This window comes from Paraplanobispora takensis (assembly GCF_016863195.1).
GTDB classification, from domain to species: domain Bacteria; phylum Actinomycetota; class Actinomycetes; order Streptosporangiales; family Streptosporangiaceae; genus Planobispora; species Planobispora takensis.
Map to the genome: position 1 here is coordinate 1 of NZ_BOOK01000004.1, position 114,153 is coordinate 114,153.

General features: G+C 72.4%; 104 protein-coding genes and 1 pseudogene (1 of these 105 only partly in view). 59 read left to right on the forward strand and 46 right to left on the reverse strand.

Going from position 1 to position 114,153, the window contains the following annotated elements:
* Window positions 1–100: 100 nt before the first annotated feature.
* A complete protein-coding gene (locus tag Pta02_RS02630) occupies window positions 101–568 on the reverse strand; it encodes a MarR family winged helix-turn-helix transcriptional regulator (protein ID WP_239129372.1) in 468 nt (155 codons plus the stop codon).
* Window positions 569–646: 78 nt separating this feature from the next.
* Between Pta02_RS02630 and Pta02_RS02635 the strand changes: the two genes are divergently transcribed.
* The 3 genes from Pta02_RS02635 to Pta02_RS02645 all read left to right on the forward strand — a co-directional run bounded on the left by Pta02_RS02635 (window position 647) and on the right by Pta02_RS02645 (window position 4,396).
* Entirely contained in the window at window positions 647–1,735 is a 1,089-nt protein-coding gene (locus Pta02_RS02635; RefSeq protein WP_203873023.1) for a substrate-binding domain-containing protein, read from the forward strand.
* 143 nt (window positions 1,736–1,878) lie between these two features.
* Complete coding sequence (locus tag Pta02_RS02640) at window positions 1,879–3,276, forward strand: APC family permease (protein ID WP_203873024.1); 1,398 nt, start codon at window positions 1,879–1,881, stop codon at window positions 3,274–3,276.
* A gap of 109 nt (window positions 3,277–3,385) precedes the next feature.
* Complete coding sequence (locus Pta02_RS02645; protein WP_203873025.1) at window positions 3,386–4,396, forward strand: acetamidase/formamidase family protein; 1,011 nt, start codon at window positions 3,386–3,388, stop codon at window positions 4,394–4,396.
* Between the two features lie 69 nt (window positions 4,397–4,465).
* Here Pta02_RS02645 and Pta02_RS02650 read toward each other — a convergent pair whose 3' ends face one another.
* Complete coding sequence (locus tag Pta02_RS02650; RefSeq protein ID WP_203873026.1) at window positions 4,466–5,353, reverse strand: Gfo/Idh/MocA family protein; 888 nt, start codon at window positions 5,351–5,353, stop codon at window positions 4,466–4,468.
* 85 nt (window positions 5,354–5,438) lie between these two features.
* The gene (locus tag Pta02_RS02655; protein ID WP_203873027.1) at window positions 5,439–6,383 is read right to left on the reverse strand and encodes an NAD-dependent epimerase/dehydratase family protein; all 945 of its coding nucleotides are present in this window, start codon (window positions 6,381–6,383) and stop codon (window positions 5,439–5,441) included.
* 136 nt (window positions 6,384–6,519) lie between these two features.
* On the opposite strand from Pta02_RS02655, the gene Pta02_RS02660 reads away from it, so the two are divergent.
* The 5 genes from Pta02_RS02660 (at window position 6,520) to Pta02_RS02680 (ending at window position 10,241) form a co-directional block, all read left to right on the forward strand.
* On the forward strand, window positions 6,520–7,221 hold the full coding sequence (locus tag Pta02_RS02660; RefSeq protein ID WP_203873028.1) for a TetR/AcrR family transcriptional regulator: 702 nt from the start codon (window positions 6,520–6,522) through the stop codon (window positions 7,219–7,221).
* A gap of 126 nt (window positions 7,222–7,347) precedes the next feature.
* Window positions 7,348–7,617, forward strand: a complete 270-nt coding sequence (locus Pta02_RS02665; protein ID WP_203873029.1) for a hypothetical protein — start codon at window positions 7,348–7,350, stop codon at window positions 7,615–7,617.
* Entirely contained in the window at window positions 7,610–8,203 is a 594-nt protein-coding gene (locus Pta02_RS02670) for a DUF6879 family protein (RefSeq protein ID WP_203873030.1), read from the forward strand. The genes Pta02_RS02665 and Pta02_RS02670 overlap by 8 nt, the downstream gene beginning before the upstream one ends.
* A gap of 16 nt (window positions 8,204–8,219) precedes the next feature.
* Complete coding sequence (locus tag Pta02_RS41790) at window positions 8,220–9,098, forward strand: DUF6082 family protein (RefSeq protein WP_203873031.1); 879 nt, start codon at window positions 8,220–8,222, stop codon at window positions 9,096–9,098.
* Between the two features lie 57 nt (window positions 9,099–9,155).
* A complete protein-coding gene (locus Pta02_RS02680) occupies window positions 9,156–10,241 on the forward strand; it encodes a hypothetical protein (RefSeq protein WP_203873032.1) in 1,086 nt (361 codons plus the stop codon).
* Between the two features lie 39 nt (window positions 10,242–10,280).
* Here the strand turns inward: Pta02_RS02680 and Pta02_RS41795 are convergent, their stop codons facing one another.
* The 3 genes from Pta02_RS41795 to Pta02_RS02695 all read right to left on the reverse strand — a co-directional run bounded on the left by Pta02_RS41795 (window position 10,281) and on the right by Pta02_RS02695 (window position 13,124).
* Window positions 10,281–10,712 (reverse strand): cellulose binding domain-containing protein, encoded by a 432-nt coding sequence (locus Pta02_RS41795; protein WP_203873316.1) that lies wholly within the window; start codon window positions 10,710–10,712, stop codon window positions 10,281–10,283.
* 112 nt (window positions 10,713–10,824) lie between these two features.
* On the reverse strand, window positions 10,825–12,531 hold the full coding sequence (gene leuA, locus Pta02_RS02690; protein ID WP_203873033.1) for a 2-isopropylmalate synthase: 1,707 nt from the start codon (window positions 12,529–12,531) through the stop codon (window positions 10,825–10,827).
* Between the two features lie 332 nt (window positions 12,532–12,863).
* On the reverse strand, window positions 12,864–13,124 hold the full coding sequence (locus Pta02_RS02695) for a hypothetical protein (protein WP_203873034.1): 261 nt from the start codon (window positions 13,122–13,124) through the stop codon (window positions 12,864–12,866).
* Window positions 13,125–13,299: 175 nt separating this feature from the next.
* On the opposite strand from Pta02_RS02695, the gene Pta02_RS02700 reads away from it, so the two are divergent.
* Window positions 13,300–13,545 carry a DUF2630 family protein gene (locus Pta02_RS02700; protein WP_203873035.1) on the forward strand — a complete coding sequence of 82 codons (246 nt, stop codon included), beginning with the start codon at window positions 13,300–13,302 and terminating at the stop codon, window positions 13,543–13,545.
* A 23-nt stretch (window positions 13,546–13,568) separates the two neighbouring features.
* On the opposite strand, the gene Pta02_RS02705 is transcribed toward Pta02_RS02700, so the two are convergent.
* Both Pta02_RS02705 and Pta02_RS02710 read right to left on the reverse strand, forming a co-directional pair.
* Entirely contained in the window at window positions 13,569–14,759 is a 1,191-nt protein-coding gene (locus Pta02_RS02705) for a hypothetical protein (protein ID WP_203873036.1), read from the reverse strand.
* Window positions 14,756–15,901: a transporter substrate-binding domain-containing protein gene (locus Pta02_RS02710; RefSeq protein WP_203873037.1), complete on the reverse strand. Its 1,146-nt coding sequence runs from the start codon at window positions 15,899–15,901 to the stop codon at window positions 14,756–14,758. Before Pta02_RS02710 ends, Pta02_RS02705 begins: the two co-directional genes overlap by 4 nt.
* Window positions 15,902–16,125: 224 nt before the next feature.
* Between Pta02_RS02710 and Pta02_RS02715 the strand changes: the two genes are divergently transcribed.
* The 7 genes from Pta02_RS02715 to Pta02_RS02745 all read left to right on the forward strand — a co-directional run bounded on the left by Pta02_RS02715 (window position 16,126) and on the right by Pta02_RS02745 (window position 21,871).
* Window positions 16,126–16,428, forward strand: coding sequence for an urease subunit gamma (locus Pta02_RS02715; RefSeq protein ID WP_203873038.1), 303 nt, complete (start codon window positions 16,126–16,128; stop codon window positions 16,426–16,428).
* On the forward strand, window positions 16,425–16,811 hold the full coding sequence (locus tag Pta02_RS02720) for an urease subunit beta (protein WP_307837440.1): 387 nt from the start codon (window positions 16,425–16,427) through the stop codon (window positions 16,809–16,811). Before Pta02_RS02715 ends, Pta02_RS02720 begins: the two co-directional genes overlap by 4 nt.
* A complete protein-coding gene (locus Pta02_RS02725; protein WP_203873039.1) occupies window positions 16,801–18,516 on the forward strand; it encodes an urease subunit alpha in 1,716 nt (571 codons plus the stop codon). The genes Pta02_RS02720 and Pta02_RS02725 overlap by 11 nt, the downstream gene beginning before the upstream one ends.
* Before the next feature lie 9 nt (window positions 18,517–18,525).
* Window positions 18,526–19,539: an urease accessory protein UreF gene (locus Pta02_RS41800; protein WP_275423550.1), complete on the forward strand. Its 1,014-nt coding sequence runs from the start codon at window positions 18,526–18,528 to the stop codon at window positions 19,537–19,539.
* Between the two features lie 26 nt (window positions 19,540–19,565).
* Window positions 19,566–20,255: an urease accessory protein UreG gene (gene ureG / locus Pta02_RS02735; protein ID WP_203873040.1), complete on the forward strand. Its 690-nt coding sequence runs from the start codon at window positions 19,566–19,568 to the stop codon at window positions 20,253–20,255.
* A gap of 5 nt (window positions 20,256–20,260) precedes the next feature.
* Complete coding sequence (locus Pta02_RS02740; RefSeq protein ID WP_239129376.1) at window positions 20,261–21,163, forward strand: urease accessory protein UreD; 903 nt, start codon at window positions 20,261–20,263, stop codon at window positions 21,161–21,163.
* 159 nt (window positions 21,164–21,322) lie between these two features.
* Window positions 21,323–21,871 (forward strand): hypothetical protein, encoded by a 549-nt coding sequence (locus tag Pta02_RS02745; RefSeq protein WP_203873041.1) that lies wholly within the window; start codon window positions 21,323–21,325, stop codon window positions 21,869–21,871.
* On the opposite strand, the gene Pta02_RS02750 is transcribed toward Pta02_RS02745, so the two are convergent.
* The 7 genes from Pta02_RS02750 to Pta02_RS02780 all read right to left on the reverse strand — a co-directional run bounded on the left by Pta02_RS02750 (window position 21,850) and on the right by Pta02_RS02780 (window position 28,019).
* Window positions 21,850–22,917: an acyltransferase family protein gene (locus Pta02_RS02750; RefSeq protein ID WP_203873042.1), complete on the reverse strand. Its 1,068-nt coding sequence runs from the start codon at window positions 22,915–22,917 to the stop codon at window positions 21,850–21,852. The two genes, Pta02_RS02745 and Pta02_RS02750, sit on opposite strands and share 22 nt — an antisense overlap.
* Window positions 22,918–23,053: 136 nt before the next feature.
* Window positions 23,054–23,974 (reverse strand): GTPase Era, encoded by a 921-nt coding sequence (era, locus tag Pta02_RS02755; RefSeq protein ID WP_203873043.1) that lies wholly within the window; start codon window positions 23,972–23,974, stop codon window positions 23,054–23,056.
* Window positions 23,975–23,991: 17 nt separating this feature from the next.
* Window positions 23,992–24,324 (reverse strand): cytidine deaminase-like protein, encoded by a 333-nt coding sequence (locus tag Pta02_RS02760; RefSeq protein ID WP_203873044.1) that lies wholly within the window; start codon window positions 24,322–24,324, stop codon window positions 23,992–23,994.
* Between the two features lie 377 nt (window positions 24,325–24,701).
* Window positions 24,702–26,006: a hemolysin family protein gene (locus Pta02_RS02765; protein WP_203873045.1), complete on the reverse strand. Its 1,305-nt coding sequence runs from the start codon at window positions 26,004–26,006 to the stop codon at window positions 24,702–24,704.
* Window positions 26,003–26,485, reverse strand: a complete 483-nt coding sequence (ybeY, locus tag Pta02_RS02770; RefSeq protein WP_203873046.1) for an rRNA maturation RNase YbeY — start codon at window positions 26,483–26,485, stop codon at window positions 26,003–26,005. The genes Pta02_RS02765 and ybeY overlap by 4 nt, the downstream gene beginning before the upstream one ends.
* Complete coding sequence (locus Pta02_RS02775; protein ID WP_203873047.1) at window positions 26,482–27,546, reverse strand: PhoH family protein; 1,065 nt, start codon at window positions 27,544–27,546, stop codon at window positions 26,482–26,484. The genes ybeY and Pta02_RS02775 overlap by 4 nt, the downstream gene beginning before the upstream one ends.
* Window positions 27,547–27,665: 119 nt before the next feature.
* Window positions 27,666–28,019, reverse strand: coding sequence for a histidine triad nucleotide-binding protein (locus Pta02_RS02780; RefSeq protein WP_203873048.1), 354 nt, complete (start codon window positions 28,017–28,019; stop codon window positions 27,666–27,668).
* Window positions 28,020–28,298: 279 nt separating this feature from the next.
* Between Pta02_RS02780 and Pta02_RS02785 the strand changes: the two genes are divergently transcribed.
* Window positions 28,299–28,778 (forward strand): SigE family RNA polymerase sigma factor, encoded by a 480-nt coding sequence (locus Pta02_RS02785; protein WP_203873318.1) that lies wholly within the window; start codon window positions 28,299–28,301, stop codon window positions 28,776–28,778.
* Window positions 28,775–29,425 (forward strand): hypothetical protein, encoded by a 651-nt coding sequence (locus tag Pta02_RS02790; RefSeq protein ID WP_203873049.1) that lies wholly within the window; start codon window positions 28,775–28,777, stop codon window positions 29,423–29,425. The genes Pta02_RS02785 and Pta02_RS02790 overlap by 4 nt, the downstream gene beginning before the upstream one ends.
* Window positions 29,426–29,485: 60 nt before the next feature.
* Here Pta02_RS02790 and Pta02_RS02795 read toward each other — a convergent pair whose 3' ends face one another.
* The 3 genes from Pta02_RS02795 to hrcA are packed head-to-tail and all read right to left on the reverse strand — an operon-like array spanning window position 29,486 to window position 32,379.
* Window positions 29,486–30,217, reverse strand: a complete 732-nt coding sequence (locus tag Pta02_RS02795) for a 16S rRNA (uracil(1498)-N(3))-methyltransferase (RefSeq protein WP_203873050.1) — start codon at window positions 30,215–30,217, stop codon at window positions 29,486–29,488.
* Entirely contained in the window at window positions 30,214–31,353 is a 1,140-nt protein-coding gene (gene dnaJ, locus Pta02_RS02800; protein ID WP_203873051.1) for a molecular chaperone DnaJ, read from the reverse strand. Before dnaJ ends, Pta02_RS02795 begins: the two co-directional genes overlap by 4 nt.
* A gap of 12 nt (window positions 31,354–31,365) precedes the next feature.
* The gene (gene hrcA, locus Pta02_RS02805) at window positions 31,366–32,379 is read right to left on the reverse strand and encodes a heat-inducible transcriptional repressor HrcA (RefSeq protein ID WP_203873052.1); all 1,014 of its coding nucleotides are present in this window, start codon (window positions 32,377–32,379) and stop codon (window positions 31,366–31,368) included.
* Between the two features lie 187 nt (window positions 32,380–32,566).
* On the opposite strand from hrcA, the gene Pta02_RS02810 reads away from it, so the two are divergent.
* The 3 genes from Pta02_RS02810 to Pta02_RS02820 all read left to right on the forward strand — a co-directional run bounded on the left by Pta02_RS02810 (window position 32,567) and on the right by Pta02_RS02820 (window position 35,035).
* Window positions 32,567–33,337 (forward strand): hypothetical protein, encoded by a 771-nt coding sequence (locus Pta02_RS02810; protein ID WP_203873053.1) that lies wholly within the window; start codon window positions 32,567–32,569, stop codon window positions 33,335–33,337.
* A 57-nt stretch (window positions 33,338–33,394) separates the two neighbouring features.
* Window positions 33,395–34,210, forward strand: a complete 816-nt coding sequence (locus Pta02_RS02815; RefSeq protein ID WP_203873054.1) for a DUF3097 domain-containing protein — start codon at window positions 33,395–33,397, stop codon at window positions 34,208–34,210.
* A gap of 72 nt (window positions 34,211–34,282) precedes the next feature.
* Entirely contained in the window at window positions 34,283–35,035 is a 753-nt protein-coding gene (locus tag Pta02_RS02820) for a DUF4870 domain-containing protein (RefSeq protein WP_203873055.1), read from the forward strand.
* A gap of 24 nt (window positions 35,036–35,059) precedes the next feature.
* Here Pta02_RS02820 and hemW read toward each other — a convergent pair whose 3' ends face one another.
* Window positions 35,060–36,274: a radical SAM family heme chaperone HemW gene (gene hemW / locus Pta02_RS02825; RefSeq protein WP_203873056.1), complete on the reverse strand. Its 1,215-nt coding sequence runs from the start codon at window positions 36,272–36,274 to the stop codon at window positions 35,060–35,062.
* 154 nt (window positions 36,275–36,428) lie between these two features.
* Here hemW and Pta02_RS02830 point away from each other — a divergent pair, with 154 nt between their 5' ends.
* Entirely contained in the window at window positions 36,429–37,706 is a 1,278-nt protein-coding gene (locus Pta02_RS02830; RefSeq protein ID WP_239129380.1) for a glycoside hydrolase family 18 protein, read from the forward strand.
* A 91-nt stretch (window positions 37,707–37,797) separates the two neighbouring features.
* Here the strand turns inward: Pta02_RS02830 and lepA are convergent, their stop codons facing one another.
* A complete protein-coding gene (lepA, locus tag Pta02_RS02835) occupies window positions 37,798–39,636 on the reverse strand; it encodes a translation elongation factor 4 (protein WP_203873057.1) in 1,839 nt (612 codons plus the stop codon).
* Between the two features lie 152 nt (window positions 39,637–39,788).
* On the opposite strand from lepA, the gene Pta02_RS02840 reads away from it, so the two are divergent.
* Together Pta02_RS02840 and rpsT are read left to right on the forward strand one after the other, a co-directional pair.
* Complete coding sequence (locus Pta02_RS02840; RefSeq protein WP_203873058.1) at window positions 39,789–40,829, forward strand: putative glycoside hydrolase; 1,041 nt, start codon at window positions 39,789–39,791, stop codon at window positions 40,827–40,829.
* 185 nt (window positions 40,830–41,014) lie between these two features.
* The gene (gene rpsT, locus Pta02_RS02845) at window positions 41,015–41,287 is read left to right on the forward strand and encodes a 30S ribosomal protein S20 (RefSeq protein ID WP_068896890.1); all 273 of its coding nucleotides are present in this window, start codon (window positions 41,015–41,017) and stop codon (window positions 41,285–41,287) included.
* Window positions 41,288–41,458: 171 nt separating this feature from the next.
* On the opposite strand, the gene Pta02_RS02850 is transcribed toward rpsT, so the two are convergent.
* Entirely contained in the window at window positions 41,459–41,947 is a 489-nt protein-coding gene (locus Pta02_RS02850; RefSeq protein WP_203873059.1) for a MarR family winged helix-turn-helix transcriptional regulator, read from the reverse strand.
* 73 nt (window positions 41,948–42,020) lie between these two features.
* On the opposite strand from Pta02_RS02850, the gene Pta02_RS02855 reads away from it, so the two are divergent.
* The gene (locus Pta02_RS02855) at window positions 42,021–42,995 is read left to right on the forward strand and encodes an EamA family transporter (protein ID WP_275423551.1); all 975 of its coding nucleotides are present in this window, start codon (window positions 42,021–42,023) and stop codon (window positions 42,993–42,995) included.
* A gap of 186 nt (window positions 42,996–43,181) precedes the next feature.
* Window positions 43,182–44,627 carry a pectate lyase family protein gene (locus Pta02_RS02860; RefSeq protein WP_203873060.1) on the forward strand — a complete coding sequence of 482 codons (1,446 nt, stop codon included), beginning with the start codon at window positions 43,182–43,184 and terminating at the stop codon, window positions 44,625–44,627.
* A gap of 105 nt (window positions 44,628–44,732) precedes the next feature.
* On the opposite strand, the gene holA is transcribed toward Pta02_RS02860, so the two are convergent.
* Window positions 44,733–45,704, reverse strand: a complete 972-nt coding sequence (gene holA, locus Pta02_RS02865; RefSeq protein WP_239129393.1) for a DNA polymerase III subunit delta — start codon at window positions 45,702–45,704, stop codon at window positions 44,733–44,735.
* Between the two features lie 108 nt (window positions 45,705–45,812).
* Here holA and Pta02_RS02870 point away from each other — a divergent pair, with 108 nt between their 5' ends.
* Window positions 45,813–45,959, forward strand: coding sequence for a hypothetical protein (locus Pta02_RS02870; protein ID WP_203873062.1), 147 nt, complete (start codon window positions 45,813–45,815; stop codon window positions 45,957–45,959).
* Window positions 45,960–46,008: 49 nt separating this feature from the next.
* Here the strand turns inward: Pta02_RS02870 and Pta02_RS02875 are convergent, their stop codons facing one another.
* Window positions 46,009–46,956, reverse strand: a complete 948-nt coding sequence (locus tag Pta02_RS02875) for a formylglycine-generating enzyme family protein (RefSeq protein WP_203873063.1) — start codon at window positions 46,954–46,956, stop codon at window positions 46,009–46,011.
* A 138-nt stretch (window positions 46,957–47,094) separates the two neighbouring features.
* On the opposite strand from Pta02_RS02875, the gene Pta02_RS02880 reads away from it, so the two are divergent.
* The 3 genes from Pta02_RS02880 to Pta02_RS02890 all read left to right on the forward strand — a co-directional run bounded on the left by Pta02_RS02880 (window position 47,095) and on the right by Pta02_RS02890 (window position 50,987).
* The gene (locus Pta02_RS02880) at window positions 47,095–47,664 is read left to right on the forward strand and encodes a PadR family transcriptional regulator (RefSeq protein ID WP_203873064.1); all 570 of its coding nucleotides are present in this window, start codon (window positions 47,095–47,097) and stop codon (window positions 47,662–47,664) included.
* Window positions 47,661–49,424: a sulfatase gene (locus Pta02_RS02885; protein ID WP_203873065.1), complete on the forward strand. Its 1,764-nt coding sequence runs from the start codon at window positions 47,661–47,663 to the stop codon at window positions 49,422–49,424. Before Pta02_RS02880 ends, Pta02_RS02885 begins: the two co-directional genes overlap by 4 nt.
* A gap of 192 nt (window positions 49,425–49,616) precedes the next feature.
* The gene (locus tag Pta02_RS02890; RefSeq protein ID WP_203873066.1) at window positions 49,617–50,987 is read left to right on the forward strand and encodes an MFS transporter; all 1,371 of its coding nucleotides are present in this window, start codon (window positions 49,617–49,619) and stop codon (window positions 50,985–50,987) included.
* Window positions 50,988–51,380: 393 nt separating this feature from the next.
* On the opposite strand, the pseudogene Pta02_RS42165 reads toward Pta02_RS02890, so the two are convergent.
* The 4 genes and pseudogenes from Pta02_RS42165 to hutI all read right to left on the reverse strand — a co-directional run.
* Window positions 51,381–53,858 (reverse strand): annotated as a pseudogene (locus tag Pta02_RS42165) (ComEC/Rec2 family competence protein); the annotation flags it as partial.
* A complete protein-coding gene (locus Pta02_RS41805) occupies window positions 53,855–54,442 on the reverse strand; it encodes a ComEA family DNA-binding protein (protein ID WP_203873067.1) in 588 nt (195 codons plus the stop codon). The pseudogene Pta02_RS42165 and the gene Pta02_RS41805, both read right to left, overlap by 4 nt.
* Window positions 54,443–56,045: 1,603 nt before the next feature.
* Entirely contained in the window at window positions 56,046–56,897 is an 852-nt protein-coding gene (locus tag Pta02_RS02905) for a DegV family protein (protein WP_203873068.1), read from the reverse strand.
* Window positions 56,898–56,956: 59 nt separating this feature from the next.
* On the reverse strand, window positions 56,957–58,165 hold the full coding sequence (gene hutI / locus Pta02_RS02910) for an imidazolonepropionase (protein ID WP_203873069.1): 1,209 nt from the start codon (window positions 58,163–58,165) through the stop codon (window positions 56,957–56,959).
* Between the two features lie 710 nt (window positions 58,166–58,875).
* On the opposite strand from hutI, the gene Pta02_RS02915 reads away from it, so the two are divergent.
* The 6 genes from Pta02_RS02915 to Pta02_RS02940 are packed head-to-tail and all read left to right on the forward strand — an operon-like array spanning window position 58,876 to window position 64,794.
* Entirely contained in the window at window positions 58,876–59,754 is an 879-nt protein-coding gene (locus Pta02_RS02915; protein ID WP_203873070.1) for an STAS domain-containing protein, read from the forward strand.
* Window positions 59,754–60,134 carry an STAS domain-containing protein gene (locus Pta02_RS02920; protein WP_203873071.1) on the forward strand — a complete coding sequence of 127 codons (381 nt, stop codon included), beginning with the start codon at window positions 59,754–59,756 and terminating at the stop codon, window positions 60,132–60,134. The genes Pta02_RS02915 and Pta02_RS02920 overlap by 1 nt, the downstream gene beginning before the upstream one ends.
* Complete coding sequence (locus Pta02_RS02925; protein WP_203873072.1) at window positions 60,131–60,538, forward strand: anti-sigma regulatory factor; 408 nt, start codon at window positions 60,131–60,133, stop codon at window positions 60,536–60,538. The genes Pta02_RS02920 and Pta02_RS02925 overlap by 4 nt, the downstream gene beginning before the upstream one ends.
* Window positions 60,526–61,539, forward strand: coding sequence for an ATP-binding protein (locus Pta02_RS02930; RefSeq protein WP_203873073.1), 1,014 nt, complete (start codon window positions 60,526–60,528; stop codon window positions 61,537–61,539). Before Pta02_RS02925 ends, Pta02_RS02930 begins: the two co-directional genes overlap by 13 nt.
* Window positions 61,536–63,215 carry an ATP-binding response regulator gene (locus Pta02_RS02935; RefSeq protein WP_203873074.1) on the forward strand — a complete coding sequence of 560 codons (1,680 nt, stop codon included), beginning with the start codon at window positions 61,536–61,538 and terminating at the stop codon, window positions 63,213–63,215. Before Pta02_RS02930 ends, Pta02_RS02935 begins: the two co-directional genes overlap by 4 nt.
* Complete coding sequence (locus tag Pta02_RS02940) at window positions 63,208–64,794, forward strand: fused response regulator/phosphatase (RefSeq protein WP_203873075.1); 1,587 nt, start codon at window positions 63,208–63,210, stop codon at window positions 64,792–64,794. Before Pta02_RS02935 ends, Pta02_RS02940 begins: the two co-directional genes overlap by 8 nt.
* A 165-nt stretch (window positions 64,795–64,959) precedes the next feature.
* Here Pta02_RS02940 and hflX read toward each other — a convergent pair whose 3' ends face one another.
* Together hflX and Pta02_RS02950 are read right to left on the reverse strand one after the other, a co-directional pair.
* Window positions 64,960–66,327, reverse strand: a complete 1,368-nt coding sequence (gene hflX, locus Pta02_RS02945; RefSeq protein ID WP_203873321.1) for a GTPase HflX — start codon at window positions 66,325–66,327, stop codon at window positions 64,960–64,962.
* 198 nt (window positions 66,328–66,525) lie between these two features.
* Window positions 66,526–69,828: an ATP-binding protein gene (locus Pta02_RS02950; protein ID WP_203873076.1), complete on the reverse strand. Its 3,303-nt coding sequence runs from the start codon at window positions 69,826–69,828 to the stop codon at window positions 66,526–66,528.
* Between the two features lie 87 nt (window positions 69,829–69,915).
* Here Pta02_RS02950 and Pta02_RS02955 point away from each other — a divergent pair, with 87 nt between their 5' ends.
* Entirely contained in the window at window positions 69,916–71,277 is a 1,362-nt protein-coding gene (locus tag Pta02_RS02955; protein ID WP_203873077.1) for an FAD-binding oxidoreductase, read from the forward strand.
* A gap of 52 nt (window positions 71,278–71,329) precedes the next feature.
* Here the strand turns inward: Pta02_RS02955 and Pta02_RS02960 are convergent, their stop codons facing one another.
* Entirely contained in the window at window positions 71,330–72,022 is a 693-nt protein-coding gene (locus Pta02_RS02960) for a DUF4097 family beta strand repeat-containing protein (protein WP_203873078.1), read from the reverse strand.
* A 229-nt stretch (window positions 72,023–72,251) separates the two neighbouring features.
* Here Pta02_RS02960 and aceB point away from each other — a divergent pair, with 229 nt between their 5' ends.
* The 5 genes from aceB (at window position 72,252) to Pta02_RS02985 (ending at window position 79,057) form a co-directional block, all read left to right on the forward strand.
* A complete protein-coding gene (aceB, locus tag Pta02_RS02965) occupies window positions 72,252–73,838 on the forward strand; it encodes a malate synthase A (RefSeq protein ID WP_203873079.1) in 1,587 nt (528 codons plus the stop codon).
* A 179-nt stretch (window positions 73,839–74,017) separates the two neighbouring features.
* Window positions 74,018–75,466: an FAD-linked oxidase C-terminal domain-containing protein gene (locus Pta02_RS02970; protein WP_203873080.1), complete on the forward strand. Its 1,449-nt coding sequence runs from the start codon at window positions 74,018–74,020 to the stop codon at window positions 75,464–75,466.
* Window positions 75,466–76,896 (forward strand): FAD-binding oxidoreductase, encoded by a 1,431-nt coding sequence (locus Pta02_RS02975; protein WP_239129396.1) that lies wholly within the window; start codon window positions 75,466–75,468, stop codon window positions 76,894–76,896. Before Pta02_RS02970 ends, Pta02_RS02975 begins: the two co-directional genes overlap by 1 nt.
* A 2-nt stretch (window positions 76,897–76,898) precedes the next feature.
* Window positions 76,899–78,137, forward strand: coding sequence for a (Fe-S)-binding protein (locus Pta02_RS02980; protein ID WP_203873081.1), 1,239 nt, complete (start codon window positions 76,899–76,901; stop codon window positions 78,135–78,137).
* A 158-nt stretch (window positions 78,138–78,295) separates the two neighbouring features.
* Window positions 78,296–79,057 carry an IclR family transcriptional regulator gene (locus tag Pta02_RS02985; protein WP_203873082.1) on the forward strand — a complete coding sequence of 254 codons (762 nt, stop codon included), beginning with the start codon at window positions 78,296–78,298 and terminating at the stop codon, window positions 79,055–79,057.
* A 123-nt stretch (window positions 79,058–79,180) separates the two neighbouring features.
* Here the strand turns inward: Pta02_RS02985 and Pta02_RS02990 are convergent, their stop codons facing one another.
* Entirely contained in the window at window positions 79,181–79,960 is a 780-nt protein-coding gene (locus Pta02_RS02990) for a VOC family protein (RefSeq protein ID WP_203873083.1), read from the reverse strand.
* 129 nt (window positions 79,961–80,089) lie between these two features.
* Window positions 80,090–81,016, reverse strand: coding sequence for an SPFH domain-containing protein (locus Pta02_RS02995; protein WP_239129399.1), 927 nt, complete (start codon window positions 81,014–81,016; stop codon window positions 80,090–80,092).
* A 151-nt stretch (window positions 81,017–81,167) separates the two neighbouring features.
* Here Pta02_RS02995 and Pta02_RS03000 point away from each other — a divergent pair, with 151 nt between their 5' ends.
* On the forward strand, window positions 81,168–81,848 hold the full coding sequence (locus tag Pta02_RS03000; RefSeq protein WP_203873085.1) for a hypothetical protein: 681 nt from the start codon (window positions 81,168–81,170) through the stop codon (window positions 81,846–81,848).
* Between the two features lie 52 nt (window positions 81,849–81,900).
* Here the strand turns inward: Pta02_RS03000 and Pta02_RS03005 are convergent, their stop codons facing one another.
* Window positions 81,901–83,331: a trimethylamine methyltransferase family protein gene (locus Pta02_RS03005; RefSeq protein ID WP_203873086.1), complete on the reverse strand. Its 1,431-nt coding sequence runs from the start codon at window positions 83,329–83,331 to the stop codon at window positions 81,901–81,903.
* A gap of 108 nt (window positions 83,332–83,439) precedes the next feature.
* Here Pta02_RS03005 and Pta02_RS03010 point away from each other — a divergent pair, with 108 nt between their 5' ends.
* From Pta02_RS03010 to Pta02_RS03065, 12 genes are all read left to right on the forward strand, one after another.
* Entirely contained in the window at window positions 83,440–84,204 is a 765-nt protein-coding gene (locus Pta02_RS03010; protein ID WP_203873087.1) for an IclR family transcriptional regulator, read from the forward strand.
* Window positions 84,201–84,872, forward strand: a complete 672-nt coding sequence (locus Pta02_RS03015) for a cobalamin B12-binding domain-containing protein (RefSeq protein ID WP_203873088.1) — start codon at window positions 84,201–84,203, stop codon at window positions 84,870–84,872. The genes Pta02_RS03010 and Pta02_RS03015 overlap by 4 nt, the downstream gene beginning before the upstream one ends.
* Window positions 84,869–85,315, forward strand: coding sequence for a methylenetetrahydrofolate reductase C-terminal domain-containing protein (locus Pta02_RS03020; RefSeq protein ID WP_203873089.1), 447 nt, complete (start codon window positions 84,869–84,871; stop codon window positions 85,313–85,315). Before Pta02_RS03015 ends, Pta02_RS03020 begins: the two co-directional genes overlap by 4 nt.
* On the forward strand, window positions 85,312–86,211 hold the full coding sequence (locus Pta02_RS03025; protein ID WP_239129403.1) for a methylenetetrahydrofolate reductase: 900 nt from the start codon (window positions 85,312–85,314) through the stop codon (window positions 86,209–86,211). Before Pta02_RS03020 ends, Pta02_RS03025 begins: the two co-directional genes overlap by 4 nt.
* A 12-nt stretch (window positions 86,212–86,223) precedes the next feature.
* Complete coding sequence (locus Pta02_RS03030; RefSeq protein WP_203873090.1) at window positions 86,224–87,075, forward strand: dihydropteroate synthase; 852 nt, start codon at window positions 86,224–86,226, stop codon at window positions 87,073–87,075.
* On the forward strand, window positions 87,072–88,949 hold the full coding sequence (locus Pta02_RS03035; RefSeq protein ID WP_203873091.1) for an ASKHA domain-containing protein: 1,878 nt from the start codon (window positions 87,072–87,074) through the stop codon (window positions 88,947–88,949). Before Pta02_RS03030 ends, Pta02_RS03035 begins: the two co-directional genes overlap by 4 nt.
* Window positions 88,950–89,010: 61 nt before the next feature.
* Window positions 89,011–89,556, forward strand: a complete 546-nt coding sequence (locus tag Pta02_RS03040) for a DUF1638 domain-containing protein (RefSeq protein ID WP_203873092.1) — start codon at window positions 89,011–89,013, stop codon at window positions 89,554–89,556.
* Between the two features lie 196 nt (window positions 89,557–89,752).
* Window positions 89,753–91,978, forward strand: a complete 2,226-nt coding sequence (locus Pta02_RS03045; protein ID WP_203873093.1) for a hypothetical protein — start codon at window positions 89,753–89,755, stop codon at window positions 91,976–91,978.
* Window positions 91,979–92,012: 34 nt separating this feature from the next.
* On the forward strand, window positions 92,013–92,495 hold the full coding sequence (locus tag Pta02_RS03050) for a hypothetical protein (protein ID WP_203873094.1): 483 nt from the start codon (window positions 92,013–92,015) through the stop codon (window positions 92,493–92,495).
* Between the two features lie 129 nt (window positions 92,496–92,624).
* Window positions 92,625–93,254, forward strand: a complete 630-nt coding sequence (locus Pta02_RS03055) for an RNA polymerase sigma factor (protein ID WP_239129405.1) — start codon at window positions 92,625–92,627, stop codon at window positions 93,252–93,254.
* Window positions 93,251–94,348 (forward strand): CU044_5270 family protein, encoded by a 1,098-nt coding sequence (locus Pta02_RS03060; RefSeq protein WP_203873095.1) that lies wholly within the window; start codon window positions 93,251–93,253, stop codon window positions 94,346–94,348. The genes Pta02_RS03055 and Pta02_RS03060 overlap by 4 nt, the downstream gene beginning before the upstream one ends.
* Before the next feature lie 154 nt (window positions 94,349–94,502).
* Window positions 94,503–94,838, forward strand: coding sequence for a PepSY domain-containing protein (locus tag Pta02_RS03065; RefSeq protein WP_203873096.1), 336 nt, complete (start codon window positions 94,503–94,505; stop codon window positions 94,836–94,838).
* 14 nt (window positions 94,839–94,852) lie between these two features.
* Here the strand turns inward: Pta02_RS03065 and Pta02_RS03070 are convergent, their stop codons facing one another.
* Window positions 94,853–95,449: a hypothetical protein gene (locus Pta02_RS03070; RefSeq protein WP_203873097.1), complete on the reverse strand. Its 597-nt coding sequence runs from the start codon at window positions 95,447–95,449 to the stop codon at window positions 94,853–94,855.
* 92 nt (window positions 95,450–95,541) lie between these two features.
* Between Pta02_RS03070 and Pta02_RS03075 the strand changes: the two genes are divergently transcribed.
* Genes Pta02_RS03075 through Pta02_RS03085 form a run of 3 tightly spaced genes read left to right on the forward strand, consistent with a single transcriptional unit; the run spans window position 95,542 to window position 97,959 of the window.
* Entirely contained in the window at window positions 95,542–96,222 is a 681-nt protein-coding gene (locus Pta02_RS03075; RefSeq protein ID WP_203873098.1) for a response regulator transcription factor, read from the forward strand.
* Window positions 96,219–97,559: a sensor histidine kinase gene (locus Pta02_RS03080; RefSeq protein WP_203873099.1), complete on the forward strand. Its 1,341-nt coding sequence runs from the start codon at window positions 96,219–96,221 to the stop codon at window positions 97,557–97,559. Before Pta02_RS03075 ends, Pta02_RS03080 begins: the two co-directional genes overlap by 4 nt.
* 58 nt (window positions 97,560–97,617) lie before the next feature.
* On the forward strand, window positions 97,618–97,959 hold the full coding sequence (locus tag Pta02_RS03085) for a PepSY domain-containing protein (RefSeq protein ID WP_203873100.1): 342 nt from the start codon (window positions 97,618–97,620) through the stop codon (window positions 97,957–97,959).
* 17 nt (window positions 97,960–97,976) lie between these two features.
* Here the strand turns inward: Pta02_RS03085 and Pta02_RS03090 are convergent, their stop codons facing one another.
* The 12 genes from Pta02_RS03090 to Pta02_RS03145 all read right to left on the reverse strand — a co-directional run bounded on the left by Pta02_RS03090 (window position 97,977) and on the right by Pta02_RS03145 (window position 113,762).
* On the reverse strand, window positions 97,977–98,669 hold the full coding sequence (locus tag Pta02_RS03090) for an HNH endonuclease family protein (RefSeq protein ID WP_239129407.1): 693 nt from the start codon (window positions 98,667–98,669) through the stop codon (window positions 97,977–97,979).
* Window positions 98,670–98,824: 155 nt separating this feature from the next.
* Window positions 98,825–102,355 carry a 2Fe-2S iron-sulfur cluster-binding protein gene (locus Pta02_RS03095; RefSeq protein ID WP_307837441.1) on the reverse strand — a complete coding sequence of 1,177 codons (3,531 nt, stop codon included), beginning with the start codon at window positions 102,353–102,355 and terminating at the stop codon, window positions 98,825–98,827.
* Window positions 102,352–102,678, reverse strand: a complete 327-nt coding sequence (locus tag Pta02_RS03100) for a sarcosine oxidase subunit delta (RefSeq protein ID WP_203873101.1) — start codon at window positions 102,676–102,678, stop codon at window positions 102,352–102,354. The genes Pta02_RS03095 and Pta02_RS03100 overlap by 4 nt, the downstream gene beginning before the upstream one ends.
* Before the next feature lie 47 nt (window positions 102,679–102,725).
* Window positions 102,726–103,937: a sarcosine oxidase subunit beta family protein gene (locus tag Pta02_RS03105; RefSeq protein ID WP_203873102.1), complete on the reverse strand. Its 1,212-nt coding sequence runs from the start codon at window positions 103,935–103,937 to the stop codon at window positions 102,726–102,728.
* Between the two features lie 55 nt (window positions 103,938–103,992).
* Complete coding sequence (locus Pta02_RS03110; protein ID WP_203873103.1) at window positions 103,993–106,491, reverse strand: GcvT family protein; 2,499 nt, start codon at window positions 106,489–106,491, stop codon at window positions 103,993–103,995.
* An 84-nt stretch (window positions 106,492–106,575) separates the two neighbouring features.
* Complete coding sequence (locus Pta02_RS03115; protein WP_239129409.1) at window positions 106,576–106,962, reverse strand: phosphomannose isomerase type II C-terminal cupin domain; 387 nt, start codon at window positions 106,960–106,962, stop codon at window positions 106,576–106,578.
* A 175-nt stretch (window positions 106,963–107,137) separates the two neighbouring features.
* On the reverse strand, window positions 107,138–107,896 hold the full coding sequence (locus Pta02_RS03120; protein ID WP_203873104.1) for an SDR family NAD(P)-dependent oxidoreductase: 759 nt from the start codon (window positions 107,894–107,896) through the stop codon (window positions 107,138–107,140).
* A gap of 206 nt (window positions 107,897–108,102) precedes the next feature.
* Window positions 108,103–110,379: a tetratricopeptide repeat protein gene (locus Pta02_RS03125; protein WP_203873105.1), complete on the reverse strand. Its 2,277-nt coding sequence runs from the start codon at window positions 110,377–110,379 to the stop codon at window positions 108,103–108,105.
* Between the two features lie 51 nt (window positions 110,380–110,430).
* Complete coding sequence (locus Pta02_RS03130; RefSeq protein WP_239129410.1) at window positions 110,431–111,180, reverse strand: SCO6745 family protein; 750 nt, start codon at window positions 111,178–111,180, stop codon at window positions 110,431–110,433.
* Between the two features lie 75 nt (window positions 111,181–111,255).
* Window positions 111,256–112,062, reverse strand: a complete 807-nt coding sequence (gene dapF, locus Pta02_RS03135) for a diaminopimelate epimerase (RefSeq protein WP_203873106.1) — start codon at window positions 112,060–112,062, stop codon at window positions 111,256–111,258.
* Between the two features lie 221 nt (window positions 112,063–112,283).
* On the reverse strand, window positions 112,284–113,213 hold the full coding sequence (gene miaA, locus Pta02_RS03140; RefSeq protein WP_203873107.1) for a tRNA (adenosine(37)-N6)-dimethylallyltransferase MiaA: 930 nt from the start codon (window positions 113,211–113,213) through the stop codon (window positions 112,284–112,286).
* A gap of 36 nt (window positions 113,214–113,249) precedes the next feature.
* Entirely contained in the window at window positions 113,250–113,762 is a 513-nt protein-coding gene (locus tag Pta02_RS03145; RefSeq protein WP_239129411.1) for a methylated-DNA--[protein]-cysteine S-methyltransferase, read from the reverse strand.
* A gap of 19 nt (window positions 113,763–113,781) precedes the next feature.
* Here Pta02_RS03145 and Pta02_RS03150 point away from each other — a divergent pair, with 19 nt between their 5' ends.
* On the forward strand, window positions 113,782–114,153 hold the 5' end (the start) of the coding sequence (locus Pta02_RS03150) for a ribonuclease Z (protein ID WP_203873109.1). Its footprint extends 558 nt past the window's final position; the window shows 372 of its 930 coding nt (coding positions 1–372); the start codon lies at window positions 113,782–113,784; its stop codon lies beyond the right edge, outside the window.

The window sequence follows — 114,153 nt, forward strand, 5'->3', positions numbered from 1 at the left end:
AGGCGGTCTTTTCCGGGCGGGGAGTCTTTTCCGCGCCGGGCATCGGCGACGGCGGAGCGGGGCCGGTCAGGAGGACACGGCGGCCCCGGGGAGGGGACCGTCAGGAACGGGCGTGGCTGCGGGGGGCCACCGGGGACTCGGGCGCGTCCAGCGCTCTGACCAGCCCCTCCAGGTCCCGCATGAGCTGCTCGGTGCGCTCCAGGCCGTAGGCGGCCTCGATCACCCGGTGGTGCCCCGCCACCGCGCCCTCCACGCGGGCCAGCAGCTCGGCGCCGCGGTCGGCGAGGAAGACCGCGACCCTGCGGCGGTCGGCCGGATCGTGTCCCCGGTAGACGAGAGCGCGGTCGACGAGCCGGTCGATCGCCTTGGTCAGCGTCGGGTGCGGCATCAGCACGGCCTCGGCCAGCTCGCCCATCGAGTGGCCCCGGCCGTCGGCGAGGGCGCGCAGGATGCGCCACTGCTCGACGGTGACGTCCTCGGCCGCCAGCGCGGCGGCCAGGCCCCGGTTGACGCTGCGTTCGGCCCGGCTGAGCAGGTAGGCGAGCGAGGATCCCAGTCCGGTCGTCACCACATGGAGCTCCCGTTCGCATCCCGGTTGGACAACGGACCTGTCGCAGCCCGTCCTTCCGGGAGGATACTCGGCTTCGTGGCAGAAGCCATCACATCGGTCATCACCCCCCTGGAAGCCCAGCTGCTCGGGGCCGCCGCGGTGCGCGTCGGGCTCGTGATCCCGCTGTCCGGGGTCCTCGGGCTGGTCGGGCCGTGCGCGATCAACTGCGCGGTCCTGGCCGCCGACGAGGTCAACCTCACCGGCGGGATCCTCGGCAGGCAGGTCGAGCTGGTGCTGATCGACGGCGGCCGCCCGGCCCGGGAGGTCGCGGCCGAGGTCGACGCGCTGGTGTCGGCGGGGGCCGTCGACGCGCTGGTCGGCACGCACGGCAGCGACGTGCGCGTGTCGGTGGTGCGGGCCCTGGCGGGACGGGTGCCGTTCGTCTACGCCCCGCCGTACGAGGGGGGCGGCCACGCACCCGGCGTCTACTTCCTGGGCGAGACGCCCGGCCGCCAGCTCGGGCCGGGCCTGGACTGGCTGATCGACAGCAGGCGCGCCCGCCGCTGGTTCCTGCTCGGCAACGACTACGTCTGGCCGCGCCTGGTGCACGGGGCGGCCAGACGGCATCTGGCCGGACGGGGCGTCACGATGGTCGGCGAGCGGTTCGTCCCGTACGGCGTGCGGGACTTCGCCCCCCTGCTGGAGGAGCTGGTCGCCAGCCGGGCCGACGCGCTGCTGCTGAGCCTGATCGGCAGCGACCTCGTCGCCTTCAACCGGGCCTTCGCCGCCGAGGGGTTGTCGACTCCGCGCCTGTGCGGCGCGCTGGAGGAGCACGGGCTGCTCGGCATCGGCGGCGACGCGACCGGCGAGCTGTACGGGGCGATGGGCTACTTCGCGAGCATGGTCACCGACGACAGCCTGAGCCTCGGCGAGCGCTACGTCAGCCGCTTCGGCTCCACCGCGCCGCTGCTCAACGGGCACGGGCAGGGCTGCTACGAGGCGGTGCTGATGCTCGCCGCGCTCACCGCGCGGGCCGGGACGCTCACGGTCCCCGCCATGGACGCGGTCGCCGACGGCGCCTCGATCGTCACGGCGCGCGGCCGGTTGACGCTCCGGGGCCACGGGGTACGGCGGCGGGCCCACCTCGGCCGCGCCGACGGGCTCGACTTCGACATCGTGCGCTGAGCGCCTCGCAGGCACCCTGCGCCGGGCGCCCCGGCTCCGCCGGACGGGAAACAAGATCCTCTCAAAAAGTTTTCAGTAGAAAACTTTTCCTTTTCAAGGATTGGCTCTAGGGTACGGCTGCCCCCTCATCAAGGAGCCGTTCCATGGCAACCGACCCTTCCCTGGAGCAATTCGGCTACCAGCAGGAACTCCGCAGGTCGCTCAGCTTCACCGACCTGCTCGTCTACGGGCTGATCTTCATGGTGCCGATCGCCCCGTTCGGCATCTTCGGCAGCGTCTTCCAGGGCTCCGGCGGCATGGTCGCCCTCGCCTACATCATCGGCATGGTCGCGATGGCCTTCACCGCGCTGTCCTACGCCCAGATGGCCCGCGCGTTCCCGATGGCCGGATCGGTCTACACCTACGCCGGCCGGGGCATCTCGCCGCCGGTGGGCTTCATGTCCGGATGGGTGATCCTGCTCGACTACGTGCTGGTGCCCGCCCTGCTCTATCTCATCGCGAGCTACGCGATGACCTCGTTCGTGCCCGCCGTCCCGGTCTGGGGCTGGCTGATCATATTCGTGCTGCTGAACACGGCGGTGAACTACGCCGGCATCCAGATGACCGCCCGGATCTCGAAGATCATGCTGATCGGCGAGCTCATCGTCCTGGCGATCTTCATCGTCGTCGGCCTGGTCGCCCTGGCCCAGGGCAAGGCGCAGACCGGCGCCCTCACCCCGCTGTTCGACTCCTCGACGTTCTCCTGGCCGCTGGTCTTCGGCGCGGTCTCGATCGCCGTCCTGTCCTTCCTGGGCTTCGACGGCATCTCGATGCTGGCCGAGGAGAACCAGGAGGACAGCCGGCAGCTCGGCAGGTCGATGGTCGCCGCGCTCGGCCTGGCCGGCGTGCTGTTCATCGCGCAGACCTGGGTGGGCGCGCTGCTCACCCCGGACCGGACCGAGCTGCTGACCGAGGGCGACCCCGAGGGCACCGCCTTCTACGACATGGCCGAGTTCGCCGGGGGCCACTGGCTCGGCGTGCTCACCGCCGTCGCCACGGCGATCGCCTGGGGCTTCGCCAACTCCCTGGTCGCCCAGGCGGCCACCTCCCGCCTGCTGTTCGCGATGGCCCGCGACCGCCAGCTCCCCCGCTTCCTGGCCAAGGTCCACCCCACCCACAAGGTGCCGGTCAACGCCACCCTCCTGGTGGCCGCGGTCTCGCTGGCCGTCGGCCTCTACCTGACCACCCGCGACGACGGCATCACCCTGATCAGCGGGCTGGTCAACTTCGGCGCGATGACCGCCTTCCTGGCGCTGCACGTCTCGGTCGTCGTGCACTACGTGGTCCGGCAGGGCAGCCGCGACTGGTGGCGGCACCTGATCGCCCCGATGATCGGCTTCGCGATCCTGGTCTACGTCGTGATCAACGCCAGCATCGCCGCCCAGGCCCTCGGCCTCATCTGGCTGGGCGTCGGCGCCGTGCTGCTCGTCCTGTCCTACGTCACGGGCCGCCGCCCCACCCTGGCGGGCCTGAACGACTCCCCGGACGTGCCCGCCAAGTGACGCTCTCCCCCACGACCGCATCCACCCGAACCGCAAGGACGGATCACGTGCCCGACACATTCGAGGTCCCGCCGGCGTCCGAGGACTCCCTCCCCGCGGAGGGCGCCCGATGAACGTCGTCTCCTACCAGCCCACCCCCGCAGAGCTCAGCTACACCTTCGGCGGCCGTCCCGCGGTCGGCCGGGTGCAGCCGGGCACGATCATCGAGATGTCCACCGAGGACTGCTTCGGCGGCCGGGTGCGCTCGGTGGAGGACCTGCCCTCGCGGGTCTGCGAGTTCCCCTACCTGAACCCGGTCACCGGCCCCTTCCACGTCGAGGGGGCCGAGCCGGGCGACACCCTGGCGCTGCACTTCGTCGCCATCGAGCCGGCCAGGGACTGGGCGGTGTCCACCACCTTCCCGCACTTCGGCGCGCTGACCGGCACCCACACCACGGCGATGCTGCAGCCGCCCCTGGACGAGGTCGTGTGGCTCTACGACGTCGACGTGGACAAGGGCGTGGTCCGCTACCACGCCCGGCGCAGCGACTTCACCGTCGAGCTCCCGCTGGACCCCATGCACGGCACCGTCGGCGTCGCCCCCGGCGCCTCCGAGGCCCGCATGACGATCACCCCGGACGCCCACGGCGGCAACATGGACACCCCCGAGCTGCGTGCGGGAGTGACCGTGTACCTCGGGGTGAACGTCGAGGGCGGCCTGTTCGCGATCGGTGACGGGCACGCCAGGCAGGGGCACGGCGAGGTCTGCGGCACCGCGGTCGAGGCCGCGATGAACACCGTGGTGGCCGTCGAGCTGATCAAGGGGGTGAGCACCCCCTGGCCGCGCCTGGAGGACGACGGGCACCTGATGTCCACCGGATCGGCCCGCCCGCTGGAGGACGCCTACCGGATCAGCCAGCACGACCTGGTCACCTGGACCTCCGAGCTCACCGGCCTGGACACCCTGGACGCCTACCAGCTCGTCAGCCAGGCCGGTCAGGCCCCCGTCGGCAACGTCTGCGACACCAACTACACGATGGTCGCCAAGCTCCCCAAGGACTGTCTCGGCGGTCCCGCCGTCTACGAGTCGGCCCACAGCCGGCTGCGCGAGCTCGGCCGCCGGTACCTGTCCGAGCGCTGAGACCCTCCCGGAGCCGCCCCGCCGTACCGGACCCTCTCTCCACTCCGGTACGGCGGGGCCGGCGGGACGCTACACGGCGGACCGGACGATCTCCTCGCAGAGAGCGTGGGTGGCCAGGGCGTCGCCTGCGTCGATCACCTCGCCCGCGCGGACGGCGCCGAGGAACTCCAGGCAGACCTGCTCGATGCCGCGCTGGCGGGAGACCGGGGTCCAGTCGCCGCGGCGGGTCAGGGTCTCGGATCCGGCGTAGTCGGTCACCTCGGCGAGGTTGGCCACCCGGCGCTTGACGCCGGCGCCCATGACCTCCACGGTCTCCTCGGCCGCGCCGCCGACCCTGTTCATGATGCCGAAGGCGGTGAAGCCGTCGCCGGACAGCTCCAGCGTCACGTGCTCCAGCAGGCCGTCCCCGACGCGGGTCCGGATGCCGGTGTGGACGACCTCGCCGGGCACCAGGAACCTGAGGGTGTCCACGACGTGGACGAAGTCGTCGAAGATCGCGGTCCGCGGGTCCTCGGCCAGGTCCCTGCGGTTCTTCTGCATCACGACCAGATGGCGGGGCAGGTCGAGCAGGGCCGCGTACGACGGCGCCCTGCGCCGGTTGAACCCCACCAGCAGGGAGCGCCCCCGCTCGCGCGCCAGCCGTACCAGGCGCTCGGACTCGGCGAGGGTGTAGGCGATCGGCTTGTCCAGATAGACGTGGACGCCCGCCTCCAGCAGCGTCTCGGTGATCTCCGCGTGCGCGCTCGTCGCCGCGTGCACGAAGGCTGCCTCGACCCCCGCCTTCACGACCTCGTCCACCGAGGTGAAGCGGGCCGCGACCCGGTGGGCGTCGCCGAGGCGGTCGAGGGTGGCGCGGTCGCGGGTGCACAGGTGGAGGTCCAGGCCGGGCAGCGTGGCGAGGACCGGCAGGTAGGCCTTCTCCGCGATGTCCCCGAGACCGATCATGGCAATCTTCATGCGGCGACCCTACGGCCTGCGCGCCCGGCCGGCCGGACCGGCGTCGTCCCGGTCCGGCCGGCCGGGGGCGCGGCCCCGGCCGGGCTCACGCCGCCCGGGCCGTGATCCCGCGCCACCACGCGATCGTCTCGGCCAGCGCCTCGTCCGTCGGGGTCGGCTCCATGCCGAAGGCGGCCCGGAAGTCGGTGGAGTCGAGGACGAACGGCCGGACGAACTGGTAGCGCAGCTCCTCCAGCTCGCCGAGCATCGGCGAGAAGGTCCCGGCCGTGCGCAGCAGCCAGTGCGGCATGGACCTGACCCCCGGGCAGGGGACCCCGGCCAGCTCGCACAGCCGCTCCGCCACGGCGCGGTAGCTCATCGCCGGCCCCGTCGGGACGTGCCAGGCGCGGCCCCAGGCCCGGTCGCCGGTCCCGGCGGCCACCAGGGCCCGGGCCACGTCGGGCACGTAGGTCCAGCTGTGCGGCAGGTCCGGGTCGCCGATGTAGCGGATCGTCCTGCCCGCGAGCAGGCGCGGGACGAGCCTGTCCCCCATGTGCGACTGGTCCCGGCAGCCGGGGCCGAAGTAGTCCGACCCGCGCACCTCGGTCACCCGGACCCGTCCCGCCTCGTGCGCGGCCAGGGCCTCGCGCCACATGCGGACCCGGATGGCCCCCTTGGCCGAGGGCGGGGTCAGCGGGTCGTCCTCCCGCATCGGCCGCTCGGGCGCGGCGTAGACGTAGAGGTTGCCGAGGATGACGTAGCCGGCCCCGGCCCCCTCTGCGGCCGCCAGCATCGAGCCGGCCATCGGCGGCCAGTCCCGCGCCCAGCGGTGGTAGGGCGGGTTGACGCAGTTGTAGAGGGTCTCGGCCCCCCGGACCAGGTCGGCCATCCGCTCCCGGTCGGCGACGTCGGCGGCGGCCTTGCGCACCCCCGGCAGGTCGGGGCCCGACCCGGACCGGCTGATCAGGACGACCTCGTGCCCCTGCTCCGCCAGCATCGTGGCGACGTGGGAGCCGACCTGTCCCGCTCCGGCGACGACGTGCTTGCCCATGATCGTTGTTCCTCTCGTCACTGGTTTCCCGAACGAAGATTGCCGTTCCGTTCTGAGAGCGATGCTCTCTCAAAGGAGCAGCAGTCGTCAAGAGCAGTGCTCTCGTTTTTTCTCACCGCTCTGGTACGGTGACCCCATGAGCGCAGGCCGTACAGCACGTGAACGGGTCCGGGCCGAGCTGACCCGCGAGATCACCGACATCGCCCGCAGGCACCTGGCCGTCGAGGGGGCGGCCGGCCTGTCACTGCGCGCGGTCGCCCGGGAGATGGGCATGGTCTCCTCGGCGATCTACCGCTACTTCCCGTCCAGGGACGACCTGCTGACGGCCCTGATCATCGACGGCTACAACGCCGTCGGCGAGGCGGTGGAGAACGCCGACGCCGCCCGCCCGCGCGGGGACCACGCCGGGCGCTGGATGGCGGTCTGCCACGCCGTGCGCGACTGGGCGCTGGCCCACCCCCACGAGTACGCCCTGCTGTACGGCTCGCCCGTGCCCGGCTACAAGGCGCCCGAGGACACCATCGCCCCGGCCGTGCGCGACACCGTCGTCTACGGCCGGATCCTGTCCGACGCCCACGGGGCCGGAGCCCTGACGCCGCCGGACGTCCTGCCGCCCCCGCCGGCGTCCTTCTCCCAGGACGCCCTGCGCGTGCGCGAGGTCATGCCGGGCCTGCCCGACGACCTGGTCGCCCGCGCCCTGGCGGCCTGGACCGGCCTGTTCGGCTGGGTGAGCTTCGAGCTGTTCGGCCAGTTCAACCAGGTGATCCTCGACCCCGCCACGGCCTTCGACCACACCATGCGCGGCCACGGCGTGCTGCTCGGCCTGAGAAGCGGGTGACTCCAAACGATCGCCAGAGATACACGCAAAGTAGGAGACAGTAAGCGGAACGTAACTAGAGAAGTCGTTGTCGCAGGCCAGGACGGGTGCCACACTTCAAGCAGGATCCCTGCTATGGAGGTCGCCGTGTCCCGACCGTGGGAAGCCAACCCATCGGCCGAATTCAGACGCCGTCTCGGAAAGTCAGCGATCGAGCTGGGCACCACCAACAGCAGTCCGTCCTGTCCCGACATATGGGAGCTCGACAACGGCGACTTCGCCGTCGTGGGACGCGACCTCACCTCGGCCTACGACGGCCGCCTGCCCGCCGACGTGTCCGTCTCCTCCGACGAGCGCATCGTCGTCATCCCGCGGACCACGCTCATCGCCGCGAAACGGGACATCCCCCGTGCTTGAGCGAGTGCGCACGGCGCCGGGCCTGTCGCTGGACGCGGCGGCCTACCTCGACGACTTCTGGCCCCGCTTCCAGCGGATCGGCGACGAGCCGTTCTGGAAGCTGGAGCGGGCCCAGCACTTCCGCGAACCCGACGTCCCGAGCTGGACCGCCATGGTCGAGGGCGACTGGGATCGATCGCTCGTGCTGGTCGAGGAGATGCGCGCCGGCATCGCCCCGGGCTCCGGCCCCGAGCTGCGCAGGCTGCGCATCGTGGAGCAGCCGGTCACGCCGTACCTGCAGTGGGAGATGCAGATCCTGCGGATCCGCGCCGAGGAGGGCGAGCGGATCCGGACCCTCCCCGCCAAGGCCGTCGCCCACCTGGAGACCGTGGTGGAGCTGCCGGAGGTGGTCCTGCTCGGCTCCCTCACCATGTACGAGGTCCTCTACGACGCGACGGGCACCCTCAGCGGGGCCCGCCGCATCGACGACCCCGTGCTGCTTTCCGACTGCCGGGCCGAGCTGGCGCAGCTGTACGACCAGGGCGAAGACCTCCTGGGCTACTTCGAGCGCGAGATCGCCCCCCTGTCTCCCCCGAAGTCCACCTGAGCGGAGGGCGCCGCCCGTGCCGTCACGTCGTCTGTCCGAGCGGCTGCTGGCCCGCGGTCTCGCCCGCAGGGCCCTGATCACCATCCTCCTGCTGGTCGTGGTCGGGCTGGTGTCCGGTCTCGTCGCGATCTCACCGCTCGCGCTGAGCCTGCTGGGCGACCAGGCGGGTGACTGGGAACGGCTCAGCCTCATCGGCCAGACGTACGGCGCCGCCTCCACCCTGCTGTCGGTCCTCGCCCTCCTCGGCGTCGCGGCGTCCCTGGTGCTGCAGGCCCGGGAGGCCAAGTCCGACCGGGAGCAGGCGCTGCGCATGCTCCACACCGACCTGATGAAGATGGCCATGGAGGACCCGCTCTACCGCCGGGCCTGGGGGCCGTTCTTCGACTCCGACGATCACGACACCCCGCGCGAGCACATGTACGTGAACCTGATCGTGTCGCAGTGGGCGATGGAGTACGAGCTGGAGACGATCACCGAGCAGCACCTGCGGTCGATCGCCTTCACGCTGTTCTCCGGCCCGGCCGGTCGCCGCTACTGGGGCAACGTGCGCGACCTCCGTCTCGACAGCACCTCGACCCGGCGTGAGCGGCGCTTCCACCAGATCCTGGACGAGGAGTTCGCCAAGGCGCCCGAGCCGCCCGGGCCCCCGCCCTCCTCGGGCTCGGGCGGCTCGGACTCCGGCGACTCCCCGCCCCCGCCCCCGGCCCCGGTCTCCCCGCCGCCCGCCGCCCCGCCGGCGGGCACCGTGCCCTCTCCCCCGATGGCCGCTGCTTCCCCGGCGGCCGTCGGAGGGACCGGGCGCCTGCGGCCCGCCCTGGCGAAGGCGCTGACCGTGCCCGCGACGGCGGGCAGAGCGGTCGTCCGGTGCCTGGCCGTCATGCGGCGGGCGCACTGACCGCACCCGGCCGGCGGACGGGTGGATTCCCCGGGGCGGCGGTGGCAGGATGCCGGGATGGATTCGATCATGCGCGCCGCGGGCGACCTGCTGGGCACCGAGCTGTCCGACCCCGTCGACCTGGGCGGCAGCCGGCGCAGCACCGTGCTGCGCTGCAGGACGGCCGGCGGCGACAGTGTGATCGTCAAGTCGTTCTCCGGTGAGCCCGGGGGACTGCGGGGCTTCGCCTCCGAGGCGGCCGGGCTCTCCCTGGGGCTGGCCGGTCCCGGGCTGCTGGGCGTGGACGCCACCGTGCCGCTGGTGGTGATGGCGGATCTGGGGGATGCTCCGTCCCTGGCGGACGTGCTGCTCGAACGGGATCCGGAGGCCGCCGCCGAGGGTCTTCTCATCTGGGCGCGCGGGCTCGGGCGGCTGGCCGCCGGGTCGGTGCGCAGGCGCGCCGACCTCGCCCGGCTCTGGGCCCGGTACGGCGGGGGCATGCGCGCCCCGGGGGACGAGCCGTGGATGGAGGAGAACGCCACCGCCCTGTTCACCCGGCTCACCGAGACCGGAGTCGCGGTGCCGTCCGGGCTGGCCGGGGAACTGGAGGAGATCAGGACGGTGGTCGAGAAGGAGTACCCGGCGTTCACCCCGGGTGACACCTGCGCCGACAACAACCTGCTCACCCCGGAGGGGCTGCGGCTGATCGACTTCGAGGTCGCCTGCTTCCAGTCGGTCTTCCTGACGGCCGCCTACTGCCGGATGCCGTTCGCCACCTGCTGGTGCGTCTTCCGGATCCCGGCCGGACTGGCGCGAGAGGTCGAGGACGCCTTCCGCGCGGAGGTCGTCGCGGCCTACCCGGACCTGGCCGAGGAGGCGGTGTGGCAGGCCGGGATGCGACGGGCGATCGCGATCTGGACGGTGTTCACGACGGCGCACCTGCTGCCGCGCACCGCGCAGGACGGGCCGACGCACCGGACCCGGCGGCCGGCGCCGACGAGACGGCAGGTGCTGCGCCACCGCTGGGAGACCGCGGGCACGATCGAGGAGTATCCGGCGTTCGCCGAGACGATGCGGCTGCTGCTGCGGGAGGTCGCCGGGAGGTGGCGGGAGACGCCCCCGCTGCCGGTCTACCCCGCCTTCGCGGGCGGGGAGACCGGCTGACCGGCCCGCCGTACCGCCGTCGGGGCGGGTGCGGCGGGGTCAGAGACCGTAGCGGCTCTTCAGGCGGCGCCACCAGTCACGCAGCATCCACCGGTCGAACTCGGTGATCTGCGAGGACGAGCCGGCCTTCATGATGAAGCCGACGGAGATCGAGGCGCCGGCGTCGAGCGCCCGGTTCCAGTCCAGGTTCTGGGCGGTGACGTCCCGGCCGTTCTGCTTCCAGGACGCCGGCCAGCCCTGGGTCAGCTTCTGCGAGGCGCCCGGGAAGGCGAACCCGAGCGTCCACGACCGGGGAAAACGCTTCCCGGGGACTGCTTCCGGGGACCACGCTCGTACCCCGGAGACGACTCGGCCGCGCTCCCGCGTGGGTTCGCGGTGGGCGCGGCCGGGTGGGGGCGCGGGGCCTTGTGGGCGCTCGTCGAGCTCCGGCCCGGCAGGTCGTGCCGGGCCGGCGGGGTCATGCGGCGTCAGCGCGGGGCGCGGCCGACGGGGACGTACGGCCTCGGCGCGAGACGGTCATACGTTCTCGGCGCGAGGACGGGGGCCTGCGTTCTCGACGCGAGGCGGTCGTACGGCCTCGCCTTCAGCGCGAGGCGCGGTTGACGGCCGAGACGATGGCCTTCAGGGAGGCGGTGGTGGTGTTGGCGTCGATGCCGACGCCCCACAGGGTCGTGCCCGCGACGTCGCACTCGACGTAGGAGGCGGCCTTGGCGTCGCTGCCGGAGCTCATCGCGTGCTCGGCGTAGTCGAGCACGCGTACCTCGATGCCGATGCGGGACAGCGCGTCGCAGAAAGCGGAGATGGGACCGTTGCCGACGCCCTCGACCTCGCGGATCTCCCCGTCGACGCGGATGTCGGCGCTGATGACGTCCTTGTCGTCGGCCCCGGAGACGTTGCGGTGGGCCAGCAGGCCCAGGCGGCCCCACGGGCTGGCGGGGTTGGGCAGGTATTCGTCGGTGAAGGCCTCCCACATCGCGGCCGGGGTGATCTCACCGCCCTCGGTGTCGGTGCGGGCCTGCACGACCCGGGAGAACTCGATCTGCAGGCGGCGCGGCAGGTCGAGGTGGTGGTCGGCCTTCATGATGTAGGCGACCCCGCCCTTGCCCGACTGGCTGTTGACCCGGATCACGGCCTCGTAGGTGCGGCCGATGTCCTTGGGGTCGATCGGCAGGTACGGCACCGCCCAGCGGAAGTCGTCGACCGGCGTGCCCTCCGCGGCGGCGTCGCGCTCCAGGTGCTCGAAGCCCTTCTTGATGGCGTCCTGGTGGGAGCCGGAGAAGGCGGTGTAGACCAGCTCGCCGCCCCAGGGGTGGCGCGGGTGCACGGGCAGCTGGTTGCAGTACTCGACGATGCGGCGGATCTCATCGATGTCGGAGATGTCGACCTCGGGGTCGATCCCCTGGGAGAACAGGTTCATGCCCAGGGTGACCAGGCAGACGTTGCCGGTGCGCTCGCCGTTGCCGAACAGGCAGCCCTCGATGCGGTCGGCCCCCGCCATGTAGCCCAGCTCGGCGGCGGCCACGGCGGTGCCCCGGTCGTTGTGCGGGTGCAGGGACAGGATGATCGAGTCGCGGTGGGCGAGGTTGCGGTGCATCCACTCGATCTGGTCGGCGTAGATGTTCGGCGTGGACATCTCCACCGTGGCGGGCAGGTTGATGATGACCTTGCGCTCGGGGGTCGGCTGCCACACCTCGTTGACCGCGTCGCAGACCTCCACGGCGTACTCCAGCTCGGTGCCGGTGAAGGACTCCGGGGAGTACTGGAAGTAGACGTCGACGTCGGAGGCATCACCCAGTTTCTTGCAGAGCTTGGCGCCCTCGACGGCGATGGCGGTGATGCCATCGCGGTCCTGGCCGAAGACGACGCGGCGCTGGAGGGTGGAGGTCGAGTTGTACAGGTGGACGATCGCGCTCTTGGCGCCCCGGATCGCCTCGAAGGTCCGCTCGATCAGCTCTGGACGAGACTGGGTCAGAACCTGGATCACCACGTCCTCGGGGATGCGGCCCTCTTCGATGATCTGGCGGACGAAGTCGAAGTCGGTCTGCGAGGCGGCCGGGAAACCGACCTCGATCTCCTTGTAACCCATCCGTACCAGCAACTCGAACATCTTGAGCTTGCGGGAGGAGTCCATCGGATCGATCAGGGCCTGGTTGCCGTCGCGCAGGTCCACCGCGCACCATCGCGGCGCCTTGTCGATGACCTTGTCGGGCCAGGTCCGGTCGGTCAGCTTGACGGGAGTGAAGGCCTCATAGCGCTGGAACGGCATGGGGCTGGGCTGCTGCGGATACATGGGAAGGGCTCCTCGGCTGGAAAAGGATCACGGCCGACGCACATGGCTCGCTCCGCGACGAGGGAGCCGGCCTTCTACAGGCCCTCGTCGCGGCAGCTAAGAAGAAGCCCGCGCAGCATGCGTTGAACGTTATCAGACGGTTGCACATCGCCGGGCTGTGGTCTCATATGGCGAAACGGCGAAACGCCCCCGGCGCATTCCCGCCCCGTCCTGCGAGCACGTACGACCGGCCCCCGGCGAGCACGCCCGCGCGTCCCCGCCCCGCCCCTGCCCCGTCCCCTGCCCCGTCCCCGAATCGAGCCGCCCGCGCCGGGCGGACCGGGCGGTGCCGTTCAGGCCGACCAGGCGATGCCGTTGTCGTTGAGCCAGTCGTGGTCGTCCTGGTCGAGGTTCAGGGAGACCTCCGCGCCCAGCACGGTGATCGGCCCCTTGGTTCCGAAGTGCTGGACGCTCTCGTCGCCCGCGACCAGCACCAGCCGCTCGAAGCTCGGCGGCCAGCGCAGCAGGATGCGGCGGGCGCAACTGCTGCACGCCCACTCTTCGGCGCCGTTGGCGCGGGTGGCGACGTGCACCAGCTCGTGCGGACTTCCCATGACAACCACTCTTCGTTATCAGACGAACACTTTCCGCTACCTTTCTCTCTGCCCTGAAAAGTGCCAGTTATTCGCAAGAAACACGGCAAGACGGGCAAGAGCCCATAACCACCCCTACAACGTGCTCTTCCCGCCGTCGGATACAGTCCGGAAGAGAGAGCAGAGGGGGCTCGACATGAAAGACGGCGACATCCTCACTCATATCAGCCGGCTCATCACCGAGGAGCACGACCTGCGCACGTCGCTGGCGGCGGGCTCGATCTCCTCCCACGAGGAGAACCACCGGATCAGGAACATCGAGGAGGCCCTCGACCAGGCCTGGGACCTGCTCAGACAGCGCCGGGCGCGCCGGGAGTTCGGCGAGGACCCCGCCGCGGCCTCGCCCCGCCCGATCGACGAGGTCGAGGACTACCACCAATAGCGGCAGCGGCGGGGGAGCCGGGCTCAGGAAGGGCCGGAGGAGGTCACCGCGCCGGCCGGGCGGCCCGGGCAACGGGGATCGCTCGGCTTCTCCAGCGGGTCGGGGGCGAACCAGGACAGCATGCTGTGCTCGACGTACCACCGGCGCAGGGCGATGCGGCTGCTCGGGATCTGGCCGAGGTCGGGGCAGAGGAACTGCGAGGCCACCGCGCCGTTGGCGATGAAGCGCACGGTGCCGTCGCGGTCGAGGAAGGTGGAGACGCGGTCGTCGGTGGCGATGACGTGGCCGAGCAGCACCTTGCCCGCGATCTCCTCGTCGGCGCCCTCCCCGGAGATCTCCAGCCCGACCAGGGGGAGGATCGGCGCCTCGACCACGACCGCCGCGGTGAACACCGGCGCCAGCGCGAGTACGGCGACGGCCACCGAGGTCGTCAGCGCCGCCGCGGCCCGGGCCGGGACCGGACCGGTCAGCAGGACGGCCAGGCCCGGCGGCAGGGCCAGCAGCACCGTGGTGACCACGTCCCCCTCGGCGAAGGCCTGGCCGATGGCCGGGGCGAGCCACGCATAAAGGCCCGCCCCCACGAGCAGGGGCAGCACCAGCGTGCAGGCGACGACCAGGTCGCGCCGTCCGGGCACGCGGTCGTGGACGCTCAGGCCGAGAACCGCCAGCGAGAGCGCGGCGAGCGTGGGCAGGAACCGCAGCTGCCAGCTCAGCAGACCGACGACCACGGAGGGCACCACGACCCAGTCGGGGATGCGGTCGGCCGCCGCCGACAGCCAGGAGGACCTGCCGGTGCTGACCCGGTAGAGGGTGCCGAGCGCGCGGGCGGTCAGCACGAGGGCGGGCAGCACCCACAGGGTGGTCAGCAGCACCGCGGTCAGCAGGCCCAGGGCGCTGACGTGCTGGACCAGCAGGAGCAGCGTCTGGGTGTCCTGCCTGCTGGCGTACCACAGCCGTACCACCAGCAGCACCAGGGGGAACGCCGGCAGTATCGCGAACATCCACTGCTGGTTGCCGCCGCGCTGCGCGGCCCGCCTGCGGAACCCGTCCACCCGGCCGTCCGGCGGAAGCCCACCGGTGGCCGCGCCCCGGTACGGGCCGCGGCCGTCCCCGGGCGGTCCCTCCGGTCCCGCTTCCCCGTGCCCGCTCACCCGGTCCCCCACCGGCATCCGGTCCTCCACCGGCGGTCCCCCGGGCCCCACGTCCCCGCTCATCCGGCGTTCCGCTGAGGAATCCCCCGCTCCCACGGCCAGCGCCGTACCTCGGGCTCCGGGGCGGGAGGCTGCGTCCGGCCCGCGACCTGCTCCTTGGGGCTGTACTTCTGCATGGGCGCGATGAACCGCTCGTAGGCGTCCTCCCAGCGCATGTCCTGCGGGTCGGTGAACGAACGGTGCAGCGAGAGGTTGACGAGGGTGCGCAGCGCCTCGTTGCCGCCGACGTTCACCGCCCACTGCTCGGACGCCTCCAGGCCGATGTCGTGGTGCTCCAGCAGGTCCGGCTCGTCGCGGACGAACCCGGCCAGGAGCGCGGTGTCGGTCGTGACGGCCTCGTACTCCTTGTCCTTGAGGCCCGCCACGCACTCGCTGATCCGGTTCTTCCGCGTGACGTCGGCCCCGACCTTGTCCACCTCGGTCTCGGAGGTGGAGGTGGCCAGGGTGCAGACCTTCTTGCCCCGCAGCTGCGAAAGCGAGGTGATGTCGGGATGGCCGGTGCGCGTGATGACCGACTGCTGGGTCTCCAGGTAGGGCGTGGAGAAGCCGATCGCGGTGTTGCTGCGCCGGGCGGGCGTCACGCTGAAGGTGGCCACCACGAGATCGACCTTGACGTGCTGGCCGGCCGCGTTCCTGGCGGTCATCCGGGCCCGGTCCTCGGTCTCGATGGACAGGAACTCGACCTCGCTCGCGCGGAAGCCGAGGTCCGCGGCGATCATGAGGGCGATCTGGATGTCGAACCCCTCGTAGGTGCCGTCCGGCAGGCGCATCGCGATGCCGGGGGTGTCCTCCTTCACGCCGATCAGGAGCCTCTGCTTGCCGTTCAGCCCGGCCTGCTCCATCAGCTCGGCCTCCGTGGGCGATCCCGTCCGCCCCACGGCCCAGACCGCGACGATCGCCGCCGCCACGACCGCGGCCAGCCACCCGGCGAGCCGCAGCCCGCGACCGCCGGAGCCGCCCGCGGGCCGGACGACGACCGGCGCGACCGGCGGATCGTCCGGCGGCGCGACGACCTGCGGCTCCCGCTCCTCCTCCGGCCTGCCGGTCCTGGAACGCATCGACAGCAGCTTGCGGACCCCCGCTCCGGGGTTCCTGTCGCGTCCCGGCTCCGCGCCGCTCTCCCGTCCCGACTCCACGCTGTCCACGACGCCCCCCGGGTCCGGGTCCCTTCTTTCCACGGATTCTCGGGGCAGGCTACGGCAGCGGCCCGCGATGACGCACTCCCCGGGGGCAACGTCACCAAGAAGTGATCAAACGGCGGACGGCATGCCGATCCCCGGCCGCCCGGCCCGCCCGCGGCGCCGATCCGGAAACCCACCCGACACGGGCATGCAATGCCGCCGAAACGGCCGGTTCCTATGGTCCGGGAATGCGGCTCACACCACACGAGCAGGAACGCCTGCTCATCCACGTCGCCGCCGGTGTCGCCCGCGACCGCAGGTCCCGGGGCCTCCGGCTCAACCACCCCGAGGCCACCGCGATCATCGCCTCCTTCCTGATGGAGGGCGCCAGGGACGGCCGTACCGTCGCCGAGCTGATGGACGCCGGCCGTACGGTGCTCTCCCGGGAGGACGTCATGGACGGCGTGCCCGAGATGCTGGAGTCGGTGCAGGTCGAGGCCACCTTCCCGGACGGGACCAAGCTCGTCACCGTCCACTGGCCGATCCCGTGATCCCCGGTGAGATCCGCCACGGCGGGGGCCCGATCCCGCTCAACCCCGGCCGGGAGCGCGTCACCGTCCGGGTCGTCAACACCGCCGACCGGCCGGTCCAGGTCGGCTCGCACTATCACTTCGCCGCCGCCAACCCCGGCCTGAGCTTCGACCGCGAGGCCGCCTGGGGCATGCGGCTCGACGTTCCGGCCGGTACGGCGGTGCGCTTCGAGCCGGGCGTCGAACGCGACGTGACGCTCGTCCCGATCGCCGGGCGCCGGATCGTCCCGGGGCTGCGTCCCGAGTGGGCGGGCCCCCTCGACGCCGCGCCCGCCGACGCGGCGTCTCCCGGCACCGCGCCCGCCGACACCGCACCTGCCGACGGGAGCCCCGATGTTCGTTGAACGCTCGCGTTACGCCGCCCTGTACGGCCCCACCACCGGCGACCGGGTCAGGCTCGCCGACACCGACCTGTTCGTCACCGTGACCGAGGACCTGTCGATGGGCCCGGCCGGCGCGGGCGACGAGGCGGTGTTCGGCGGCGGCAAGGTCATCCGCGAGTCGATGGGCCAGGCCAGGACCACCCGGGCCGAGGGCGCCCCGGACCTGGTGATCACCGGGGCGGTGATCCTGGACCACTGGGGCGTGGTCAAGGCCGACGTCGGGGTCAGGAGCGGCAGGATCACCGCGATCGGCAAGGCCGGCAACCCCGACACCATGGACGGCGTCCACCCCGACCTGGTGATCGGCCCGTCCACCGAGATCGTCGCGGGCAACGGGAGGATCCTGACCGCGGGCGCGATCGACTCCCACGTCCACCTGATCTGCCCGCAGATCCTCGACGAGGCGCTGGCCGCCGGGGTGACCACGATCGTCGGCGGCGGCACCGGCCCGGCCGAGGGCACCAAGGCCACCACGGTCACCGGCACCTGGTATCTCGCCCGCATGCTGGAGTCCCTCGACGCCTACCCGGTCAACGTCGCGCTGCTCGGCAAGGGCAACACGGTCGGCGCCGAGGGGCTGATGGAGCAACTGCGGGCCGGGGCCTCGGGCTTCAAGCTGCACGAGGACTGGGGGACGACGCCGGCCGCCATCGACGCCTGCCTGTCGGTCGCCGACGCCACCGGCACCCAGGTGACCATCCACACCGACACCCTCAACGAGGCCGGGTTCGTGGAGTCGACGCTGAAGGCGATCGGCGACCGGATGATCCACGCCTACCACACCGAGGGCGCGGGCGGCGGGCACGCGCCGGACATCATCAAGGTGGCCGCCCACGGCAACGTGCTGCCCTCCTCGACCAACCCGACCCGTCCGCACACCGTCAACACCCTCGACGAGCACCTCGACATGCTGATGGTCTGCCACCATCTCAACCCCTCGATCCCCGAGGACCTGGCCTTCGCCGAGTCCCGGATCCGGCCCTCGACCATGGCCGCCGAGGACGTGCTGCACGACATGGGCGCGATCTCCATGATCGGCTCGGACTCGCAGGCGATGGGCCGGATCGGCGAGACGATCATCCGCACCTGGCAGACCGCCCACGTGATGAAGCGCCGCCGGGGCGCGCTGCCCGGCGACGGCGGGACCGACAACCTCCGCGCGCGGCGCTACGTCGCCAAGTACACGATCTGCCCGGCGACGGCCCACGGCCTGGAGGCCGAGGTCGGCTCGGTCGAGCCCGGCAAGCTGGCCGACCTCGTCCTGTGGTCCCCGGCCTTCTTCGGGGTCAAGCCGGACCTGGTGATCAAGGGAGGGGTGATCGCCCACGCCCAGATGGGCGACGCCAACGCCTCCATCCCGACCCCCCAGCCGGTCATGCCCCGCCCGATGTTCGGCGCCGCCCCGGTCACCGCCGCCGCCACCTCGGTGCACTTCGTCGCACCCCTGGCCGTCGAGGACGGCCTGGCCGACCGCCTGGCCGTACGGCGCCGCCTGCTGCCCGTGGCCGACGTCCGCCGCCGCGGCAAGGAGAGCATGCCGCTCAACGACGCGCTGCCCCGGATCGACGTGGATCCCGACACCTTCGCCGTCCGCGTCGACGGCGAGCTGATCGAGCCGGCCCCCGCCGAGTCCCTGCCCATGGCCCAGCGCTACTTCCTGTTCTAGCGGATCCCGATGAGCAGCATCCCCTGTCCCGGCGAGCCCCCGGCGGGCTCCCCCTCGCTGAACGCCGCCCTGCTGCTGCTCACCGACTCGCGACTGCCCGCCGGAGGCCACGGCCACTCGGGAGGCGCCGAGGCGGCCATCGCCGCGGGAGCCGTGCACGACCTCCCCACCCTGGCGGCGTTCCTGCGGGGCCGGCTGGCCACCTCCGGCCTGGTCGCCGCCTGCCTCGCCGCGGCCGCCTGCGCGCTGGCCACCTCGGCCGCCGGATCCGGTACGGCGGGCGGCACCGCCGGGGAAGGCCGCGACCGGACGGCTCCCGATGCCGCCGGTCTCAGCGAGGAGCGCCCCGGCGGCCGGGCGGAACCGGACGTCATCGATCTCGGCGGGGAGCATCCCGGTGGCTGGGCGGAACTGGACGCCGAGGCCGACGCCCGGACCGCCTCCCCCGCCCAGCGGGAGGCGAGCCGCGTCCAGGGACGGCTGCTGCTGCGGACCGCCCGGCGGATCTGGCCCGCGCCGGTCCTCGACGAGCTGGCGGAGGCCGTACCGCACGGGGCCCACCACCCGGTGGCGCTCGGCGCGGCGGCGGGGGTGACCGGGTGCACGCCGCAGGAGGCGGCGCTGGCGGCGGCCTACACGGCGGTCACCGGGCCCGCGACCGCCGCCGTCCGGTTGCTCGGCCTCGATCCCGTCGAGGTCCACCGGCTCCTCGCCGACCTCGCCCCCGACCTGGAGCGGATCGCGGCCACCGCCGCCTGCCTGCCACCGATCCCCGCCCCACCGGCCGCTCCCGTATCCCCGGATCCCGCCGCCGGATCCCTCCCGGCCGCTCCCCCGTCCCCGCCTCACCGGCCGCTCCCCTCGTCCCAAGACCCCGCCGCCGGATCCCTTCCGGCCGCTTCCGCGTCGCCGGAACCCCCCGGCGGCTCCCCGTGGGCGGCGCTGCCCGCCCACGCGGCGCCCGCACTCGACCTGCTCGCCGAACGACACCTGCGTGCCGGACTCCGGCTGTTCGTCTCCTGATCCCACCCACGAAAGGACGGTGGCCCATGGGCGCCGATCACGACGACCGCCACCACGCGCCGGACCCGCACGGCAGGGCGCTGCGGCTGGGCATCGGCGGGCCCGTCGGCAGCGGCAAGACCGCGCTGACCGCCGCGCTGTGCCGTACCCTCGGCCCGACGCTGCGCCTGGCCGTGGTCACCAACGACATCTACACCACCGAGGACGCCGACTTCCTGCGGAAGGCGGGCGTGCTGGACCCGGAGCGGATCGCCGCCGTGCAGACCGGCTGCTGCCCGCACACCGCCATCCGCGACGACATCGCGGCCAACCTCGACGCGGTGGAGAGCCTGGAGGAGCGCTTCGGCCCGCTCGACCTGGTGATCGTGGAGAGCGGCGGCGACAACCTCACCGCGACGTTCAGCCGGGGACTGGCCGACCGGCAGATCTTCGTGCTGGACGTCTCCGGCGGCGACAAGGTCCCCCGCAAGGGCGGTCCCGGCGTCACCACGGCCGACCTGCTCGTGATCAACAAGACCGACCTGGCCCCCATGGTCGGCGCCGACCTCACGGTCATGTCCCGCGACGCGGCGGCCGTACGGGACGGCAAGCCGGTGCTGTTCACCTCGGTCAGGCAGGAGCCGGAGGCGCACGCGGTGGCCGAGTGGGTCATGGGGCTCATCCACGCGTGGACCTACGAGCACGCCCACGGCTCCACCGCCCCGGCCGCCACCTGAACGCGATGACACCCGCCCGGCTCCCGGCGTCCCCACCGCCCGCCGACCTCCCCGCCTCCGCTCCCCCCGGCCGTCCCCCGGCCGCCGCCCCGGCGGTGCGGCGGCGGTCGATGACGGCGCGGGCGGTGCTCGCCACCGCGCTCGGGCCGGACGGCCGGACCGTACCGGCCGTGATGCGCTCGGCCCCGCCGATCACGCTGCGCCGTACCGGGCCGGGACGGGTCCACCTGGTCTCCACCGCCGCCGGGCCGCTCGGCGGCGACGACCTCGCGCTCGACATCGACGTGGCGCCCGGCACCTCGCTCGACGTCCTGTCCGTCGCGAGCACCCTCGTCCTGCCCGGCTCCGGCGCGGCCGAGTCGCTCATGACCGTCACCGCGCGGGTCGGCTCCGGGGCGTCGCTGCGGTTCGCCCCGGAGCCGACCGTGCTCGCGGCGGGCTGCCGGCACCGGGTGGCGGTACGGCTGGAGCTGGCCGGCGACGCCCGGGTGTTCTGGCGAGAGGAGATCGTCTTCGGCCGCCACGGCGAGACCCCCGGGCGCTGCCGCTCCCGCTTCGACGCCACCGTCGGGGGCCGCCCGCTGCTCCGGCAGGAGTTCACGGTGGGCGACCCGGCCCTCGACGCGAGCCCCGCGGTGTACGGCGACGCCCGCTGCGTGGGCAGCACCTTGATCGCCGGGCCGCCCGGGGCCGTCCTCGCAGACCTCCGGGACCGGTACGGGGACGACGGCCCGGCCCCGGATGCCGCGGCCGCCGGGAGTCCCCGGACCGGCGAGGCGGTCATCGGGGACGGCTGGGCCATGCTGCCGCTGGCCGGGCCGGGGGTTCTGGTCTCGGCCCTCGCCCCGGACGCGGCCGCGCTCCGTTACCGTCTGGAGCGGGGTGAGGCGGCGGCGTTCCCACACTGACCGGCCGGTCTGCCTGCCCGGTGACCCGGCCGCCCGGTGCCCGACCGCTCAGCCCGCCCGCCTCCTTGCGGTGATCATGTTGCCGGGGTGAGGAGCGGGCCGGGCGGATTGTGCGCGGGGCGCCTGTCCCCGGCCGGACGGGGAAACTAGCCTGAGCCGATGGTCGATCCCGCCACCGCCCCCGCGCCCTCCCCCGCGTCCGGCCGGGCCCTGCCGATCGCGGTGGCCGCCGCGGGCGCCCTTCTCGTGGTGGCCGCCTTCCTGCCCTGGGCGGGGATCAGGGCGGACATCGTCTTCGTCGGCTCGGTGAGCGAACGCATCCGGGGCGTGGACGACTGGTCGGGGGTGCTCGCGCTGATCTCCGGGATCGCCGCGACGGCACTCGGCGCCGTGGCGGCCACGGGGGTCACCGGTGTCGCGAACGGCCGGCGGTTCACCGCTCTCGCGACGCTGCCGGGCGTGATCACCGTACTGGTCCTGCTGGTCTTCCTGAGCGACCCCCTGGGCAGAGCCGAGCAGGCCTCGATCGACCTCGGCGGCCTGATGAGGGTCCAGCCGACCGTTGAGTACGGCTGGTTCGTCGCGTTCGCGGCGGCTCTGGCGGTGACCGCGCTGGGGATCACCGCGCTGCTCCTGCGCCGGCCGGTCCCGCAGGCCGACGGGCGTCGAGCCGGGGACGACGGGCGTCATCTCGACGACGGGCGGTAGAGCCACCTGAGCCGCGGCTCGAACAGTCCCCTGAAGAGGGCCCTCGTCTGCGGGAGGCACAGGACGACCGACAGCGCGAAGCAGCCGCCCGCGATGGCGAGCACGCCCCACGGGCCGAACATCCACGGCCGGCTGAGCCAGCCCATCTCCTTGGCGACGAGCACCGGGACGCCGTGCAGCAGATAGCAGTACAGCGTCCTGGTCCCCAGGCCGGAGAACCAGGTCTCGCGCCGCGGGATCAGGGCCAGGACCGCCGCGGACATGACCAGCGCGGCGACGAGCAGCCCGAGACGTACGGCGATGCCCGTCCACCAGGTCATGTCCAGGTGCTCGAAGTCGTGCCTGTAGTAGACCGGCCCCAGCTCGACCCGGGGTGCGACCACGGTCGCCACCACGGCCGCGCCCAGCAGCACGCAGACAGAGATGATCTTGATCCGGGTTCGGTCGAGCAGGTCGAGATGCCGGGGCGTGAGCAGCAGGCCGATCACGAAGAACGGCATGAGCCCGAAGAACCGGTCCAGGCTGAAGTCGCCGGGCAGTTCGCAGAACCCGGCGAGAACGTAGACGGCGACGGCGATCGGCAGCGGATGGCGCAGGCGTCTCCACACCGGTATGGAGAGCCTCCACAGCAGCAGCGCCATCAGATACCAGTTCAGCCAGGCCGGGTCCATGATGCTCAGGGACCACCCGTCCCCCAGCGCGGACCGCACGGCGGCGTAGCCGACCTCCACGACGATGTACGGCACCAGCAGGGTGTCGACGAGCTTGCTCGTCCTGGCGGTGGAGTCCCAGAACCGGCGCGACAGATATCCGCTGAGGATGACGAACAACGGCATGTGGAACACGTAGACGAACAGGTACACGGCCCGTGACGAGCCCGCGGCCAGCGTGGGCACCAGTGAGTGACCGGCCACCACCAGGCAGATCAGGACGAACTTAACGTTGTCCAGATACGGTTCGCGCTGCCGCCCGGCGGGCTGCGGCCGCTCCGTCCCCGGCGTGGCCACCGCTCGCGGAGCGTCGATCACAGATACGGCACTGTTCATGGGAACTACCCGGTCGTGTCGGAGTCGCGTGCGAGCCGACGTTAACCGGGGCGCCTTGACAGCTACTTTCAGACACCGTCCCGTTACGGATCCGGCGGTCCGAAAAGCGGCCCGCCCGGGTGCCCGGGCGTGCCGATCAGTCGTAGAAGCCGAGGCGGCGCAGCTGCTTGGGGTCGCGCTGCCAGTCCTTGGCGACGCTGATGCGCAGGTCGAGATAGACCCGGGTGCCGAGCAGACCCTCGATCTGCTTGCGGGCGCGGCTGCCGACCTCCTTCAGGCGCGTGCCCTTGTGGCCGATCACGATGGCCTTCTGGGACGGGCGCTCGACGAACATGTGCGCGTAGATGTCGAGCAGGTCGTCACGGCCCTCGCGGGGCATCATCTCGTCGACGACCACCGCGATCGAGTGCGGCAGCTCGTCGCGGACGCCCTCCAGGGCCGCCTCCCGGATCAGCTCGCCGACCAGGACCTGCTCGGGCTCGTCGGTGAGCTGCCCGCCCTCGTACAGCGGGGGGCTCTCGGGGAGCCGCGCGATCAGCTGGTCGGCCAGCACGTCGAGCTGCTCCCCGGACTGCGCGGAGACCGGGACGATCTCCGCGAACTCGGCCAGCCGGGAGACCGCGAGCAGCTGCTCGGCGATCTGCTCGCGGGTGGCCAGGTCGCACTTGGTGACCACGGCGATCACCGGGGTCTTCTTGACCGCCGCCAGCTTGTCGGCGATGAACCTGTCGCCCTTGCCGATGGGCTCGTTGGCCGGGACGCAGAACCCGATCACGTCCACCTCGGAGAGCGTGGACAGCACCAGGCTGTCCAGCCGCTCGCCGAGCAGCGTGCGGGGGCGGTGCAGGCCGGGCGTGTCCACGATGATGAGCTGGGCGTCCGGACGGTGCACGATGCCGCGGATGACCCGCCTGGTGGTCTGCGGCTTCGACGAGGTGATCGCCACCTTGGTGCCGACCAACGCGTTCATCAGCGTGGATTTGCCGACGTTGGGCCGGCCGACGAAGCAGGCGAAACCCGCGTGGAAATCAGCAGCTGAGGAACTCACGCCGTCCATTGTCCCCGATGCCGGGCTCAACTCTGACGCAACGTGCCGTCGGGGTCGGCCACGAGCAGGGTCGAGGTGCCCATGTCGCGCACCACTGCGGCGTCCGCCTCGCTCGGTCCCTCTCCCGCCGTGACCAGCGCGGCCGCCTCGAGCGAGCGGGCACCGCTGGAGACGGCCATGGCGACCGCGACCTGCAACGCCGACAGCGTCAGGGAGGGCAGGGCCACGTTGGCCGAGGCGTAGGTCCGGCCGGTCTCGTCGCGTACGGCGGCGCCCTCGGCGGCGCCGTTGCGGGCGCGGGCCGAGCGGGCAAGAACAATGATCTTGTTGTCCTCGGGGTCGAGGGTCGTCTCACTCACGGCACAAGCGTATTCAGCCCCCGCGCGCCCCCGTGCACCGGCCGGAAAACGCCGAAGGTGCCCCCGCCCGGTCACACGGGCGGGGACACCTTCGATCGGGCGGGATGCGGCCGGCCAGCAGGCCGCATCCGTCCTTCCCCCGGGAGACGCCTCCGCGCCGCGAACCCCTCCCGGCGCTCGGGCCTCTCCCCGGCTCCCGCGTCACCGGGAGCCACGGGAGAAGCCTCGCGCGGGCTGCTTGCAGATCACTTGCGGGGCGCTTGACCGGCCCGCCCCTTCCGGTCTCCGCGGCGCGCGGGGCCCGGGGCCGCGCTCCGGTGCACCGGACCCGCGGCCGCCGTACGTGCCGGCGGTCGCCGTACGGGACCGGTGGAGGGTCAGTCGTGCTCGGCGGAGGGTGAGTCGCCGTTCTCGCCGAGGTCGACGTTCCGCCGGACCAGGACCGTGCCGATCCGGTTGCGCCGTCCCTCCAGGCTCTCCGCGGTCAGGCTCAGGCCCTCCACCACCGCCTCGGAGCCCGCGATCGGCACCCGGCCCAGGGCGTGCGCCAGCAGGCCGCCGACCGTCTCCACGTCGTCCACGTCCAGCTCGACGCCGAACATGTCCTCCAGCTCGCCCACCGGCAGCCGGGCCGTCACCCGGACCGCCCCGTCCTCCAGCGGCTCCACGCGGGGGGCCTCCTGGTCGTACTCGTCGGTGATCTCACCGACGATCTCCTCCAGGACGTCCTCGATGGTGACCAGGCCGGCCGTCCCGCCGTACTCGTCGATGACGATGGCCTGGTGGATCTGACGGGCCTGCATCTCACGCAGGAGCTGGTCGATGGGCTTGCTCTCGGGCACGTAGGTGGCCGGGCGCATGATCGACTCGACCGGCTCGACGCGGCCGTCGTCTCCGGTGTCCTGCACCCTGCGCACGACGTCCTTGAGGTAGACGATGCCGATGACGTCGTCCTCGTTCTCGCCCACCACGGGGATGCGGGAGAAGCCGCTGCGCAGCGCGAGCGACAGGACCTGGTTCAGCGTCTTGCCGCGCTCGATGAACACCATGTCGGTGCGGGGCACCATCACCTCGCGCACGATGGTGTCGCCGAGCTCGAAGACCGAATGGATCATCTCCCGCTCGTCCGGCTCGATGACCCGGCGCTCCTCGGCCAGGTCGACCAGGTCGCGCAGCTCGGCCTCGGAGGTGAACGGCCCCTCCCGGAAGCCCTTGCCCGGGGTCAGCGCGTTGCCCAGCAGGATGAGCAGCGTGGGCAGCGGGCCGAAGATCCGCGTGAGGCCGTACACCAGAGGGGCCGCGGCCAGCGCGATCGGCTCGGCGTGCTGGCGGCCCAGCGTCCGCGGGGAGACGCCGACGATCACATAGCTGATCACGACCATGACCGCCGCCGCGGCGGCGTAGGCCCAGCCCTGGTCGCCCATCCAGTCGATGAACAGCAGCGTGGCGATCACCGTGGCGACCAGCTCGCAGGTCAGCCGGAGCAGGAGCAGCAGGTTGAGGTAGCGCGGCGGGTCGGCGACGATCGCCTGCAGGCGCCCGGCCCCCCGCCGCCCCTCACGGACGAACTCCTCGGCGCGCACCCTGGAGATACGCGTCAGCGCGGTCTCCGCGCTGGCGATCAGGCCGCCGACCACCACCAGGACGACGGCCGAGAACAACCACCCGTTGGCGAAGTTCACCGCTGGGGGCGCACCTCCCGCCACGCTTCGAGGAGCTCACCCTGCAGCCCGAACATCTCCTTGTGCTCCTCGGGCTCGGCGTGGTCGTAGCCCAGCAGGTGGAGGATGCCGTGCGTGCACAGCAGCTCCAGCTCCGCCTCGGTGCCGTGCCCGGCCTCGGCGCCCTGCTTGGCGGCCACCTGCGGGCAGAGCACCACGTCGCCCAGGAGGGCCGGGTCGGCCGGGGCGTCGCCCTCCTGCCGCGCGCCGGCGCCGTGCCCGGGACGCAGCTCGTCCATCGGGAAGGCGAGCACGTCCGTCGGGCCGGGCTCGCCCATCCACCGCTCGTGCAGGTCGGACATGGCCTCCTCGTCGACGACGAGGATCGACAGCTCCGCGAGGGGGTTGATGCCCATCCGCTCCAGCACGTGTCCCGCCAGCGCGACGAGGAGCTCCTCGTCGACCTCGACGCCGGACTCGTTGTTGACCTCGATGCTCATGACCGTCCCCGATGGCGCTTGTCCGCGCCCTTGATCACCTGCGGCGGGCCCTGCCGCACGGTCTCGTCGTAGCGCCCGTAGGCGTCGACGATGTCGCTCACCAGCTTGTGCCGTACCACGTCGGCGCTGGTCAGTCTGCAGAAGTGGATGTCGGGGATGCCGTCCAGGATGTCCTGGACGACCCGCAGGCCGCTCTGCACGCCGCCCGGCAGGTCGACCTGGGTGACGTCACCGGTCACGACGATCTTCGAGTTGAAGCCCAGCCGGGTCAGGAACATCTTCATCTGCTCGGGCGAGGTGTTCTGCGCCTCGTCGAGGATGATGTAGGCGTCGTTGAGCGTACGGCCGCGCATGTAGGCCAGCGGGGCGACCTCGATCGTGCCCGCGGCCATCAGCCGGGGGATCGAGTCGGGGTCGATCATGTCGTGCAGCGCGTCGTAGAGCGGGCGCAGGTAGGGGTCGATCTTCTCGTACAGCGTGCCCGGCAGGAAGCCCAGGCGCTCGCCCGCCTCGACCGCGGGGCGGGTGAGGATGATCCGGTTGACCTTCTTCTCCTGCAGGGCCCGCACGGCCTTGGCCATCGCCAGGTAGGTCTTGCCGGTGCCGGCGGGGCCGATGCCGAAGACGATGGTGTGCTTGTCGATCGCGTCGACGTAGCGCTTCTGGTTCACGGTCTTCGGCCGGATGGTGCGGCCGCGGGAGGAGATGATGTCGAGGGAGAGCACCTCGGCGGGACGCTCGGAGCTCATCCGCAGCATGGCGATGCTGCGCTCAACGGCGTCCGCCGTCAGCTCGGCCCCCCCGCTGACCAGCTCGGTCAGCTCCTCGAAGAGGCGCACCACGATGCTGCTCTCCTCCGGGCTGCCGGTGATGGTGATCTCGTTGCCCCGGACGTGGATGTCGGCGCGGAAGGCGCCCTCGATGACCCTCAGCAGCTCGTCGCGCGAGCCAAGCAGGCTGACCATCGAGTGGTCGTCCGGGATCACCACCTTCGCCTGAGTCCGGCTCGGACCCTTCGACCGCGTCTGTGGTGTTCTGCTGGAATCGTTTGGCTCGGACATGGGCGGGCCTCTAGCGGCCTGTTCGCCTCCAGACTTCGACGAGTGAACCCGTAAGTGCACTGCGGAGCACTTTCTCCGCCATCGTATCTATGATCGAGGGGATCGCGCCCAACCGTTTTTTACCCGGGCGGCCAGGTCAGACCGCGTCCGCCGAGCACGTGTCCGTGCACGTGGAAGACCGTCTGGCCCGCCTCGGGCCCGGTGTTGAAGACCAGGCGGTAGCCGGAGCCGGCGACGCCCTCCTGCTCGGCGACCGCGTGCGCCGCCTTGATCACCTCGTCGGCCAGTCCGTGGTCGGCGGCCGCGAGCGCGGCGGCGTCGCGATAGTGGTCCTTGGGGATGACCAGGACGTGGGTCGGCGCCTTGGGGTCGATGTCCCGGAAGGCCAGCGTCCGCTCGGTCTCGTGGACGACGTCGGCGGGAATCTCCTTGGCCACGATTCTGCAGAACAGGCAGTCGGCTTCGCTTACCATGGGTGCACCCTATCCCGGCGGACGTTGCCAATCGGTGATGGTCCCTCTGCGGTAAAGAGAGATCTGCATGGATAGGGTGTGTGTGCGAAACTTGCGTCGGCAGACAATTGCGAGTTTGCCCAAAAGTCCGCCTGGCGAGGACACGACTGGGTCATGCCCCCTAATGAACCGGAAGAGCGTAAACCCTCTGGGAAGGCTGAGCGTCCCATTGATGTGACCACCGAGACCCTCGTGGCCGACAGGTCGCTCGGGGCGGTGCCCGTCGGGTGGGATGCCGACATGGCCGTTACCGCGCTCTACAGCGCTCACTATCGGTCTCTCGTGCGCCTCGCCGTGCTACTCGTCCGCGACATGGCAACCGCGGAGGAGGTCGTACAGGACGCGTTCGTCGCCATCCACGGCGCCTGGCGCAGACTGCGCGATCCCGACAAGGCACTCGCCTACCTGCGTCAGTCGGTCGTCAACCGATCGCGTTCCGTGCTGCGGCACCGCGCGGTCGTCGAGAAATACGCCCCCAAGGGCCTGCCCGACGCGCCGAGCGCCGAGAACGGCGCGATCGGCGAGCTGGAGCGGTCCGCCGTCATCGAGGCTCTGCGCGGGTTGCCCGCACGCCAGCGCGAGGCGCTGGTGCTGCGTTACTACGGAGACCTGTCCGAAGCGCAGATCGCCCACGCGATGGGCATCAGCAAGGGCGCGGTCAAGAGTCACACGGCTCGCGGCATGGCCGCCCTACGAACCATTCTGGAGCAACTGTCATGACCGACTCCCCCGACGAGTACGGCGAGCTGCTCCGCCGTGCCCTCAGCGCGGAGGCGGACTCGGTCGTTCCCTCCCCGGACGGACTGGAGATCATCCGCGCCCGCATAGAACGACGCGGGCTCCGCGGGCTGATGTGGTGGCGCGCCGGAGCCTCAGTCGCGGGGGCGGTGCTCGTGGCCGCCACCGTCGTCATGGTGGTCCCCGAGCTTCGCCAGCAGGTCACCCAGCAGATCACCTCCGCCGGCGACGTGCAGCCGGCCACGACGACCCCTCCGGAGCTGCTGGCGACCTCCCGGCCCCCGTCGAAGGACGGCAAGGTCGCCCCGCCCGCCACCAGGCCCGGCACGCCCGAGCCTCCGATGCCCACCAAGGGCAGGACGCCCGCGCCGAGTTCGGTCCCGCAGCCGACCCCGACGCCCACCGTCCCGACCTCCACCCCGTGCCCGACCGTCGCCGCCGACGACACGCTCGTCGAGCCGGAGGAGCAGCGCGAGGAGTGCGAGAAGACCGCGACGCCGACCCCGACGCCGTCGGAGGCCGAGCCGACACCGGAGGTCTCCTGCCCGGCCGAGGAGTGCCCGGCGCCGGACGACACCTCGCCGCCGCTCCCGACGGAGGAGGGCACCCAGGCCCCCATCAACAACTGAGGGACGACCCGGACGACCGGCCGGCCCCCGCTCCGCGCGGGGGCCGGCCGTTTCCCGTTCTCACCAGCGGCCGGTGCGGGCCTGCAGGACGGCCGCCGCGGCCACCCCGGCCGTCGAGGTGCGCAGGACCGTCGGCCCGAGCAGCGCCGGTACGGCCTTCGCCTCCCGGAACGCGGCGAGCTCCTCCCCGGAGATCCCGCCCTCGGGGCCGACGACCACGACGATGTCGCCCTCGCCGGGAAGCTCCAGGCCGGACAGCGACGCCTCGGCCTCCTCGTGCAGCACGATCCCCAGGGCCGCGGCCGACAGCAGCGCCGCGACACCGGCCGTGCCCGCCTGCTCGGTCACCTCGGGCAGGTGGAAGCGGCGTGACTGCTTGCCCGCCTCCCGCGCGGTGGACCGCCAGCGGGCCAGCGCCTTGGCGGCCCGCTCGCCCTTCCACTGGGTGACGCACCGGGCGGCGGCCCAGGGCACGATGACGTCGACCCCGGCCTCGGTCATCATCTCCACGGCCAGCTCGCCCCGGTCGCCCTTGGGCAGTCCCTGCACCACGACCAGGCGCGGCCGGGGCGCGGGCACCTCGTGGCGGCGCAGCACCTCCACCTGGAGGCTGTCCTTGCCGGCCTCCAGGACCACGCACTCGGCCACGGTCCCGGCGCCGTCGGTCAGGTCGAGCCGCTCGCCCGCGCGCAGGCGCCGTACGGCCGCCGCGTGGCGGCCCTCGGGGCCGCCGAAGGTGAAGCGCGCCCGGGCCAGGTCGGCCGGGTCGGCCAGGAAGACGGGGACCGTCATCGGCCGTTGAATGCGTCCCGCAGGCGGGAGAAGAACCCCTGCTGGCCGGGGGCGAACTTGCCGGGCGGGCGCTCCTCGCCGCGCAGCTTGGCCAGCTCGCGCAGCAGCTCCTCCTGGGCCGGGTCCAGGCGCATGGGCGTCTCCACGTTGATGTGGATGAGCAGGTCGCCCCGGCCGGTCTCGTTGAGGCGCTGGACGCCGCGGCCGTACAGCGGGATGGTCTGGCCGGACTGCGAGCCCGGCCGCACGTCGATCTCCTCGGCGCCGTCGAGCGTCTCCACGGTCAGCACGGTGCCCAGCGCGGCGGCGGTCATCGGGATCTGCACGGTGCAGTGCAGGTCGTCGCCGCGCCGCTCGAAGATCTCGTGCGGGCGCTCGACGATCTCCAGGAACAGGTCGCCGGGCGGGCCTCCGCCGGGGCCGACCTCGCCCTCGCCGGCGAGCTGGATGTGGGTGCCGTCCTCCACACCCGCCGGGATGCGCACCTTGATCGTGCGCCGGGTGCGGACCCGGCCGTCGCCGGAGCACTCCTGGCAGGGGTGGCGGATGATCGAGCCGAAGCCGCCGCACTGGGGGCACGGCCGGGAGGTCATGACCTGCCCCAGGAACGAGCGGGTGACCTGGGAGACCTCGCCGCGGCCGTGGCACATGTCGCAGGTGTCGGGGTGGGTGCCCGGGGCGGCCCCGGAGCCGGTGCAGACGTCGCAGACCACGGCGGTGTCCACGACCAGCTCGCGGGTGGTGCCGAAGGCCGCCTCCCTCAGATCGAGGTCGACCCGGATGGTGGCGTTGCGGCCCCGGCGGGCCCGGGTGCGCGGACCCCGCCCGCCTCCGGCGCCGGCCGCGCCGAAGAAGGCGTCCATGATGTCGCTGAACGGGAAGCCGGCGCCGAAGCCCCCGGCGCCCGCGCCGCCCGCGGCGAACGGGTCGGCGCCCATGTCGTACATCTGGCGCTTGCCGGCGTCCGACAGCACCTCGTAGGCCTGAGTGATCTCCTTGAACCGCTCCTGGGTCTCAGGATCGGGGTTCACGTCGGGGTGCAACTCCCGCGCCAGGCGGCGGTAAGCCTTCTTGATCTCTTCCGCACTGGCGTCACGGCGCACCCCGAGGGTGCCGTAGTAGTCGCTCTTAGCCACTTAGATGCCCTCTTAGGATGCAGCCAGGATCTGGCTGACGTAGCGTGCCACCGCGCGCACCGCGCCCATCGTGACCGGGTAGTCCATTCGTGTCGGCCCGAGCACACCGAGCCGGGCCAGTTGCTTGTCCCCTGAACCGTATCCCGCGGCCACGATCGAGGTGCCCTGCAGTCCGGTATAGGGGTTCTCCGAGCCGATCCGCACGGTCAGCGCGGACAGGTCGGAGGTCTCTCCGAGCAGGCGCATGAGCACGACCTGCTCCTCCAGGGCCTCCAGCACCTCGCGGAGCCCGACGCTGAAGTCGGCTCCCGCGAGGTTGGCGGTCCCGGCAAAAACGATCTTCTCGTCCTGGCGCTCCACCAGGCTCTCCAGCAGCACCGACAGGACCGTGGCCGCCAGCGGCCGGTCCTCGACCGGGAGCCGCTCGGGCAGGTCGGCGACCAGATCCGGGACGCTGCCGAGCCCGCGGCCGTCCAGGCAGGCGTTGAGCGTGGCGCGCAGGTGGGCGACACGGCCCTCGTCGACGACCTCGGGCAGCTCGACCACGCGCTGCTCGACGCGGCCGGTGTTGGTGATGAGCACGAACATCAGCCGGCGGTCGGTCAGCGGGATCAGCTCGACGTGCCGGACCGTGGAGCTGGTCAGCGTGGGGTACTGCACCACGGCGACCTGGCGGGTGAGCTGGGCCAGCAGCCGGACGGTCCGCGTCACCACGTCGTCGATGTCGACCGCGCCGGCCAGGAACGACTCGATGGCCCGGCGCTCGGCGCCCGACAGCGGCTTGACCTGCGACAGGCGGTCGACGAACAGCCGGTAGCCCTTGTCCGTGGGCACCCGGCCCGCGCTGGTGTGCGGCTGGGCGATGTAACCCTGCTCCTCCAGCACCGCCATGTCGTTGCGGATCGTCGCCGGGGACACCCCGAGGTTGTGACGCTCGACGAGCGCCTTGGAGCCCACCGGCTCGTTGGTGGAGACGTAGTCCTCCACGATGGCACGAAGCACCGCGAGCTTTCGGTCGTCGACCACCGTGCTCACCTCCCCGCCGACCCTGCGACCACACGAAGGGAAAACATCAGATCTGGCACTCTGTGTTCCCGAGTGCCAAGTGTACGGCTCCCGCCCGCAGGGTGCGATAACACGGTCGGGAAGGATCCAAGTGGCCGTTAAGCGAACTGCTATCGACAGACAAGTCGCAGAATGCACACTTGGCCACATGTCACACAATTTCGGACCCCCCTCGGGCGGCGGCTACGGCGCCCCCCAGCAGCCCCACGGCCAGCAGTACGGCAACCAGCCGTACGGCGGCCCGCAGTACGGCCAGCAGCAGCAGTACGGCCAGCAGGCCGGCGTCCCCTCCTACGGCTACGCGCCTGCCGGCACCGCTCCCCAGGGACCCCAGGGTCCGCAGAAGGTGAAGCCGGGCATCGGCTGGATCGTCGGCGCCTGGATCATCGCGGTGCTCGCCATCGTCGGCGGCGTCGCCGGCTCCGCCGGCAGCCTCTTCGACACGGTCACCGACGCGGCCCCGAGCTCCTCGGTCGGCCCCGGCGAGGTCCTGACGGTGAAGGTGGACCCGGCCGACGCCTCGAACAGGCCGGCCATCTACGTCTCCGCGACCCAGGCCGTGCGCTACGAGTGCGCCTTCCAGGAGGGCGGCCCGCAGGGCCAGCTCGCCCAGCCGGGCGTGCAGACGACCGTCACCGGCACCGACGGGGTCCCGTGGGAGCTGGGCCTGCGGGTCGGCGCCCCGCAGGCCGGCGACTACAAGATCGTCTGCTCCCTCCCCGAGGGCGGCGACGCCCGCTTCGGCGTGGGCCAGGAGCTGGCCGCCGGCCAGTTCGCGGGCGGGATCGTCCTGCTGTTCGTGGTTCCCCTGGCGGGCTTCCTGCTGGCCGTCATCGTGACGATCGTCGTGCTGGTCAAGCGGAGCCGTGCCCGCAAGCGCCTGGCGGCCGGTGCGTGGGGCGGACCCTACGGCGGCTGACCGCCCCGTTTGCTAGCGTCCAACTGATCTCTGGCGAGGAAGGGCGGACGGTCGTTGATGTACGAGCGTGACGTGCTGGCGGGAAACTGGAGGCGGCCTCTCAAGGGCACGATCCCCCGGGTTCCCGCGGAGCTCGACCTGGTCGTGGAGGACGCCTCGGGCGGCTTCTGCGGGGCCGTGGTCGCCTGCGACAAGGAGGCCGTCACACTGGAGGACCGCTTCGGGCGGCGGCGGGTGTTCCCGCTGGAGCCCGCCGCGTTCCTCCTGGAGGGCAAGGTGGTGACCCTGGTACGGCCCGCCTCCGCTCCGAAGGGGCCCAGGCGCAGCGCCTCCGGCTCCATCGCGGTGGAGGGACTGCGGGCCCGGGTGGCCAGGGAGAGCCGGATCTACGTGGAGGGCGTGCACGACGCGGCCCTCGTGGAGAAGATCTGGGGCCACGACCTGCGGGTCGAGGGCGTCGTCGTGGAGTACCTCGAAGGCGTCGACCGGCTGCCCGAGATCGTCGAGGAGTTCGCGCCCGGCCCCGGGAGCCGCCTGGGAGTCCTCGTCGACCACCTGGTCGACGGCTCCAAGGAGAGCAGGATCGCCGCGCGGATCTCCTCCCCGCACGTGCTGGTGGTCGGCCATCCGTTCGTGGACGTCTGGCAGGCGGTCAAACCGTCGGTGCTCGGCATCCCCGCCTGGCCGTCCGTACCGCGCGGCGTGCCGTGGAAGGAAGGGGTCGTCTCCGCCCTGGGGTGGAGGCCGGATCCCGCCGAGGCCTGGCAGCGCATCCTCGGCTCGGTCAGGACATATGCTGACCTGGAGCCGGAGTTGCTCGGCCCGGTCGAGGAGCTGATCGATTTTGTCACCGCCCCCGATCAGGACGACTGATCCGGCGGGCCACCAGCAGGGGTCCGAACGCACCGCGCGCCCGCGGACCCCGGACCGAGGCGAGGAGGCGGCATGAGCGACAACCCCGAGGGGACGTGGCCCGCGAACGACGACCGGACACGGCCCTCCGACCGGCCCGACGACACCCGTCCGGGACGGGCCGGGTCCTGGTCCGGCCGCAACGACCCGCCGCCCGCCCCGCCGTACTCCCACGACGGCCGGCCGGGACAGCAGGGCCCGTACGGCGCGGGGACCGGCGGTCACCACAGCCCCTACGGCATGGACTCCCGGAACGGCTACGGAGGCCAGAGTCCCTACGGAGGCCAGGGCGGCCACGGCAGTCCGTACGGCGGCGGCCACCAGAGCCCGTACGGCGCGAGCCCGTACCAGAACCCGTCGGCCCCGTACTACCAGCAGGGCGGTTACGCCCCCGGCCCCTACGACCCGTACGGCCCGCCCGGGGCGTACAACCCCTACGGCCCGCCCGGTCTGCCCGGACCGCGGCCGGGCAGCGACGACACCACCATGGCCATGATCTCCCACCTGCTGGGCCTGCTGACCGGGTTCATCGGCCCGCTGGTGATCTATATGATCAAGAAGGACCAGTCGCCCTACGTGCGGGAGCAGGCGGCCGAGGCGCTCAACTTCCAGCTCACCCTGTTCATCGCCTATTTCGTCGCCATGGTGCTGGCGTTCGTGTTCATCGGCTTCCTGCTGTTCCCGGTCATCTGGATCGGCTCGCTCATCTTCATGATCATGGCCGCCGTCGCGACCAACCGCGGCGAGCGCTATCGCTATCCGATGAACATCCGCTTCGTCAGCTGAGCCGCGCGCCGGTGCGCCGGCCGGTCAGCCGACGAGGTCGCGCACCAGGGCGTCGGCCAGCAGGCGGCCGCGCAGGGTGAGCACCGCGCGGCCGCGCTTGAACGCCTCCATGTCCAGCAGGCCGTCGCCCAGCGCCCGCGCGGCCACCACCGGCCGTTCGATCTCCGCCACCGGGAACCCGTCGGACAGCCGCAGCTCCAGCATGACCCGCTCCACCGCGCGGTCCTGCGGCGTCAGCACCTCGCGCGCGTGCGCCGGGGAGACCCCGTCGGCCAGGCGCTGGGCGTAGGCCGCCGGGTGCTTGACGTTCCACCACCGGGTGCCGCCGACGTGGCTGTGCGCGCCGGGGCCGACGCCCCACCAGTCGCCGCCGGTCCAGTAGAGCATGTTGTGCCGGCAGCGGCTCTTGTCGGAGACCGCCCAGTTGGAGACCTCGTACCAGCCGAAACCCGCCTCGGCGAGCATGGAGTCGGCGATGAGATAGCGGTCGGCCGCCACGTCGTCGTCGGGCATCGGCAGCTCGCCCCGCCGGATGCGGGCGGCCAGCCGGGTGCCCTCCTCCACGATCAGCGAGTACGCCGAGACGTGGTCGGGACCGGCCTCGACGGCCGCCGCGAGCGAGGCCCGCCAGTCGTCGTCGCTCTCACCGGGGGTGCTGTAGATCAGGTCCAGGTTGACGTGCTCGAACCCCGCCTGCCTGGCCTCCCGTACGGCCTGCGCCGCGCGGCCCGGCGTGTGGTGCCGGTCCAGCACCTTCAGCACGTGCTCGCGGGCGCTCTGCATGCCGAAGCTCATCCGGGTGAACCCCCCGCGACGCAGCTCCTCCAGACCGGCCGGGTCGACGGACTCGGGGTTGGCCTCGGTGGTGACCTCGGCGCCGGGGGCCAGGCCGAACTCCCCGTCGATCGCCTCCAGGATCCGCACCAGATCGCGGGCGGGCAGCAGGGTCGGGGTGCCTCCGCCGAAGAACACCGTCTCGACCTGCGGCACGGCGTCGCCGAGGACGGCGCGCGCACGCCTGATCTCCGTCACCGCCGTGGCGGCGTAGTCCGCGTGCGAGGCGCCGGGGCCCAGCTCGGAGGCGGTGTAGGTGTTGAAGTCGCAGTAACCGCAGCGGGTCACGCAGAAGGGCACGTGGACGTAGAAGCCGAACGGCCGCCCCCCGAGGCCTTCGAGCGCGCTCTCGGGGAGCTCGCCCGAGGCGGGCGCGGGGTCGCCGTCGGGAAGTGTGGATGGCACCGCACCAGTCTGCCGCCCCCGGCACGGTGCCCGGTACCGCCATGCAGCACATCGCCGTAGGACCGTTGACGCGTAGATCGCACCGGCCTACGATCCGTGAAAACTTAAAGGAAAGTTTCCTATAAGTTATCCCCCCGAACGTGTGGAGAATCCCGTGAAGCGATTCCTCCGGCCGATGGTCGCGGCGGTCCTCGCCACCGGCCTCGCCGCCGCGGCCGCCCCGGCCACCGCCCACGCCGAGGCCCAGACCGGCCACGGCGACCGCTACAAGCGGGTCGGATACTTCATCCAGTGGGGCATCTACGGACGCCAGTTCTTCGTCAAGGACGTCGACACCAGCGGCGCCGCCGCCAAGCTGACCCACATCAACTACGCCTTCAGCAACGTCAGCCAGGACGGCTCGTGCGTGTCCGCCGACGCCTGGGCCGACTGGCAGACGCCCATGGACGACGCGCACAGCGTGGACGGCGTGGGCGACACCGCCGACCAGGTGCTCAAGGGCAACCTGAACCAGCTCAAGGAGCTCAAGGCCAAGCACCCCGGCCTCAAGGCGCTGATCTCGCTCGGCGGGTGGACCGGCTCGAAGTACTTCTCCGACGCCGTCCTCACCGCCGAGAGCCGCAGCAAGCTGGCCGCCTCCTGCATCGACCTGTGGCTCAAGGGCAACCTGCCCGGCCTGCCCGCCGGGGCCGGCGCGGGCGTCTTCGACGGCATCGACCTCGACTGGGAGTGGCCCGGCTCCTCGGGCAACGACGGCAACGTGATCCGGCCCGAGGACAGGCAGAACTTCACGCTGTTCCTCGCCGAGTTGCGCCGCCAGATGAACGACTACGACCGCAAGAGCGAGATCACCGCCTACATCCCGGCCTCCGCCGCGAAGATCGACGCCGGCTTCGACGTCCGCGAGGTCTTCAAGAACCTGACCTTCGGCAACATCCAGGGCTACGACCTGCAGGGCCCGTGGGAGAAGGTCACCGGCCACAACGGCAACCTGTTCACCGACCCCAGGGACCCGCACGAGTTCACCTACAGCGTGGACCAGACGGTCCGCGACTATCTGAAGCGCGGCGCCCCGGCCAGGAAGATCGTGGTCGGCGTGCCCGCCTACGGCCAGGGCTGGACGGGCGTGACCGGCGGCAGGAACGGCCTGTACGGCACCAGCACCGGCCCCGCCCAGGGCAAGTGGGGCACCGGCACCGACGACTACAAGGAGCTGGTGAACAAGCCCGGCAAGCGCTACCGCGACCTGCGCACCGGCACCGTGTGGCTCTACGACGGCAACGAGTTCTGGTCCTACGACGACCCGGCGACGGCCACCCAGAAGGCGGCCTACATCCGCCTGAAGGGCCTGGGCGGCTCCATGATGTGGTCGCTCGACCAGGACGACGCCAAGGGCTCGCTCACCTCGGCGCTCCACCGCGTCCTGCGCTGACGCCGCGGGGGGCACCCGGCACGACGAAGGCCCGGTACGGCGCACGCCGTACCGGGCCTGACGCGTTTCCCGGCGGTCGACCTGCCGGCGGTTACTTCTTCGCCTTGTCCGTGGAGGACTCGGTGGACAGCGCGGCGACGAAGGCCTCCTGGGGGACCTCCACCCGGCCGACCATCTTCATCCGCTTCTTGCCCTCCTTCTGCTTCTCCAGCAGCTTGCGCTTACGGGAGATGTCACCGCCGTAGCACTTGGCCAGCACGTCCTTGCGGATGGCGCGGATGTTCTCACGGGCGATGACCCGGGCGCCGATGGCGGCCTGGATCGGCACCTCGAACTGCTGCCGGGGGATCAGCTCGCGGAGCTTCTTGGCCATCTCGACGCCGTAGCCGTACGCCTTGTCCTTGTGCACGATGGCGCTGAAGGCGTCGACCGCCTCACCCTGGAGCAGGATGTCGACCTTGACCAGTTCGGCCTCCTGCTCGCCGAAGGGCTCGTAGTCGAGCGAGGCGTAGCCGCGCGTGCGGGACTTGAGCTGGTCGAAGAAGTCGAAGATGATCTCGCCGAGCGGCATGGTGTAGCGGATCTCGACGCGGTCCTCCGACAGGTAGTCCATGCCCTGCAGGTTGCCGCGGCGGTTCTGGCACAGCTCCATGATGGCGCCGATGAACTCCGAGGGGACCAGCACGGTCGCCTTCGTCACCGGCTCGAAGACCTTGTCCACCTTGCCGGTGGGGAACTCCGAGGGGTTGGTGACGGTGACCTCCTTGCCGTCCTCCATGATGACCCGGTAGACCACGTTGGGCGCGGTGGAGATCAGCGAGAGGTTGAACTCGCGTTCCAGGCGCTCGCGGACGATCTCCATGTGGAGCAGGCCGAGGAAGCCGCAGCGGAAGCCGAAGCCCAGGGCCGCGGAGGTCTCCGGCTCGTAGACCAGGGCGGCGTCGTTGAGCTGGAGCTTGTCCAGGGCCTCGCGGAGCTCGGGGTAGTCGTCGCCGTCGACGGGGTACAGGCCGGAGAAGACCATCGGCTTGGGGTGCTCGTAGCCGCCCAGCGCCTCGGTGGCCGAGCGCGTGACGGAGGTGACCGTGTCACCGACCCGCGACTGGCGCACGTCCTTCACACCGGTGATCAGGTAACCCACCTCGCCGACGCCGAGCCCCTTGTCGGCGATCTTCGGCTCCGGCGAGATGACTCCGATCTCCAGCGTCTCGTGGGCGGCGCCGGTGGACATCATCAGGATGCGCTCGCGCTTGCCGAGGTGCCCGTCCATGACCCGGACGTAGGTGATCACGCCCCGGTAGGTGTCGTAGACCGAGTCGAAGATCAGCGCGCGGGCGGGGGCCTCGGCCTGGCCGACCGGGGCCGGGATGTTCGCGACCACGTGGTCCAGGAGCTCGCGGACGCCCACGCCGGTCTTGCCGGAGACCTTCAGCACGTCCTCGGGCTCGCAGCCGATGAGGTGGGCGAGCTCGGCGGCGTACTTCTCCGGCTGGGCGGCGGGCAGGTCGATCTTGTTGAGCACCGGGATGATCGTCAGATCGGCGTTCATCGCCAGGTAGAGGTTGGCCAGGGTCTGCGCCTCGATGCCCTGCGCCGCGTCGACCAGCAGGATCGCGCCCTCGCACGCCTGGAGCGACCGGGAGACCTCGTAGGTGAAGTCGACGTGCCCGGGAGTGTCGATCATGTTGAGGACGTAGTCGGTCTCGCCGACCTTCCACGGCAGCCGGACCGCCTGCGACTTGATCGTGATGCCGCGCTCGCGCTCGATGTCCATGCGGTCGAGGTACTGAGCGCGCATGGAACGGTCGTCGACCACGCCGGTGATCTGCAGCATGCGGTCGGCAAGCGTCGACTTGCCGTGGTCGATGTGCGCGATGATGCAGAAATTGCGGATCACCGCGGGATCGGTCTGGCCAGGCTGAATGCGCACCGGTGTCCGTTTCGACGGGATTGACGTGATCAGGAGCTGGTAAATCCAGCCATCTTCCTAGCAAGTTTACCGAGAGGGCCGATGTCCTCATCCCGCGGGGAAAGCGTCTCCGTCGTCGACGGGGCGGACGGATCTTGATGAATCATGTCCGGATGACGAAGAGGATCACGGTACGGCGCGCCCTGCGAGGGGTCGCGGGAGTGGTGGCCGTCCTCCTCGCGGTCCCCGCGATGGCCGCCGCCTTCTTCCTGCTGGAGTTCACCGGGACGCCCGGGGCCCGGACCGGGAGCACCGGCCACGACGCGCTGTGGATGGGCCACGCGTGGGTGGACGGCCGCAAGAGTGAGGCCGACGTGAAGGCGATGGCCGTACGGCTGCGCGGGACCGGGATCAGGGACGTCTACGTCCACGCCGGCCCGTTCGAGTTCAGCGGGGAGCTCCGCCCGGAGAAGTATTCCAACGCCGGAAATTTCCTGAAGTGGTGGAAGGCCGAGCTGCCGCAGGTCCGCGTCTCCGCCTGGCTGGGCCAGAAGGTCGACTACGGCCTCGACCTCGGCGACCCCGCCTCCCGGCAGCGCGTGCTCGACGGCGTGCGGGACATCATGGCCGCCGGATTCGACGGCGTGCACTACAACTTCGAGCCGATCACCAGTGGCGACCGGGGCTTCCTCGACCTGCTGGACCGGACCCGCCCGCTCGTCGGCGACGGCCCGCTGTCGACCTCGACCCCGCAGATCGAGCCGTTGCCCCTCATGCGCCCGGCCGCCCGGCTCGTCATCGGCCACGACAAGTACTGGCTGCGCGACTACTTCCGCGAGGTCGTCGCCCGCACCGACCAGGTCGCGGTCATGACCTACGACTCGTTCCAGCCGCTCGGCCCGCTGTACGGCGGCCATGTCGCACGGCAGACCACGCTCGCCCTGGAGATGGTGCCCGGGGACAAGACCCTGCTGGTGGGCGCCCCGGCCTACCACGACCACGGCGTCCCGTGGCTCGACGCCTCCGAGAGCGTCGCCGCCGCCGCCGAGGGCGCCGGGCTCGCGCTGGGCGAGCACGGGTCGCCGCGCGAGAGGTTCGGGCTGGCCCTGTACGTGGACTTCGCGGCCACCGAGGAGGACTGGGCCGAGTACCACCGCTTCTGGAACCGCCCCGGCTCCCCTCCCGGCGACGGCGGCGATCCGGATCCCGGGTGATCCGGGTCCCGCAAGCGCGCCGTACGGCAGCATCTCCGAGATCGGCACGGTAGACTGGGAGGGCATCCTTCTGCCCCGCCCGTCGATTTGAGCGACCACCTGGGCAGTTGGTAGCCTGTTCAACTGCGTGTGGCGCGCCCTCTCTGCCCGCGCGCCCCATCCGACGACATCACCGAGGCTTCTTCGTGGCGAACATCAAGTCCCAGATCAAGCGCAACCGGCAGAACGAGAAGGCCCGGCTGCGCAACAAGGCTGTCAAGTCGTCCCTGAAGACGGCGATCCGCAAGTTCCGCGAGGCCGCCGAGCAGGGCAACGTCGACGAGGCCATCGCGCTCCAGCGCGCCGCCTCCCGCCAGCTGGACAAGGCTGCCAGCAAGGGCGTCATCCACAAGAACCAGGCCGCCAACCGCAAGTCGGCGATCGCCCAGCGCGCCGCCACCCTGACGGCCGCCAAGTAACCCGGTTCTTCGCAAACGCCGCATCCCACCAGGGATGCGGCGTTTCGGCATTCACGGCCCGTTCCCCCACGCCCGGCGCCTTCCACGCCCGAGCCCCCGAACCCCCGAGCCCCCGAGCCCCCGAGCCCCCGAGCCCCCGAGCCCCCGAGCCCCCGAGCCCCCGAGCCAGGATCACTCCAGAGCGGCGAGCAGCCGCCTCAGCAGGTCGGCCAGGCGTTCGCGGTCTTCCTCCGGCAGGGCGGCCAGCGCCTCGTGCTGAGGGTGCAGCCCGGCACCGACGGCCTCGTCGATGAGCCGCAGGCCGTCCTCGGTCAGGCTGACTCGCAGCGCGCGGCGGTCGCCGGGATCGGGTATGCGGGCGATGAGACCGGCTCTTTCCAGCCGGTCCAGCCGCCCGGTCATCCCGCCGGAGGTCAGCATGAGCGTGGCGGTCAGAGCTTTCGGTGAGAGCGTGTACGGCTCCCCCGACCGGCGGAGCGTGGCCAGCACGTCGAACTCGCCCCTGCCGATGCCGTACCTCTCGTAGATCTCCTGGACGCGGTCTCCCATGAGGCGGGAGATCCGATAGATCCGCCCGAAGATCCCCATCGGCGACGCCTCCAGGTCGGGCCGTTCCCTGCGCCACTGCGCCACGATCCGGTCAACCGGGTCCTCTGCCATGCCTCGATCTTAGCTTGACGGCAAATAACTTAGTGCTAAGTTACTTTCTATCAAGCTTATTGAAGGAGCCCCCGTGTCCTCCTCCTGCGCCTCCCCCGCGGCAGAGAAAACCTCCCACGCCGAGGCCTCAGGCACCTCCCGGAGTGCCACTCCCCCCGCCACCGAGGCCCCCGCCCCCGCGAGCCGCGGCACCTTCCTCCTGATCCTCGTCACCGCCCTGGCCCCCACGGTCTGGGGCAGCACCTACCTGGTGACCACCGAGTTCCTGCCACCGGACCGGCCGCTGCTGACCGCCCTGCTGCGCGCGTTCCCCGCCGGGCTGCTCCTGATCGCGGTGACCCGCACGCTTCCCCGGGGCGACTGGTGGTGGCGGGCCGCGGTCCTCGGAGGGTTGAACATCGGCATGTTCTTCCCCCTGCTGTTCCTGTCGGCCTACCGGCTCCCGGGCGGCGTCGCCGCGGTGCTCGGCTCCGTCCAGCCGCTCGTCGTCGCCGGGCTCACCCGCGCCGTCCTGCGCGAGACCGTCCCGCTCCGGCGCGTCCTGGCCGGGATCGCGGCCACGGTCGGCGTGTCCCTCGTCGTCCTGCGCGCCGAGGCCGCACTCGACGCCACCGGGCTCGTCGCCGGACTCGTCGCCGCGGCCGGCATGGCCACCGGGCTCGTCCTGACCCGCGCGTGGGGCAGGCCCGAAGGAGCCGGCGACCTGGCGCTCACCGGCTGGCAGCTCACGGCGGGCGGGTTGATGATCGCCCCGGTCGCCTTCGCCGTGGAGGGGTGGTTCCCGCCCATGGACGCGGCGGCCGTCGGCGGCTATGCCTGGCTGGGACTCGTCGGCACCGCCGCCGCCTACACGCTGTGGTTCCGGGGCATCGGGCGGCTGCCCTCGTTCCAGGTCTCACTGCTGGGCGCCCTGAGCCCGCTCACCGCCGCCGCCCTCGGCTGGGCCGTCCTGGACCAGTCCCTCGGTCCCGTCCAGGTCACCGGGTTCGTCCTGGCTCTGGCCGCCACCATCATCGGCCAGCTCCCGGCCCACCGCCGGACCCCGTGACCCACCGTTCTCGACACCGGCTTGTCATGAAAGTTTCATCGTCCGTTGACAGACGGAAAACGCTTTCCTACGGTGACCGTGTTCGCTGACGCGAATGCGCCACACCGATGTGAACGGTGAGTACTCGCTGGGGGGAATCCGGAGCGCGGGTCCTCAAGACCCGCTGGACCAGCAAGGAGCTCGACTGTGAGACACGCAATCGGCAGGAAGGCGATCATCACGACTGTCTCGGGCGCGGTGGTGGCCTCGGGTCTGGTGGCGGGGGTGTCGGCCGCCGCGGCCGTCGCCGCTCCGGCCCCCGGTGCCTACACTCTCGTGAACGGCGGCAGCGGCCTGTGCCTCAGCGTCCCGGGCGCCGGCGGCTCGGACGGCGTCCAGCTCGCCCAGAACGGCTGCGACGGCACCGCCTCCCAGACCTGGAACCTGACCGCGGTCGACGGCGGTTTCCAGCTCAAGGCCGCCCACAGCGGCAAGTGCGCGGGCGTCAGGGACGCCGGTACCTCCGCGGGCAAGGCCGTACAGCAGGAGGGCTGCTCGGGCGCCTCCTCGCAGACCTGGCAGCTGACCGCCTCCGGCTCGAACTACCGGGTCGTCAACGCGGGCAGCGGCAAGTGCCTCAACATCAAGGACAACTCCACCGCCTCCGGCGCCCTGGTCCAGCAGAACTCCTGCGACTCGGTGGCGACCAAGCAGTGGCGGCTCGTCCCGGCGGGCTCGAACCCGTCGCCGACCGTCACTCCCACCGTGACGCCCACGGTCACGCCTCCTCCCGGGAACACCGGCGGTCTGGTCGGCTGGGCCGCCCAGGGCGGCGGCACCACCGGCGGCGGCAACGCGAACCCGGTCACGGTGACCAGCGCCGCGGCTCTCACCAGCGCACTGTCCGCGAGCGGCTCGTCGGTGATCCGGGTGTCCGGAACGATCTCCTGCTCCGGGATGCTCAAGGTGGCCTCGAACAAGACCGTCCTCGGCAACGCCGGGGCCACCGTCTCCGGATGCGGACTCAACATCTCCGAGGCGTCCAACGTCATCGTCCGCAACCTGACCTTCCGCAACTGGAACGACGACGGCATCCAGGTGCAGTACTCCACCCGGGTGTGGCTCGACCACAACTCCTTCAGCAACGGCTACGACGGCGCCCTGGACATCAAGCGGGCCAGCGACTACGTCACCGTCTCGTGGAACAGGTTCTCCGACCACGACAAGACGATGCTGCTCGGCCACAGCGACGACAACGGTGGCGAGGACCGCGGCAGGCTGCGCGTGACCTACCACCACAACTGGTTCGACGGCACCAACCAGCGCCACCCGCGCGTGCGCTTCGGCAACCCGGTGCACGTCTACAACAACTACTACTCCGGCATCGGCTCCTACGGCGTCGCCTCCACCCAGGAGGCCGGCATCCTGGTCGAGGGCAACTACTTCGAGAACACCGAGGACCCCTTCCACCGCGGCGAGGGTTCCTCCGACCCGGGCAGCCTGATCGCCCGCAACAACCACTTCGTCAACTCCGGCACCGGGGACGCCGGCGGCGGCGTCGCCTCCATCCCCTACTCCTACCGGCTCGACACGGCCTCCTCGGTCAAGTCGATCGTGACCGCCGGGGCCGGGGCCGGGCGGATCTCCGCCTGACCTCCCGATCTCCGTACACCACCGGATCCCTGAGCGTGACCGGGCCTCCCCGGAGGTCCGGTCACGCAGCTTCCGGGGCGCCTGAAGGTCCGGACCGGGAAGGCGCTAGCGGCCGTCGCGGCTGGCGACGATGGTCTGGACCGTGCGCTCCAGGGCGTAGGCCGGATCCGCGCCGCCCCCCTTGACCTGCTCGTCGGCCGAGGCGACCGCCTGAAGCGCGCGGGCGATGCCGTCGGGTCCCCAGCCGTTGAGCTGGTTCTGGACCCGGGTGACCTGCCAGGGGGGCATGCCGAGATGACTGGCGAGCTGTCCCCCGCGCATGTTGCGCGGCGCACCGCCCACCTTGGCCAGCGACCGCAGGCTCCTGGCCAGCGCGCTCACCAGCAGGACGGGCGCCGTTCCCGTCGACAGCGCCCAGCGGAGCTGTTCCAGGGCGTCGCCCAGGCGCCCCTCGACGGCCGAGTCGGCGATGGTGAACCCGCTGACCTCGGCCCGCCCCCGGTGATAGCGGGCCACCGCGGCCTCGTCGACGGCCTTGCCCGGGGTGTCGAAGGCGAGCTGGCTGCACGCGGCGGCGAGCTCCCGCAGGTCGCTGCCGACGGCGTCGAGCAGGGCGGCGGCCGCGTCTGCGCTGACGGTCCGCCCCAGACGCTTCAGCTCGGCCTTGACGAAGGCGAGCCGCTCGGCCGGCTTGGTCAGCTTGGTGACGGTCACCACCCGGGCCCCGGCCTTCTTCACCCCGTCGACCAGCGCCTTGCCCTTCACCCCGCCGGGGTGCACGAGGACCAGCACGGTCTCCTCCGACGGACGGCCCGCGTAGGAGACGATCTCGGTGATGACCTCCTTGGCGAGGTCCTGGGCCGATCGGATGACGATCACCGGCCTGTCGCCGAACAGCGACGGCGAGGTCAGCCGGGTCAGCTCGCCCGTCTCCACCTTCCCGCCGAGCAGGTCGTGCACCTCCGCCGCCGGGTCGGCCGCCCGCGCCGCCGCGACCACTTCGCCCACCGCGCGATCGGCCAGCAACTCCTCGTCGCCGAGTATCAGGGTCACCGGTGCCGGGTCGCTTGCCGCCATGCCGAGCAGCATGCCACGTGCCGCCCGAAGAGCCCAATCAAGTCATCCGCAATCCGGCTGCAGGCGGCCCGGGGCACTCTTTGAACGAGCAGAGGAGGTGACATCCACATGAAGTCCGTGACTTACCGCCACGCCTGCCCGCACTGCGGCACGACCCTCGACGAGGGCCCCATCGTGTACCGCTGCGCGCACTGCAGCCGTTCGGTCTACGCCGCCGACGTGGACACCGAGTTCCGCCGACCGGCCGCCGCCTGACCCTCCACCGGGTCAGCGGAAACGGGGAAGGCCCGCACGGGGACGGGGCTCAGCCGGCCGCCACCGTGCGGAAGCCGCAGTTGCCGCTGCTCGACTCGGGGGTGTTCGACGAGCGGGCGGCGACCCGATAGCGGTGACAGTAGGAACGGTGGCACAGATAGGAGCCGCCGCGCATGACACGGTGCTCGCCCGACTCCGGGCCCTGCGGGGCGCGCTCCGGTGAGCGCGCGTAGTACGACGGGGAGAACCAGTCGGCGCACCACTCCCAGACGTTGCCCGCGACCTCGTACAGCCCGAACCCGTTGGGCGGGTAGGACCGGACGGGCGCGGTGGCCAGCCACCCGTCCTCACCGGTGTTGACCCTCGGGAAGCGGCCCTGCCAGATGTTGCACATCCAGCGGCCGTCCGGGGTCGTCTCGTCGCCCCAGGCGAACCTGCGGCCCGCCAGGCCGCCCCGCGCGGCGTACTCCCACTCGGCCTCGGTGGGCAGGCGCCGCCCCGCCCAGGCGCAGTAGGCCAGGGCATCACTCCACGACACGTGCACCACCGGGTGGTCCTGCAGGCCGGCCACATCCGACAGCGGCCCGTACGGATGGCTCCAGTCCGCGCCGCGCACCCGCAGCCACCAGGGCGCGGCCGCCACAGCTCCCAGGACGTCGGCGCGCTCGGCCGCGAGAGCCTGGTGGAAGACCGCCGACGAACCGTAGACCTCCGCCTCGGTGCGGTATCCGGTCGCCGCGACGAACGCCGCGAACCGCCGCACGGTCACCGCCGTCACGTCGACCCGGAAGGGTTCGAGCCGTACGGCGTGCACCGGGGTCTCCCCGTCGGCCGGGTAACCCTCGCCGAACGCGTCACCCATCGCGAAGACGCCGCCGGGCAGCGCGACGTCGTCATGCGCGGGCGGATCGGCCGCAGGGGTCGCGGGAACGCCGTTGCGCACGGGCTCGCCGTCCGGGCCTCCCGGCGGGGCGCAGCATGCCGGTCGCGGGTCCATTCAGCTCCTTCCCGGCGCACGCGGCCGGATCCGTCCCGCCCGGCGGGCGGTGCCCCGATCGGGTGTCCGCTCTTGACCTGCGGATGCTTGCACCATATAAAACTCTGCACATAGGTGCCAACGCACATAGGGATATCCGTGAAGTTCGAGCACGTCTTGCTGGCCCTGCTGGCCCTGCGGCCCTACAGCGGTTACAGCCTGCGCAAGTGGCTGGAGGCCGAGGGCCGGTTCATGCGCTCCCGCGCCCACCACAGCCAGATCTACCGTTCGCTGGCCCGGATGGTGACCGACGGCTGGGTCGCCTACGAGGTCGACCCGCGGGAGGGGCGGCCCGACGCCAAGGTCTACCGCCTGACGCCCCAGGGACGTGAGGTGCTGCTCGAATGGGTGCACTCGCCGTACGAACCGCCGAGCCGGTTCCAGGACCCGGACTTCATGGCGCGTTTCGGCTTCACCGCGGCGCTGGACCCGCGGGCGGCCGCCGAGCTGGTCAGGACCGAGCTGGAGTACCGCCGCGCCCAGGTGGCCCGCAGCCGGGGCCGCGATCGCACGATGCGCTTCGAGGACCCGATCCCCGAGGTGGACCCGGTCCGGGCGCAGGCGGCGTTCGACCGCATGCACGAGTACGGCATGCGCGCGGTGGACCAGTGGATCGAGTGGCTGGAGGACACGCTCCACCGGCTGGAAGAGAGAGACGACGCCCGATGAAGGCGATCATGGTGATGTTCGACAGCCTCAACCGGCACATGCTGCCGCCGTACGGGGCGGACTGGACGCACGCGCCGAACTTCGCCCGGCTCGCCGAGCGGGCGGTGAGCTTCGACAACTGCTACGCCGGGTCGATGCCGTGCATGCCGGCCCGCCGGGAGATCCACACCGGGCGCCACAACTTCCTGCACCGCAGCTGGGGGCCGCTGGAGCCGTTCGACGACTCGATGCCGGAGCTGCTCAAGCAGAACGGCGTCCACACCCACCTGGCCACCGACCACCCGCACTACTGGGAGGACGGCGGCGCGACCTACCACGGCCGCTACAGCACCTTCGAGTTCGTCCGGGGCCAGGAGGGCGACGCGTGGAAGGGGCACGTGGCCGACCCGGAGATCCCCGAGGACCTCAAGCAGATGCGGTTCGAGGTCTACCGGCAGGACTGGGTGAACCGGCGGTACACCGACACCGAGGAGCGCCACCCGCAGACGCTGACCTTCGACGCGGGCCTGGAGTTCGTCCGGACCAACCACGAACAGGACCGCTGGTTCGTGCAGATCGAGACCTTCGACCCGCACGAGCCGTTCTTCAGCCACAAGTCGTACAAGGACCTCTATCCGCACGACTACGACGGCCCGCACTTCGACTGGCCGGACTACAAGAAGGTGATCGAGACCGACGGCCAGGTGCGGCACGCCCGCTATGAGTACGCCGCGCTGCTGTCGATGTGCGACCACTCACTCGGCCGGGTGCTCGACACCATGGACGATCTGGACCTCTGGGACGACACGCTGCTGATCGTCTGCACCGACCACGGACTGCTGCTCGGCGAGAAGAACTGGTGGGGCAAGAACGTCCAGCCCTGGTACAACGAGCTGGTCCACCTGCCGCTGTTCGTCTGGGACCCGAGGATCGGCGCGGCGGGCGAGCGCCGGGACGCGCTGGTGCAGACCATCGACCTGGCCCCGACGCTGCTGGAGTTCTTCGGCCTGGAGCGCCCCGCCGGCATGCAGGGCGTGCCGCTGCGCGAGGCGTTCACCGGGCCGGTACGGCAGGCCGGGCTGTTCGGCGCCTTCGGCGGGCACGTCAACGTCACCGACGGCCGCCACGTCTACATGCGCGCCCCCGTCTCGGCCGCCAACGCGCCGCTGTTCGAGCACACGCTGATGCCCACCCACATGCGCGGCCGGTTCTCGCCGGCCGAGCTGGCGGACATGGAGCTGGCCGAACCGTTCGAGTTCACCAAGGGCGTGCGCACGATCCGGGTGCCGGGCCGTACCTTCTTCAACCCGTACACGCACGGCACCCTGCTGTTCGACCTGGAGACCGACCCCGGCCAGGAGCACCCGATCGTCGACGACGAGGCCGAGCGGCGCATGATCGGCCTGCTGGTCGAGCTGCTGCGTGCCACCGACGCCCCGCCCGAGCAGTACGAGCGGCTCGGCCTGCCCGGCGACGGCGTGGTCACCGACGAGCACCTGCTGGTCCGGGCCCAGCGGGAGCTGGCCGAGCGGGCCGCCGAGCCGCTGCCCCGGGCCGAGGAGTTCCCACAGGGCCGCTTCTCGCTGCGCAGCCCGGTCAGGCAGCTGATCTCCGATCCGGCCGCATCCGAGGTGCTCCGGCGCCACCTGCCGGGCATCGCCGACTCCGAGATGCTGCAGCTGGTCGGCGCGACCCCCCTGATCTCCCTGGCCGCGATGGCCACGGGCATGTTCCCGGCGGACCGGCTCCGCGCGCTCGCCGAGGAGCTGGCGGCCCTGTGAGGCCGCCGGCAGAGGAGCACACGGCCGCGTACGGCTGCGCGCGGCCACGCACGGCCGCGTACCGCCGGGCACGGCTGCGCGCGGCCGGGCACGGCCGTCGGTAGCGGTCCGGTGACGGGGCTGCCACCCCGTCACCGGTGCACCACCCCATCAAGCAGGACTTCCCGGTCCTCCGCACGAAAGAGGTGGCACATGTCCACCAGTAGCACAACATCCACCCCCTCCACGAATCCACCGGACCCGTCCGATCCGCCGAAGGTGAAGGGGCGCTGGGGACAGCTCTCCCTCCTGGGCGGGGCGATGCTCGTCGACGGCACCGAGGCCAGCCTCGTCAGCAGCCTTTTCCCGGTGATCCGGCAGAGCCTCGGCATGTCCCTGGGCGCGCTCGGGATCCTGACGGCGGCCAGCAAGATCGTCGGAGTGTTCACCGGCCCGTTCTGGGTGTGGGCCGCCCGGCGCTGGTCCCGTAAGGGCGTGCTGGTGCTCGCCACCGGCCTGTGGGGCGTCTGGGGCGTCGCCGCCGGCTTCTCCCAGAACTTCGCCCAGCTCCTGATCTTCTACACGATCCTGGCCGCGGGATACGCGGCCGCGCACCCCGTCATCACCGAAGTGATCGGCGACCTGTTCGACGGCTCGGCGCGGGGCAAGGCGGTGGGCGTGGTCTACGGGGCGATCGCGCTGGTGAGCGCGTTCCTCGGGCCCATCAAGGGCCAGCTCTCCAACGTCGACGACGGCTGGCGCTGGGGCCTGTGGGGCGTCGGCGCCTTCAACGTGCTGCTCGGCCTGGGAATCTGGGCCTGGTTCCGCGATCCTGGGCTGGGCGCCTCCGAGCGGCAACTGGCCGACCTCGACCGTGCCACCCGTGAGGCGCACGCCAAGCTGACCTGGGACAAGGCCGTCGCCCTGCTCAAGATCCCCAGCTTCGCCATCCTGCTCGGCTCCCGCATGCTCTCGGGCCACCTGCTGGTGGGCACGTTCGGCGTGGTCTTCCTGGTCGATGTGTACGGCTTCAGCACCGCGGTCGCCTCGATCGTGTTGCTGCCCTTCGGCGTGGGCTACTTCCTGGGCAACCTGCTGGGCGGGGTGGCCGGCGACATGGCCGTGAAGCGCAGCCCGCGCCACGGCCTGGTGGCGGTGCTGCAGGCCGCCCAGTTCGGGTTCGCGATCGTCGCCTTCCTGGGCACCCAGTTCGACTACGGCGGCATCGGCGCGTTCGGCCTGTTCTTCGGCCTCATGGGCGTCATGCAGGGCGTCAACCCGGGCATCAACCGGCCGATGGTGATGGCGATCACTCCTCCGGAGCTCCGCGGCGCCGCCTTCGCCATCTACGTCTCGATCGTCGAGGCGATCGCCTGGGCGATCTTCAGCCTGAGCGCCGGCTTCCTCGGTGACGCGATCGGCCTGAGGTCGGTCTTCCTGTGGGTGCTGGTCATCCTGATGCTGGTCAACGGGGCCCTGCTGACCCTGCTCTACAAGACCTACGTCAGGGACGTGGAACGGGTGCAGCACGAACTCGACGCCCGCCGGGCCGAGGCCGTGGGCTCCGCCAAGCGCGGGCTGTGATCCCGCCGGACGGACGTCCCCGCCCTGAAGCCGCGCCGCGGACCACGGCCGGCAGGCCATCGCGGGCGGGGGCGTCCGTCCGTCTCCCGTGCGGCCTCTCCGCCGGCGGGTTGCACGGCGGTCTCGACCGGGACCCCGGGAGATCACGGCCAGGCTTCCGTCCCGGACCACCACGGCCAGGTCTCCCGACAGGTCGGTCCGGTAGGTGCGCATCCCGAGCCGGTTCAGCCGGGACAGGACCGACTGGGCCGGATGGCCGTAGTCGTTGTCCCTTCCGACGCTGATCAGCGCGGCGCGGGCGCCGACCCCGGCGAAGAACTCCGGATCGAACCGGGCCGATCCGTGATGCGGGACCTTGAACACGTCGGCGGGAGGGAAACCCTGCCGCAGCAGCCGTGCCTGCGCCTCCGTCTCGATGTCGCCGCTGAGCAGGGCGGTCCCCGCCGCCCAGCGCACGTGCACCACGACGCTGACATTGTTGATCTCCGTGCCCTCTCCTCCCGCGTCCTCCGGCGGGGCTCCGTCGGGCGGGCTGATCACCGTGAGCTCGGAAGGGCCGAACCTCCATCGCATCCCCGGCCGCGCCGCCCATTCGGTGACCCGGCGACGGGCGAGGTCACCGGTCAGCCTGACGGCCTCCCTCTCCGCTCTCCGTCCCGGACTGACCAGTACGGCGCCCACCGGACGATCCCGGAAGACACCCTCCAGACCGCCGACGTGGTCGAAGTGCGGATGGGTCAGCACGACCAGCGGCACCTCCCTGATCTCCATGGACCTCAGGCACCGATCCATCAGCGCGGGATCGGGCCCGGTGTCCACCACCACCGCCCGCCCCTCCCCCGCCGCCACCAGCAACGCGTCTCCCTGCCCGACGTCGCAGGCCACCATCAGCCACCCCCGGGGCGGCCAGCGGGCCGTGACCGGTCCCGCGAGGACGGCCGCGGTCAGCACTCCCGCCATCACGGCGGCGAGGATCCAGCGCGCCCGCCGGTGCCGCAGCGCCATGAAGGCGACCGGCGCGGCGACGGCCAGCAGGGCCAGGCCGGCGACGCCGCCGGGCCACGGGAGGACCGCCAGCGGAACCCCGGCCGCGTGCCGCGCGACCTCGATGATCCAGCCGGTGGCCAGGCCCGCCGGACGGACCAGAAGCCGGGCCACCGGCATCAGCACCGGCGCGACCAGTGCGGCGGTGAATCCGAGGACGGTCGCCGGGGCGACGGCGGGACCCGCGAGGAGATTGGCGGGAACCGCCACCGGATTGAGCTGCCCGGACATGAAGACCAGGACGGGGGTGACGGCGACCTGCGCGGCGGCCGGAACGGCGATCGCCTCGGCGGCCCAGCGGGGCATCCGCCCGGCCATCCGGTCCCGCCACCGCGGGGCGAGCAGCAGGATGCCCCCGGTGGCGCACACCGAAAGGGCGAAGCCGGGAGAACGGGCGAGCTCGGGATCGAACAGGATCAGCCCGAGGACGGTCGCCGACAGGGCCGCCACACCATCACGGGGGCGGCCGGTGCCGAGCGCCACGGCGGCGACGGTGCCCATGAGAAGGGCGCGGAGCACGCTGGGCGAGGGGCGGGCGACGACGGCGAAGGCGACCATCGCGAGCACCGCGGACACCGCCCTGACCGCGAGCGGCAGCCCGGCCGTCCGCGCCAGCACCACCGCGGCCCCGGCCACGATCGTCAGGTTGGTTCCGCTCACGGCCAGCAGATGGCTGAGCCCCGCCTCTTTGAAATCGGATCTGACCTGCTCGTCCATCCGGGACAGGTCGCCGGCGACCAGACCGGGCAGCAGGCCGCGCTGAGCCGGGGGCAGCACCTCCGCCGCCTCCCTCAGCCCGGCCCTGAGTTCTCCCGCGACGCCCTGCGCCCAGGACGGCCCGCTCAGGACACGCGGTGAACCGCGCACGAGAACCGTCGCGGCGAGGAGCTCACCGGGTTCGGCGGGAACGAACCTCCCCCTGATCTCGACCCGCTGGCTGGGCAGCAGAGGCCGCCATGCATCCCCCGAGGCGAGCAACATCACCGGGGCTCTCACCCGCACCCGGCCCTCCGGTGTCCCGACCACCTCGATCCGCGCCGCCACCACGAAGCTCTCCCTGCGGTACGGCCCGCCGTGCTGCCCCATCTCCCGCGGGTCGCCCGTCAGCACCGCCTCCGCCGTGGTCGAGACCTGCCTCTCCACGAGGTCCGCCACAGGCCCGCTGTCAACGGCGTGCACCCGGAACGCCACGGCGGCCCCCGTCGCCGCCACGCATCCCAGCACGACGACCACGACGTTCCCCCAGAGTGCGAGGAACCTCCCGCCTCGGATCTGGAACGACCACCCGCGCCAGGCCCGCAGGCGCCGCGCTCCCCCGGACGGCTCCTCGGACGGGAGCGGATGGAGCGCCCGCCGCCTGCCTACGAGGTGAACCGCCACCGCTGTGAACAGCGCGCCGGCCGCCGCGACGACACTCACGAGGATCCCGGCCGAGGCCGTACAGCCCAGCAGTATCGAGGCGGTCACCCAGGAGGCGAGAGCGGGCGGGGCGAGCCGGAGCGCGTACCCGGACGGCAGGGCCGCCCGATCGGTAGTCCCTCCATGACCCGGGTCCGGCCCATCGGCCGCACTCCGGAAGATCACCCGGCCGAGAGGACCCTGCCGGAAAGAGGCGGCGGCACCGAGCCGCCTCACCGACGGCTCCGAGACGAGAGTCCTGCCCGATCCGCGGACGGCCCCGGGGCGCAGCGTCCCATCTGTCTGACGAACGGTACCGGGGCCCGGCGTCCCATCCGTCTGACGGATGCTGCCGGGGTGCGGCGCCGTACCCGATGAGGGATCACGTCGGGCTGCTCCATGGGTGGTGACGTAAGCGAACCCGGTCATACGCGGACCTTGTCTTTTATGTCGGCGTATTTTCTGTCGCCTATGCCGCTGACGTCCCTGAGCTGCTCGACGCGCTGGAAGCCTCCGTGGCTGTCGCGGTATTCGGCGATGCGCCGGGCGAGCACCTCGCCGACGCCGGGCAGTTGCTCCAGTTGCTCCGGTGTGGCGGCGTTGAGGTCGAGGACGGCGGCCGGGTCGACGGCGGAAGGACCGGTGGCGGAGGGGACAGCGGGCGCGGCATGGGCCGGGGAGCCCACGACGATCTGCTCGCCGTCGATGAGCCTGCGCGCGAGGTTGAGAGGGCCGAGAGCGGCTCCCTTGCGGACGCCTCCGGCGGCCCGCACGGCGTCGGTGACGCGAGACCCCTGGGGGAGGCTGACGACACCGGGTTCGCGGACCTTGCCGGTGACGTGGACGGTGACCTCACTGCCCGGAGAAGGTCGTGGCCGTGCGGTGTCGGCGGCTCCGGCAGGAGAGGGACCGGAGATCGGCGGGGGCGGGGCCAGAGGCTCGGGCTGTGGACGGGACCACCAGGCGTAGATCCCGCCGACGATGGTCGCGGCCAGCGCGACCAGAACCAGCACTCGCACTCCCGGACGACCGGGGTCGAGCGCGGGCCCTCCCTTGAGGACGGCCGAGCGGAGGGCCTCGAAGGAAGGCGGGACCGGAAGCGATGCCGCTCCCCCTCCGGGGAGTCCGGCACGGGCCGCGATCCGATCGTCGAGGGCTTCGGCACGCGCCCCAGCCTCACCGCCGGGAGCTCCGGCACGGATCTCAGCCTGGTCGCCGGAGAACCCGACGGGTTCCAGATCGACCGTCGAGGCCTCCGGCACGGATCTCAGCCTCGCCGGACGGGAGTCCATTCTGGCGGCCGTCGTGGCCATGGCCCGGAGACCTGGCATGACTGTCGAAATCGGCAGGGCCGTGGCCGGAAACCCTGTCCCGGCCTCCCGGACCGTGACCTCTCCCGCCAGGGAACTCATCCCAGATCTCTGGGTCATCGCGGCTCCGGTCAGGAGACTCGTTCCGTCCCTCTACGCCACTACGCCGCCCACCTGAAACCCCCTCACGACCGCCAAGGACACCATGCTCCTGATCGGAAGGCCCGTCATAACCACCGACGCCATCGGGGGTTCGAAGACGAGAGAGAGTCTCGGGCCCGGCGGAGCCGGGGCCTGACGTTGTCAGCGACCGCACCCGCGCTTCGGCGCGAAAACGCTCAGCGACCTGATCTGTGGTCCGCACGGCAGAACGCTATGGAGGATCTCGCCGATGAATCCCAGCCGAATGCTGCTCTGGGGACAAGCATCTGCGGAGGTCACCCGTTGTGGACAACCCTGCGCTCCTTCACGCACCGTGGGCTTCAGCTACGGCGGCCCGCCCCGAACGGCCCCGCCACCGATTGCTTCAGCCACCCAGCGCACCCTGGGCGTCCGGGAAGGCTCCGCCACTACGGCGGGTCAGGGGTACGGCGGAGCAGAGACGGGCGCGGAGCGGGCGGGTGTGCAGGCCGGCGTATGAAAGGACCGCACCCCGCGCGCCCGGGCAGGCCGGAGGCCTGAATGCACCAGAGCCCCGCTGAGACGGCCGGCCGGAACACCCGCCCGCACAGCGCCCCACCCACCCCCGCCCCGATGGTGCAACACCCGTCCCCGCCACCCCGGCCCGCCCGCCGTACGAAGGCGCCGACCCCCACCGCCCACCGTCTCGCCGTACCGGCGCCATGAGGGGTCACACGCATGCACCAGCGGAAGGCGGCGGCGGCAAGGAGGCCGAAACCGAGTGTGCGCGAAGGCGACGATGAGAGCACAGCCCACGGAAGCGATAACAAGGCGGGACCGTGAGACCGGAAGGCAGCAGGTCCAGAGGACGGGATCGAGACCATGAGACCGGAAGGCGGCGGATCGGGGGCGGGATCAGGGCCAGTGTGCAAAGGCCGTACCGGCGTCTCGATCGAACCCCCGGAAGACGACACCACGCCCCGACACCGGGCCGGGCTCACCGGCGTCCTCACCGTACGACGACGCCCAGAACGCCCGCATCGCGCCTCGCCGTACCGGCACCTCGGTCGAACCCCCGGAAGACAACACCACGCCCCGACACTCGGGTGCTTCAGGCACCGGTGACGGTCTGACCGCCGGGGAGGCGCCATCCCGGGACCCGCGGCAAGCGGGCGCGGGGAAGCTGTCAGAGGGAGATCGGGGAGACCGTCACGCCCAGCATGCCGGGGCCCACGTGGGCGCCGATGACCGCGCCTACTTCGACCACCATGACGCGGGACGGGGCGGGCAGGCGCTGGGAGAGGCGTTCGGCCAGGGAGTCGGCGCGGGGGCGGGCGGAGATGTGCTGGACGGCGACGTCGGCCGGGCGGTCGCCCGCGGCCTGGACGGCGAGGTCTTCCAGGCGGGAGATGGCGCGGGTGGCGGTGCGGACCTTCTCGAGGGGGGAGATCGTGCCCCCGGTGATGTGGAGCAGCGGTTTGATCATCAGAGCGGATCCGAGCAGGGTGGCCGCCGCGCCGATGCGTCCCCCTCTGCGGAGGTATTCGAGGGTGTCGACGTAGAAGAAGTCGCGGATCCCCTCCATCCGGCGGCGGGCGGCGGCGGCCGCCTCGGCGAGGGAGGCGCCCTTGGCCGCGGCCTCGGCGGCGGCCAGGACGGGGAAGCCCAGGCCCATGGCGAGCGACCTGCTGTCGATGACCTCCACCGGGATCGGCGCGTCCGCGGCGCCGTTCCCGGCCGCCTCGACCGTGCCCGACATCTCCCCCGACAGGTGGATGGAGACCACCCCCTGCGCGCCCCGGGCCGCCGCCTCGCGGTAGGCGTCCGCAAAGCGCTGGGGCGCGGGCCTGGAGGTCGTCACCGGGGTCCACTCCTTGAGGGCCTCGGCCATCTCCGCGCCGCCGATCTGCGCGACGTCGTCCAGCGGCCTGCCGCCGACGATCACCTGGAGCGGCACCACGGTGATCCCCAGCCGGAGGACCTCCTCTTGCGGGAGGTACGCGGTGGAGTCGGTGACGACGGCGACCGGTGACGACATATCCAGAGATTATCCAGGCGAGATCACGAAGCCGGGGCGGAGCGCGCTCCGTGCCGGGACTACTGGACGGGGGTGCCGCCGCGCCAGACGCGGCGGGGCTTGAGGCCGAAGGCCCAGGCGAAGGCGCCCTCGTGGTCGGCGTCCCACTGGACGATGTCGGCCAGCCGGCCGGGGGCCAGGACGCCCCGATCGGGAGCGCCCAGGACGGTGGCGCCGCCGAGGGTGGCGGCGCGCAGCGCGTCGCCGACGCTCATGCCGAAGGCCGCCACGGCGAGGCTGATGACCAGGGACATCGAGGTGATGCCGCAGTGGCCGGGGTTGTGGTCGCTGCCGAGGGCCACCGTGACGCCCTGGGCGAGCATCCGGCGCACCGGCGGCAGGCTGCCGCGCTGAAGGGCGGTGCCGGGGCAGACCACCGCGGGGACGCCGTAGCGGGCCAGGACCGCGATGTCCTCGTCGGAGGTGTGATGGAGCAGGTCGGCCGAGGCGCAGCCGAGCTCGGCGGCGAGCTGTACGGCGCCGCGGCGGCTGAAGGCGCCGGCGTGGACGCGGGGAAGCAGGCCGACGTTGCGGCCGGAGGCCAGGACCCACCGGGCCTCGTCGGTGGTGAAGTGACCCTCGTCGCAGTAGACGTCGACGCTGTCGGCACCGGCCGCCGCGGCGTCGGCGCACCAGGCGCCCACGGCCTCGACGTAGTCGCGCTGGCGCCCGAAGTACTCGGGCGGGACGACGTGGGCGGCCAGGAAGGTCACGTGCACGCGCGGCATCATCGGCTCTTTCTCGAGCTCGCGCAGCAGGCGCACGTCGGCGAGTTCGCCGTCGCGGGTCAGGTGGTAGCCGGTCTTGGCCTCCACCGTGGTGGTGCCGCTGAGCAGCCAGTCGCGCAGGCGCTCGCGGACCCCGTTGCACAGGGTCCAGGGGTCGGTGCCCCGGGTCACCGTGACGGTGGAGCCGACGCCCCCGCCGGCCGCGGTGATCGCGGACGGGGTGGAGCCGCCCGAACGCATGGCCATCTCGGCGTAGCGGTTGCCGGCGTAGACCGGATGGGTGTGGGCGTCGATCAGCCCGGGCGTGACCAGGGCTCCGCCCAGGTTCTCGACGTGGTCCACATCGACGATGTCGTCCACCACACCGGGCACGCTCTGCGGCAGGTCGGCGGCGCGGCCGACCCAGGCGATGCGGTCGTTGTGCACGAGGATCGCGGCGTTACTGCACACGTCGTTGCCGGTCCACAGCCGGCCGATGTTGGTCAGGAGGCGGACCGTCATCGCATCACCGCCTTGCGCGCAGGGACGGGCGTCGGAGCCGGGACCCCGTACGGGCTCGATGCGGTGGCCCGGCCGGTGCCGGGCACCACGCCCGCCGGATCCACTCCGAGTCCGGACGACATTGGGGTCTCCTGCTCTCAGCCGCTATATGTGCGGCGACAGTAGCGCCGGGGGCATGATCCGGCGGTTTCAGTTCAGTTACGTTATTTCACAGGTCGGCCCGCTGTACAGGCTAATTGGGAAGAACGCCGCTTCACCACAGTCACGTCCGGTTCACCGGCTTCGCCCGCATATGGAGTCCCGAGAGTGTTTCCACAGCTCAGGTCACTCTTTTCTCACCTGCAACATCAGGAGCCAGACAGACCAGCGCCATAACGTCTCGTTAGATTTGCCCCATGGTAGCAATCCAAACCTTGACCGGCCAGTGTCCGTTTTATGGCTGTTCGTACGGTTTTTAGAGTTTACAGTTCTCCTCGAAACCATCCCGGGATGCAAGTTCGAGGATTGAATGCGACTTGAGAATCAACATAATCTGATTAATCGCCACCCGGTCGCCCCGACCGCCTACCGGCCGGTCACTTCCGCCCGCCGCCCGGCCACTCCCACCGATTCCCGCCACACCGCTCCCATCCTGTCCGGTGATCCCCGCAATCATCGCAACACCGGACATCCCCTGTAGCCTGTCGGGCGAGCCAACACAAGGCGCACGCATGGGAGCGATCTTGACCGTCCAGTCCGACGCCGGCCGGCGCCGCATCGAAGAACTCCTGCAGCAGCACGAGGAGCACGTCCTCAAGCGCTGGCTTGAGATAGCAGCGACCACGCCCGGCGGCCACACCGACCGCGGCGACATGACCGCCCGGCTCACCGAGATCTACCAGGCCCTGCGGCAGTCGTTCCTCGGTTCCGGGGACACCAGCGACCTGCGCGGGCTGCTGGCCGAGCTGTCCCGTTCCCGCGCCCGCCAGGGGTTCGCGCCCACCGAGACCGCCAACGTGGTCTTCGGCCTCAAGCAGGCCGTCTTCGAGCTCATCGAGGGCGACGGGGACACCGAGGGGCTGAAGGGCTTCATCTGGTTCTCCCGGACGATCGACGACCTCGGCCTCTTCACGTTCGAGAGCTACGCCACGGCCAGAGAGAAGATCATCCTCGACCAGGCCGAGCAGCTCCTGGAGCTGTCGACCCCGGTCGTCAAGCTCTGGGAGGGCATCGTCGCGGTGCCGCTGATCGGCACGCTCGACTCGGCCAGGACCCAGGTCGTGATGGAGAAGCTGCTGCAGACGCTGGTGGAGACCGGCTCGGAGCACGCGGTGATCGACATCACCGGCGTGCCCGCGGTGGACACCCAGGTCGCCCAGCACCTGCTCAAGACCGTGGTGGCCGCGCGCCTGATGGGCGCGGAATGCGTGATCTCCGGCATCCGCCCGCAGATCGCCCACACCATCGTCACCCTGGGCATCGAGTTCGGTGACATCGTCACCAAGGCCTCGCTGGCCGACGCCCTCGCCTACACGCTGCGCCAGAGCGGCGTCCAGGTGACCAAGGGACGCGGCACCCGCGTCACCGTGCGGACCGAGGAAGGTGACTGATGGAGCGCGTGCCCATCCTCAAACTCGGTGACATCCTCATCGTCTCCATCCAGATCGATCTGGAGGACCAGTCCGTGCTGGCGCTCCAGGAGGACCTGGCGGACAAGATCGTCGCGACCGGCGCGCGGGGGGTGATCATCGACATCACCGCCGTCGAGATCGTCGACTCCTTCATCGGCCGCATGTTCGCGACCATCGCCTCCATCTCCCGCATGCTCGACGCCGAGACGGTCGTGGTGGGCATGCGCCCGGCGGTCGCGATCACTCTGGTGGAGCTGGGCCTGTCGCTCGGCGGTGTGCGAACTGCGCTCAACCTCGAGAAGGGCGTCGCCCTGCTGAACCACCTCGACGGCGCGCAGATCGCCGCGGCCCGACGATGACGTCCCCCGGCGAACAACTTCTGCCCATAAACAGCAACGGTGACGTCGTCCTGGTACGCCAGCAGGTCAGGGCCGTCGCCATCCAGGCCGGCCTGTCCCTGGTGGACCAGACGAAGGTCGTCACCGCGGCCAGCGAGCTGGCCCGCAACGCGCTGGTCTACGCGGGGGGCGGGCAGGTCAAGATCGAGGTCGTGCGCAACGGCGTGCGGTCCGGTCTGCGCCTGACCTTCAGCGACGACGGCCCCGGCATCCCGGACATCGAGCAGGCTCTCACCGACGGGTGGACCACCGGCGGCGGTCTCGGCCTCGGCCTGAGCGGCTCGCGGCGGCTGGTCGACGAGTTCGACCTGCAGTCGGCTCCCGGAGAGGGCACGCTGGTCACGGTGACGAAATGGAGCAGGTGATCCGCTCCCGCGACGACGTCTGGGTCCGCGCCGAGGACGCCAGCGTGATCGGCTCCCTGCGCCACTCGGCCGCCGCGCTCGCCCAGACCCGCGGATTCTCCGAAAAGGAGATCGGCCGGATGGCCGTCGCGGTGAGTGAGGCGGCGTCGAACCTGGTCAAGCATGCCGTCGAGGGGGTCATGCTGGTCCGGCCGCATCCCGAGCTGAACTCCGCCGTCGAGGTCATCGCGCTGGACCGCGGACCGGGCATGCAGAACGTCTCCCGGGCGCTGCGGGACGGTTACTCGACCGCCGGCACGCTGGGCATCGGGCTGGGCGGCATCGCGCGCATGGCCGACGGGTGCGACATCCACTCCCTGCCGGGCCGCGGCACGGTGATCGCCCTGTACTTCGTCGCGCGCGACGCCCCCGCTCCCCCCTCCCTGGTGAGCGGGCTGACCCGCCCCATCGGCGAGGAGATCGTCTGCGGCGACGCGTTCGCGATCGCCGGAACCGGCGCCACGACCACCGTGATGCTGTGCGACGGGCTCGGCCACGGCGACGCCGCGGCCCACGCCTCGAACGAGGCGGTGCGGGTGTTCACCGAGAATCCCGGCCTCGCGCCGGCCACCGCGCTGGAGCGGATCCACCGGAGCCTGTCCGGCACCCGGGGCGGGGCGGTCGCCGTGGCGACGGTGGAGCGGGAGAGCCGTACGGTGACCTTCGCCGGGCTCGGCAACGTCTCGGGATGGATCGTCCACCCGGACGGCCGCCAGGGGATGGTCTCGGTCCCGGGCATCGCGGGGAGCCGGGCCCCGAGCAGCCTCCGGCAGTACGAGTACACCCTGCCGCCGCACAGCATGGTGGTCCTGCACTCCGACGGGCTCTCAGAACGCTGGGACATCACCTCCTACCCGGGGCTGGTGACGCGTCCCCCCTCCGTGCTCGCGGCGACGTTGCTGCGCGACGCGGGGACCCGCAGGGACGACGCCTGCGTGGTGACGGTGAGGACGGAGACATGACCGGTGAGCAGTTGATCCGCGTCCGCCTCGACGACGACCAGGACGTCTTCACCATGCGCCGGATGGGGCGCGAGGTGGCGGAGGCGGCCGGGCTGGCGGGCCCGGACCAGATCCGGGTGGCCACGGCGCTGAGCGAGATCGGCAGAGAACTGCTCTCCCAGGGGATCGTCGCCTCGGCCTCCTTCCTCCTCGACCGTGACAACCTGGTCGTCGACATCCGCTTCCCGGCGGACTCCGGTTTCCTCCCCGCCGACGGCGCGGCGCTGGCCGGACGCCTGGTGGACATGATCGACTGCGTCCCGGACGAGGGCCGCATCAGCATGCTCAAGCGGCTGCCGTCCGGCCGGCGCGGCGCCTCCGCCGAGGAGGTCCGCGCCAAGGTCTCCCGGCTGACCCCGGTGACCGCGATGGAGGAGCTCAAGCGGCAGAACCAGGAGCTCGCCGAGACCCTGGAGGAGGTGATGCAGCTCAACACGGAGCTGCAGGAGACCAACCAGGGAGTGCTGGCCCTGTACAACCAGCTCTCGGCCGAGCTGGAGGAGACCAACCGCGGCGTCGTGGCGCTCTACGCGGAACTGGACGAGAAGTCCAACCAGCTCAGGAGGATGAGCGACACCAGGAACAGGTTCTGGAACACGGTCAGCCACGAGCTGCGCACCCCGCTCAACTCGATCATCGGCCTGGTCCGCCTCCTGGTCGGTCCGGGCGGGGAGCCGCTGGGCCCCGAGCAGCTCCACCAGGTCCAGCTCATCGGGGCCTCGGCCGAGACGCTCCTGGCGCTGGTCACCGAGCTGCTCGACATGGCCAAGGCCGAGTCGGGACGCCTGGACCCGCAAGCGTCGCGGGTGGACCTGATCGCCCTGTCCGAGCGGCTGGGGATGACCCTGCGGCCCACCAGCGGGATCGAACAGGTCACGCTGTCGGTCCAGGTGTCGGAGCACGCCGCCGAGATGGTCGTCGACGAGGGGATGCTCACCAAGATCCTGCGCAACCTCCTGTCCAACGCCCTGAAGTTCACCGAGGTGGGCGAGGTCAAGCTGGAGGTGTCCTCCGACGGCGCCAACGACGAGGTGGTCTTCGTGGTGACCGACACCGGGATCGGCATCCCCGAGGAGCACATGGAGAGCGTCTTCGAGGAGTTCTACCAGGTGCCGGGACCGATCCAGGCCCGTGCGAAGGGCACCGGCCTCGGCCTGCCGTACGCCCGCCGCCTGGCCGAGGCGATGGACGGCACCCTCCAGCTGTCCGCCACGCCGTCCGGGGGCACCACGGCCGTCCTGCGCCTGCCGCAGCGGCACGCCGGTCCGCCGGTCGTGGGCCGGCTGCTCATCGCCGACGACGACGAGAAGTTCCGGGCCACCGTACGCCGCATGCTCACCGGCTTCGCCGCCCGGATCGACGAGGCGCCCGACGGGCTGACCGCTCTGGAGCTGATGGCCGCCGACCCTCCCGACCTCGTCCTGGTGGACCTGCTGATGCCGCGGATGGACGGGGCGACCCTGTTGCTGCGGATGGCCGACGACGAGCGGCTGCGCGACATCCCCGCGATCGTCGTCACCGTCGTGACCTCCCACCAGTATCCGCAGACGGCACGGGCCGTGATCTCCAAGCACGACCTCCGCCGTGACATCCTGCTGGAGACCGTACGGCACGCCTTGGAGCACGAGGGTGAATGAGACGACGGCGACGGTGCTCGTCGTGGACGACACGCCGACCAAGCTCTACATCCTGTCCAGCTGGCTGCGGCGCTCCGGCCACCGGGTCGTGGAGGCGACGGGCGGGCTGGAGGCGCTGACCAAGGTCAAGGAGCTCCGCCCCGACCTCGTCGTCCTGGACGTCAAGCTGCCCGACATCAGCGGCTACGAGGTCTGCGAGCAGATCAAGGCCGACCCCGCCACGTCCTCGATCCCGGTCGTCCAGATCTCCGGGGCGGCGATCACGCCCGGCGACCGCACCGAGGGCCTGGAACGGGGCGCGGACGCCTATCTGGCAGAGCCGGTCGAGCCGGACGAGTTCGCCGCGACGATCGAGGCCACCCTGCGCTACTACCGCGCGCGGCAGCGGGCCGAGCGGATGGCCGAGCGGATGGCCGCCCTCAACGAGGTCACCCTGGCCATGAACGCGGCCGAAACCTTCGACGGGCTCCTGGCCACGGCCGTCGAGGGGACCTCCCGGATCCTCGGCCGGCACGCGGGCGCGCTGGCGCTCCCGCCGGACGGCCGGACCCGCAGGTACAACTCCATGCCCCCCGAGCACACCGCCGCGGCCAAACCCGCCTCGCCCGAATCCCTGCCCGCGCTGAGCAGGCTGTTCCTGGACGACGCGCCGGGCACCCGGATCGTCACGGTCACGGCCGCCGACTGGCTGAGGCTGGTGCCCGGCTCGGACGTCTCCGGGAACGTCTCGGCGACGATCTCGCGTACCAAGGTGGGCCGCCCCGCGCTGTGCCTGGGGGTGCAGGCGGACCCACCGATGGACGACGACGAGTTCACCGTCCTGCGTCAGCTCGGCCAGGCCCTGGCCCTGGCGGTGGACGCCCTGCGCGCCTACACCGAGGAGCACGCGATCGCGCTCACCCTGCAGCGCAGCCTGCTGCCGGCGCGCATCCCCGAGGTCCCCGGGCTGGAGATCTGCTGGCGCTACCAGCCGGCGGTGGACAACGTCGAGGTCGGCGGCGACTTCTACGAGGTCCTGCCGCTGGGCGAGCGGGTTCTCATCGCCATCGGCGACGTGCAGGGGCACTCCCTGCACGCCGCGACCGTGATGGCCGAGCTGCGCCACGCCCTGCGCGCCTCACTCCTGGGCACGGTCGATCTCAGCGCGTCCATGGCGCTGCTCAACGACGTGCTGCGGCGCTATCACCCCGGCATGACCGCCACGGTGTGCCTGATCCTGCTCGACCCGGTGACCGGGAGGATCGAGCTGGCCAACGCGGGGCACATCCCGCCGCTGTTGCTGGAGGAGCCCGGCCAGGCCCGCTATCACGCCCTGGGCAACCTCCTGCTGGGCGTGAGCGAGACGGTCTACCGCCTCGACGAGCTGACGGTCCCCGAGGGGGGCGCGGTGCTGATGTTCACCGACGGGCTCATCGAGGACCGCGACAAGCTGCTCGACGAGAGCCTGGAGATCGCCCGGCGGCTGGCGGAGTCCGCCGGGGACGATCTGGAGGGGTTCTGCGACCGGCTGCTGGGCCAGTTCGGCGTCCGCGAGGACGATGTGGCCCTCGTCGTCTTCCGCCGCGTGCCCCGCCCCTAGACCGCCGCGGGCCCCACTCCCAGATCACCGCGCGCCCGGCACCTGAGAACCGCCGCGCTTGACGCCCGAACCCCTGGCGCTCCTCCCCGAGACACCGAAAGGGACGGAACCGGTGGGGTTCCGCCCCTGTGGGGTCGTCGCTCTCCCGCGCCGTCGCGGCGCGGATCAGACGGTCTCGACCGGCTTGGCGGTCCTCTCCAGCTCGGCGTAGAGGCCGGGCAGGACCCTGGCGTGCAGGATCGTGCCGTCCCCGGTGTGCTCGACGCCCAGGACCTCGCCCTCGCGGTGGGCCCGGGAGATCAGGTCGCCGCGGTCGTACGGCACCAGCATCCTGATCTCGCGGTCGAAGCGGGGAAGCTCCCGCTCGATCACGGCGCGCAGCTCGTCGATCCCGGCACCGGTGCGGGCCGAGACCACGACGGTGTCCCTCTCCCGCGCGGTCAGCTGGGCCAGCACCACCGGGTCGGCGGCGTCGGCCTTGTTGATGACCACGATCTCCGGGATGTCGTGCGCGCCCTCGATGTCGGCGAAGACCTCCCGCACGGCGGCCAGCTGCGACTCCGGGTCGGGGTGCGAGCCGTCGACCACGTGCAGGATCAGGTCGGCGTCGCCGACCTCCTCCAGGGTGGAGCGGAAGGCCTCGACGAGCTGGTGCGGCAGGTGCCGTACGAACCCGACGGTGTCGGCCAGCGTGAACAGGCGGCCCTCGGGCGTGTAGGCCCGGCGGACGGTCGGGTCGAGGGTGGCGAAGAGCGCGTCCTCGACCAGGACGCCCGCACCGGTCAGCCGGTTCAGCAGGGAGGACTTGCCGGCGTTGGTGTAACCGGCGATGGCCACGGCCGGGACCTCGCGCTCCATGCGCCGGGCGCGCTTGGTCTCCCGGGCCGTCGTCATCTCCGCGATCTGACGGCGCAGCTTGGCCATCCGCTCGCGGATCCGGCGGCGGTCCAGCTCGATCTTGGTCTCACCGGGACCGCGGCCGCCGATGCCGACGCCGCCCGCGGCCCGTCCGCCGACCTGGCGGGACAGGTTGCCGCCCCAGCCTCGCAGGCGCGGCAGCAGATAGTTGAGCTGGGCCAGCTCGACCTGCGCCTTGCCCTCGCGGCTCTTGGCGTGCTGGGCGAAGATGTCGAGGATCAGCATGGTCCGGTCGATGACCTTGACCTTGACGACCTCTTCCAGCTGGCGCAGCTGGCCGGGGCTCAGCTCACCGTCGCAGATCACGGTGTCGGCGCCGGTGGCCGCCACGATGTCGGCCAGCTCCTGCGCCTTGCCGGAACCGATGTAGGTCGCGGTGTCGGGCTGCTGGCGGCGCTGGATCAGCCCCTCCAGCACCTTGGAGCCGGCGGTCTCGGCGAGGAGCTTGAGCTCCAGCAGGGAGTTCTCGGCGTCGATCGCCGTACCGGAGGTCCAGACGCCCACGAGGACGACCCGCTCAAGCCGCAGCTGGCGGTATTCGACCTCGGTGACGTCCTCGAGCTCGGTGGAGAGCCCCGCCACCCGGCGGAGCGCCCGGCGCTCGGCCAGCTCCATCTCGCCGATCTCGGGCAGATCGTCGAACTGGTCGAAGTCCAGCGGCTCACGAGTGTCTATGTCGTCGCTCCATTCGGTTGCGTGGTTCACGGATGCCCCGAGGGGGTGCTTCACATGCGTCATCTCATAGAGAAGAACACCCGGGCGTCCCTGTGTCTTCCCTCGATCGTGCCATGGGCGCCCCGGGTTCTCATCTGGTTATCGGTCCGCCGTCAGCGAATCCGCCAGCTCCAGGCTCCGCCGTTCCCAGTGGGCCAGGCCCAGCCGCCGGTGGACCTGCACCGCCCGCCGCGCGTGCCCGGCCGCGGCGTCCGTACGGCCCAGCCGCGCGGCCAGCTCGGCCAGGATCATGTGGTGCGACCCCCACCCGCAGATGCCCATGCCGCTGACGACGAGCTGGTCGGCGTACGGCAGCAGCCTGCCGTACATCGTCTCGGGGTCGGGGACGCCCAGCCGGGCGGCCACCAGGCCCCAGATGACGAGCAGGAGGTCGGCCGTCCAGTCGTCGCGGATGTCGGCGCCCCAGCGCCGGACCAGCTCCGCGGCCAGGTCCTCCTCACCGCCGTCCAGCGCCGCCAGCACGGCGATCGGCCGCAGCGGCACCGTCTCCAGGTCCGCGGCCCGCGCGACGAGTTCGCCGAGGATCTCGGGGACGCGGCCCTGCTCGCGCGCGCAGGTGAACTCGGCGATCAGACGGGGGAACTGCGGGCACCACAGGCTGGAGCCCTCCAGCAGCGAGGCGAAGCGGGCGGTGAGCGCCTCGGCGGCCGCCCAGTCGCCGTCGAGGGTGCGGCGGGCGGTCTCGGCGATGCGGACCATGGCCTCCAGCTCGGGGCGGCCCAGCTCCCGCAGCAGGGACTCGCAGCGGGCCAGGTCCCGGTCCCACTCGGCCAGCTCGCCCGCGCGCAGCAGCGAGGCCATCCGCAGCACGCGGGCGATCAGCTCGGTGGCCCGGGGCAGGCCGGGCAGGGCCAGGATCTCCTCGGTGGCGGCCCGGCGCTCGGCGTCCCGCCAGGGCACCCAGGCCGCGATGCAGTAGTTGTTGAGCGTGGTCGCGGTCAGGACCGGGTCGCCGACCCGGCGCGCGAGCTCGACGCCCTCGCGTGCCAGGCGCTCCCCCTCCTCCCTGCGCGGCCCGTAGTACAGCTCCATCCCGAGCGCGCCGAGCAGCGCGGCGCGCCGGCGGTCCTCCAGCTCCCCGGCCAGCAGGTCCTCCAGCACCGCCACCATGCGCTCGTCCACCACGCCGTAGGGGCGCCAGTTCCAGACGCTCTGCTCGCCGGAGACGGTGACCGCGTCGATCAGGGCCTGCTTGTCCCCGATCCGCAGGGCCAGGTCCACGGCCTGTTCCAGGTCACGGCGGGCGCCCTCGGCGTCCCCCGCCGTACGGCGGGCCCGGGCCAGCTCGGTCAGCACCGCGCACCGTGCCCGGCCGTCGTCGGCGGGCAGCGCGCCGAGGGCCAGCTCCCACAGGTCCACGGCCTCGTCGTGGGCCAGCTGGGCGGTGGCCCTGCGCGCGGCGGCACAGGCGTACTCGACCGCCTTGGCCCGGCCGCCGACCCGGACCGCCCTGCCGAAGTGGTGGGCCAGCTCGGCGGCCCGGGGGGAGCCGTCCCCTGCCGGGAGCGTCTCCAGCGCCCGTCCCACGAGCAGATGGGTCCGGGCCGCCTCCACCCGGCTGAGCTGGGCGTAGAGGGCGTCGCGGACGAGCGCGTGGGAGAAGCGGTAGTCCTCGGGGACCTCGGCCAGCAGCCCGGTGGCCACCGCGGGCTCCAGCAGGGACATGACCTCCTCGGCGGGGGTGCCGGTGGCCGCGGCGAGCAGGTCCACGTCGACGTCGCGCCCGGCGACCGCGGCGACCCGCAGCAGCGCCCGGCTCTCCGCGGGCAGCCGGGCGGCCCTGCGGCCGATGACGTCGCGCACGCCGGTGGGGACGGCGCCGGACAGGTCGTTCTCGCTCTCCAGCAGGCGCAGCAGCTCCCCCAGGTAGAAGGGGTTGCCGCCGCTGCGCTCGTGCAGGGCCCGGGCCAGTTCCCGGCCGGTGCGCGGGGCGCCGTCCGGCTCCGGGCCGGTGCGTCGCATGCGCAGGTAGGCGGCCACGTCGTCGCCGGTGAACGGGCCCACCTCCAGGCGCTCGGTGCGGTGCTCCCTGGCCAGCGCGCCGAGGGTCTCGCCCAACTGCGCGGGGTGCTCTCCCGGCTCCGGGCGGAGCGTGGCCACGATGAGCACGGGGCAGCGCTCCAGCTCACCGGCGGCGAAGGCGAGCAGCCGGAGCGAGGAGACGTCGGCCCAGTGCAGGTCGTCGAGCACGAGCACCAGCGGCCCCGCCGCGGCCAGCGCGGCCAGGACCCGCTGGTACAGCTCGAACAGCTGCATGTCGGGACAGGTCACCGCCTCGCCGGTGAGGATGCGGACCACCTCCGCGGCCTCCGCGCCGGCGTCGCGCAGTGCCTGCGCCCACGGCCAGAACGCCGGGGCGGTGGCGGTGTCGACGCAGCGCCCCCACAGCGCGGTCATCCCCCGGGAGCGCGCCTCGTCGGCGGCGGCCTGGGCGAGCCGGGTCTTGCCGATCCCCGCCTCGCCCTCGATCAGCAGCACCCCTCCGCCGCCCCGGCGCAGCTCGGCCACCCGCGCGCTGATCCGCCCGAGCTGGCCCTGCCTGCCGATGAGCCGCTCCCCCGCCGCCACGGGGCCGGCCGGGGCCGCGGGCGCCGCCGCGCGCTCCGGGGCGGGGGCGGCCAGCCCGGGGTCCTGGCCGAGCACGGCCTGTTCCAGACGGCGCAGGTCGGGGCCCGGGTCGAGGCCGAGCTCCGCGGCGAGCAGCTCACGCGCCCTGCGCAGGGTGGCCAGCGCGTCGGCCTGCCGTCCCGACCGGTACAGCGCCAGCGCCAGCAGCCCCCACAGCCGCTCCCGGTACGGGTTGGCCTCGACGAGCCCCTCCAGGTCGGCGACGCACGTCCCGCCCTCGCCCAGTGCGAGCCGCGCCTCGAACCGGTCCTCCTCGGCCGTGACGCGCAGCTCGGCCAGCCTGGCGATCACGGGCGCGGCGAACTCCTGGTCGGCGAACTCCACCAGCGGGTCGCCCCGCCAGACCTCCCTGGCCCGGTCGAGGATCCGCAGCGCCTGGCCGTACTCCTCGCGCACCAGTGCCCGGCGGCCCTCCTGCGCCCACGCCTCGAAACGGAACAGGTCGATCTGGCCCGGGGCCACCGCGAGCAGATAGCCCGGCTCGCGGGTCAGCAGCAGGCGTGAGGGCGAGCGCGGCGGCCGGTCGGGCTCCAGGGCCCTGCGAAGATGGGAGATGTAGGCCTGGAGCGTCCCGGTCGCGCCGGAGGGCGCCTCACCCGCCCACAGCTCCTCCACCAGCCGGTCGAGCGAGACCACCCGGCCCGGCTCCAGGGCCAGCATCGCCAGGACCGCCCGCTGCTTGCGCGTGCCCAGCTCCACCGCCCGGCCCGCGGCGTCCGCGACCTCGACCGGCCCGAACAGACGGATCTCCATCGCACCTCAAGTCGCAGCCAAACGAACCCCAAACCCCCCGCAAACGGCTTCGGCGAGCATCGGTTCGCAGACGACAGGGAGGACAGCATGAATATAAGCAGTGAGCTTCGCCAGGTGGTACGCGGCCGGGTTCTCGTCGCCGGCGACGAAGGCTTCGACACCGCCCGGCTGCCGTGGAACCGTGCCGTCGAGCAGCCCGTGCTGGCGGTCGTGGAGGCCGAGGACGCCGACGACGTGGCCGCCGTGGTCCGGGCGGCCGGCCTGGCCGGGCTGAGCGTCAGCACCCAGCCCAGCGGGCACGGCGCCTCCGGCAACACCGACGGGACGATCCTGCTGCGCACCGGGCGGCTGCGCGGGGTGGAGGTACGGCCGGGCGAGCGGCTGGCCCGGGTGGGGGCGGGCGTCTCCTGGGGCGAGGTGCTCTCCGAGGCGGGCGGCCACGGGCTCACCGGCCTGGCGGGCAGCTCGCCGGCGACGGGCGTGGTCGGCTACACCCTGGGCGGAGGGGTGAGCTGGTTCGCCAGGAAGTACGGCTACGCGGCCAACAGCGTGCGCGCCTTCGACGTGGTGACCGCCGACGGGACGCGGGCCCGGGTGGACGCCGGATCCGACCCGGAGCTGTTCTGGGCGCTGCGCGGCGGGGGCGGCGACTTCGCGGTGGTCACCGCGATGGAGTTCGACCTGCATCCGGCGCCGCAGCTGTACGGCGGGCGGATCGTGTGGCCCGCCGACCGCGCCGCGGACGTCATGGCCGCGTTCCGGGAGACGGCCCGGGAGGCTCCCGAGGAGCTGACCGTGTGGTTCTCGCTCATGCAGTTCCCGCCGCTGCCCGAGGTGCCGCAGCCGCTGCGCGGCCTGTCCGCGGTGCTCGTGGACGTCGCGCACCTCGGTGAGGCCGGTGAGGCGCAGGCGCTGCTGCGCCGGTTCGAGAAGATCGACGGCCGGGTCCTCGACACCCGGGGACCGCTGCCGGTGGCCGCGCTGGGGGACATCTGCGCCGAGCCGACCGATCCGGGTCCCGGAAGCATCCTGGCCCAGCTGCTCACCCGCTTCGACGACCGGGCGGCCGCGACGGTGCTGGCCGAGGCTGCGGGCTCCGGCAGCGTGGCCCCGCTGGCCCTGGTGCAGGTGCGTCACCTGGGCGGGGCGCTGGCCCGGCCCGTGCCCGGCGCCGGCGCCTGCGGCCACGTCGAGGAGGAGTATCTCCTGAGCCTGCTGGGCGTGCCGTTCACGCCGGAGAGCGCGGCGGCCGTCGGGGAGCGGCAGCGGGAGATCTCCTCGGCGCTGGTGCCCTGCACCAGCGGGCGCAAGCCGTTCACCAACCTGGGCCCGGGCGAGCGGGCCGCCGGCGCCTTCCCCGGCGACGTCCTGGCCCGCCTGCGTGACCTCAAGCGCCGCAGGGACCCGCTGGGCGTGCTGCGCAGCAACTATCCCGTGCTGGACGACTAGGGTCGCCGGATCGCACTCCGGCGGTTCCCCGGCCGGGGGCCGCCGGGCGCGGTCACGAGCGCAGGACCTTCGCGTCGCCCGCTCCGGTCGACACCTCGACGGTCCTGGAGGACGACTGGTCGTTGGTGACCTCGACCGTCTCGTCGCCCGCGCCGGTGTCGGTGGTCACCTTGTAGGAGTTCTGCGGCAGCCGTACCGTGGCGTCGCCCGCGCCGGTCTCGATCTCGACCCGGTCCGGCACGCCGGCGAACTTGACCTCGACGTCGCCCGAGCCCGTGTCGGCGGTCAGGGTCTTGCCGCCCAGCCCGCTGGCGTCGATGTCGCCGGACCCCGCGGTCGCGTCCACCTCTCCGGTCAGGGAGCGCAGCGTGATGTCGCCCGACCCGGTGTCCGCCCTGACCGTGACCCCCCTGGGGATCTCGATCTTGTAGTCGACGCTGCAGGACCGCCCGAAGCCGCCGCCGCAGTCGTACGTCAGCCGCAGGGTGTCACCGCTCACCACGTGCTCGGTCTTGGGCTTGTCCCCGTTCCAGTGGACCGTCTCGGTGACCTTGATCCCCGTCCGGTCCGACTCGTTGACCACGATGTCCCCCGAACCGGAGTCGACGGCGAGCGTCAGCACCTTCTCGGGCACGTCGTAGGAGGCGACGGACTGCTCGGTCGCGCCGAAGCCGTCGAACTGGCAGGCGGACAACAGCAGGGCCGAGCCCACGAACGCCCCCGCGACAAGAATGTTCCTCTTCATGGCCCCACGTCCTCGACTTCCGGGAGCTCCGCTCCCCTTCACGATCCGTCCGGCGTCCCCCGTGCGGAAGGGCGCCTCCACAACTGTGGCCGAGCGGCGCGCCCGCACCCATCAGGGAAGCCCCCGACCCTGCCCTGAGGGGCCCCCTGCCTTTGACCCGTAGGTGACCATCCAGTAGCGTCAATTCCGCAATTCAGAAGAGTTTTTCCACAATGCGGAAAGGAAGCTCATGGACGGCGTTGAGATCACCGGCACCTCCCAGGACCGGTTCGACGAGATCCTCACGCCGGAGGCGCTGGCCTTCGTGGCCGCCCTCCAGCGCGAGTTCGGCGCCCGGCGCCTCGAGCTGCTCCAGGCCAGGCAGGCACGGCAGGCGGAGCTGTCGGCCGGCGGCACCCTGGACTTCCTTCCCGAGACCAAGCACGTGCGCGAGTCCGAGTGGCAGGTCGCCCCGCCCGCGCCCGGCCTGGTGGACCGCCGCGTGGAGATCACCGGTCCGGTCGACCGGAAGATGACGATCAACGCCCTCAACTCCGGCGCCAAGGTCTGGCTGGCCGACTTCGAGGACGCCAACGCCCCCACCTGGGAGAACACCGTCAACGGCCAGCTCAACCTGCGGGACGCGCTGGACCGGACCATCGACTTCGAGACCGGCGGCAAGAGCTACACCCTCAAGCCCGACGAGGAGCTGGCCACCGTCGTGGTCCGCCCGCGCGGCTGGCACCTGGAGGAGAAGCACCTCGTCCTCGACGGCGCCCCGATGTCGGGCTCCCTCGTCGACTTCGGCCTCTACTTCTTCCACTGCGCCGCCCGGCAGCTCGCCAAGGGCAAGGGCCCCTACTTCTATCTGCCGAAGATGGAGTCGCATCTGGAGGCCCGCCTCTGGAACGACGTCTTCGTCCGGGCCCAGGAACTGCTCGGCATCCCGCAGGGCACCATCCGCGCGACCGTGCTGATCGAGACCTACCCGGCCGCCTTCGAGATGGAGGAGATCCTCTACGAGCTGCGCGACCACTCGGCCGGGCTCAACGCGGGCCGCTGGGACTACCTGTTCAGCGTGATCAAGAAGTTCCGCACCCGCGGCAAGGAGTTCCTGCTCCCCGAGCGCAACGCGGTGACCATGACCGCGCCGTTCATGCGCGCCTACACCGAGCTGCTGGTGCGCACCTGCCACAAGCGCGGCGCGCACGCCATCGGCGGCATGGCGGCGTTCATCCCCTCCCGCCGCGACGCCGAGGTCAACAAGGTCGCGATGGAGAAGGTCCGCGCCGACAAGACCCGCGAGTCCGGCGACGGCTTCGACGGCTCCTGGGTGGCCCACCCCGACCTGGTCCCCGTCTGCCGCGAGATCTTCGACGGCGTGCTCGGCGAGCGGCCCAACCAGCTCGACCGGCTCCGCGAGGACGTCTCCGTCTCGGCCGCCGATCTGCTCGCGGTCTCCGAGACCCCCGGCGACATCACCGAGGCCGGCCTGCGCAACAACGTGGACGTGGCGCTGCGCTATCTCGCCGCCTGGATGGGCGGCCTGGGCGCGGTGGCGATCCACAACCTGATGGAGGACGCCGCCACCGCCGAGATCTCCCGCTCGCAGATCTGGCAGTGGATCCACAACGGCATCGAGCTGGCCGACACCGGCGCGGTCGTCACCAAGGAGCTCGTCGAGCAGATCATCGACGAGGAGCTCGCCAAGATCAAGGCCGAGCCCGGCTACGACGAGGCCCTCTACACCCAGGCCACCGCCCTGTTCAAGGAGGTCGCCCTGGACGACGACTTCGCCGAGTTCCTCACCCTGCCCGCCTACGCCCGCATGCCGTGACGACATGAGACAGACCGGAGGTGGGGCCGTCCTCCCGTGCGGGGGGCGGCTCCGCCTCCGCGTCCTCACCCGGGCGGAGCCCTCGTCCGGCTCCGCCGCGTTCCGGAATTCGTCCGGCAGCCTGTTGGACGAATCCGCTTCGTCCCCCAAGCTGAGGGACGGATGAAGGAGGGGTGGCGATGGCGCTGAACGAGCTGGTCCGGCGGGTGGCGGGGGTGCTGCCGGCAGGGGCGGTGATCACTGATCCGGTACGGCTGCGCACCTACGAGTGCGACGGTCTCACCCATCACCGGGTCGTGCCCGGGGTCGTCGTGCTGCCGGAGAGCGCCGAGCAGATCGCGGCCGTGGTGCGGCTCTGCAACGAGTACGGCGTGCCGTTCGTGGCCAGGGGCGCGGGGACCGGGCTGTCCGGCGGGGCGCTGCCGCGCACGGACGGGGTGCTGATCGTGACCTCGAAGATGCGGCGGATCCTCCGGGTCGACCTGGAGAACCGGCGGGCCGTGGTGGAGCCGGGGGTGACCAACCTGGCGATCACCGAGGCGGTCCGCGAGCACGGTTACTACTACGCGCCCGACCCCTCCAGCCAGCAGGTGTGCACCATCGGCGGCAACGTCGCGGAGAACTCCGGCGGCGCGCACTGCCTGAAGTACGGCTTCACGGTCAACCACGTGCTCGCCCTGGAGATCGTCACCCCCGACGGCGACATCGTCACCCTCGACGCCGACGACCCCGGCTACGACCTGCTGGGCGCCTTCGTCGGCTCGGAGGGCACGCTCGGGATCACCACCGGGGTCACCGTACGGCTCTCGCGGACGCCGGAGACCGTGACGACGCTGCTGGCGGCGTTCGAGAACATCGAGCAGGGCGGGCAGGCCGTCTCGGCGATCATCGGCGGGGGCATCGTCCCGGCGGCGATCGAGATGATGGACGCCCTGGCGATCGCCGCGGCCGAGGCGGCGGTGGCCTGCGGCTATCCCGCGGGCGCGGGGGCGGTGCTCATCGTGGAGCTGGACGGGCCCGAGGCCGAGGTGGCGCACCAGTTCGCCGAGGTGGAGCGGCTCTGCCGGGACAGCGGCGCCTTCGAGCTGCGGACCGCGGCGGGGCCGCAGGAGCGGGCGGCGATCTGGAAGGGCCGCAAGTCGGCGTTCGCCGCCGTGGGCCGGATCAGCCCGGCCTACATCGTGCAGGACGGGGTGGTCCCGCGGACCGCGTTGCCGAATGTGCTGGCGAGCATCGACCGGCTCTCGGCCGAGCACGGCATCCGGGTGGCCAACGTCTTCCACGCCGGGGACGGGAACCTGCACCCGCTGGTGCTGTTCGACGACGCCGAGCCGGGCGCGGAGGAACGGGCCGGGCTGGTCTCCGGGCGGATCCTCGACCTGTGCATCGAGCATGGCGGGTCCATCACCGGTGAGCACGGTGTTGGTGTAGACAAGTCCCGATATATGCCGAAGATGTTCACCGATGACGATCTGGACACCATGCAACTGGTCCGCTGCGCCTTCGACCCCCGCGGCCTGTCCAACCCGGGCAAGGTCTTCCCCACCCCGCGCCTGTGCGGCGAGGTCCCCGGCGTGCGCAGGGGCGTGCACCCGCTGGTCGAGTCCGGCCGTGCGGAGCAGTTCTGATGGACGCCCCGCACAACACCCCACGGCCCGGCGCGGACGAGGCGCCGCGCGGACCCGGCGCGGACGAGGCGATGGGCGGGCTCAGCGCGGACGAGGCGCTGCGGGCGACCGGGGTGACGATCCGGGAGGCCGGTTCCGGTGACGCCGTGGCCGGGGTCATGCCCCGCTGGGTGGCGCTGCCGGAGAGCACCGAGGAGGTCGCGGCGCTGATGCGGGTCTCGGCCGGGCACGACCTGGCGGTGGTACCGGTGGGCGGCGGCACCCGGCTGCACTGGGGGAACCCGCCCGAGCGCTGCGACCTGCTGGTCGACACCTGCTGCCTGAACGAGATCCCGGAGCACGCCTCCGGGGACCTCGTCGTCCGGGTGCAGGCGGGCGTGACGATGGAGTCCCTGGCCGAGACGCTGGCCGCCAGGGGCCAGGAGCTCGCCCTCGACGTCCCCGTCGGCGGCTCCACCGTCGGAGGCGTGCTCGCCACCGCGGTCGCCGGGCCGCGCAGGCTCCGCTACGGCACCGCCCGCGACCTGCTCATCGGCATCACGGTCGTGCTCGCCGACGGCACGATCGCCCGCTCCGGCGGGAAGGTCGTCAAGAACGTCGCGGGCTACGACCTCGGCAAGCTGTTCACCGGCTCGTACGGCACGCTCGGGATCATCACCGAGGCCGTCTTCCGCCTGCACCCGATCACCCCGGCCCGCCGCTGGATCACCGCCGGACTGCCCGCGCCCCGGACTGCCGCGACCGGCTCCGAGGGATCCGGATCACCGGTGGGTCCGGGGACGGTCGAAGGCTCCGGCTTTCCTGTGAGCCCGAGAGCCGTCTCCGTGGCGCTCGCGGCCTCGCAGGCCGAGCCGAGCGCGGTCGAGCTGGACTGGCTCGCGCCCTCCGGGGTGCTGACGGTGTCCGCGCTGGTGGAGGGCGTCGCGGCCGAGGGGCGGGCGGCGGCCGTACGGGATCTGCTCGGCGGGACGGCCGGTGAGTCCGGGACGACCGGTGAGTCCGGTGAGTGGCCGGTGGGCTCGTACGGCGTCGCCGAAGGGGACAAGGCCCCCGACTGGTGGGGAGTCCTGCCGGGCGAGGAGGTGCTGCTGGAGCTGCGGGTCCCGCCCTCGGGGGTGGACGGCGCGCTGCGAGCGGTAGCCCGGCGCGGGCTGCCCGCCCGGGTGCGCGGCTCGCTGGCCTCGGCGGTCCTGCAGGTCGCGCTGCCGCCGGAGATCGGCGGGCCGGAGCTCGCGGCGTTCGTCTCGGGCGTGCGCGGCGACGTCGGTCCCCTCGGCGGCAGGCTGACCGTGCTCGCCGCCCCGCCGGAGCAGGCCGCTCCGGTGGACCGCTGGGGCCCGGTGGGGGCGCTGCCGCTGATGCGGCGGGTCAAGGAACGGTTCGACCCGGACCGGAGGATGTCCCCCGGACGGCTGGCTGGAGGCATCTGACAGTGGACCCCGAGCTGATCAACGACTGCGTGCACTGCGGCTTCTGCCTGCCGACCTGTCCGACCTACGTCCTGTGGGGCGAGGAGATGGACTCCCCGCGCGGCCGGATCCACCTGATGAGGCAGCACGTCGAGGGCACTCCCCTGACCGACGAGATGGCCGGGCACTTCGACGCCTGCCTCGGCTGCATGGCGTGTGTGACGGCCTGTCCCTCGGGCGTGCGGTACGACAGGCTCATCGAGCAGACCCGGGCCGAGGTGGAGCGCGAGCACGTCAGGGAGCCCGGCGACCGGGCGCTGCGGGAGCTGGTCTTCCAGCTGTTCCCCTATCCCCGGCGGCTGCGGGCGATGCGGCTGCCGCTGCGGCTCAGCGCGGGGCTGCGGCGCCGGATCGCCCCGAGGCTGGAGCGGATCAACCCCTCGCTGGCCGCGATGGCCGACCTCGCCCCCGAGAGCGCGGGGCGGCCCCGGCTGCCGCGCAGGGTCCGGGCGATCGGCCGGCGCAGGGCCGTGGTCGGCATGCTCACCGGGTGCGTGCAGGGGGAGTTCTTCCCCCAGGTCAACGCGGCCACCGCCCGGGTGCTCGCGATGGAGGGGTGCGAGGTGGTGATCCCGCCCTCGCAGGGGTGCTGCGGCGCGCTGTCGCTGCACTCCGGCCGCCCCGAGCAGGCCGGGCGCTTCGCCCGGCGCACCGTCGCCGCCTTCGAGCGGGCGGGGGTGGACACGGTGGTGGTCAACGCGGCCGGGTGCGGATCGACCATGAAGGAGTACGCCGAGATCCTCGACGGGGAGTGGGCCGAGCGGGCCCGGGCGATCCGTACGGTGGACCTGGCGGAGTATCTCGTCGAGCTCGGCCCGGTGGCCAGGCGCCATCCGCTGCCGCTCACGGTCGCCTATCACGACGCCTGCCATCTGGCGCACGCCCAGGGGGTGCGGTCCCAGCCGCGCGCTCTGCTGACCGCCATCCCCGGCCTGGAGCTGCGGGAGATCGCCGAGTCGGCGATCTGCTGCGGCTCCGCGGGAACCTACAACCTCTTCCAGCCCGAGGCCGCCCGCGAGCTGGGCGAGCGCAAGGCCGAGCGGGTGCTCGCCACCGGAGCCGACCTGCTGGTGTCGGCCAACCCCGGATGCACCATGCAGATCACCTCGGCCATCCGCCGCGCCGGCACGGCCCCGATCCGGGTCGCCCACACCGCCCAGGTACTGGACGCCTCCCTGCGCGGCACGGAAAGGATCGCATGAGCGCCGACCCCCTGCGCCCGGGCAGAGCGAGCGCAATGAGCACGGCCGGGCGCGCCGGTGAGCCAACCGATGAGCGAGGACGCGAGGAACGAGCGGATGAGCGAAGAGGGCGGCCACCGGCTCCGGAGCGCCCGGCCCGCGCGAGCAGAGCGAGCGCAATGAGCACAGTCCAGTCGGTGGACCGGGCACTGGATCTGCTGGAGGCCCTGGCCGCGCACGGCGGTGAGGCCGGGATCTCGGAGCTGGCCGCCGCGACGGGGCTGCCGTACGGGACGATCCACCGGTTGCTGCGCACCCTGCTCGACCGGGGGTACGTGCGCCAGGAGTCGGACCGGCGTTACGCGCTGGGCGGGGCGCTGGTACGGCTCGGCGGGGTGGCCGAGCGGATGGTCGGCGTGTGGGCGCAGCCGTACCTGCAGCGGATGGTCGAGCTGTCCGGGGAGACGGCGAACATGGCGGTGCTGGAGGGCGACTTCATCGTCTACGTCGCCCAGGTGCCCTCGCCCCGGCGGCTGCGCATGTTCGCCGAGGTCGGCAGGCGGGTGCTGCCGCACAGCACGGCGGTCGGCAAGGTCCTGCTGGCCGACCGGCCCGACACCGAGGTGGCCTCGCTGGTCGGGCGGACCGGGATGCCCCGGCGGACCGCCAACACCATCACCGACCTCGCGGGCATGCTCGCCGAGCTGGAGCGGGTGCGTGAACGCGGTTACGCGATGGACCTGGGCGAGGAGGAGCTCGGCGTGCACTGCCTGGCCGTGGGGGTGCGCGACGGCGCGCGGATGGTGGCGGCGATGTCGGTCTCCGGCCCGGCCGAGCGCATCGACGCGCTCGACCGGGAGGAGCTGGCCGCGGGCATGCGGAAGATCGCTCGTGACTTCGGCGCAGAACTGGGCGGCGCCCTCGGCTCCGGCGGACGGTGACCGGCCCCGGAACCGACGTGCTCCCGGAAACCGGCGGACGGTGACCGGCCCCGGAACCGGCGCGCTCCCGGAAACCGGCGCGCCGGTCGGTCCCGCGGCTCCCGCCCGTACGGCGGGCGGCGGTCAGCCCCGTTGCTCGTCCGGGAGACGGCAGAGGGTGAAGGGGGCGCGGAAGGGGTCGCCGACGACCGCCATCCGGCCGTAGGCCGAGTCGAAGGGTCCGTGGGCCAGCTCGCCGCCGAGCCCGGGCACCCGGCTCGCGGCGGTGTCGCAGTCGGCCACGGCGAAGTAGGTCATCCAGTGGGGCGCGACGCCCGCCCACTCCTCGGTCATCTTCAGCCGCCCGCAGACCTGCTCGCCGTCCAGCTGCCACACGGTGTAGTCGAAGCCGGCCCCGTCGCCGATCTGCTCCTGCTCGTAGCCGAACAGCGCCCGGTAGAAGGCGTCGACCGCCCGGCCGTCGACGGTGTTGATCTCGTGCCAGCACATCGCGCCGGGCTCGGAGTGCAGCTGCGAGCCGATGAACGGGTCGGCCTGCCAGAGCCCGAACGAGGCCCCGGCGGGGTCGGCGGCCACGGCGTAGTGCCCGAAGCCCGGCTCGGCGGTCGGGGGCGCGAGCAGCTTGCCGCCGTTGACCTCGACCTTGGCCGCCGTGACCTCGATGTCGGAGGTGGCCAGGTAGACGTTCCAGCCCGGTTGCGCCGACGGGCCCGTCTGCAGCGTGAGCGCCGCGACCGGCCTGCCGTCCACCGAGCACATCGTGTAGCGCCCCGTCTGCTCGCTCAGGTCCTCGCAGCTCCAGCCGAACAGGTCGCCGTAGAAGGCCGAGGCCGCGGCCGTGTCGGGAGTGGTGAGCTCGACCCAGCAGGGGGTCCCGTCGGGATATCCGGTGCGTTCCGTCATCGTCGTCTCCGTCGACGCGAGAATGATCGTCCTTTGACAGCCAGCCGACATCCTTTCACGGGACGGCGGAACCGATCCAGGCGATTCGCAAGGATTTTCGATAGTCGACGGAGCGCCACCCCGTCGGGGCTACTGACGGGCGGGCGGGTTGATGTTCAGGCCGCTGCCCTGCGGGACCGGCACCACCGTGACCTGGCCCTTCTGGATGGCCTGCCAGAGCACGGCGCCGTCGGGGCCGAGCACCTTCACCAGGTCCCTGATGGACTCCAGCTCGGTGCGGACCTTGGCGTTGCGCTGGGCCTGGGCGACGTTCTCCGCCTTGGCGGCCTGCTCGGAGGCAAGCGCGTTGACCAGCGCCTCCGGCGGTTCCGGCTTCTGGATGGTCAGGGAGATGTCACCGCAGTCGCCGCTGCCGGCGTAGTTCTGGCCGCAGAAGTAGTCGGCGCCCGCCGTACCCCTGATGAACTCCCTGGCCAGGGTGCCGACCCGCGCCTCCCAGGCCTGCTTCACCTTCGGGTCGTTGAACAGCCCGCGCCACTCGAACTCCTGGGAGGCCGCGTCCAGGGCCCGGTCCAGGGGGACCCGCATGTAGATGCCCAGCATCCTGCGCCACCCCTCGGACTCGCCGTCCTCGTAGTAGGCGCGGAACTTCAGCCCGATCTTCTCGTGGAACTGCTGGAGCGTCTTGCAGTCGGTGTTCAGCGTGAAGGTCGCCACTCCCGAGACCCTCATCTCCACGTTGTCCTTGCTGACCACCGTCAGCGGCTTGGACTCGGCCTCGTCGGCCCCGGAGAAGTCGAAGGTCCGCTGACCGAACGGGTAGGAGTAGCCGGTGTCGCCGGGCCCCAGCAGGGTGGCGCCGCTGGAGGGGTTGATGCACTTCTCGAACTTGATGGCCTCGAAGGTCCCGCCCGCGTAGTGCAGGACGACCTCATCGGGCTGGGTGCTCACCCGGGTGCACCCGCTCAGGACGAACCCCAGCACCACCACCGCGCCGACGGCCAGCAGGAACCCCTTCAGCAGCAGCCGCCTGCCGCCGGCTCTCTGTGCGTTCATCGCCATTTCCTTTACGTCCGCTTCACCGAAGGCGGATCCTAGTGGCGGGGCGCGCAGGACCACGATGTGACGCCGGACACGTTCGGGCATCGGATGCGCCGTCCCATACGGCTCGTCCGTAACTCAGGTTCCAGTGGTTCACAAGTGCGGCATGGCAGGCTTCCCGGCCATGGGAGTGCTCGACTTTCTGCTCGCTCGGCGGCTGCGGCGCGGCCCCGCTCTGCTGCTGCCCGGTTCCGTCACCCCCCGGGCCGTCCTGGAGACGGTCCGGCTGCACAGCCCGCGCGCGGTGGCGCGGGGCAGGGCCGTGGTCCTCGGCGGGGCCGTACGGCTGCGCGGCCCGATCCCGGTGAACCGCGAACTGGCGCTGGCGGCCAGGCTCCCGGTGGGCTGGCCGGTGGCCTACGTCGCCGACCCCGTGGACGCCGACCCCGAGGCGGACGTCGCGGCGATCATGGCGGGGCTGGCCGAGCGGCTGGGCGGCCTGGCCTTCCCGCATCCCCCGGGCCGCTCGCCCGACCTGTTCGCCGTCACCGGCCGGGCGCTGCCCGCCGAGCGGCTGGCCGAGCTGCTGCCCGGCTCGCGCCCCCGCCGGATCCCGGGCATCGACCTCACCCTGCTGACATGCGGCCACAGCCCTCTGGAGATCTCTTTCTGCGGCGGCGAGGACGGCGAGATGGACTACGAGGTCTCGGTGGCGCGCGGCCCGGTCACCCCGGTGGTCGCCGAGAGCGCCGAACGGCTGGCGGTCGCGATCGCCGAGGCCTGCGGCGGGGTGCTCAGGGACCACAACGGTTTCCGGGTCCCGCTCCCGGCCGGCATGCCGCGCTGAGGCGCCGCCTCCCCGGCGCCGCACCCGGGCGGTGCGGCTCCGGGCGCGCTCCTCAGTCCCCCAGCTCGCGGCGGCGGCGGGCGACGTAGTCCTGCAGCTCCTCGCGGACCGCCTCCTCCAGGGGAGGCCGCTCGTACTCCTCCAGCTTGGCCCGGTAGATCTCCCCCGCCCTGTCGGCCGCGTCCATGGCGCCGCGCCGTACCCAGCGCTCGTAGTTGTCCGACGACGACAGCAGCGGCCGGTAGAAGCAGGTCCGGAAGCGCTCCATGGTGTGCGCCGCGCCGAGGAAGTGGCCGCCGTGGCCGACCTCGGCGTGGGCGTCGAAGGCCAGCGACTCCTCGGTGATCTCCATCGGGGTGAACTCGTGCTGGAGCATGCGCAGGATCTCGACGTCCACGACGAACTTCTCGAACCCGCTGACCAGGCCGCCCTCCAGCCAGCCCGCGGTGTGCATGACCCAGTTGGCGCCCGCCAGGAAGGTGGGCAGCATCGTCATCAGCGCCTCGTAGCCGGCCTGGGCGTCGGCGGTCTGCGAGGAGGTCAGCGCGCCGCCCGAGCGCCAGGGCAGGCCGAAGTGGCGGGCGATCTGGCCGGTGCAGAACAGGCCGACCGCCGACTCGGGGGTGCCGAAGCAGGGCGAGCCCGACTGCATGTCGATGTTCGACAGGAACGAGCCGAAGATCACCGGGCAGCCGGGGCGGATGAGCTGGGACAGGGCGATCCCGGTGAGCGCCTCGGCGATCTGCTGGACCAGCGTGGCCGGGATCGACACCGGGGACATGGCGCCCATCAGCAGGAACGGGGTCAGGACCACCGGCTGATTGGCCGCGGAGTACTCGAACTGGGCGTCCAGCATGCGGTCGTCCCAGCGCAGCGGCGAGTTGCAGTTGATCAGGGAGATGGTGGCCGGGGCCGTCTCGATGTCGCCCAGCAGGATGCGGGTCATCGCGATGGTGTCGGCCGCGTTGGGCCCGGAGACCACGTTGCCCATGTAGATCTTGTCGGTCAGCGTCTGGAGCGCGTAGACCATGTCGAGGTGGCGCGAGTCGAGCGGCGCGTCGTTCGGCTCGCAGACGACGCCCCCCGCGGAGTCCATCTCGCCGAAGACCTGCGAGAGCTTGCAGAAGCGGTGGAAGTCGTCGAGCGTCGCGTCGCGGCGCACCTCGCCCTCGCGCACGAACGGCGAGCCGTACACCGCGCCGAAGGCCATGTGGTCGCCGCCGATGTGCACGTCGTTGGCGGGGTTGCGGGCCCGGACGTCGAATTCGCGGGGCGCCTTGGCGACCTGTTCGAGGACGAACTCCGGATCGAAGAAGACGTTGTTCTCCTCGACCTTCATCCCGGCCTTGCGGAACAGCTCCAGGGCCCGGGGTGACATGAACTCGACCCCGATCTCGGAGACGATGCGGCGCCAGCCGCGGTCGAGGGTCGCCATCGCGTCGGCGGACAGGATCTCGTAGCGGGGCATCTGGTTCAGGAACACGGCCGCTCCTCCGGACCTCTTGACCCGAATCTGAGTCCGATCTTACGCTCAAGAAGTGGAACCAAGGTTCCACAATATGGAACTCCCGGAGAGGACGCCGGTGCCGTGGTGAGCGGGGACGACAACAGGACGAACGCGCCGGGTACGCAGGCGGTCGACCGGGCGGCGCGGCTGCTGGTACGCGTCGTCGAGGCCGGGCAGCCCCAGCCGTTCACCGCCCTGCTCACCGAGTCGGGACTTCCCAAGAGCACCACCTCCCGCCTGCTGTCGGCGCTGGAACGGCACGGCCTGCTCCAGCGCGACCGCGACGGGGCGTTCCGCCCGGGACCCGTCCTGGCCCGTTACGCCAGCCGTTCCGGCAGCGCCGACCTGGCCGCCACCGCCCAGCCGTACCTGGAGCGCATCGGCGGCAAGACCGGCGAGACCGTCAACCTGGCCGTGCTCAGCGGCGGCGCGGTGGAACAGATCGCCCAGGTCGACAGCAGCTACCTGCTCGGCGCGACGAACTGGGTGGGGCTGCGCGTGCCGCTGCACTGCTCGGCCCTGGGCAAAATCTTCCTCGCCCACGGCGCGGCCGAGCTGCCGCGCGGCCCGCTGGAACGCCGCACCCCGCGGACCGTCACCGACCGCCGGGAGCTGGACCGGGAGATGGCCGGGATCCGGCGGCTCGGGTACGGCGTGGCCCGCGAGGAGCTGGAACCCGGACTGATCGCCGTGGCCGCCGCCGTGCGCGGCAGGGACGGGTCGGTCATCGCGGCGCTGTCGGTCTCCGGTCCCTCGGTGCGGCTCACCCCGGACCGCGTCACCGAGATCGGCGAACTCCTGGCCGGCGAGGCCGGCGCGCTCTCCGAGGTGTTAGGAGCCCCCCGTTGAACGAGCAAGAGATCCTGCAGGGCCTCTACGACCGGACCCTCGTGGGCGACGCCCCCGCCGTCCTGGACCTGACCGTGCGGGGGCTGGCCACCGGGATGTCCCCCGAGACGATGCTGTTCGACGCGCTGATCCCCTCCCTGGAGGAGGTGGGCGCCCGGTTCGAGCGCGGCGACTTCTTCGTACCGGAGATGCTGATCGCCGGGCGGGCGATGGCGGGCGCGATGGAGGTGCTGCGCCCGCTGCTGGCCCAGACGGGCGCGACGTCGCTGGGCAGGTTCCTGATGGGGACGGTCAAGGGCGACGTGCACGACATCGGCAAGAACCTGGTGAACATCATGCTGGAGGGCGCCGGGTTCGAGGTGATCGACCTGGGCGTCCAGGTGGCGCCGGAGAAGTTCGTGGCGGCCATCCGCGAGCACCGGCCCGACATCGTCGGCTTCTCCGCCTTCCTCACCACGACGATGCCGATGTTCAAGGCGAACATCAACGCGCTGGAGAAGGCCGGGCTGCGCGACGAGGTGATCGTCATGGTCGGCGGGGCGCCGGTCACGCAGGAGTACGCCGACGCGGTCGGCGCGGACGGCTACGCGGCCGACGCCTCCACCGCCGTCCGCCGCGCCAAGGAACTGCTGGCCCGGCGCCGCGCCACGGCCGGGACCCCGTCATGAGCCCGGACCCCGTCACACGCACGCCGTATCCCGACCCCGACCCCGTCGCAAGCACGCCGAACCCCGGTCCCGTCACGGACACGGGCACGGCGGTCCACCGGGCGGTCGCGGCGGTGGAGCACGCGGTCAAGGGACCGGTGTTCGACTGCCGGATGTGCGGCCAGTGCGTGCTGCACTCCACCGGCATGACCTGCCCGATGACCTGCCCGAAGACCCTGCGCAACGGGCCGTGCGGCGGAGTGCGCGAGGACGGCCGGTGCGAGGTCGACCCCTCGATGCGCTGCGTCTGGCTGCGGGCGTTCGAGCGCTCGCGGCGGCTGCCGTGGCGCGGGCACTTCACCGCCCTGCGTCCTCCGGTGGACAACCGCCTGACCGGGTCCTCCTCCTGGATCAACCTGCTGACCGGCCGCGACCGCCGTACTCCCCCGGGCTGGCGGCCGTGAGGTTCGACGAGCTCGTGCGGTCGGGAGGGCCGGTCGTCACGGCCGAGTTCCCGGCGGTGGACACCGACATGGCCGCGCTCGTACGGCACGCCGACCGGCTGCGCGGCTGGGCCGACGCGGTCAACGTCACCGACAACACCGCCGCCCACGCGCACGCCAGCAACGTCGCGGTCGCGGTGGCCCTGCGCGGGCTCGGCCTGGAGCCGATCATGCAGGTGGCCTGCCGGGACAAGAACCGCCTGGCGCTGCAGGCCGACATCGTGGGCGCCGCGCTGCACGACGTGCGGGCCGTGTGCTGCCTGACCGGCGACGACGTCACGGCCGGGGACGAGCCGCAGGCCCGCCGCGTGTTCGACCTCGACGGGCCGCAGCTGATCAGGGTGGCCTGCGCGCTCGCCGAGGGCCGCTACCTGTCCGGCCGGGTGATCGACCCGGCGCCGGAGCTGCTGGTGGGGGCGGTGGAGAACCCGGGCGCCCCGCCGTACTCCCACCGGGTGGACCGGGCGGCCGAGAAGATCCGCGCCGGGGCCCGCTTCCTGCAGCTGCAGATCTGCTATCACCCCGACCGGCTGGCGGCGTTCATGGCGGGCGCGGCGCGGGCCGGGCTGACCTCGCGCGCCGCCTTCCTTGCGACGATCTGCCTGGTCAGAGGGGCCGGCGGGCTGCGGTTCATGAACGAGAAGGTGCCCGGCATCTCGGTGCCGGCCGAGACCGTCGACCGGGTGGAGCGGGCCGCCGACCCGTCGCGGGCCGCCTACGAGCTCGCCCTCGCACAGGCCCGGCACGCGCTCGGCCTGCCCGGCGTGCGCGGCCTGCACCTGGTCGACTTCCGCGGCGGCGACGCCGTCGCCCGGCTCCTGTCCGACCTGCGCATATCCCGCCGCCTGACCGCCTAGGAGGTCGCCGCCGTGCACACCGTCCTGAGATCCCGGACCCGGGAAGTGATCATCGGCCACGACCGGCCGTTCTGCGTCATCGGCGAGCGGATCAACCCGACCGGGCGCGCGAAGTTCGCCGAGGCGCTGCGCGCGGGCGATCTGTCCCAGGTGGTACTCGACGTGCGGCGGCAGGTCGCGGCCGGGGCCCACGTGCTCGACGTCAACGCGGGCGTGCCGCTGACCGACGAGGCGCAGCTGCTCTCCTCGGTGGTCAAGCTCGTCCAGGAGCACACCGACCTGCCGCTGTGCATCGACTCCTCGGTGGTCGAGGCGCTGGCGGCGGGGCTGGAGGTATACGAGGGCAAGGCGCTGGTCAACTCGGTGACCGGCGAGGACGACCGGCTCGCCGAGATCCTGCCGTTGGTCAAGCGGTACGGCGCGGCGGTGATCGCGCTGGCCAACGACGAGACCGGCATCCCGGAGACCGCCGAGCAGCGCCTGGAGATCACCGGGAAGATCGTCCGGGTGGCCGTCGAGGAGTACGGCATCCCGATCGAGGACATCGTCATCGATCCGCTGGCCATGACCGTCGGCGCCGACACCGACGCGGTGAACGTGACACTGCAGACCATCCGGGCGATCCGCGACACCTACCGGCTCAACATGTGCCTGGGCGCCTCCAACGTCTCCTTCGGCCTGCCCGACCGGCACGCGCTGGGCTCCGCCTTCCTGGCGATGGCCGCCGCGGCCGGGCTGACCAGCGCGATCATGAACGCCCTGGCCCCCGAGTGCGTCACCGCCGCCCGCGCCGCCGACCTGCTGCTCGGCAACGACCCGTGGGGCGCGAACTGGATCGCGGCCTACCGGGCCCGGCAGGCATGAGCGGGGGTCCCCCGGCGCAAGGGGACCCGGGGCGGGAGACCGCGTCCGGGCGGGTACGGCTGCGCCTGCTGCCCGACGGCAGGCCGCCCCGGGAGGTGAGCGTGCCGCCGGGGGTGAGCGTGTTCGAGGCGGCCAGCTGGAACGGCGTCGCCGTCGACTCGACGTGCGGCGGGCACGGGACCTGCCGCAAGTGCAAGGTCAGGGTGGTCCACAGCGCCGACGGGGCCGGTGGGGCCGATCCGGTCCCGGTCTCCCGGCTGGACCCGCGGGCCTTCACACCGGAGCAACTGCGCGAGGGGTGGCGGCTGGCCTGCCTCGCCCGGGCCGTCTCGGACCTGGAGGTGGAGATCCCCGCGCTCTCCACCCGGCCGAAGGCGGCGACCGTGGGGGTCGGGCGGCAGGTCATCCTCCGCCCCGCCGTGCAGAAGCGCTACGTCGAGCTGACCGAGCCCTCGCTCTCCGACCAGAGGCCCGACCTGGAGCGGCTGCTGGCCGCCCTGGACGATCTGGAGCCGGTGCCGGACCTGCACGCCGTACGGGCCGTGGGAAGGGTCATGCGGGCGGCGGACTTCAAGGTCACGGCCGTGGTCGTGGACGAGGTGCTGATCGACGTGGAGCCCGGGGACACCAGCGGGTCGCGGTACGGCGTCGCCTTCGACCTGGGCACCACGACGGTCGTGGCGACGCTGCTGGACCTGGCGACCGGCACGCCGGTGGCGGTGCGGTCGATGCTCAACCTGCAGCAGCCCTCCGGCGCGGACGTGATCTCCCGCATCAGCGCGACGATGCTGGACCCCTCGGCGCTGGACCGGCTGCGGGACGCGGCGCGCGAGACGCTCGACCAGCTCGCCCGGGAGGTGTGCAAGGAGGGGGAGGTCTCCCCCGAGCACGTCTACGAGGTGGCGCTGGCCGGCAACGCGACCATGGTCCACCTCGCCCTCGGCATCGACCCCGAGCCGCTGGGGGTGGCGCCGTTCATCATGGCCACGCGCGCCCTGCCGCCCCTGCTCGCCTCGGACCTGGGACTGCGCTTCCATCCCCGGGCGCGGGCCGTGGTGCTGCCCGCGCTGGGGGCCTACGTCGGCGGCGACATCGTGGCCGGGGTCCTGGCCGCCGGCATGGACCGGGACCGGCGGCTGCGGCTGTTCGTCGACGTGGGCACGAACTGCGAGATCGTGCTCGGGGACGCCGACCGCCTGCTGGCCACCGCCGCCCCGGCGGGACCGGCCTTCGAGGGCGCCCAGATCCGCTGCGGCATGCGCGCCTCGGCCGGGGCGATCGAGACCGTGCGGCTGGCGCCCTCGGTGGAGCTGGGCGTGATCGGCGACGTCGAGCCGGTGGGACTGTGCGGGTCGGGGCTGGTGGACGCGGTGGCCGAGCTGCTGCGCGTGGGCCTGCTCGACCGCTCGGGCCGCTTCGTGCCCGGGCAGGAGGCCCTGCGGCTGGCGCCGGAGCTGGCCGGGCGGCTGACCACGGTCGGCGAAGAGCGCGTCTTCGTCCTGGCCGGGGACGTCTACCTGTCCCAGCGCGACGTGCGCGAGCTGCAGTTCGCCAAGGCCGCGATCTCGACGGGGTGGCGGCTGCTGCTGCAGGAGTACGGGGCCGGGGAGCACGAGGTCCAGCAGGTCCTGCTGGCCGGGTCCTTCGGCTCCTACCTGTCCCCGGCCTCGGCCGTCCGGATCGGCCTGGTCCCGGGGCTGGCCCTGCCCCGGATCGTGAGCGCGGGCAACGTCGCCGGGGAGGGCGCCAAGCTCGCCCTGCTGTCCGTCCAGGAGCGGGCCGGAGCCCTGGCCCTCCTTGAGGAGATCCGCTATGTCGAACTCTCCGACCGCCCCGACTTCAACGACCGCTTCGTCGACCTCCTGTCCTTCTGAGGCGCCTTCCGGGACGCTTTCCGGGGCCGGGGTGGTGGCGTGCGGGGCGCTGGCGGGGCACGTGCGGGACATCGCGCAGCGGCGTGGGTGGGCGGTGGAGGTGTATCCGCTCCCGCCGCTGCTGCACAACCGGCCCGCCGCCATCGCGGCCGAGGTCGAGGCGGTGGTCGAGGAGGTCAAGGGCAGGCACCGGCGGCTGGCGCTGGCCTACGCCGACTGCGGGACCTACGGGGCCCTGGACGAGCTGTGCGGGCGGCACGGCCTGGTACGGCTGCGCGGGGAGCACTGCTACGACGTCTTCGCCGGACCGCTGGCGCGCGAGCTGACCGAGGAGGAGCCGGGGACCTATTTCCTGACCGACTATCTGGTCCGCACCTTCCACCGGTCGGTCGTGGTCGAGCTCGGCCTGGACCGTTATCCCGGCCTCCGCGACGTCTACTTCGCCCACTACCGCCGCGTCGTCTGGCTGGCCCAGCGCCCGGTCCCGGCCCTGCGCGCGCAGGCCGTACGGGCTGCCGGGATCCTGCGCCTGCCCCTGGTCGTCCGGGAGGTCGGTGACGCGGCCCTGGAACGCGGGCTGGAGGAGCTCCTGTCGCCCGGAAGGTGAGGCCGACCTGCCCGCCGGGTCACATTCCCGCTGCCCCATTGACAGCTCCGGGGGCGAGGAGAAGTGTCCGAACTATCTCTACCGCGAGTCTGTACGGCCAGACCGTTGGCGGCATGTCGTCGAGCATTCGTGGGCCCAAGGATCCTCGGCGGGACCGTCGTGCCCGAAATCCGACGAGAGCGACTGGAGAGATCACATGTCTGCTCCATCCGACCCCACCCAGGGGACATCGGCGTCCCTGTCCGGCGTGGCCGACCTCGAACAGCGTCTGCAGGAGGTCGTCCCGTCCGACGGGAGGGTTGCCGAGCAGCGGGAGGCATCCGGTCTCCGGCAGGGGCCGGGCCTCCAGCAGGAGACCCCGGGCCCGCAGGAGACCCCGGGCCTTCAGCAGGACGTGCAGTTCCAGCTGACGCGCGGCAGGTACCGCAGCGGAGGACAGGGCTACCAGCTCGAACTCCGGGTGGACGTCGACGGCGTCCGCCCGCAGAACCGGGTCAGCGCCGACTTCTTCTCCACCAGCGGGGGCACGACCTCCTACTTCGGCTCGTTCATCGTGCACTTCCCGACGGTCACCGTCACGACCGCGCAGGTCGTGCTCGAGGGGACGGGGAACTTCACCTTCACCGCCGGCGCCCCGGTCGTGCGCGTGACCATCCCGCGCCGGACGACCGCGCAGCCGCAGGGCGACGCCACGGTGCAGTTCCTCACCGCCTCCGGCCAGCCCGGCGCCGGCTACGCCTGCCCGTTCGTCTCGCCGTACTTCCGCAGCGTGACCCTGGAGCAGGACTCGGTGACCGGGACCGTGCCGTTCGTCTCCTACGACACCGCCGCGCTGCCCCAGCCGCCGACCAGCCCGGCGCGCGTGCTCACGGTCGTGAAGTCCTACGCCGAGGCGGGCATCGAGCTGCAGATGTCCGGCATCTCCAACATCATCGCCACCTCGGCGGCCGGAACCGACCTGCTCTGGAACGACGCCGAGCTGCACAACGCGATGGTGCAGCACTTCAGCGCCTTCGCCAACGTGCCGCAGTGGAAGGTGTGGATGCTGGTCGCCAGCGCGCACACCGGCGGCTACCGCGGGATCATGTTCGACTACAGCGACGCCACCCAGCGCCAGGGCGCGGCGGTCTTCTACAACGCCATCCAGGGGAGCACCCCGCAGTCCCAGCGCGCCCAGCTGCGCACCTACGTGCACGAGATCGGCCACGCCTTCAACCTGCTGCACTCCTGGCAGAAGAACCTGGCCGTCCCGCCGCAGCCGCTCGGCCCCAACGGCGGCTTCGGGGACCTGAGCTGGATGAACTACGTCCAGAACTACCAGCCCCTGTCCGGGGCGGGCGGGGAGGCGGCCTACTGGGCGGCGTTCCCGTTCCAGTTCACCGACAGCGAGCTGGTCCACCTGCGCCACGCCAACTACCGCGATGTGATCATGGGGGCGAGCCCCTTCGGGACCGGCGCCGCCGAGATCGCCCCCGAGCTGTTCGAGGAACCGGTCGAGGACCAGTCGGGCCTGGCCCTGGAAGTGCGGGCCAAGGAGACCTTCGCCTTCGGCGAGCCGGTGGTCGTGGAGCTCAAGCTCTCCACCACCGACCTGCGCGGCCGCAGCACCCACGGCCACCTGCACCCGGACACCGACTTCACGCACGTCGCCGTCACCCAGCCCTCCGGCCGGACCGTGCTCTACCGGCCGATGCTGCGCCACTGCTCGGACGACGCGGCCGTGATCCGGCTGGACCAGGACAACCCGGCGATCTACCGCAGCGCCTACATCGGCCACGGCGCCGACGGGCACTACTTCCAGCAGCCCGGCGAGTACCGCGTCCGGGCCCAGTACCTGGCCTCCGACGGCTCCAGGGTCGTCTCCCCCGTGTGCAGGATCCGGGTCCGCTACCCCGTCACGCAGACCGACCAGGAGGTCGCCGAGCTGCTGATGGGCGAGGACACCGGCAAGCTCCTGACCCTGCTCGGCTCCGACTCCCCGGCGCTGGCCTCGGGCAACGCGGCGCTGCGGGAGGTCATCGACAAGCACGGCAAGCACCCGCTGGCGGTGTACGCCCGCATGGTCCAGGGCATCAACGCGGAGCGGGAGTTCAAGAACCTCACCGCCGACAACGAGCTGAAGGTCCGCCAGCCCGACACCAAGGAGAGCATCCAGCAGCTCACCCTGGTGGCCGACGCCTCGGCGCGGGGCGAGGGCGTCGACAACATCACGCTGAACATGGTGATGCGCCGCCTGGCCGGCGCCCAGGCCAAGCAGGGCGACCTGGAGCAGGCCACCGGGACGATCGACAAGATGGTCCGCACCTTCGAGAGCAGGCAGCTGCGTCCGGCGGTGCTGGACCAGATCCGCCGGCAGGCCGAGCGCACCAAGGCGGCGCTCGCCTCCGAGACGAAGGAGAGGCCCGGGCAGAAGAAGAAGTGACCCCTCCGGCCACGACACCGAGAAGAAAGCCATCGTGATCCGTATAGAGCTGACCGCTCCCGGCGGGCCGCACCCCGCCGGGAAACCGGTCCCCGTCAGCGTCTCCGTCGTCGGCACGACCGAGCTCCTGCTCGTCGGCGTCCTCGACGGCTCGGAGGACGGCAGCCGCTATCCCCGCTATCGCCCCTCGGTCTCCCTGGGCGGCCAGATCGTCGCCGCGCCGCCCGCCGCCGAGGACCCGCTCGTCGCCGCGCTGCGGGTCTCCGACTTCGCCCGCCTGGCTCCGGGCGAGCCCTTCGATCCCTGCGCGTCCCGGTCGCTGGCCACCTTCGAGACCTTCGTGCCGGAGGCACCCGGCTCCTACGTCTACACTCTGGCTCTCGACACGCAGAGCAGCGCCCCGGAGCAGTGGCTCGGCCGCATCAACCAGACCGACGTCCCGGAGGTCCTGGCCCTCGTCAGCCAGGTCCCCCGGTTCCGCGTCACCTCTCCGCCCCTGGTCGTCGAAGTCCGGTGAGGTCCCGGTGAGGTCGTGGTGAGGTCGTGGTGAGGCGGGGAACCGTACGGCGTCCAGCGGCGGAGTAGAGGGTGTGAGCGCGTCCGCGCTCTCAGACAAGGACCCTCTGATGACTGGACGAAACAGGTGGTGACGCTGGCGTTCCCCGACCGGGCCGCGACGCCCGCCGCGCCCCCTACCGCGCCCTCCGCTCCGCCGTCCGCCCCGGTCGCCACCCTGGCCTCCGACGCGGCGCTGATCGAGGAGTCGCTGGCGGACCCCGACAGGTTCGCCGGGCTGTTCGACCGGCACGCCGACGAGATCCACCGGTACGCGGCCCGGCGCCTGGACGACGTCACCGCGGCCGACGACGTGACGGCCGAGACGTTCCTGGTGGCGTTCCGCAAGCGCACCCGATACGACCCGGCCCGGTCCGACGCCCGGCCCTGGTTGTACGGCATCGCCTCGAAGCTGATCTCCGGCCACCGCAGGGCCGAGACGCGCAGGCTCAAGGCCCTGGCCCGGCAGGCTCCCGAGCGCGCGACCGGCTTCGAGGAGCGCAGCGCGGAGCGGGTGACCGCCGACGGGCTGCGCCCAGCGCTGGCCGCCGCCCTGGCCGGGCTCAGCTCCGCCGAACGGGACCTGCTGCTGCTGGTCGCCTGGGCCGAGCTGACCTACGAGGAGGCCGCCGAGGCACTCGGCATCCCGATCGGGACCGTGCGCTCCCGGCTGTCCCGGACCCGAACCAAGATCCGCCGCTCCCTGGAGTCGCACGCATGAACGAGGACGAGATCCGGCTGGTGGCGGGCGTCCGCCCGGACGCGCCGCCGTACGACCCCGAGGCGAAGGCCGCGGCCCGGCGGGGGCTGGTCGCGGCCGCCGCCACGCGCGCCCCGTCGCGGCCCCTGTGGCGCAGGCCGCCGGCGATGCTCCTGGCCGGGGCGCTGGCGGTGGCGGTCGCGGCGACCGTCCCCGCGCTGGTCACCGGTGCGGGGCCAGGGCCCGGACCTGGGCGGGAACCCTCCGGGAAGGTCGTGGTGGCGCTGCCGAAGCTCGCTCCGGTGTCCGCGACCGAGGTGCTCGGCCGGGCCGCCAGGGCGGTCAAGGCGGAGCTGGCCCCGCGCGACGACCAGTTCGTCAAGGTCGAGTCGGAGACGATGTACGGCGCCTTCAGCGGGAACTCCGTCAACACGGAGACGGGCGAGACTCTCCCGGAGACCCGCTACCTCTACCGGACCAGGCGGGTGATCTGGCAGTCGGCCGACGGCAGCAGGGAGGGCTCGCTGAGGATCGAGTACCTGGAGCCGAAGGCCTACCCCGGCTGGCCGATCCCGGAGGGGGCCGACGACGAGGCCGGGAAGGTGGAGATGCTCAGACTTCCGGTCTGCGAGCCTCTCCCGGCCCGTCTGCGCACCGACCACGCGGCGCTGAAGCGCCTGCCCGCCGACGCCGGGGGCATGCGCGCCCACCTGTACGACAGCGCCCGGGACGGCGGCTCCAAGGGTGAGGAGGACGAGGCCGCCTGGACCCGGGTGGGCGACCTGCTGCGGGAGAACTACATGCCCGCCGCGCAGCGGGCCGCGCTGTTCGAGGCGGCCGCGACGATCCCCGGGGTCGACGCGGTGCGGGACGCCGAGGACGCGGCCGGCCGCCGGGGCATCGGCGTGGGCCGGGTGGGGCCCGACGGGGTCAGGGAGGACCTCGTCTTCGACCCGCAGACCTACGAGCTGCTGGGCGAGCGCGGGATCGTGGTGGACGGGAAGCGGGCCCAGTCCCCCGAGGGGAGCCTGGTCGCCTCCACCGCGCAGCTGTCGGTCACCGTGGCCGACGAGGCGCCCGCGGTCCCCGACGACGACGCCTCCGGCTGCGGCTGAGGCCGGGGCCGGCCTTTTCGGTGCGGCCCCGATCCGGGCCGCACCGGACAACTCAGGACGGCGCCGGGCGGAACGGACCCGGGCGGCGGGAACGTGACCCTGTTTTTAGCGGGGGCTGGACAGGTGCGCTCCGACGCTCGGGAAAGCTCGGATCATGAGACAGATCAGCATGATCGCGAGGGCCGCCCTCGCCGCCGCGGGGGCCGCCGCGCTCCTGCTCGCCGGGGGCGGCGTCCCCGCCACGGCTCAGGCGGCCGGCTCCGCCGTCCGGCCCGCGCCCGCCGTGGCGGAGGAGATCACCGCCCGGCGGGCCGCCGAGATCGCCCGGGGCTACGTCCCGGACGGGCGGGTCGTCGGGACCGAGCGCGTGTGGGAGCAGGGCCTGTGGACCTGGTGGGTGCAGGTCGTGGACGGCGCCTGGAAGTACGACTTCTACATCTCGGCCGTGAGCGGGAACGTCGTCAGGTTCAAGATCAACCTCAACCGGTGAGTCCCGGGCCGATCTCAGTCGTGGAGCCGGTGGACGGGTGAGCCGTCGCCCGAGCAGCGCACCTCGATCTTGACGTCGGTCTCGTCCGCCTCGAACTCCACGCGGGCCCGTACGGCGGGGCCGCGTTCCACGTCGTCCACCTGGAAGCCCTGGGCGGGACTCCACGAGCGGAGCGTGACCAGGCCACCGGAGCACCGGGCGATCACGCTCCCGCCCGCCGTCCTGATCACCCTGCTCCGGCCGGCGGAGTTCCCCGGGGAGGACGCGGCGGGAGACGGCTCGGACGTCCTGCCCGGCGTGGGGTCCGGGGAGCCTCCGGTCCCGCCGGGATCCGGCGACCCGGTCGGCGTGGCGCCGGGCGTCGGAGCGTCGGTCGGCGTGGCGCCGGGCGTCGGGGCGCCGGTGGAGGCGGGGTCGCCGGTCACGGGCGGGGCGGCCGCGACCGGGGTGGTGCGGGCCAGCGCCTCCTCGATCTCGGCGGAGGACAGCGGCCGGTGCGCGGAGGCCGTCAGCGGCTCACCCAGAACGGTGATCACCGCCGCCCCCGCTCCGGTCGCGAGAACGCCGGTGGCCAGCCATCCGGCCACGACAAGAGGAAATCGCCTGCGCACGCGTCCACCTTGCCACCTTCGATGCTAAGACGCGGTTAAGGGGCCGATAACGTGCTTTGAGCATGGGTCAAGCCCGGCTAACGTGACGGCAAATGTCGAATGTGCTGCTCATCGAGGACGACGCCGCGATCCGCACCTCCCTCACCCGGGGGCTGCGCGACCGCGGCCACGCCGTCTCCTCCGCCCCCGCCGCCCTGGACGGCCTGCGCCTTGCCGTCGAGGAACGTCCCGACCTCATCGTGCTGGACCTGGGCCTGCCCGACATGGACGGGGTGGACCTGCTGCGCATGCTCCGCGCGGTCAGCCACGTCCCGGTCATCGTCGCGACCGCCAGGGACGGCGACGCGGAGATGGTCAAGCTGCTGGACGCCGGGGCCGACGACTACGTGGTCAAACCGTTCAGCGCCGCCCAGCTCGACGCCCGCATCCGCGCGGTGCTGCGCCGTTCCGGCGAGAGCCGTACGGACAGCTCGGTGACCGTCGGCGGCCTGCGGGTGGACCCGCGCACCCGGGAGGCGACGCTGGACGGCGCCCCCCTGGACCTGAGTCCCCGCGAGTTCGACCTGCTCCACTATCTGGCGGCCAGGCCCGGTGAGGTGATCACCAAGCGCGAGCTGCTCACCCACGTCTGGCAGGTGCCCTACGGCGGAGCGGACAAGACCGTCGACGTCCACCTGTCGTGGCTGCGCCGCAAGCTCGGCGAGACCTCCGCCGAACCCCGCTATCTGCACACCGTGCGCGGCGTGGGCGTCCGGCTGGCCGGACCGTCGTGAGGCGCTGGCTGGCCCTGCTGGTCACGGCGACCACCTCTCTCGTCCTCGTCGCCCTGCTGGTCCCCCTCGTCCTGCTGGTCCGCACGGCCGCCGAGAGCGGCGCCGTGGACCGGGCGAGCGGCGAGGCCGAGTCGGTGGCGGTCGCCGTCGGCGCGGTGGACGCCGAGACCCTGGGCCTCACCGCCGAGCGGGCCGCGCATCCGACCACGGTCTTCCTCGGCGACGGCAGGGTCGTCGGCGCCCCCGCCGAGAGGTCCGCCGCGGTCGAGCTGGCCGCGCGCGGGCGCAGCGTCACCGCGGCCGTGCCCGGCGGGCGGGAGATCCTGGTCGCGGTCCAGGGGGCTCCCGGCGGCACGGCGGTGGTCCGGGTCCTCCTCAGCGACGACGAGCTGGCCAGGGGCGTCACCCGGGTGCAGGCGGGACTGCTGGTGCTCGGACTGGCGCTGATCGGCCTGGGCATCCTGGTGGCCGACCGGCTGGCCCGCGCGGTGATCCGGCCGATCTCGTCGCTGGCGAAGGTCTCGCACCGCCTGGCCGCCGGCGACATGGCCGCCAGGACCGCACCCGGCGGCCCGCCCGAGGTGCAGGCGGTCGGCCTCGCGCTCAACCACCTGGCCGAGCGCATCACCGGGCTGCTCGCCGAGGAGCGGGAGAGCGCCGCCGACCTGTCCCACCGGCTCCGCACGCCGCTCACCGGGCTCCGGCTGGAGGCCGAGTCCCTGACCGACCCGCAGGAGGCGGCCAGGATCGAGGCCCGGGTGGACGCACTGGAACGGGCCGTCACCTCGGTGATCAACGAGGCCCGGCGGCGGTCCCAGGAGCGGCAGGAGTGCGAGGCGGTGGCGGTGGTCCGGGACCGGGTGGCGTTCTGGTCGGTGCTCGCCGAGGACCAGGGCCGGGCCATGGAGCTGGAGCTGCCCCCGGGCCTGCTGCCCGTCGCCGTCTCCGCCGACGACCTCGCCGCCTGCCTGGACGCCCTGCTCGGCAACGTGTTCGCGCACACCGACGAGGGCGCCGGTTTCGGCGTACGGCTGGCGCCCGCCCCGGGCGGCGCGGTGCTGACCGTCACGGACGCCGGGCCGGGGTTCGCCACGACCGCCCCGCTGGAGCGCGGTGAGAGCGGGGCCGGATCGACCGGGCTCGGCCTGGACATCGCGCGCCGTACCGCCGAGTCGTCGGGCGGCGCGCTCACGCTGGGCGCCTCCCCCGCGGGCGGGGCGAGCGTGACCCTGTTCCTGGGCGGGGTCATGGGCGGGGCCACGGGCGGATCCCAGGGCCGGTCACCGGGCGGGTCACCAGGCGGGTCACCGGGCGGGTCACCGGGCGAAAGAGGGTGAACCCGCTCTTAACGATCGCTTAGCGCGGCCCTATCGCCGGTCCGGAGAACCTGGGGTCATGAGAAAGAACACCATGATCGCCAAGATCGCCCTCGCCGGAACCGTCACCCTCCTCGCCGCCGGAAGCGGCGTGGCCTTCGCCGGGAGCGCGGCCGCCGCCGCCCCGGCCGGCGTCCAGGCCTCGGCCGCGGCCCCCGCCGCGGGCATCTCGTGCTCGAAGGCCGTGAAGATCGCCAAGAAGCGCGTCCCCGGCGCCCGGGTCAGCGAGGTCGAGCGGGAGTGGGAGCACGGCCACCGGGTCTGCAAGGTGGAGCTGCACCGGGGCAACTGGGAGTACGACGTCTACGTCTCGCTCAAGACCGGCAAGGTCATCAAGTTCAAGAAGGAGTACGACGACTGATCCGCGCGCACGCCGGGTCAGCAGGCCTTCAGCACCCGCTCCATCGCGGACTTCTCCGCTGAGGTCACCCAGAGCTCGTACTTGAGCTTCACCTTGATCTGGCGTGCGACGTAAGGACACCGATAGGCCCGGCGCGGCGGCAACCACGTCGCCGCGTCGGCGTCGCTCTTCTGGCTGTTCAGCGGGCCGTCCACGGCCAGCAGGTTCAGCGGGTCGTTGGCCAGCTCCCTGCGCTCGGCGGCGCCGAGCTGCTGGGCGCCCTTCTGCCAGGCGTCCGACAGCGCCACCAGGTGGTCGATCTGCACCTTCATGCTGGTGTCCTGGCCGCGCTCGAACTCGATGGTCTTGCCGCCGTAGGGGTCCTCCAGGGTGCCGGTGAGCACGATGCAGTCGTGGGTGCCCTTCTTGAAGGTCTCGTCCTTCAGGTCCCGCTTGAGGATGTCGTTGCGGGTGTCGCACCCGTTGTGGTCGACGTCCGCCCACGCGGGCCCGAACTCGTCGCGGTCGAAACCGGTCCGCGGGGCCCGGCCCTTGACCGGGAGCTTGTCCAGGTCCTTGAGCGCCTCGGCGGCCGACGTACCGCCCGTGTCGTCGCCGGAAGATCCGCCGGAGGACTCGCCCAGCGAGTCCAAGGAGGTGCCGCACCCCACCGGTCCGCCCGCCAGCACCAGCATGACCGCCGCAGCGGCCAGCGCCTTACCCCGTTTCACCTGCACGTCCCCACCGCCTCTCATGAATTTGGCTACCCGGAAACGGCGAATTTACCCAATCGACCAGCGCCACCCGTAAAAGCCGCATCTCATCTTCCACCCCAGCTCACCGCCGTGATCCGCTCCAGGGCGGCCTCAACCGGTCATCGCGGCGTTCAGAGCCCTTCCAGCGCGTCCAGCAACCACTCGGCGAGGTACCCCGCGAAGGAGGACCTCACGAAGACCCGGTAGACCTCCGGCCCGGCGCGGTGCAGGACGACCTGGGCGCGGGCCAGCAGGGTCTGGGTGTGCGCTCCGACCCCGAACACCGCAGGATGCAGGTCGATCGGGCAGCCGGTCATCAGCACGTCCCGGACCCGCGGCCCCGCCAGCTCGACGACCGTCCGCTGCGCCGACACGTCCACCCCGTCCTCACCCGGCGAACCGTCCGGCCGCGCGTCCTCCGTCCCGGTTCCCGGCGCGCTCATCCCGATGTGCGCCGTGCCTCCCGCTCCGGTCTGCGGATCCTCCACGGCCAGCCACCAGCCGGGCCCGAGCCGCAGTCCCTCCTTGGGCGCCTCGCCCCGGATCTCCCGCATCCGGAGGAAGGGGATCTCCCGGATCGTCACCCCGGGGGTGCCCGCGGCGGCGGCGAAGCGTCCGGCGAACGCGGCCAGCGGGCTCACCGCCCGCTCGGGACGCCACCACTCCGTCACCGCCGGATCCGCCGCGGCCGGGAGGGGACGTGCCTCGCCGGGGATCCCGTCGCGGCGGGTGTTGCCCGGGTCGTGGAAGACCGGGTCCACCACGGTGACCGGGATCTCCCGGCCGTCGAACGCGATGAGCCGGTCACCCGGCCCGGCGTCCCTGACCATGGCCAGCGCGACGCCGGGATAGGCGGAGGTGACGTGACCGAGCATCCGCCGGTCACCGGGGGCCGCGACGATCTGGGCTCCCTCGGTCGGCCTCTCCTCGCCGTCGCCGGCCGTCCCGGACTCCCCGGGCATGCCGGAGCCGGGGGGCTCATCCGGCGTTCCGGGGACCCCGGCCTCCGGCGAACGGGCGGGGACGAGGCCGACGAGTCGCTTGCGGCCGGGGCTCGCGGTGTCGGGGCGGGTGTGGGAGCGCCTGCCGACGAAGTCCGGTTTGCGGCGGGAGACGATCCAGGACATCCCGAGGTCCTGGGGGGTCACGGTCCCGTCGGTCTCCTGCCCGACGATCGCGAAGCCCTTCTCGGCCCGGAGCACGTGCATGGTCTCCGTCCCGTACGGCACCGCCCCCAGCTCCAGCGCGGCCTCCCACAGCGCCGCGCCGTACCACCACGGCACGTTGATCTCGTAGGCCAGCTCCCCCGAGAAGCTGATCCGGAAGACTCTGGCCGGGCCGCTCTCGCGGCAGGTCATGAACGGGAAGTCGCCGAAGTCGACGCCGGGGACCAGCGCCTCGGCGACCGGCCCGGCCGCGGGGCCGACGACCGCCACGACGGCCCAGTGGTCGGTCACCGAGGTGAACGACACCTGCAGGTGCGGCCACTCGGTCTGGTGCCACTCCTCCAGCCAGTCGAGCACGGTGGCGGCGTTGCCGGTGGTGGTGGTCATCAGATAGCGGTCGCCGGCCAGCCGGGTGGTCACCCCGTCGTCGAGGACCATGCCGTCGGCGCCGCACATCAGGCCGTACCGGCAGGAACCGACCGGCAGCGCGGAGAACACGTTGGTGTAGATCCGGTCGAGGAACTCCCCCGCGTCCCGGCCCCCGACCTCGATCTTCCCGAGCGTGGAGGCGTCCATCGCCGCCACCCCGGTCCGCGCCGCCCGGCGCTCCCGCCCGACGGCCCGCTCCATGGACTCGCCGCCCGCCGGATAGTGGCGGGCCCGCTTCCACTGGCCGACGTTCTCGAAGACCGCGCCGAGGGCGACGTGCCGGTCGTGCACGGCGGTGACCCGCACCGGGTCCGAGAGCCGGCCCCGGTCCCGCCCCGCGAGCACCCCGAAGGCCACCGGCGTGTACGGCGGGCGGAACGTGGTCGTCCCGACCTGTCCGGGCGAGGCCCCGAGCAGGCCCGCCACCACCCCTGCGGTCACCGCCCCCGACGTCTTGCCCTGGTCGGCCCCGGTCCCCGCGGTGGTGTAGCGCTTGACGTGCTCCACCGACCGCATCCCCGTCCCGGCGGCCCGGCCGAGGTCGGCCACCGTCACATCCCGCTGCAGGTCGACGAATGCCTCCCGGTCGCCGCCGTCACCGCCGCCGTCCCCGGGGACGGCCCACAGCGCGGCCGGGGACCGTTGGGCGGGCTCGTCGCACTCGGGGACGCGCAAGGGGTTCCTCTCCCGGTTCCCGGCCGGACCGGCGGACCGCACCCCGTCCTCCGGGGCTCCGCTCTCCCGCACCCCGTTCTCCCGCACCCCGTTCTCCGAGGCTCCGTTCTCCCGTGTCCCGTCCTGCCAGCGGGCGGGCAGGCCCGCGGCCTCGGCGGCGCGGGCTCCGGCGGCGAGGCCGTCGGCGATGGCGGCGGCGGTGCCGTACTCGCCCCTGCACGCCCCGGCCGACCGCTCGGCCTGCGCGGACACGTGCGGGACGAACGCCTGGAGGGCGTCGTCGAAGCGGAGCCGTCCCCGCGACTGGCTGAACAGATGGACCGCCGGGTTCCAGCCGCCCGACACCGCCAGCAGGTCGCAGACGACCTCCCGGCCGCCGATCACGACCCCGGTGAGGACTCCCTCCCCGTCGGCGAGCGTGCCGGTGACCACGGCCCCGTCCCGGCGCGGGTCCACGATCTCCGCGATCTCCACCCCGGCGGCGGCCAGGTCGCGGGCGGCCTCGTGCCCGGAGTCGGTGCAGGTGAACACCACCGCCCGTCTCCCGGGCAGCACGCCGTACCGGTTGACGTAGGTCCGCGCGGCCGAGGCCAGCATGACGCCGGGGCGGTCGTTGCCGGGGAAGGCCACCGACCGCTCGTGCGCCCCGGTCGCCAGGACGACCTGCCCGGCCCGGAAGTGCCACAGCCGCCGCCCGCCGCCCGCGTGCCCGCCCTCGTCTCCGGTGCCTCCGCCGCTCCCCCGGGTTCCGGAGCCGGCGGCGCGGTTGGCGTCGCGTTCCTCCACGGCGACGACGTAGTTGTGGTCGTGATAGCCGATCGCGGTGGTCCTGGGCAGGAGGCGGACCTCGGGGAAGGCGGCGAGGCCGGCCGTGACGGAGGAGATCCACTCATCGGCCGGGGCGCCGTCCAGGAGGGTCCGGCCGCCCAGCAGGTCGCCGCCGAACTCCGGCCCGCCGTCGAGCAGGACCACGCGGGCGCCCGCCCCGCCGGCCGCCAGCGCCGCCGCCAGCCCGGCCGGGCCGCCGCCGACCACGAGCACGTCGCAGTGCAGGTACGCCTTGTCGTGCCGGGCGTCCACGGCCGCCGCAGCGGGGTCGAGGCGGCCCTTGCCCCGCAGGCTCCACGCCCGCATGCCGTCCCGCAGTTCCACGGCCGTCGCCGCGACCATGGGCTCGTCCCCCACCCCGACCAGCGCGTTCGGCTCCTCCACCCCGGCGGTGAAGATCCCCCGCGGGCGGCCGGGACCGACGCTCCGGCCGACGATCCGGACCCCGCACGCCAGCAGCGCCGAGGCCAGCGTGTCACCCGGGTGGCCGGTCAGCTCACGCCCGTCGAAGGTGAAGCGCAGCACGCGGGAGCGGTCGATCCTGCCCCCGGACTCCCGCCTCACCGCGGGTCCCCGGCGTCACGAGCCCCTGGGCCCCCGGTGGCGCGGGCGGCCGAGTGCTCTCCCGGCCCGGAGGCGCCGGGCGCCCGCTCGATCTCGTGGGTGACCGTGTGCCGCCGGATCGAGAACCACGTCCGGCAGCCGTGGACGTGGAACCAGCGCTCGTGGAACCAGCCCCGGGGGTTGTCGCGCATGAACACGTACTCGGCCCACTCCTCGTCGCTCACCGCCGCGGGGTCGGCGGGGTAGGCGATCCCGGCCTGCCCGCCGTACCGGAACTCGATCTCGTCGCGCGGCCCGCACCACGGGCACTCGATCAGCTGCACCGTCCAGCCACCGCCTCTCCCCTCCCGCCGCCCGGTCCCGGACGCATTCAGTGCGCCACCGCCGCCGCGCCGTGCTCGTCGATGAGCGCCCCGGTGGTGAAGCGTTCGAGGGAGAACGGCTCGGCCAGCGGGTGCGGCCGTCCCGAGGCGATCGTGCCGGCGTAGACCCAGCCGGAGCCGGGCGTCGCCTTGAACCCGCCCGTCCCCCAGCCCGAGTTGATCAGCAGCCCGTCCACCGGCGTCGCCCCGATGATCGGCGAGGCGTCCGGGGAGACGTCCACGACCCCCGCCCAGGTGCGCACCACCCGGACCCGGCTGAAGATCGGGAACAGCTCCAGGGCGGCGGACATCTGCTCCTCGACGACGTGGAAGGCCCCACGCTGGCCGTAGGAGTTGCACGGGTCGATGCCCGCCCCCATGACCAGCTCGCCCTTGTGCGCCTGGCTGACGTAGACGTGCACCGCGTTGGACATGACCACGCAGTCGAGCACCGGCTCCAGCAGCTCCGACACCAGCGCCTGCAACGGGTGCGACTGCAGCGGCAGCCGGATGCCCGCCCGTTCGGCCAGCACGCTGGTGTGCCCGGCCGCGGCCAGCGCGACGGTCCCGGCCGCGATCCGCCCCTGAGAGGTCAGTACGGCGCGCACCCGCCCCCCGGTGATCTCGAACCCGGTGACCTCGCAGCCCTGGATCAGGTCGACCCCGAGCGCGTCGGCCCCCCGGGCGTACCCCCAGGCGACGTGGTCGTGCTTGGCGATGCCGCCGCGGCGCTGCAGGGTCGCCCCGAGCACCGGGTGGCGGGTGTCCCCGCCGGTGTCGAGGACGGGGCAGAACTCGCGCACCCGGTCGGCGTCCAGCCACTCGGCGTCCACCCCGTTGAGCACGTTGGCGTTGACCCGGCGCCGGCCCTCCCGCACGTCGCCCAGGCTGTGGGCGAGGTTGAGCACGCCCCGCTGGCTGAACATCAGGTCGTAGCCGAGCTCCTGCGACAACCCCTCCCAGAGCTTCAGGGAGTGCTCGTAGATCGCGGCGCTCTCGTCCCACAGGTAGTTCGAGCGGATGATCGTGGTGTTGCGGGCCATGTTCCCGCCGGCCAGCCAGCCCTTCTCCAGCACGGCGACGTTCGTGATCCCGTGGTTGGCGGCCAGGTAGTAGGCGGTGGCCAGCCCGTGCCCGCCGCCTCCGACGACCACCACGTCGTACGAGCGCCGCGGCTCGGGGTTGCGCCACAGGAAGTCCGGGTGGTCCGGGGTGCTCACCGGCGGTCCCGCCGCTCGATCCGCTCGATCCGCTCGGTTCGCTCCATGAACGGTCCTATCGCTTGATACGGGTCATCTTCGGGTCGAAGAGGGGTTCGGCGGCCACCTCGGCGGGCACCCGCCCGCCGGAGTACCCCACCTCGACGGCCGTGCCCGGTTCCGCCGCGCCGGCCGGCAGCCAGGCGTAGGCGACGGCCCGGCCGAGGGTGTGCGCGTAGGCGGCGCTGGTGACGTAGCCGGCGGCCCGTCCCCGGTGGAAGACCGGCTCCCTGCCCATGACGACCCGCTCGGTGAGCAGCGGCACCAGCCTGCGGGCCGCCTCCCCGCCGAGGGCCTCCAGGGCCGGGCGGCCGACGAAGTCCTTGTCCATCCGCACGGCCCAGCCCAGCCCGGCCTCGTGCGGCCGGTGCTCCGGCGTCATGTCCACGCCCCACAGCCGGTAGCCCTTCTCCAGCCGCAGGCTGTTGAAGGCGGCCCGGCCCCCGGCGGCGACGCCGTACCGGCGGCCCGCCTCCCACAGCAGGTCCCACAGCTTCAGGCCGACGTCGGCGGTGGTGTAGATCTCCCAGCCCAGCTCGCCGACGTAGGACAATCGCATCATGGTCACCGGCACCTGGCCGAGGTACCCGGACTTGAGGGTGAAGTAGCGGAAGCCCTCGTTCGACAGGTCGAGGTCGGTGAGCGGCTGCACCAGGTCGCGCGCGTGGGGTCCCCAGACGCCGACGCAGCACGTCCCGGCGGTGACGTCCCGCACGCTCACGCCCGGCGGGGCGTGGCGCCGCAGCCAGGCGAGGTCGAGGTTGCCGTTGGCGCCCACCTGGAAACGGTCCTCGGCCAGCCGGGCCGCGGTCAGGTCGGACCTGATCCCGCCCGCGGAGTCGAGCAGCAGCGTGTAGGTGACCGAGCCCGGCGGCCTGTCCACGTTGTTGGTGGTCATGCGCTGCAGGAAGGCCGCGGCGCCCGACCCGGCGACCTCGACGCGCTTGAGCGGCGTCATGTCGTACAGGGCCACGCGCTGCCGGGTGGCCCACGCCTCGGCCGCGGCGATCGGCGACCAGTACCGGGCGGCCCAGGCGTCCCGCGCCCCCGCGCCGACGAACTCCTCGGCATCGGGCGCGAGCCGTACCGGATCCTCCAGCAGCGCCGCGTTGGCCTCGAACCAGTGCGGCCGCTCCCAGCCCGCCGCCTCCAGGAAGAAGGCGCCCAGCTCGCGCTGGCGGGGGTGGAACGGGCTCGTCCGCATCGGCCGGGGCGACTCCATCGGCTGCAGGGGATGGATGACGTCGTAGACCTCGACGAAGTTCTGCCGGCCGCGCTCCTCGACGAAGGCGGGCGCCAGCTGCACCTGCTCGAAGCGTTCGACCTCGCACTCGTGCAGGTCGACGGTGGAGTGGCCGTCCACCAGCCACTCGGCCAGCGCCCTGGCGACCCCGGCCGAGTGGGTCACCCAGACCGCCTCGGCGATCCAGAGGCCGTCCAGTCCCGGTGCCGGGCCGATCAGGGGGAAGCCGTCGGAGGTGAAGGAGAAGATCCCGTTGATGCCCTCCTCGGGCTTGGACTCCCCCAGCGCCGGCATCAGCTCGACCGCGTCCCTCCAGGCGGGGTCGAAGTCGGCGGGGGTGAACTCCTGGACCGACGGCATGACCGTGGCCCGCAGCGCGATCTCGTCCTGCCGGACGGGCATCGGCCGGTGGGCGTAGGAGCCGACGCCGACCCTGTCGGCGTGCTGGCGGAAGTACAGGTCGCGGTCCTGGTGGCGCAGGATGGGCCGTACGGCCTCCGTCTCCCCGTCGCAGTCGCCGGCCAGCGCGGGCAGCGGGCCCGAGCGGGCGTACTGGTGGGCCAGGGGCAGCAGCGGCACGGTCAGTCCGGCGAGTTCCCCGATCGCCGGGCCCCAGAATCCCGCCGCGCAGACGACGACGTCCGCCGGCATCGTCACCCGCCCGGCCGCGCCCGACCCGGACACCCGGGGATCCGCGATCACCTCGGCGGTCACCCCGATGACCCGGTCGCCCCGCCGCTCCAGAGCGACCACCCGGTGGCCGGGCAGGAAGCGCGCGCCCCGCCCGATCGCCGCGCGGGCCTGGGCCTCACCGCAGCGCACCGCGCTCGCCAGGCCGTCGGAGGGGACGTGGAAGCCGCCGAGGAGCACCGAGGGGTCGAGCAGCGGCCACAGCTCGACGCAGCGCTCCGGGCCGGCCAGCTCGCTCTCGATCCCCCAGGAGGCGGCCCAGCCGTGCTTGCGGTGCAGGTCCTGCCAGCGCTCGGGGGTGGTGGCGACCTCCAGGCCGCCGACCTGGTCGAAGCAGGGGCGGCCGTCGAGCGACAGCTCCCGGTACTTGGCGACCGTGTAGGCGGCGAACTCGGTCATCGCCTTCGACGGGTTGGTCTGGAAGACCAGGCCGGGGGCGTGGGAGCTGGAGCCTCCCGTGGCGAACAGCGGCCCCTGGTCGAGCACCGTGACATCGGTCCAGCCCCGGACGGTGAGCTCGTCGGCGAGGGCGCACCCCACGATGCCGGCACCGATGATCACAACACGAGGCCGGCCCGCCATGCACCCTCCGGGTGTCCCTAATGCAGAAAAACCACCGGACTATTCACGAACATAAGGTGCGAAGCGGGACCGAACAAGAGGGGATCAGGAGCGGCCGTAGGAGTCTTCGAGCCGCTCGATGTCGTCCTCGTCGAAGTAGCCGAAGGCGATCTCCATGATCCGGGCGACCGGGCCCGAGGAGCTGAGCCGGTGAGTCTGACCTGCCCGGATGAGCACGCGGTCGCCGACGGCCGGCTCCGTGCGCACGCCGTCGATCTCGAAGACCAGGCCGGGGTCCAGGGCCACCCACAGCTCGTCGCGGTGCTCGTGACGCTGCAGGCTGAGGCGCTGTCCCGGAGCGACGGTGATGACCTTCACCGTGGTCGGCTCGTTGAGGGTGTAGCGGTCGAACGCACCCCAGGGACGCTCGTCGCGCACAACCGCGCCGAGCCGGTCGACTTCCAGCAAGATGGCCTCCATCGGCTCCGTCATGTATCCGGAGACTCTGGCACCGCCGCATGACGGATGCGCATTATTCGTGCAACCAGTCTATTAACTTTGCCAGTCAGATTCCCTGACTTTTGTGATGGAGACCGCCCGGGCCCACCCCGGACCCCTCAGGTCCGCTCGGGTTCACCCGGGTCCACTCGGGTTCGCTCAGGCTCGCTCAGGTGAGGAGGATCCCGCCGTCGACCGGGATGACCGCGCCGGTCACGTACGACCCGGCGTCGCTGGCCAGGAAGACGGCGGCGGCCACCAGCTCGGCCGGGTCGCCGGCGCGCTTCATCAGGACCCGGTTCTCCAGCTGCCAGGCCATGTATCCCTCGGCGTACTGCTCGGTCATCTCCGAGGCGAAGAAGCCCGGCTCCAGGCAGTTGACCCGGATGCCGCGCCGCGAGGTCCACTGCTGGGCCAGGTCGCGGGTGAGGCCGACGACCCCCGCCTTGGAGGCGCTGTAGGCCGCCTGCGGCAGACCGGCGGTGGTCTCCCCGAGGATGCTGCCGATGTTGACGATCGAGGAGCCGGGCCGCATGACCCGGGCGCAGGCCTGCGCCATCCAGTAGGTGCCGTGCAGGTTGATCTCCACGACCTGCCGGAACTGCTCGGGCGTCTCCTTCAGAGCGGGCACCGCGGTGCCGACGCCGGCGTTGTTGATCAGGATGTCCACCGCGCCCAGTTCCGCGCCCGCCGCGTCCACCAGCGCCTGGCAGTCCTCGGGCCTGGTCACGTCGGTGGCCACCGCCACGCACCGACGGCCGGTCTCCTCGACCAGTGCCCTGGTCTCCTCCAGCCGGTCCTTGCGGCGCGCGCCGATCACGATGTCGGCTCCCGCCTCCGCCAGCCCGCGGGCGAAGGCGACCCCCAGGCCCGACGAGGCGCCGGTGACGATCGCGACCTTGCCGTCCAGCCGGAATCGGTCGAGCATGCGGATCTCCCTGTGTGCGGCGAACATACCGAATGAGATTCTAGAGGCGGTCGGCCGTGCCGGCGCCGACCGGCCGGCCGTACCGCCGCGAGAGCCTCCGCACCGGCCGGTACGGCGCCGCGGAACGACAGCGCCTACCGCGGGAACAGGACGGCCCCGCGGCGGCGTGGAAGCCGTACCGCGGGGCCGCGTGTCTCACGGAGCGCTCAGAGCCCGTACTCCTTGGTGATGCGCTCGTGCCGCTCGACCTCGATGTCCACGGCCTTGGCCAGGTCGAGCCAGGCCAGCGGGTGCACCCAGCGCTCGGTCGCGTCGTCGAGCACCGCGTCCAGCTCGGCCGGGGAGACCTCCGGCGGGATCGCGATCCAGCCGAACACGCCGGGAAGCGACTCGCCCGTGGTCGGGTGCGTCACGGCGTAGTCGTCATCGCTGTAGACCCACATCGGCCAGCCGCGCTCGACCATGACCTCGTTGAACTCGGTCCAGTCGGCCTCGCTGGGCGCCGCGCCGTCGAAGAACCAGCTCGTGTAGCCGCCGGGGCGCAGCATGCTGACCGCCGCGAACGGCGGGATGAAGCCCTCCTGCTCCTCCGGGCTCTCCGGGATGGGCTCCAGCAGTGCCGGGTCGAAGACGACCACGTCACCGGCGTTGTAACCCATGCCGGGGGGCTGCGGGATGGCCAGGCGCGCCGTCGCCGGGCCGGTGCGCACGCCGACGATCGAGCGCTGGCTGCCGTCGGGGGCGGGCAGGATGATGCGCACCAGGCCCATCTCCTCCTCGATCGGCCCCTCGCTCGACTGCAGCGGCATGCCGATCTTGGCGGCTCCGGCGCGGACGGTCTCCCAGTCCTCGGCGGCGGTCGCCATCGTGATCATCCGCCAGACGTCCTCCGCCTCGATCTCCTCGGAGTCGAGGACCTCGCGCAGGATCGACGCGCCCTCGGCGTTGTCGCCGTTCTGCTGGACGGCCGTGGCCCACAGGCGTCGCGCCTCGATGCCGGCGCCCGCCGCGACGGCCGCCTCGCCCTCGGCGGCGGCCTGCTCCCAGCGCTCCCGGGCGCGGTAGAGGCGGCCGAGCGCCAGGTGGCGCCGGCCTTCGGGCAGCAGCTGCGCCATCTGCTCCAGCCGCTCGTCCTGACGCGCCTCGATCAGCAGGCCGGTCAGGTAGGAGACGTCCTGCTCGTCGGCGGTCCCGATGTCACCGGAGTCCACCAGCATGGTCCAGTAGATGTCGGCGCCCTTGGCCGGGTAGCCGAGGAAGCCGAGCGTGGTCGTGTGGCGGCGGGTGGCCTCGACGTCCTGCCCGGACATCGGGGCCAGCCAGCCCACCCAGCGCTCGGGGTCGGCGTTGAAGCCGTCGGCCGCGTCGAAGTAGCCGACGAGCTCGTCCTGAGGGCCGGGGGCGTCCGGCACGGTCACGTTGCCGGCGGCCACCCGCAGGACGGCGATGCGCTCGGTGATGCCGGCGTCGTTCTTGAGCTCGCCCGCGGTGGACTCGGCGAGGTCGGCCAGCATGCGGGCCTGCCAGACGCCCTTGCGGCCGACGGCCAGGTCACCGGCGACGAGCGCGAGCTCGGCCCGCGCCCGGTAGGCGCCCATCACCGCGAAGTAGTCGATCCACTGCTTGAGGACCCGGCCGAGCTGCCAGCTGTTGGTGATCTGCGCGGATTCGGCGAGCAGGCGCACGGCGCGCGCCCACTCGACCCAGTCGCGGGGGTGGTCGCCGACCACGTCGAGGTCGGGCAGGGCCTCCACGGCCTCCGGCACGCGGTTGAGGGTGGCGAGCACGAGCGCGCGCAGCACGCCCTCGCGGCGCTCCTTGGCCACCGGGTCGTCGGGCTTGAAGCCGGTCGCGGCCTCCAGCGCGGTGAGCGCGTCCTGCGGCCGGCCGGCGGCGAGCAGCGCGCGTGCGGAGGCCGCCCCCAGCTCCCAGCTCGCCTCGCGGCCCGCGGCGCCCAGCTCCGCCACCGCGGACTCGGCGTGCGCGACGGCCTCCTCGGACCGGCCGGCGTCGAGCAGTGCGGCGACGCGCTGCTCGGCGAAGGCGGAGAAGGCGGGAGAGGCCGCCTCCACCTGGGCGGCGGTCAGGGCCCGCAGCCGCTCGTCCGCGTAGCCGGGGCCGTCGGTGTTGCCCTGGGTCACCGCCAGCGCCAGCACGGCGCCCGGGGCGGCCGGGCAGTCGCGCACGTCTTCGCGCTCGGCGAACTCCACCAGGGTCCGCGCGTCGTCGAGGGCGACCACGCCCTGGGCGCGGTCGCCGACCCGCCCGACCAGGTGCCAGTAGCGGGCGTAGAACTCCAGCCAGGGCTGTCCCAGGTTCTCCGCCTGCTGCGCGATGGCCGGCGCCATCACGTCGAGCTGGGAGTAACGGCCCTCCAAGGCCTGGGCGGGCACGTCGCCGATCGCCATCGCCAGTCCGGTGTTCCCGGCTTCGTGCAGTTGCCGCTGGGTCTCTCCGACCCAGGCCCAGATGTCCACGTCCATGGCACGCCAGTCTGCCAGGTCGGGGAGGATGCCCCAAACGGCCCGGCCCTCCTACCCCGCGCGGCCCACGAGTTCCACCAGCTCCGCCGACTCCCGCTCGTCCAGCACCGAGAAGGCGGGGGCCATCAGCCGGTCGGTCAGCTCCTCGGCCTCGGCCCGCAGCGCGACCCGCTCCGGACCGGGCGTCGGGTACGGCTCCGGCCACTCGAAGAAGCGCGCCACGGTCTCGCCCGAGGACAGGCCGAGCGGGGTGCCGTCGTGCGCGGCCAGGAGCGTGGCCTCCAGCGGCGTCAGGCCCGTGGCCAGCACGGCCACCGCGTGCAGGCCGCCGCGCAGCTCGCGGACCAGGTGCAGCAGCTGGGCGAGCCGGGCGGGGGCGTCACCGGGCAGCGGCAGGCTCCGCCATCCGGCGAAGATCGGGGCACCCAGGACGTCGGCGTTGTCCACCACCGGCTCCAGCAGCTCGGCCAGGCGCGCGGCCCCGTCGAACCCGCCGAGCCTGCGCCGTCCCCAGTCGTGGCAGGCGCCCGCGTAGAGCTCGACCGCCTTGTCGACCGGCAGACCCCTGCCGGCCTCCCAGTTCTCCCTGACGTGCTCGGCGGGGAAGAAGACCGCGGCCGCCACGATCACGTCCGCGTCGACCTCTCCGAGCACCCCGCACCGCCCGCGGAAGTACAGCGCCCGCGCGCCGAGGCCCGTGCTCTCGCACAGCGCCTTGGCCTCGCGCGAGATCATGAACCCCCCGCCGAGAAGCCCGATTCCCCCCTTGACCGCCGCCGCCGTCGCCAGTGCGTCCGCCATGCCGATCCTTCCTCTCGGTCTACCTGAGGAACCCAGCATTGCGCACAGAACAATCTTCGGCAAGCGGGACCCGCCTCAGAGATCGACCTCGCCCGAGGCCACGAGGACGGCCGGGCCGGACAGATAACTGGTCCGCTCGTCGAGGGTGACGGTGACGGTGCCGCCGAGGACCTCGACCTCCCAGGTGCCGGTCGTCTCGCCCGCCAGGCGCGCGGCGGCCACAGCCGAGGCGACCGAGCCGGTGCCGCACGAACGCGTCTCGCCCGAGCCCCGCTCGAAGACCCGCATCACGACCCGGCGCGGGCCCACCGCGTTGAGCAGTTCGACGTTCACCCCGTGCGGGAAGGCCGCCGGGTCGAAGCCGGGCTGCCGGGTCAGGTCGAGCCCGGCCACCGGGTCGCCGATGACGCAGGCCAGGTGCGGGTTGCCCATGTCGACGCGGAGCCCGCCGTACTCCTTGCCCGAGACGGTCGCGCTGCTCTCGCCCAGCACCCGGGGCATCCCCATGTCGACGGTCACGTCACCGGTCTCCGCCAGCCGTACCCGCTTGATCCCGCCCCGCGTCGCCACGCCGAACTCACCCGCCCCGGCCAGCCCGGAGTCCACGAGATAACGGGCGAAGACGCGCGTGCCGTTGCCGCACATCTCTGCCACGCTGCCGTCGGAGTTGCGGTAGTCCATGAACCACTCGGCCTCGCCCGCCTGATCGGCCACCTCCGGGCTGAGCTTGGTCCGCACCACCCGCAGCACCCCGTCCCCGCCGATCCCGGCCCTGCGGTCGCACAACGCGGCCACGAGCGCGCCGGACAGCTCCAGCTCCCCGTCCACGTCGGGAATGATGACGAAGTCGTTCTCGGTGCCGTGACCCTTGACGAAGCGCATGGCCCTACCTTATGGCGACGCTGCGCGTCGCGGCTCGGGGGCTTCTCGATCCGGCTCCCGCCCTCGTCACGTCCTCGCTGTGTTGATGGCCGTGCTGCGCACGGCGGCTCGGGGGCTCCTTGGTCCGGCTCCCGCCCTCGTCACGTCCTCGCTTCGCTGCGGGCGTTCCTCCGTTGGTTCACCGGCGCCCCCTCGCGGGCTCCGGGCGTTCCTCGGTTGCTTCACCGGCGCCCCCTCGCAGATGTCCCGTTATGGATTTCGGCGAGGGCCTGTTGCAGGAGGTCGGGGGCCTGCTGGGGGAGCCAGGTGACGCGGGGGTCGCGGCGGAACCAGGATTCCTGGCGGCGGACGAACCTGCGGGTCGCCCGGATCGTCTCGTCCTTGGCCTGCTGCTCGGTCCACTCCCCCGACAGCAGGCGCAGGACCTGCGCGTAGCCCAGGGCGCGGCTGGCCGTGAGGCCCTCGGCCAGGCCCTGCTCCGCCAGCTCGCGCACCTCCTTCACCAGCCCGGCCTCCCACATGCGCTCCACCCGCAGGGCGATCCGCTCGTCGAGCACGTCCCTGGGCACCTCCACGCCCAGTTGCACGCTGTCGTAGACCGCGTCGTAGGACGGCATCGTGGCCGAGAACGGCCGGCCGGTCAGCTCGATGACCTCCAGCGCGCGCACGATCCTGCGGCCGTTGCCCGGCAGGATCGACTCGGCCGCCCGGGGGTCGAGCTCGCGGAGCCGCTTGTGCAGCGGGGCCGGGCCGTGCAGGTCCAGCTCGCCCTCCAGGCGGGCCCGGATCCGCGGGTCCGTACCGGGGAACTCCAGGTTGTCGAGCGCGGCCCGCACGTAGAGGCCCGACCCGCCCACCAGGATCGGCACCGTCCCCCTGGCCCGCAGGTCGTCCATCAGCGGCCGGACCAGCGCCTGGTACTCCGCCACGCTCGCGGTCTTGCGCACGTCCCAGATGTCCAGCAGATGGTGCGGGACGCCGCGCCGCTCGGCCACCGTCAGTTTCGCCGTACCGATGTCCATGCCCCGGTACAGCTGCATGGAGTCGGTGTTGACGACCTCCCCGCCCAGTTCGAGGGCGAGGTCCACGGCCAGGTCGGACTTGCCGGCCGCGGTGGGGCCGACGACGGCGATGACGGGTAGCTCAGGCACGCCGACCAGTCTCCCAGCCCGCGGGCCCCCGCCGGGTCAGCCCCAGTCGAGCATCGGCTGCAGGTATCCCTCCAGGGTCAGCAGCCAGCGCTTGGACTCCACGCCCGTCCCCCCGCTGAACCCGCCCAGGCCGTTGCTCGCGACGACCCGGTGGCAGGGCACGATGATCGGGATGGGGTTGGCCCCCATGATCGACCCGATCGCCCGCGCCGGGACCCCCGTCCCGCTGCGGTCGGCCAGCTCGCCGTACGTCACGACCTCCCCGTAGGGGACCGTCTCGTACAGCGTGCCCAGCACCCTGCGCTGCACCTGCGTGGTCAGCCGCCAGTCCACCGGGACGGAGAAGGCCTTCAGCCGCTCGGCGTAGTAGTCGGCCAGCTCCGCGAGCACCGGGGCCGTGCGCGCGGGGTCGTCCACCTCGGTCAGGCCCTGTTCCGCCAGCCGCTCGGTGAGCCGGCGCCTGTCGTCCCAGCCCACGCCCGCCACCCCGTCCTCGGTGACGGCGACGGTCATCTCCCCCAGGGGTGTCGGCAGGCTCCCGAACGCCACGGTTCCTAGCATTGGACCTGTGTCCCTTCGTGAGCTCGTCGTCCTCGGCACCTCCAGCGCGGTCCCTACCCGCCACCGTAACCACAACGGATATCTCCTGCTATGGGATGGACAGGGCTTCCTGTTCGACCCCGGCGAGGGGACCCAGCGCCAGATGACCCACGCGGGTGTCGGCTCCCACGACATCACCTGGATCTGCGTCACCCACTTCCACGGCGACCACTGTCTCGGCGTGCCGGGCATCGTCCAGCGCATCGCCAGGGACCGCGTCGCCCATCCGGTGCGGGCCGCCTACCCGGCCGTCGGCGAGACCTACTGGCGCCGCCTGCGGCACGCCTCCGTCTTCGCCGACACCTCGGTGATCTCCGAGTGCCCCGTCTCCGGCGAGGTC

Excerpts from the sequence above, each read along its gene's own strand:
- Pta02_RS02640 (WP_203873024.1), top strand. The coding sequence starts at position 1,879 with ATGGCAACCGACCCTTCCCTGGAGCAATTCGGCTACCAGCAGGAACTC.
- Pta02_RS02645 (WP_203873025.1), top strand. The coding sequence starts at position 3,386 with ATGAACGTCGTCTCCTACCAGCCCACCCCCGCAGAGCTCAGCTACACC.
- Pta02_RS02650 (WP_203873026.1), bottom strand. The coding sequence starts at position 5,353 with ATGAAGATTGCCATGATCGGTCTCGGGGACATCGCGGAGAAGGCCTAC.
- Pta02_RS02655 (WP_203873027.1), bottom strand. The coding sequence starts at position 6,383 with ATGGGCAAGCACGTCGTCGCCGGAGCGGGACAGGTCGGCTCCCACGTC.
- Pta02_RS02660 (WP_203873028.1), top strand. The coding sequence starts at position 6,520 with ATGAGCGCAGGCCGTACAGCACGTGAACGGGTCCGGGCCGAGCTGACC.
- Pta02_RS02680 (WP_203873032.1), top strand. The coding sequence starts at position 9,156 with ATGGATTCGATCATGCGCGCCGCGGGCGACCTGCTGGGCACCGAGCTG.
- leuA (WP_203873033.1), bottom strand. The coding sequence starts at position 12,531 with ATGTATCCGCAGCAGCCCAGCCCCATGCCGTTCCAGCGCTATGAGGCC.
- Pta02_RS02695 (WP_203873034.1), bottom strand. The coding sequence starts at position 13,124 with ATGGGAAGTCCGCACGAGCTGGTGCACGTCGCCACCCGCGCCAACGGC.
- Pta02_RS02700 (WP_203873035.1), top strand. The coding sequence starts at position 13,300 with ATGAAAGACGGCGACATCCTCACTCATATCAGCCGGCTCATCACCGAG.
- Pta02_RS02705 (WP_203873036.1), bottom strand. The coding sequence starts at position 14,759 with ATGAGCGGGGACGTGGGGCCCGGGGGACCGCCGGTGGAGGACCGGATG.
- Pta02_RS02715 (WP_203873038.1), top strand. The coding sequence starts at position 16,126 with ATGCGGCTCACACCACACGAGCAGGAACGCCTGCTCATCCACGTCGCC.
- Pta02_RS02725 (WP_203873039.1), top strand. The coding sequence starts at position 16,801 with ATGTTCGTTGAACGCTCGCGTTACGCCGCCCTGTACGGCCCCACCACC.
- Pta02_RS41800 (WP_275423550.1), top strand. The coding sequence starts at position 18,526 with ATGAGCAGCATCCCCTGTCCCGGCGAGCCCCCGGCGGGCTCCCCCTCG.
- ureG (WP_203873040.1), top strand. The coding sequence starts at position 19,566 with ATGGGCGCCGATCACGACGACCGCCACCACGCGCCGGACCCGCACGGC.
- Pta02_RS02740 (WP_239129376.1), top strand. The coding sequence starts at position 20,261 with ATGACACCCGCCCGGCTCCCGGCGTCCCCACCGCCCGCCGACCTCCCC.
- Pta02_RS02745 (WP_203873041.1), top strand. The coding sequence starts at position 21,323 with ATGGTCGATCCCGCCACCGCCCCCGCGCCCTCCCCCGCGTCCGGCCGG.
- Pta02_RS02750 (WP_203873042.1), bottom strand. The coding sequence starts at position 22,917 with ATGAACAGTGCCGTATCTGTGATCGACGCTCCGCGAGCGGTGGCCACG.
- era (WP_203873043.1), bottom strand. The coding sequence starts at position 23,974 with ATGGACGGCGTGAGTTCCTCAGCTGCTGATTTCCACGCGGGTTTCGCC.
- ybeY (WP_203873046.1), bottom strand. The coding sequence starts at position 26,485 with ATGAGCATCGAGGTCAACAACGAGTCCGGCGTCGAGGTCGACGAGGAG.
- Pta02_RS02775 (WP_203873047.1), bottom strand. The coding sequence starts at position 27,546 with ATGTCCGAGCCAAACGATTCCAGCAGAACACCACAGACGCGGTCGAAG.
- Pta02_RS02780 (WP_203873048.1), bottom strand. The coding sequence starts at position 28,019 with ATGGTAAGCGAAGCCGACTGCCTGTTCTGCAGAATCGTGGCCAAGGAG.
- Pta02_RS02785 (WP_203873318.1), top strand. The coding sequence starts at position 28,299 with ATGGCCGTTACCGCGCTCTACAGCGCTCACTATCGGTCTCTCGTGCGC.
- Pta02_RS02790 (WP_203873049.1), top strand. The coding sequence starts at position 28,775 with ATGACCGACTCCCCCGACGAGTACGGCGAGCTGCTCCGCCGTGCCCTC.
- Pta02_RS02795 (WP_203873050.1), bottom strand. The coding sequence starts at position 30,217 with ATGACGGTCCCCGTCTTCCTGGCCGACCCGGCCGACCTGGCCCGGGCG.
- Pta02_RS02810 (WP_203873053.1), top strand. The coding sequence starts at position 32,567 with ATGTCACACAATTTCGGACCCCCCTCGGGCGGCGGCTACGGCGCCCCC.
- Pta02_RS02815 (WP_203873054.1), top strand. The coding sequence starts at position 33,395 with ATGTACGAGCGTGACGTGCTGGCGGGAAACTGGAGGCGGCCTCTCAAG.
- Pta02_RS02820 (WP_203873055.1), top strand. The coding sequence starts at position 34,283 with ATGAGCGACAACCCCGAGGGGACGTGGCCCGCGAACGACGACCGGACA.
- Pta02_RS02840 (WP_203873058.1), top strand. The coding sequence starts at position 39,789 with ATGACGAAGAGGATCACGGTACGGCGCGCCCTGCGAGGGGTCGCGGGA.
- Pta02_RS02850 (WP_203873059.1), bottom strand. The coding sequence starts at position 41,947 with ATGGCAGAGGACCCGGTTGACCGGATCGTGGCGCAGTGGCGCAGGGAA.
- holA (WP_239129393.1), bottom strand. The coding sequence starts at position 45,704 with ATGGCGGCAAGCGACCCGGCACCGGTGACCCTGATACTCGGCGACGAG.
- Pta02_RS02870 (WP_203873062.1), top strand. The coding sequence starts at position 45,813 with ATGAAGTCCGTGACTTACCGCCACGCCTGCCCGCACTGCGGCACGACC.
- Pta02_RS02875 (WP_203873063.1), bottom strand. The coding sequence starts at position 46,956 with ATGGACCCGCGACCGGCATGCTGCGCCCCGCCGGGAGGCCCGGACGGC.
- Pta02_RS02885 (WP_203873065.1), top strand. The coding sequence starts at position 47,661 with ATGAAGGCGATCATGGTGATGTTCGACAGCCTCAACCGGCACATGCTG.
- Pta02_RS02890 (WP_203873066.1), top strand. The coding sequence starts at position 49,617 with ATGTCCACCAGTAGCACAACATCCACCCCCTCCACGAATCCACCGGAC.
- Pta02_RS02905 (WP_203873068.1), bottom strand. The coding sequence starts at position 56,897 with ATGTCGTCACCGGTCGCCGTCGTCACCGACTCCACCGCGTACCTCCCG.
- hutI (WP_203873069.1), bottom strand. The coding sequence starts at position 58,165 with ATGACGGTCCGCCTCCTGACCAACATCGGCCGGCTGTGGACCGGCAAC.
- Pta02_RS02915 (WP_203873070.1), top strand. The coding sequence starts at position 58,876 with ATGGGAGCGATCTTGACCGTCCAGTCCGACGCCGGCCGGCGCCGCATC.
- Pta02_RS02920 (WP_203873071.1), top strand. The coding sequence starts at position 59,754 with ATGGAGCGCGTGCCCATCCTCAAACTCGGTGACATCCTCATCGTCTCC.
- Pta02_RS02925 (WP_203873072.1), top strand. The coding sequence starts at position 60,131 with ATGACGTCCCCCGGCGAACAACTTCTGCCCATAAACAGCAACGGTGAC.
- Pta02_RS02930 (WP_203873073.1), top strand. The coding sequence starts at position 60,526 with ATGGAGCAGGTGATCCGCTCCCGCGACGACGTCTGGGTCCGCGCCGAG.
- Pta02_RS02935 (WP_203873074.1), top strand. The coding sequence starts at position 61,536 with ATGACCGGTGAGCAGTTGATCCGCGTCCGCCTCGACGACGACCAGGAC.
- hflX (WP_203873321.1), bottom strand. The coding sequence starts at position 66,327 with ATGGAGCTGGCCGAGCGCCGGGCGCTCCGCCGGGTGGCGGGGCTCTCC.
- Pta02_RS02950 (WP_203873076.1), bottom strand. The coding sequence starts at position 69,828 with ATGGAGATCCGTCTGTTCGGGCCGGTCGAGGTCGCGGACGCCGCGGGC.
- Pta02_RS02955 (WP_203873077.1), top strand. The coding sequence starts at position 69,916 with ATGAATATAAGCAGTGAGCTTCGCCAGGTGGTACGCGGCCGGGTTCTC.
- Pta02_RS02960 (WP_203873078.1), bottom strand. The coding sequence starts at position 72,022 with ATGAAGAGGAACATTCTTGTCGCGGGGGCGTTCGTGGGCTCGGCCCTG.
- aceB (WP_203873079.1), top strand. The coding sequence starts at position 72,252 with ATGGACGGCGTTGAGATCACCGGCACCTCCCAGGACCGGTTCGACGAG.
- Pta02_RS02970 (WP_203873080.1), top strand. The coding sequence starts at position 74,018 with ATGGCGCTGAACGAGCTGGTCCGGCGGGTGGCGGGGGTGCTGCCGGCA.
- Pta02_RS02975 (WP_239129396.1), top strand. The coding sequence starts at position 75,466 with ATGGACGCCCCGCACAACACCCCACGGCCCGGCGCGGACGAGGCGCCG.
- Pta02_RS02985 (WP_203873082.1), top strand. The coding sequence starts at position 78,296 with ATGAGCACAGTCCAGTCGGTGGACCGGGCACTGGATCTGCTGGAGGCC.
- Pta02_RS02990 (WP_203873083.1), bottom strand. The coding sequence starts at position 79,960 with ATGACGGAACGCACCGGATATCCCGACGGGACCCCCTGCTGGGTCGAG.
- Pta02_RS02995 (WP_239129399.1), bottom strand. The coding sequence starts at position 81,016 with ATGAACGCACAGAGAGCCGGCGGCAGGCGGCTGCTGCTGAAGGGGTTC.
- Pta02_RS03000 (WP_203873085.1), top strand. The coding sequence starts at position 81,168 with ATGGCAGGCTTCCCGGCCATGGGAGTGCTCGACTTTCTGCTCGCTCGG.
- Pta02_RS03020 (WP_203873089.1), top strand. The coding sequence starts at position 84,869 with ATGAGCCCGGACCCCGTCACACGCACGCCGTATCCCGACCCCGACCCC.
- Pta02_RS03035 (WP_203873091.1), top strand. The coding sequence starts at position 87,072 with ATGAGCGGGGGTCCCCCGGCGCAAGGGGACCCGGGGCGGGAGACCGCG.
- Pta02_RS03045 (WP_203873093.1), top strand. The coding sequence starts at position 89,753 with ATGTCTGCTCCATCCGACCCCACCCAGGGGACATCGGCGTCCCTGTCC.
- Pta02_RS03060 (WP_203873095.1), top strand. The coding sequence starts at position 93,251 with ATGAACGAGGACGAGATCCGGCTGGTGGCGGGCGTCCGCCCGGACGCG.
- Pta02_RS03065 (WP_203873096.1), top strand. The coding sequence starts at position 94,503 with ATGAGACAGATCAGCATGATCGCGAGGGCCGCCCTCGCCGCCGCGGGG.
- Pta02_RS03075 (WP_203873098.1), top strand. The coding sequence starts at position 95,542 with ATGTCGAATGTGCTGCTCATCGAGGACGACGCCGCGATCCGCACCTCC.
- Pta02_RS03085 (WP_203873100.1), top strand. The coding sequence starts at position 97,618 with ATGAGAAAGAACACCATGATCGCCAAGATCGCCCTCGCCGGAACCGTC.
- Pta02_RS03110 (WP_203873103.1), bottom strand. The coding sequence starts at position 106,491 with ATGGCGGGCCGGCCTCGTGTTGTGATCATCGGTGCCGGCATCGTGGGG.
- Pta02_RS03115 (WP_239129409.1), bottom strand. The coding sequence starts at position 106,962 with ATGACGGAGCCGATGGAGGCCATCTTGCTGGAAGTCGACCGGCTCGGC.
- Pta02_RS03120 (WP_203873104.1), bottom strand. The coding sequence starts at position 107,896 with ATGCTCGACCGATTCCGGCTGGACGGCAAGGTCGCGATCGTCACCGGC.
- Pta02_RS03125 (WP_203873105.1), bottom strand. The coding sequence starts at position 110,379 with ATGGACGTGGACATCTGGGCCTGGGTCGGAGAGACCCAGCGGCAACTG.
- Pta02_RS03130 (WP_239129410.1), bottom strand. The coding sequence starts at position 111,180 with ATGGCGGACGCACTGGCGACGGCGGCGGCGGTCAAGGGGGGAATCGGG.
- dapF (WP_203873106.1), bottom strand. The coding sequence starts at position 112,062 with ATGCGCTTCGTCAAGGGTCACGGCACCGAGAACGACTTCGTCATCATT.